Annotated in this window: 100 protein-coding genes, 13 tRNA genes, 3 rRNA genes, 3 pseudogenes and 2 riboswitches (2 of these 121 cut by a window edge); of the genes and pseudogenes, 26 read left to right on the top strand and 93 right to left on the bottom strand. The window is 37.9% G+C overall.

What is annotated here, in order from left to right:
- From FSZ17_RS03550 to FSZ17_RS03525, 6 genes are all read right to left on the bottom strand, one after another.
- Positions 1-673, bottom strand: the 5' portion of a protein-coding gene (locus FSZ17_RS03550) for a type II secretion system F family protein (protein ID WP_057776298.1). Its footprint begins 266 nt before the window's first position; only the first 673 of its 939 coding nucleotides appear in the window; the start codon lies at positions 671-673; the stop codon falls past the left edge of the window.
- A 7-nt stretch (positions 674-680) separates the two neighbouring features.
- A complete protein-coding gene (locus FSZ17_RS03545; RefSeq protein ID WP_146846365.1) occupies positions 681-1,607 on the bottom strand; it encodes a type II secretion system F family protein in 927 nt (308 codons plus the stop codon).
- Between the two features lie 32 nt (positions 1,608-1,639).
- Entirely contained in the window at positions 1,640-2,962 is a 1,323-nt protein-coding gene (locus FSZ17_RS03540) for a TadA family conjugal transfer-associated ATPase (protein WP_057776297.1), read from the bottom strand.
- A gap of 22 nt (positions 2,963-2,984) precedes the next feature.
- Positions 2,985-4,145 carry a CpaE/TadZ family protein gene (locus FSZ17_RS03535; RefSeq protein WP_057776296.1) on the bottom strand — a complete coding sequence of 387 codons (1,161 nt, stop codon included), beginning with the start codon at positions 4,143-4,145 and terminating at the stop codon, positions 2,985-2,987.
- Between the two features lie 26 nt (positions 4,146-4,171).
- Positions 4,172-4,960 carry a Flp pilus assembly protein CpaB gene (gene cpaB / locus FSZ17_RS03530; protein WP_057776295.1) on the bottom strand — a complete coding sequence of 263 codons (789 nt, stop codon included), beginning with the start codon at positions 4,958-4,960 and terminating at the stop codon, positions 4,172-4,174.
- 789 nt (positions 4,961-5,749) lie between these two features.
- Positions 5,750-6,748 (bottom strand): ABC transporter substrate-binding protein, encoded by a 999-nt coding sequence (locus FSZ17_RS03525; RefSeq protein WP_057776294.1) that lies wholly within the window; start codon positions 6,746-6,748, stop codon positions 5,750-5,752.
- A 366-nt stretch (positions 6,749-7,114) separates the two neighbouring features.
- Here FSZ17_RS03525 and FSZ17_RS03520 point away from each other — a divergent pair, with 366 nt between their 5' ends.
- Complete coding sequence (locus tag FSZ17_RS03520; RefSeq protein WP_057776293.1) at positions 7,115-7,465, top strand: winged helix-turn-helix transcriptional regulator; 351 nt, start codon at positions 7,115-7,117, stop codon at positions 7,463-7,465.
- Between the two features lie 95 nt (positions 7,466-7,560).
- On the opposite strand, the gene FSZ17_RS03515 is transcribed toward FSZ17_RS03520, so the two are convergent.
- The 13 genes from FSZ17_RS03515 to dcm all read right to left on the bottom strand — a co-directional run bounded on the left by FSZ17_RS03515 (position 7,561) and on the right by dcm (position 23,376).
- Positions 7,561-8,205: an FMN-dependent NADH-azoreductase gene (locus FSZ17_RS03515; RefSeq protein ID WP_057776292.1), complete on the bottom strand. Its 645-nt coding sequence runs from the start codon at positions 8,203-8,205 to the stop codon at positions 7,561-7,563.
- Positions 8,206-8,329: 124 nt separating this feature from the next.
- Positions 8,330-9,172, bottom strand: a complete 843-nt coding sequence (locus FSZ17_RS03510; protein ID WP_057776291.1) for a pirin family protein — start codon at positions 9,170-9,172, stop codon at positions 8,330-8,332.
- Between the two features lie 444 nt (positions 9,173-9,616).
- Positions 9,617-10,189 (bottom strand): hypothetical protein, encoded by a 573-nt coding sequence (locus FSZ17_RS03505; RefSeq protein ID WP_057776290.1) that lies wholly within the window; start codon positions 10,187-10,189, stop codon positions 9,617-9,619.
- A 656-nt stretch (positions 10,190-10,845) separates the two neighbouring features.
- Positions 10,846-11,379 carry a helix-turn-helix domain-containing protein gene (locus FSZ17_RS03500; RefSeq protein WP_057776289.1) on the bottom strand — a complete coding sequence of 178 codons (534 nt, stop codon included), beginning with the start codon at positions 11,377-11,379 and terminating at the stop codon, positions 10,846-10,848.
- Between the two features lie 39 nt (positions 11,380-11,418).
- The gene (locus tag FSZ17_RS03495) at positions 11,419-12,423 is read right to left on the bottom strand and encodes a dipeptidase (RefSeq protein ID WP_057776288.1); all 1,005 of its coding nucleotides are present in this window, start codon (positions 12,421-12,423) and stop codon (positions 11,419-11,421) included.
- 90 nt (positions 12,424-12,513) lie between these two features.
- Complete coding sequence (locus FSZ17_RS03490; RefSeq protein ID WP_057776287.1) at positions 12,514-14,094, bottom strand: hydantoinase/oxoprolinase family protein; 1,581 nt, start codon at positions 14,092-14,094, stop codon at positions 12,514-12,516.
- A complete protein-coding gene (locus FSZ17_RS03485; RefSeq protein ID WP_057776286.1) occupies positions 14,084-15,205 on the bottom strand; it encodes an S-methyl thiohydantoin desulfurase family protein in 1,122 nt (373 codons plus the stop codon). The genes FSZ17_RS03490 and FSZ17_RS03485 overlap by 11 nt, the downstream gene beginning before the upstream one ends.
- Positions 15,206-15,218: 13 nt before the next feature.
- A complete protein-coding gene (locus FSZ17_RS03480; protein ID WP_057776285.1) occupies positions 15,219-16,502 on the bottom strand; it encodes a cytosine permease in 1,284 nt (427 codons plus the stop codon).
- 697 nt (positions 16,503-17,199) lie between these two features.
- Positions 17,200-18,369, bottom strand: coding sequence for a methyl-accepting chemotaxis protein (locus FSZ17_RS03475; RefSeq protein ID WP_057776284.1), 1,170 nt, complete (start codon positions 18,367-18,369; stop codon positions 17,200-17,202).
- Between the two features lie 60 nt (positions 18,370-18,429).
- Positions 18,430-19,140: a hypothetical protein gene (locus tag FSZ17_RS03470; protein WP_057776325.1), complete on the bottom strand. Its 711-nt coding sequence runs from the start codon at positions 19,138-19,140 to the stop codon at positions 18,430-18,432.
- A gap of 270 nt (positions 19,141-19,410) precedes the next feature.
- Positions 19,411-19,779, bottom strand: coding sequence for a hypothetical protein (locus FSZ17_RS03465; RefSeq protein WP_057776283.1), 369 nt, complete (start codon positions 19,777-19,779; stop codon positions 19,411-19,413).
- Positions 19,780-19,915: 136 nt separating this feature from the next.
- Positions 19,916-20,002: riboswitch (cyclic di-GMP riboswitch) on the bottom strand.
- A gap of 302 nt (positions 20,003-20,304) precedes the next feature.
- The gene (locus tag FSZ17_RS03460) at positions 20,305-21,108 is read right to left on the bottom strand and encodes an alpha/beta fold hydrolase (RefSeq protein ID WP_057776282.1); all 804 of its coding nucleotides are present in this window, start codon (positions 21,106-21,108) and stop codon (positions 20,305-20,307) included.
- A gap of 705 nt (positions 21,109-21,813) precedes the next feature.
- On the bottom strand, positions 21,814-23,376 hold the full coding sequence (dcm, locus tag FSZ17_RS03455; RefSeq protein WP_057776281.1) for a DNA (cytosine-5-)-methyltransferase: 1,563 nt from the start codon (positions 23,374-23,376) through the stop codon (positions 21,814-21,816).
- 786 nt (positions 23,377-24,162) lie between these two features.
- Between dcm and FSZ17_RS03450 the strand changes: the two genes are divergently transcribed.
- The 5 genes from FSZ17_RS03450 (at position 24,163) to FSZ17_RS03425 (ending at position 28,097) form a co-directional block, all read left to right on the top strand.
- Entirely contained in the window at positions 24,163-24,774 is a 612-nt protein-coding gene (locus FSZ17_RS03450; protein WP_057776280.1) for a hypothetical protein, read from the top strand.
- A gap of 16 nt (positions 24,775-24,790) precedes the next feature.
- Positions 24,791-25,462: an AbiU2 domain-containing protein gene (locus FSZ17_RS03445; protein WP_057776279.1), complete on the top strand. Its 672-nt coding sequence runs from the start codon at positions 24,791-24,793 to the stop codon at positions 25,460-25,462.
- 597 nt (positions 25,463-26,059) lie between these two features.
- Entirely contained in the window at positions 26,060-26,941 is an 882-nt protein-coding gene (locus FSZ17_RS03440; protein ID WP_057776278.1) for a MerR family transcriptional regulator, read from the top strand.
- Positions 26,941-27,384, top strand: coding sequence for a hypothetical protein (locus FSZ17_RS03435; RefSeq protein ID WP_057776277.1), 444 nt, complete (start codon positions 26,941-26,943; stop codon positions 27,382-27,384). The genes FSZ17_RS03440 and FSZ17_RS03435 overlap by 1 nt, the downstream gene beginning before the upstream one ends.
- Positions 27,385-27,623: 239 nt before the next feature.
- On the top strand, positions 27,624-28,097 hold the full coding sequence (locus tag FSZ17_RS03425; protein WP_057776276.1) for a hypothetical protein: 474 nt from the start codon (positions 27,624-27,626) through the stop codon (positions 28,095-28,097).
- Between the two features lie 1,059 nt (positions 28,098-29,156).
- On the opposite strand, the gene FSZ17_RS03420 is transcribed toward FSZ17_RS03425, so the two are convergent.
- Together FSZ17_RS03420 and FSZ17_RS23270 are read right to left on the bottom strand one after the other, a co-directional pair.
- Positions 29,157-34,493: a TOTE conflict system archaeo-eukaryotic primase domain-containing protein gene (locus FSZ17_RS03420; protein WP_057776274.1), complete on the bottom strand. Its 5,337-nt coding sequence runs from the start codon at positions 34,491-34,493 to the stop codon at positions 29,157-29,159.
- A 64-nt stretch (positions 34,494-34,557) separates the two neighbouring features.
- Positions 34,558-34,923 (bottom strand): hypothetical protein, encoded by a 366-nt coding sequence (locus tag FSZ17_RS23270; RefSeq protein WP_057776273.1) that lies wholly within the window; start codon positions 34,921-34,923, stop codon positions 34,558-34,560.
- A 235-nt stretch (positions 34,924-35,158) separates the two neighbouring features.
- Between FSZ17_RS23270 and FSZ17_RS23265 the strand changes: the two genes are divergently transcribed.
- Together FSZ17_RS23265 and FSZ17_RS03410 are read left to right on the top strand one after the other, a co-directional pair.
- Positions 35,159-35,338 (top strand): hypothetical protein, encoded by a 180-nt coding sequence (locus FSZ17_RS23265; protein WP_057776272.1) that lies wholly within the window; start codon positions 35,159-35,161, stop codon positions 35,336-35,338.
- On the top strand, positions 35,295-36,398 hold the full coding sequence (locus tag FSZ17_RS03410; RefSeq protein ID WP_185150662.1) for a tyrosine-type recombinase/integrase: 1,104 nt from the start codon (positions 35,295-35,297) through the stop codon (positions 36,396-36,398). Before FSZ17_RS23265 ends, FSZ17_RS03410 begins: the two co-directional genes overlap by 44 nt.
- A gap of 357 nt (positions 36,399-36,755) precedes the next feature.
- Here FSZ17_RS03410 and FSZ17_RS24070 read toward each other — a convergent pair whose 3' ends face one another.
- The gene (locus tag FSZ17_RS24070) at positions 36,756-37,025 is read right to left on the bottom strand and encodes a DUF6294 family protein (RefSeq protein WP_407643440.1); all 270 of its coding nucleotides are present in this window, start codon (positions 37,023-37,025) and stop codon (positions 36,756-36,758) included.
- Between the two features lie 1,053 nt (positions 37,026-38,078).
- On the opposite strand from FSZ17_RS24070, the gene FSZ17_RS03405 reads away from it, so the two are divergent.
- Positions 38,079-39,851, top strand: coding sequence for a PhoX family protein (locus FSZ17_RS03405; protein ID WP_057776269.1), 1,773 nt, complete (start codon positions 38,079-38,081; stop codon positions 39,849-39,851).
- A gap of 367 nt (positions 39,852-40,218) precedes the next feature.
- Here FSZ17_RS03405 and FSZ17_RS03400 read toward each other — a convergent pair whose 3' ends face one another.
- Entirely contained in the window at positions 40,219-40,833 is a 615-nt protein-coding gene (locus FSZ17_RS03400; RefSeq protein ID WP_057776268.1) for a hypothetical protein, read from the bottom strand.
- A 65-nt stretch (positions 40,834-40,898) separates the two neighbouring features.
- The gene (locus tag FSZ17_RS03395) at positions 40,899-43,700 is read right to left on the bottom strand and encodes a hypothetical protein (protein ID WP_057776267.1); all 2,802 of its coding nucleotides are present in this window, start codon (positions 43,698-43,700) and stop codon (positions 40,899-40,901) included.
- A gap of 252 nt (positions 43,701-43,952) precedes the next feature.
- On the opposite strand from FSZ17_RS03395, the pseudogene FSZ17_RS03390 reads away from it, so the two are divergent.
- A pseudogene (locus FSZ17_RS03390) lies at positions 43,953-44,205 on the top strand (tyrosine-type recombinase/integrase); the annotation flags it as partial.
- 548 nt (positions 44,206-44,753) lie between these two features.
- On the opposite strand, the gene FSZ17_RS03385 reads toward FSZ17_RS03390, so the two are convergent.
- Positions 44,754-45,536, bottom strand: a complete 783-nt coding sequence (locus FSZ17_RS03385; protein WP_057776265.1) for a hypothetical protein — start codon at positions 45,534-45,536, stop codon at positions 44,754-44,756.
- Between the two features lie 157 nt (positions 45,537-45,693).
- Between FSZ17_RS03385 and FSZ17_RS24170 the strand changes: the two are divergent.
- The 3 genes and pseudogenes from FSZ17_RS24170 to FSZ17_RS03375 form a co-directional block, all read left to right on the top strand.
- Positions 45,694-45,907 (top strand): annotated as a pseudogene (locus tag FSZ17_RS24170) (tyrosine-type recombinase/integrase); the annotation flags it as partial.
- 339 nt (positions 45,908-46,246) lie between these two features.
- Positions 46,247-46,420 (top strand): hypothetical protein, encoded by a 174-nt coding sequence (locus tag FSZ17_RS23260; RefSeq protein ID WP_156416280.1) that lies wholly within the window; start codon positions 46,247-46,249, stop codon positions 46,418-46,420.
- A gap of 58 nt (positions 46,421-46,478) precedes the next feature.
- Positions 46,479-46,613: pseudogene (locus tag FSZ17_RS03375) on the top strand (site-specific integrase); the annotation flags it as partial.
- A gap of 83 nt (positions 46,614-46,696) precedes the next feature.
- On the opposite strand, the gene groL reads toward FSZ17_RS03375, so the two are convergent.
- Together groL and groES are read right to left on the bottom strand one after the other, a co-directional pair.
- Positions 46,697-48,322, bottom strand: coding sequence for a chaperonin GroEL (groL, locus tag FSZ17_RS03370; RefSeq protein WP_057776264.1), 1,626 nt, complete (start codon positions 48,320-48,322; stop codon positions 46,697-46,699).
- Between the two features lie 63 nt (positions 48,323-48,385).
- A complete protein-coding gene (gene groES, locus FSZ17_RS03365; RefSeq protein WP_057776263.1) occupies positions 48,386-48,670 on the bottom strand; it encodes a co-chaperone GroES in 285 nt (94 codons plus the stop codon).
- A 258-nt stretch (positions 48,671-48,928) separates the two neighbouring features.
- On the opposite strand from groES, the gene FSZ17_RS03360 reads away from it, so the two are divergent.
- Together FSZ17_RS03360 and FSZ17_RS03355 are read left to right on the top strand one after the other, a co-directional pair.
- A complete protein-coding gene (locus FSZ17_RS03360) occupies positions 48,929-49,660 on the top strand; it encodes a CPBP family intramembrane glutamic endopeptidase (protein ID WP_057776262.1) in 732 nt (243 codons plus the stop codon).
- Positions 49,657-49,863: a YdiK family protein gene (locus FSZ17_RS03355; protein ID WP_057776261.1), complete on the top strand. Its 207-nt coding sequence runs from the start codon at positions 49,657-49,659 to the stop codon at positions 49,861-49,863. The genes FSZ17_RS03360 and FSZ17_RS03355 overlap by 4 nt, the downstream gene beginning before the upstream one ends.
- Positions 49,864-49,936: 73 nt before the next feature.
- Here the strand turns inward: FSZ17_RS03355 and FSZ17_RS03350 are convergent, their stop codons facing one another.
- Positions 49,937-50,584, bottom strand: coding sequence for a redox-sensing transcriptional repressor Rex (locus FSZ17_RS03350; RefSeq protein WP_057776260.1), 648 nt, complete (start codon positions 50,582-50,584; stop codon positions 49,937-49,939).
- A gap of 26 nt (positions 50,585-50,610) precedes the next feature.
- Complete coding sequence (gene moaC, locus FSZ17_RS03345; protein WP_057776259.1) at positions 50,611-51,099, bottom strand: cyclic pyranopterin monophosphate synthase MoaC; 489 nt, start codon at positions 51,097-51,099, stop codon at positions 50,611-50,613.
- Between the two features lie 457 nt (positions 51,100-51,556).
- Between moaC and FSZ17_RS03340 the strand changes: the two genes are divergently transcribed.
- Positions 51,557-53,479, top strand: coding sequence for an ABC-F family ATP-binding cassette domain-containing protein (locus tag FSZ17_RS03340; protein WP_057776258.1), 1,923 nt, complete (start codon positions 51,557-51,559; stop codon positions 53,477-53,479).
- A gap of 230 nt (positions 53,480-53,709) precedes the next feature.
- On the opposite strand, the gene tsaD is transcribed toward FSZ17_RS03340, so the two are convergent.
- The 21 genes from tsaD to FSZ17_RS03235 form a co-directional block, all read right to left on the bottom strand.
- Complete coding sequence (gene tsaD, locus FSZ17_RS03335; protein ID WP_057776257.1) at positions 53,710-54,732, bottom strand: tRNA (adenosine(37)-N6)-threonylcarbamoyltransferase complex transferase subunit TsaD; 1,023 nt, start codon at positions 54,730-54,732, stop codon at positions 53,710-53,712.
- Positions 54,732-55,181 carry a ribosomal protein S18-alanine N-acetyltransferase gene (gene rimI / locus FSZ17_RS03330; RefSeq protein ID WP_057776256.1) on the bottom strand — a complete coding sequence of 150 codons (450 nt, stop codon included), beginning with the start codon at positions 55,179-55,181 and terminating at the stop codon, positions 54,732-54,734. The genes tsaD and rimI overlap by 1 nt, the downstream gene beginning before the upstream one ends.
- 18 nt (positions 55,182-55,199) lie before the next feature.
- Positions 55,200-55,904, bottom strand: a complete 705-nt coding sequence (gene tsaB / locus FSZ17_RS03325) for a tRNA (adenosine(37)-N6)-threonylcarbamoyltransferase complex dimerization subunit type 1 TsaB (protein WP_057776255.1) — start codon at positions 55,902-55,904, stop codon at positions 55,200-55,202.
- On the bottom strand, positions 55,901-56,356 hold the full coding sequence (tsaE, locus tag FSZ17_RS03320; protein ID WP_057776254.1) for a tRNA (adenosine(37)-N6)-threonylcarbamoyltransferase complex ATPase subunit type 1 TsaE: 456 nt from the start codon (positions 56,354-56,356) through the stop codon (positions 55,901-55,903). The genes tsaB and tsaE overlap by 4 nt, the downstream gene beginning before the upstream one ends.
- Before the next feature lie 735 nt (positions 56,357-57,091).
- Positions 57,092-57,168: transfer RNA gene (locus FSZ17_RS03315), tRNA-Asp, on the bottom strand.
- 3 nt (positions 57,169-57,171) lie between these two features.
- Positions 57,172-57,245 (bottom strand) — tRNA-Met (locus FSZ17_RS03310).
- Between the two features lie 161 nt (positions 57,246-57,406).
- Positions 57,407-57,523 (bottom strand): 5S ribosomal RNA (gene rrf, locus FSZ17_RS03305).
- A gap of 67 nt (positions 57,524-57,590) precedes the next feature.
- Positions 57,591-60,525 (bottom strand): 23S ribosomal RNA (locus FSZ17_RS03300).
- A 215-nt stretch (positions 60,526-60,740) separates the two neighbouring features.
- Positions 60,741-62,291: ribosomal RNA gene (locus FSZ17_RS03295) — 16S ribosomal RNA — on the bottom strand.
- The 16S, 23S and 5S rRNA genes sit together here with 13 tRNA genes alongside, the layout of an rRNA operon.
- Positions 62,292-62,493: 202 nt before the next feature.
- A tRNA-Gly gene (locus tag FSZ17_RS03290) sits at positions 62,494-62,567 on the bottom strand.
- A gap of 23 nt (positions 62,568-62,590) precedes the next feature.
- Positions 62,591-62,667, bottom strand: a tRNA-Pro gene (locus FSZ17_RS03285).
- Between the two features lie 4 nt (positions 62,668-62,671).
- Positions 62,672-62,748: transfer RNA gene (locus FSZ17_RS03280), tRNA-Arg, on the bottom strand.
- A 60-nt stretch (positions 62,749-62,808) separates the two neighbouring features.
- Positions 62,809-62,894 (bottom strand) — tRNA-Leu (locus tag FSZ17_RS03275).
- A gap of 60 nt (positions 62,895-62,954) precedes the next feature.
- Positions 62,955-63,039: transfer RNA gene (locus FSZ17_RS03270), tRNA-Leu, on the bottom strand.
- 66 nt (positions 63,040-63,105) lie between these two features.
- A tRNA-Lys gene (locus tag FSZ17_RS03265) sits at positions 63,106-63,181 on the bottom strand.
- Positions 63,182-63,189: 8 nt separating this feature from the next.
- Positions 63,190-63,264 (bottom strand) — tRNA-Gln (locus FSZ17_RS03260).
- 72 nt (positions 63,265-63,336) lie between these two features.
- Positions 63,337-63,413: transfer RNA gene (locus FSZ17_RS03255), tRNA-Asp, on the bottom strand.
- 22 nt (positions 63,414-63,435) lie between these two features.
- Positions 63,436-63,507, bottom strand: a tRNA-Glu gene (locus tag FSZ17_RS03250).
- A 17-nt stretch (positions 63,508-63,524) separates the two neighbouring features.
- Positions 63,525-63,615, bottom strand: a tRNA-Ser gene (locus FSZ17_RS03245).
- A 4-nt stretch (positions 63,616-63,619) separates the two neighbouring features.
- Positions 63,620-63,694 (bottom strand) — tRNA-Asn (locus tag FSZ17_RS03240).
- 145 nt (positions 63,695-63,839) lie between these two features.
- On the bottom strand, positions 63,840-64,313 hold the full coding sequence (locus FSZ17_RS03235) for a SprT family protein (protein WP_057775735.1): 474 nt from the start codon (positions 64,311-64,313) through the stop codon (positions 63,840-63,842).
- A gap of 274 nt (positions 64,314-64,587) precedes the next feature.
- Between FSZ17_RS03235 and cmpA the strand changes: the two genes are divergently transcribed.
- Entirely contained in the window at positions 64,588-64,701 is a 114-nt protein-coding gene (gene cmpA, locus FSZ17_RS03230; protein ID WP_146846361.1) for a cortex morphogenetic protein CmpA, read from the top strand.
- A 133-nt stretch (positions 64,702-64,834) separates the two neighbouring features.
- Here the strand turns inward: cmpA and FSZ17_RS03225 are convergent, their stop codons facing one another.
- From FSZ17_RS03225 to acpS, 6 genes are all read right to left on the bottom strand, one after another.
- Positions 64,835-67,030 (bottom strand): Tex family protein, encoded by a 2,196-nt coding sequence (locus tag FSZ17_RS03225; protein WP_185150661.1) that lies wholly within the window; start codon positions 67,028-67,030, stop codon positions 64,835-64,837.
- 367 nt (positions 67,031-67,397) lie between these two features.
- Positions 67,398-67,748, bottom strand: a complete 351-nt coding sequence (gene ndoA, locus FSZ17_RS03220) for a type II toxin-antitoxin system endoribonuclease NdoA (protein ID WP_057775733.1) — start codon at positions 67,746-67,748, stop codon at positions 67,398-67,400.
- A 4-nt stretch (positions 67,749-67,752) separates the two neighbouring features.
- The gene (locus FSZ17_RS03215) at positions 67,753-68,034 is read right to left on the bottom strand and encodes a CopG family ribbon-helix-helix protein (RefSeq protein ID WP_057775732.1); all 282 of its coding nucleotides are present in this window, start codon (positions 68,032-68,034) and stop codon (positions 67,753-67,755) included.
- Between the two features lie 204 nt (positions 68,035-68,238).
- Entirely contained in the window at positions 68,239-69,408 is a 1,170-nt protein-coding gene (gene alr / locus FSZ17_RS03210; RefSeq protein WP_057775731.1) for an alanine racemase, read from the bottom strand.
- 132 nt (positions 69,409-69,540) lie between these two features.
- Complete coding sequence (locus tag FSZ17_RS03205; RefSeq protein WP_057775730.1) at positions 69,541-70,548, bottom strand: LolA family protein; 1,008 nt, start codon at positions 70,546-70,548, stop codon at positions 69,541-69,543.
- Positions 70,549-70,890: 342 nt separating this feature from the next.
- Positions 70,891-71,241, bottom strand: a complete 351-nt coding sequence (acpS, locus tag FSZ17_RS03200) for a holo-ACP synthase (RefSeq protein ID WP_057775729.1) — start codon at positions 71,239-71,241, stop codon at positions 70,891-70,893.
- 477 nt (positions 71,242-71,718) lie between these two features.
- Between acpS and FSZ17_RS03195 the strand changes: the two genes are divergently transcribed.
- Positions 71,719-72,321 (top strand): rhomboid family intramembrane serine protease, encoded by a 603-nt coding sequence (locus tag FSZ17_RS03195; protein ID WP_057775728.1) that lies wholly within the window; start codon positions 71,719-71,721, stop codon positions 72,319-72,321.
- 189 nt (positions 72,322-72,510) lie between these two features.
- The gene (locus tag FSZ17_RS03190; RefSeq protein WP_057775727.1) at positions 72,511-73,233 is read left to right on the top strand and encodes a DUF3221 domain-containing protein; all 723 of its coding nucleotides are present in this window, start codon (positions 72,511-72,513) and stop codon (positions 73,231-73,233) included.
- A gap of 81 nt (positions 73,234-73,314) precedes the next feature.
- Here the strand turns inward: FSZ17_RS03190 and FSZ17_RS03185 are convergent, their stop codons facing one another.
- From FSZ17_RS03185 to FSZ17_RS03175, 3 genes are all read right to left on the bottom strand, one after another.
- A complete protein-coding gene (locus FSZ17_RS03185) occupies positions 73,315-74,286 on the bottom strand; it encodes a methyl-accepting chemotaxis protein (RefSeq protein ID WP_057775726.1) in 972 nt (323 codons plus the stop codon).
- A gap of 332 nt (positions 74,287-74,618) precedes the next feature.
- Entirely contained in the window at positions 74,619-76,046 is a 1,428-nt protein-coding gene (locus tag FSZ17_RS03180; protein WP_057775725.1) for a PH domain-containing protein, read from the bottom strand.
- A complete protein-coding gene (locus FSZ17_RS03175; protein ID WP_057775724.1) occupies positions 76,039-76,518 on the bottom strand; it encodes a PH domain-containing protein in 480 nt (159 codons plus the stop codon). Before FSZ17_RS03175 ends, FSZ17_RS03180 begins: the two co-directional genes overlap by 8 nt.
- Before the next feature lie 455 nt (positions 76,519-76,973).
- On the opposite strand from FSZ17_RS03175, the gene FSZ17_RS03170 reads away from it, so the two are divergent.
- Entirely contained in the window at positions 76,974-77,384 is a 411-nt protein-coding gene (locus FSZ17_RS03170; RefSeq protein WP_057775748.1) for a VOC family protein, read from the top strand.
- 187 nt (positions 77,385-77,571) lie between these two features.
- On the opposite strand, the gene FSZ17_RS03165 is transcribed toward FSZ17_RS03170, so the two are convergent.
- From FSZ17_RS03165 to FSZ17_RS03145, 5 genes are all read right to left on the bottom strand, one after another.
- The gene (locus tag FSZ17_RS03165) at positions 77,572-79,005 is read right to left on the bottom strand and encodes a degradosome RNA helicase CshA (protein WP_456064337.1); all 1,434 of its coding nucleotides are present in this window, start codon (positions 79,003-79,005) and stop codon (positions 77,572-77,574) included.
- Between the two features lie 482 nt (positions 79,006-79,487).
- Positions 79,488-80,171 (bottom strand): alpha/beta hydrolase, encoded by a 684-nt coding sequence (locus tag FSZ17_RS03160; RefSeq protein WP_057775722.1) that lies wholly within the window; start codon positions 80,169-80,171, stop codon positions 79,488-79,490.
- A 195-nt stretch (positions 80,172-80,366) separates the two neighbouring features.
- Positions 80,367-81,254: an ATP-binding cassette domain-containing protein gene (locus FSZ17_RS03155; protein WP_057775721.1), complete on the bottom strand. Its 888-nt coding sequence runs from the start codon at positions 81,252-81,254 to the stop codon at positions 80,367-80,369.
- The gene (locus FSZ17_RS03150; protein WP_057775720.1) at positions 81,238-81,657 is read right to left on the bottom strand and encodes a GntR family transcriptional regulator; all 420 of its coding nucleotides are present in this window, start codon (positions 81,655-81,657) and stop codon (positions 81,238-81,240) included. Before FSZ17_RS03150 ends, FSZ17_RS03155 begins: the two co-directional genes overlap by 17 nt.
- A gap of 29 nt (positions 81,658-81,686) precedes the next feature.
- Complete coding sequence (locus FSZ17_RS03145; protein WP_057775719.1) at positions 81,687-82,415, bottom strand: hypothetical protein; 729 nt, start codon at positions 82,413-82,415, stop codon at positions 81,687-81,689.
- Between the two features lie 493 nt (positions 82,416-82,908).
- Between FSZ17_RS03145 and FSZ17_RS03140 the strand changes: the two genes are divergently transcribed.
- Genes FSZ17_RS03140 through FSZ17_RS03130 form a run of 3 tightly spaced genes read left to right on the top strand, consistent with a single transcriptional unit; the run spans position 82,909 to position 84,062 of the window.
- Positions 82,909-83,280 carry a hypothetical protein gene (locus FSZ17_RS03140; protein WP_057775718.1) on the top strand — a complete coding sequence of 124 codons (372 nt, stop codon included), beginning with the start codon at positions 82,909-82,911 and terminating at the stop codon, positions 83,278-83,280.
- A gap of 22 nt (positions 83,281-83,302) precedes the next feature.
- On the top strand, positions 83,303-83,824 hold the full coding sequence (locus FSZ17_RS03135; RefSeq protein ID WP_057775747.1) for an RNA polymerase sigma factor: 522 nt from the start codon (positions 83,303-83,305) through the stop codon (positions 83,822-83,824).
- On the top strand, positions 83,802-84,062 hold the full coding sequence (locus FSZ17_RS03130) for a hypothetical protein (protein WP_057775717.1): 261 nt from the start codon (positions 83,802-83,804) through the stop codon (positions 84,060-84,062). Before FSZ17_RS03135 ends, FSZ17_RS03130 begins: the two co-directional genes overlap by 23 nt.
- Positions 84,063-84,314: 252 nt before the next feature.
- Here FSZ17_RS03130 and FSZ17_RS03125 read toward each other — a convergent pair whose 3' ends face one another.
- The 5 genes from FSZ17_RS03125 to FSZ17_RS03105 all read right to left on the bottom strand — a co-directional run bounded on the left by FSZ17_RS03125 (position 84,315) and on the right by FSZ17_RS03105 (position 88,769).
- A complete protein-coding gene (locus tag FSZ17_RS03125; RefSeq protein WP_057775716.1) occupies positions 84,315-85,688 on the bottom strand; it encodes a UDP-N-acetylmuramoyl-tripeptide--D-alanyl-D-alanine ligase in 1,374 nt (457 codons plus the stop codon).
- A 60-nt stretch (positions 85,689-85,748) separates the two neighbouring features.
- On the bottom strand, positions 85,749-86,831 hold the full coding sequence (locus tag FSZ17_RS03120; RefSeq protein ID WP_057775715.1) for a D-alanine--D-alanine ligase: 1,083 nt from the start codon (positions 86,829-86,831) through the stop codon (positions 85,749-85,751).
- Between the two features lie 385 nt (positions 86,832-87,216).
- Positions 87,217-87,681, bottom strand: a complete 465-nt coding sequence (locus FSZ17_RS03115; protein ID WP_057775714.1) for a cupin domain-containing protein — start codon at positions 87,679-87,681, stop codon at positions 87,217-87,219.
- Between the two features lie 205 nt (positions 87,682-87,886).
- The gene (locus tag FSZ17_RS03110) at positions 87,887-88,366 is read right to left on the bottom strand and encodes an NUDIX hydrolase (RefSeq protein WP_057775713.1); all 480 of its coding nucleotides are present in this window, start codon (positions 88,364-88,366) and stop codon (positions 87,887-87,889) included.
- Between the two features lie 19 nt (positions 88,367-88,385).
- Complete coding sequence (locus tag FSZ17_RS03105; protein ID WP_057775712.1) at positions 88,386-88,769, bottom strand: VOC family protein; 384 nt, start codon at positions 88,767-88,769, stop codon at positions 88,386-88,388.
- Positions 88,770-88,931: 162 nt separating this feature from the next.
- On the opposite strand from FSZ17_RS03105, the gene FSZ17_RS03100 reads away from it, so the two are divergent.
- Positions 88,932-89,522: a GNAT family N-acetyltransferase gene (locus tag FSZ17_RS03100; protein WP_407643421.1), complete on the top strand. Its 591-nt coding sequence runs from the start codon at positions 88,932-88,934 to the stop codon at positions 89,520-89,522.
- Between the two features lie 74 nt (positions 89,523-89,596).
- Here the strand turns inward: FSZ17_RS03100 and FSZ17_RS03095 are convergent, their stop codons facing one another.
- The 15 genes from FSZ17_RS03095 to FSZ17_RS03020 form a co-directional block, all read right to left on the bottom strand.
- Entirely contained in the window at positions 89,597-90,211 is a 615-nt protein-coding gene (locus FSZ17_RS03095) for a histidine phosphatase family protein (RefSeq protein ID WP_057775710.1), read from the bottom strand.
- The gene (locus FSZ17_RS03090) at positions 90,205-90,927 is read right to left on the bottom strand and encodes a hypothetical protein (RefSeq protein ID WP_057775709.1); all 723 of its coding nucleotides are present in this window, start codon (positions 90,925-90,927) and stop codon (positions 90,205-90,207) included. The genes FSZ17_RS03095 and FSZ17_RS03090 overlap by 7 nt, the downstream gene beginning before the upstream one ends.
- Positions 90,924-91,418 carry an ECF transporter S component gene (locus FSZ17_RS03085; RefSeq protein WP_057775708.1) on the bottom strand — a complete coding sequence of 165 codons (495 nt, stop codon included), beginning with the start codon at positions 91,416-91,418 and terminating at the stop codon, positions 90,924-90,926. The genes FSZ17_RS03090 and FSZ17_RS03085 overlap by 4 nt, the downstream gene beginning before the upstream one ends.
- Positions 91,419-92,003, bottom strand: coding sequence for a cob(I)yrinic acid a,c-diamide adenosyltransferase (locus tag FSZ17_RS03080; protein ID WP_057775707.1), 585 nt, complete (start codon positions 92,001-92,003; stop codon positions 91,419-91,421).
- A 13-nt stretch (positions 92,004-92,016) separates the two neighbouring features.
- Complete coding sequence (locus tag FSZ17_RS03075) at positions 92,017-92,454, bottom strand: bifunctional adenosylcobinamide kinase/adenosylcobinamide-phosphate guanylyltransferase (RefSeq protein ID WP_057775706.1); 438 nt, start codon at positions 92,452-92,454, stop codon at positions 92,017-92,019.
- Complete coding sequence (locus FSZ17_RS03070) at positions 92,406-93,011, bottom strand: histidine phosphatase family protein (RefSeq protein WP_057775705.1); 606 nt, start codon at positions 93,009-93,011, stop codon at positions 92,406-92,408. The genes FSZ17_RS03075 and FSZ17_RS03070 overlap by 49 nt, the downstream gene beginning before the upstream one ends.
- Positions 92,969-93,760, bottom strand: a complete 792-nt coding sequence (gene cobS, locus FSZ17_RS03065; RefSeq protein WP_057775704.1) for an adenosylcobinamide-GDP ribazoletransferase — start codon at positions 93,758-93,760, stop codon at positions 92,969-92,971. The genes FSZ17_RS03070 and cobS overlap by 43 nt, the downstream gene beginning before the upstream one ends.
- A complete protein-coding gene (locus FSZ17_RS03060) occupies positions 93,747-94,628 on the bottom strand; it encodes a cobyric acid synthase (RefSeq protein WP_082625369.1) in 882 nt (293 codons plus the stop codon). The genes cobS and FSZ17_RS03060 overlap by 14 nt, the downstream gene beginning before the upstream one ends.
- The gene (locus FSZ17_RS03055; protein WP_057775703.1) at positions 94,625-95,203 is read right to left on the bottom strand and encodes a bifunctional adenosylcobinamide kinase/adenosylcobinamide-phosphate guanylyltransferase; all 579 of its coding nucleotides are present in this window, start codon (positions 95,201-95,203) and stop codon (positions 94,625-94,627) included. The genes FSZ17_RS03060 and FSZ17_RS03055 overlap by 4 nt, the downstream gene beginning before the upstream one ends.
- Positions 95,185-96,261: a threonine-phosphate decarboxylase CobD gene (gene cobD / locus FSZ17_RS03050; RefSeq protein ID WP_057775702.1), complete on the bottom strand. Its 1,077-nt coding sequence runs from the start codon at positions 96,259-96,261 to the stop codon at positions 95,185-95,187. The genes FSZ17_RS03055 and cobD overlap by 19 nt, the downstream gene beginning before the upstream one ends.
- Positions 96,236-97,201, bottom strand: coding sequence for an adenosylcobinamide-phosphate synthase CbiB (gene cbiB, locus FSZ17_RS03045; protein WP_057775701.1), 966 nt, complete (start codon positions 97,199-97,201; stop codon positions 96,236-96,238). Before cbiB ends, cobD begins: the two co-directional genes overlap by 26 nt.
- Entirely contained in the window at positions 97,198-98,667 is a 1,470-nt protein-coding gene (locus tag FSZ17_RS03040) for an adenosylcobinamide amidohydrolase (RefSeq protein ID WP_057775700.1), read from the bottom strand. The genes cbiB and FSZ17_RS03040 overlap by 4 nt, the downstream gene beginning before the upstream one ends.
- A 3-nt stretch (positions 98,668-98,670) precedes the next feature.
- Positions 98,671-99,729: a FecCD family ABC transporter permease gene (locus tag FSZ17_RS03035; protein ID WP_057775699.1), complete on the bottom strand. Its 1,059-nt coding sequence runs from the start codon at positions 99,727-99,729 to the stop codon at positions 98,671-98,673.
- On the bottom strand, positions 99,695-100,669 hold the full coding sequence (locus FSZ17_RS03030; RefSeq protein WP_057775698.1) for an ABC transporter substrate-binding protein: 975 nt from the start codon (positions 100,667-100,669) through the stop codon (positions 99,695-99,697). Before FSZ17_RS03030 ends, FSZ17_RS03035 begins: the two co-directional genes overlap by 35 nt.
- Before the next feature lie 336 nt (positions 100,670-101,005).
- Positions 101,006-101,185: riboswitch (cobalamin riboswitch) on the bottom strand.
- A gap of 356 nt (positions 101,186-101,541) precedes the next feature.
- Positions 101,542-102,318: a hypothetical protein gene (locus tag FSZ17_RS03020; protein WP_057775697.1), complete on the bottom strand. Its 777-nt coding sequence runs from the start codon at positions 102,316-102,318 to the stop codon at positions 101,542-101,544.
- A 572-nt stretch (positions 102,319-102,890) separates the two neighbouring features.
- Here FSZ17_RS03020 and mgtE point away from each other — a divergent pair.
- Entirely contained in the window at positions 102,891-104,249 is a 1,359-nt protein-coding gene (mgtE, locus tag FSZ17_RS03015; protein ID WP_146846356.1) for a magnesium transporter, read from the top strand.
- A 157-nt stretch (positions 104,250-104,406) separates the two neighbouring features.
- Complete coding sequence (locus FSZ17_RS03010) at positions 104,407-105,603, top strand: FtsW/RodA/SpoVE family cell cycle protein (protein WP_057775745.1); 1,197 nt, start codon at positions 104,407-104,409, stop codon at positions 105,601-105,603.
- 222 nt (positions 105,604-105,825) lie between these two features.
- On the opposite strand, the gene FSZ17_RS03005 is transcribed toward FSZ17_RS03010, so the two are convergent.
- The 9 genes from FSZ17_RS03005 to FSZ17_RS02965 form a co-directional block, all read right to left on the bottom strand.
- Positions 105,826-106,686 (bottom strand): 5-oxoprolinase subunit C family protein, encoded by an 861-nt coding sequence (locus tag FSZ17_RS03005; RefSeq protein WP_057775696.1) that lies wholly within the window; start codon positions 106,684-106,686, stop codon positions 105,826-105,828.
- Positions 106,686-107,447: a LamB/YcsF family protein gene (locus FSZ17_RS03000; protein ID WP_057775695.1), complete on the bottom strand. Its 762-nt coding sequence runs from the start codon at positions 107,445-107,447 to the stop codon at positions 106,686-106,688. The genes FSZ17_RS03005 and FSZ17_RS03000 overlap by 1 nt, the downstream gene beginning before the upstream one ends.
- Positions 107,448-107,466: 19 nt before the next feature.
- Entirely contained in the window at positions 107,467-108,207 is a 741-nt protein-coding gene (pxpB, locus tag FSZ17_RS02995; protein WP_057775694.1) for a 5-oxoprolinase subunit PxpB, read from the bottom strand.
- Positions 108,200-108,811 carry a pyroglutamyl-peptidase I gene (locus FSZ17_RS02990; RefSeq protein ID WP_057775693.1) on the bottom strand — a complete coding sequence of 204 codons (612 nt, stop codon included), beginning with the start codon at positions 108,809-108,811 and terminating at the stop codon, positions 108,200-108,202. The genes pxpB and FSZ17_RS02990 overlap by 8 nt, the downstream gene beginning before the upstream one ends.
- 4 nt (positions 108,812-108,815) lie before the next feature.
- The gene (locus FSZ17_RS02985; protein WP_057775692.1) at positions 108,816-111,785 is read right to left on the bottom strand and encodes a M14 family metallopeptidase; all 2,970 of its coding nucleotides are present in this window, start codon (positions 111,783-111,785) and stop codon (positions 108,816-108,818) included.
- 9 nt (positions 111,786-111,794) lie between these two features.
- Positions 111,795-112,673, bottom strand: coding sequence for an ABC transporter permease (locus FSZ17_RS02980; RefSeq protein WP_057775744.1), 879 nt, complete (start codon positions 112,671-112,673; stop codon positions 111,795-111,797).
- A gap of 38 nt (positions 112,674-112,711) precedes the next feature.
- Entirely contained in the window at positions 112,712-113,647 is a 936-nt protein-coding gene (gene nikB, locus FSZ17_RS02975) for a nickel ABC transporter permease (RefSeq protein ID WP_057775691.1), read from the bottom strand.
- A gap of 67 nt (positions 113,648-113,714) precedes the next feature.
- Positions 113,715-115,304, bottom strand: coding sequence for an ABC transporter substrate-binding protein (locus tag FSZ17_RS02970; RefSeq protein ID WP_057775690.1), 1,590 nt, complete (start codon positions 115,302-115,304; stop codon positions 113,715-113,717).
- Between the two features lie 36 nt (positions 115,305-115,340).
- Positions 115,341-115,343: the end of an IclR family transcriptional regulator gene (locus FSZ17_RS02965; RefSeq protein ID WP_057775689.1), read on the bottom strand. The gene runs 786 nt beyond the window's last position; 3 of the gene's 789 nt are visible here — the last part of the coding sequence; its start codon lies beyond the right edge, outside the window — the gene reads right to left on this strand; it ends in the stop codon at positions 115,341-115,343.

Here is a 115,343-nt window from a genome sequence, read left to right as displayed (position 1 = left end):
TATCGTTTCGATTAAGCATTTCTGTATAAGCTTTTTCTCTAGGTACACCTAATTCTATTTCTTGAATAAACCGCGAAAACTCTTCTTGAATTGGCCCAATATAATAGCTAATAACCTCCTTAATAGCTCCGTCCAATCCAGAACCAGCTTGCAGACTTATACTTACGGTATCCAGGAAGTCAGGTAAATCTCTTCTAAGAAGTTCTTGGCGTTTTTTCGCTTTTCCCCTTACTAAAAAAATGGGGATAAAAAAACCTATAAATGGCAGTGTAACAAAAAAAACATTTGCAAAGGGGAACCCTAAAAAAAACAGAAAAGTTCCTATGATGAATCCGAGAATGACACAAACAATTTTAAATCCCTGAAATCGGGCGACTGATAATCCATAAGGATTCCCTGCCTTTATTAGCAGCACTTCAACATCGGGTGACTCACTATAAAAATTAATTCTTTCTCCTAACGCTGAAAAGTCATCAGCATAGCGTGATAGAAAGATAATGAATCGATCGAGAGTTGATTTTTTCTTTACCTTCATTAATTGCTGCGTCATAGCAACTTCATTGATATGCACTTTAAGTGTTTCTTTATTTTTTGAATAACTATAAAAATTCACAAAACTCAATACCAAAAACAACCAAAATAATAAAATTGATGTAAGTATTACTCCGTCCATAACTCTTCTACACCCTTATATTAGTAACAGCTCTTACAAGTATGAATGAAATGACCATTCCCACTAAAAACACTGTTGTTAAAATAGCTCCAGGAATTGTAAAAATTAAATCTACAAAACCTTCCATCATAGAATTTAGCATTAAAATTAAGAATATCGGCATTGCGGGTAATATATATGAAATAAATCGTTGTTCCGCCGTAGCCGTTTTAATGGTTTGCCTTAAAATTTTTCGTTCTTCAAGCGTTTTAGCCATTTCCTCAAGGACCTTTGTTAAGTTTCCACCTGACTTCTTTTGTATAAGCAGTGCTGCAATAAATAATTTGAACTCTCTTGTCGGCACTCGCTTTTCAATTTCCTTTAATGCCCGTTCAAAGTCTACTCCTAGCCTTAAATTATGGGCGAGTTCCTTAAACTCATCTCTTGCTGGAAATCCTACCTCTGCAGCAACTACTTCAATTCCTTGATTAATCGTCATACCTGCCTTTGTACTATTTCCTAGCAATCTGCATACTTCAGCAAGCTGATCATTTAATTTTTCAATATATTTGTTTCTTCGTACTAAAAATAAAAGCCAATAGGATGCTAAACTGATAATGACTGCCAATATTAAGCTAATGCTAAACTTCAAGGAAAAGAGCCACATTAAGATAATGACAATGGCAAAGCAGCAAAATAGTAAAATGGCAAAAAACTCAGATGGAAGTATTAAAATATTTGCATGTAATAATTTAATCTTAAAATTCTTTGCAAATGGGGTTTCATCGAACCGGTCACCTAGTTTTGAGATAAAGCTGCTTCTTCCATTTTCTTTCTTGAACATTTTTTCATATTTCTTAGTGATTTCTCGTTTCTCTTTTCTAAAGCCCAACAGATTATAAAAACCCCAAATAAAAAATAAAACCGAAATTCCAAATATAGCAGCAATCTCCAATTGGTACACCCCCCTGCATCATTCTGAACTGCCTATTTACTTTCAAAAAGATTGTTTGGAAGAGAAATTCCAAACATATTAATTCTTTCTATACACCTCGGTATTACTCCTGTAGGTGTAAAATATCCCTCTACTTCACCAGACTTCTTCATGCCAATTCTTTTGAACTTAAATATTTCTTTAATAACAATTTCTCCGCTGTCTTCTCTATGAATCTCGCAAATGGATGTTATTTTTCTTGTTCCATCGGTTAGCCTTTCTCCTTGAACAATAATATCGAGTGCTCCTACAATATACTCTCGAATAATATGAGTAGGTAAATCCATCCCCGCCATTACAACCATACCCTCCACACGTCTTAACGCATCAAAGGGAGTATTTGCATGGACAGTTGTAATAGATCCTTCATGACCCGTATTCATCGCTTGGAGCATATCAAATGCTTCTGCGCCACGAACCTCTCCTACAATAATTCTGTCAGGACGCATCCTTAGTGAGTTTTTTACTAAATGACGTATCGTAATTTCACCTGTGCCTTCCACATTTGGTGGCCTTGCCTCCAATCCAACGACATTCTGCTTATCGAGACGCAGCTCTGCAGAGTCTTCGATCGTTACAATTCTTTCTCCATTCGGAATAGAGTTACCTAATACATTTAGCAATGTTGTCTTACCACTACCTGTACCGCCCGATATCAAAATATTTAACTTTGCCCTAACAACCGCATCTAAAAATATAGACATTTCATTGTTTAACGAATCAAAGTTAAGTAAATCGGTCATTTGAAAAGGCTCTTTTCTGAACTTTCTTATTGATACTACTGGGCCAATTAAACTAATTGGAGGAATTACCGCATTTACACGGCTTCCATCGGGTAGTCTAGCATCAACCATTGGCGAACTTTCATCAATTCGTCTACCGATGGGTGCAACAATTCGATCAATGACATGTCGCACATGATTGTCGTCCTTAAAGATAACTGGAGCTAACTGTAACTTACCAAGTTTCTCAATATATATTTCTTTATGGCCATTAATTAATATTTCTGTAATTGTTGGATCATCCAACAATGGCTCTAACGGCCCGTAACCAACTGATTCATCAATTATTCGTGTCAATAACTCTTCTTTATCAAGTCTTGGAATAATCACTTTTTCTTCACTCATAAATTGGCTGATGAGCTGTTCAATTCTTAATCTCATTTCGCCTTGAGGAAGACTTGTTAGTAGTTCTAAATTCGCTTCACGTAAAATTCTCGTTTTGTAATGATCGACTAACTCACTTATATATTGATTTTCATAATTAACTCTATGTTCATTTTTTAACCTAGTTGTTCTTCTTTCAAATAATGACATCTGTCATCAATCCTTTTAAGAGTTATTCCACCATTTGAACAACCCATTTTCTAATTCCTTTTGCAAATGGGATTAATTTCTTTTCATTAGGTTCCTTTCTAAAAGGTTCACTTTTATTGATGTGGGCCTGCACCCCTTTAAAATCACGAGGGAATTTTGCTGCAATAGGGTAAGAAATAATATTCTTCACATCATTAGGCTTGATCTCATTTTCTTTCCCAACCTGATTAATGAGAATTTCCAATCTTCCCTCGGTCTCAATCCCTAATCTTCTAAACAATCCTTCAACTTGTTTCAAAGTATTAATAGAAGGAGTATCCAAATTTAATATATAAAAAATCTTATCGGATTCTTCTAGAGCCGCATATGAATGAATATTCATTGCTACTGGCAAATCTACTACTACAAAGTCATAACTTCTCCTACATGTTCTCAAAAGCCTTGCAATAAACCCTTCTGGTAAATGCTCCGCTACTTCGGCATCACGCGGACTAAGTAAGACTTCTAATTTAGAAAGCTTTTCAACCTGGGATACATTTCGAATATGACTTTCATTTAGCTCATCAATTACCGGCATAAGATCTGCAAACGAACGATTGGAAACGATAGATAGAAAGGCTTCAGCACCGCCATAGTGTAAATTTAAATCGATAAAGATTACTTGGGCAGTGGATTCAAATTTCAAAGTTTGAGCAAACGCACTTGAGATTAGTGTTTTTCCCGAACCACCTTTTCCACTGTAAAAAGAATAAATTTTGCCTCTTCCTCTTTTAAAAGACTGGCTTGAAACAGCAGTTTCCATTAATTGCTTTTTACGTTGAACGACCATTTGAACAATGCTATCTAAACGGCCATATAGCATCGCATTTTCATCAGGCAGTATAAAGAAATCAATGATCCCTGCCCGCATCACACTTTTTAATACATCAAAGTTTTGGGAGAATGCTATAAACACAACTAGAGCCATTGGATTAACGGCATGGATATATTCAATTGCATCTGCAGAAGATTCTTTATCAGATTCAATTAAAAAAATTAAATCTGGTGCCAGGCGATCCAGCTCTGCCTTCAAATCACGATAAGAGATCATATCAACTTTTTCGAAGCTATTTAATACACCCCTTAAATGAGTTTTTGATTGTTCTTGATCACCTGCGAGTAAAATTTTGATATCAGCACTCATTTGCATCCTCCAAATTCAATTCCATCCTATTTTTTATTATTTTCATTTTCATTTGCCGGTTTTTCAGCATTTTCCTTTTTTGGTTCTTGTGGTGGTTCAGCTGGTGTTTCCGTATTTTCTTTATTTTGCTCTTGAGGCGGTTCAGTTTTTTCTTCTTTTTGTTCTTCTGTCTCTTTATTTTCAATATCAGTATTTAATTGTGGGGCCTTCCCTACATTAGCTTTTAATACTCGAATCGAGTCTGCATAATTTTGAATGTGAATAATTCTTGGCGCATCATCAGCAGGAACTTCAAGAGCAACTCCAGAAAACTGCTTTCCACTTTTAGAAACACCTGCTACTAAAACATCCTTCATAAATACTTCAGTAACTGGTTTGCCATCAAACTTATGTGATACAACAATGTCTACCCGATCAAGCCCCTCTAGTTCTTCATCAAAACGTATCCGCTCTGATTGAAGCATTGTTACCAATCTATTATTTTCATCCGTAGCATTTGAAACAGGTTTTAACATTGACTTTGTGATAAGATCATCTTCAACTAAAGGTACAACCAAAACCTTGTCGATTAAATCCTCTACATTTACTACGTGTGAATTGTTAACATATCGATTTGGAATTTCTATTTGTTTTACATGGTCAGGCTGAAGTAATGTTCTCGATGGAATATCTGTTGCAGTCACATATATTTTCGTCATTCCCCCTAATTCACTATTTAATTCTTTAATTTTCTGCAAGAAAAATAGTCCGGCAATAAAAGCCAATAATAAAGAGATTGATAAGAAAATAATTGCTCTCCTTTTTGATTCCAGCATAGTATGGTACCTCTCTTAGCAATTTACATTTTTGTAGTTTGCAAAATTTTATTTATCTTCAATTTATATTTTTCTTTACTATTTTTTACCACCAGTTCATATTTTGGTCAAATACTCCCAAAAAAAATGTCGAAAAATGTCTGTTATTTTTTTCCTGTTATTATCTTGAAGCAAAAATATTTATTAGGAATATCGAACCAAACCAATACAGTCCTTTGGTCATTTTTTTGTTACTTATGTAAAGATTACGGAAGAAATTACACCTTTTTATATGACGATTGTAAAATTTTGTAGTTCTTTTTTATTATTTTTGGGTAAACAAGTTAATTTTTATTTTGTCGAATAGAATAGAACATTTAGTTCTTTTGGATTGTAAGTAATTAGACGGGCTTCCTAGCGGTGTGCAGCAGAGAGTTTTTCAAATTTATCACCGAATACGTTAGTTTATCAGCGAAATCTATCTATCTATTTATCAGCCAATATGTTAGTTTGTCAGCCAATTCTATCCATTTATCAGCCAATTAAGTTGGTTTGTCAGCCAATTCAAATACACCCATTAACTCTATGAATTAAAAAAACTTGATAAGCCTAATGCCTATCAAGGTTCTCCTACTCTATAAATCTATCAATTTTTTTCGAAAATCTTCTTATGTTAATAGTTTCAGCATAAATTCATTTAAGTATATTGCAGCTTAAAACGTGTTTTAGAATGATTTAGTTGTTTTTATGCAATACTCTTTAAAAAAAGAAGCACACTGCCTTTGAAATAAAGGACAGTGTGCTTTTACCTTATTCTCCTACTATTTTTGCACCTTTTAGCATGTTTTCAGTTAATGTAATGCCTTCTTGTTCGGCTGCCTTCTTATTGATGTATAGCTCTAGATTTTCAGGGAAACCGACTGGAATTTCACTTGGTTTTTTGCCATTGAGAATTTCCACGGCCATTTTTCCGGTCGTGTATCCGAGATCATGGTACTCAAAGCCGTAAGAAGCAAATGTTCCACGTTTGACAGAATCGCCTTCTCCGACAAAGGTTGGAATCTTTTTCTCATTGGCAACTGTTATAACCGATTCAAGTGCAGAGACGACTGTATTATCCTTCGGTATGTAGAAAACATCTGCTCTTCCTACTAATGATTCGGCCGCTTGTTTTACTTCGGTGCTGGTGGCAATCGTTGTTTCAACCGTTTCTAACCCTATTTCTTTTATTACTTGCTTTGCCTTTTCGACATTCACAACGGAATTCGGTTCACCTGAGTTATAGATGATCCCAACCTTTTTAGCTTCAGGAATAAACTTTTTAATAGAGTTGATGGTGTTTTTTATAGCATCTGGATGAGTATCAGATGTCCCCGTAACATTTACTCCTGGGTTCTCTAAGCTCTGAACAAGATTTGCTCCCACTGGATCTGTTATCGCTGTAAACAAAATAGGAATATCCTTCGTTGATTGAACTGCCGCTTGAGCACTTGCCGTTGCAATGGCCAAAATTAGGTCATTTTTATCGGCTACAAAATTTTGAGCGATCGTCATATTATTGTTCATATCCCCTTGTGCATTCTGGTAATCTAACTTCAAATTTTTTCCTTCCTCATAGCCTGCATCTTTCAATGCCGCAATAAACCCTTCCCTCGCACCATCTAATGATGGATGCTCAACGAGCTGAATGATTCCTATTTTTACTGTTTTCTTTTCTTCATTGCCCCCTCCAGTTTGATTGCTGTTAGTACCACAGGAAGCGAGAATTAGTAGAACACCACATAGTACAATGGATAAAACTTTTTTCATTAGAATCCCCCCAATTTTTTCCGTGATTACTTTCAAGATAATTCATAATATTTCGATAATAACATGTACAATAAGCATACACAACTCTCTTGAACGAATTAACTTTTATTTTCCACAGATGGTGTATCTTCACCAATGAGATTGCACCATGCCGTCCTATCATCAAGACATATATAGAAGAAATAGATTCATTTGGATATGACCTAATGAACATATCTTTATAAGGGAGTAATGATTCTATCCCCTAGTCATTCTTTTTCTAGTCTAATTCTCTTGCCTAATGTTATTATGTAGTATAGTAATATATATAAAGTACGATCCTTAAAGTGATATAGTATACAAAAAGATACTAAAGGAGATGTCTAGATGGAGAAGAAACCCGAACTATGTCGTGTAGATGATGCTTTAAGTATTTTAGTAGGTAAATGGAAACCAATTATTTTATTACACTTATTGCAAAAAGGGACGCTGCGTTTTAGCGAATTAAAACGTAGTTTACCTGGGATTACGCAAAAAATGTTAACAAACCAACTGCGAGAATTAGAGGAAGAAGATATCATTTCGCGTAAAGTCTACCCTCAAGTCCCGCCAAAAGTTGAATACTCAATTACCGAATACGGAAAAACTTTAGAACCCATTTTAGAGGCTATGCATGAATGGGGAACAAAACATACGCTGCACAAAAAGAATAAAGTGAATTCAAAAGCAAGCAGTTAATTAGATCCTAATAGTAACAAAAAGGCAGTCTACAAAATTAACTTTTGAAGACTGCCCTACTTTTTTAACTAATTATTAAATTCTTCTTACCAATATTAAGCTTTAACAGCTAACTCCAATACACGTTGTGCAGAAGCTTTAACTTCTTCCATACCTGCCGCAATGATTTCTTGTGCTTTATCAGGCATAGCATTGTGACCTTCAATAATCACTTCATCGATAATTTGCATACCGAAGATACCGCTAAATACGTTGCGCATGTAGTTAACAGCCATTTCCATTGGAGCTGCTTCTGGTGTTGAGTATACACCGCCACGAGCATTTAAGAAGATTGCTTTTTTGTCCGTCATTAATTGAACCATTTTTCCTTCAGGAGTGTATTTAAATGCGAATCCTGCAGCGTATACATAATCGATGAATGTTTGTAATTTAGCTGGGATTGTTAAATTCCATAATGGGAATGCGAATACGACTACATCTGCAGCTGAGAGTGCGTCCATTGCTTTTTGTTTTGCAGCTAAAAGGCGTGATTCGATGTCTGTTAATTCGCCACCGTTTTGTACTTTACCGAAAGCGTTGAAGAGCTCTTGTCCAAAGTATGGTGTGTCTTCTTCATAAACATCGTAAGTTGTTACGTTTACATCTTTACCTTCTAATTCAGCCATAAAAGTTTCGTACATTCTGCTAGATATCCCTTCAGATGCAGGGCGGTTATTTGCTTTTACTACTAAAATATTCATTATTAAAATTCTCCTCTAGTTAATTAAATTTCTCAGATGCGAGATAGCTATATTATAAAATGCATATAAAAAATATACATTTTTTCACGAATTGGTGTAAAAAAGGATTTGGGATCTATTCTATTTACGAAATAAAAGTACCATTTCGATAATCTGCATAAGCTTGTTTAATTTCTTCCATTGTATTCATTACAAATGGGCCATGTGCTGCAATTGGTTCCTTCAGTGGAGGCCCAGCAAATAATATAAGGCGCAAATTCTCATTTGCAGTAACTTGAATATGACTCATTTCTGCACCATCAGCTGATCCTAACCACATCGCTTGCCCTTTATTCGCTTCAACTCTATTTTCACCGAAAGTGCCGCTGCCTTCTAATACATAGATAAATCCGTTATAATCACCTGGTAAATCTTGGATTACTGAAGCACCTTGATCAGCTAGGATTTCTACAAAAGTAAATGGGACATGATTCAATATGCCAGACACAACATCGCCCGAAGAGCCAGAGTATACTCGAATCGTAGCGCCTTCTTCTTTACGAATGGGAACATCTTTTGCTTTAATGTTTTGATAACGTGGTGCTGTCATTTTATCTTTTCTTGGCAGGTTCACCCAAAGTTGAAGAGTGTGTACGGTTTCTCCTTCTACAGGAGATTCATTATGAACAACGCCTCTTCCTGCCGTCATCAATTGCATGTCCCCTTTTTGCAATGTACCACCCGCTCCTGTTGCACTATCATAGTGACCAATACTGCCATCAATCACATATGTTAATGTTTCAATGCCTCGATGCGGATGTTTGTCAAATGCCCCTTTTTGAAATTTATCTTCCATTAGTAATAAAAAGGGGTCATAAGCTTCCCAATTTCCCGGCTCAAGTATGGCTCCTGCACGATGAATATCACTAAATATACGTTCATGTACTGTCCATATTTTCTGTATATCACGATGCTTATCGAAGCTCACCTACGAATCCCTCCTTTACACTGTTCAAAAACATTATAAATTTATATACACTTTTTTATAAGTACGCACTTCAAAGTGGTATAGTATACAAAAGTATACTATTGGGTATGTGGATGAATTTTATACATGAAGCCCTTAGAGTCTCAGGGGATTTGTTGAACTTTCTTCTTAATAAAGGCTCATTTTTCACCTAAATAAAATGCTCTGAAGGTAAGGGTCTTTGAACTTTTCAATAAAATGACATCATATATGGAAAAAAGGCCTCTCACCGGTTCAGTAAACTGATGAAAGACCTTCTTCTAATAAATAGTTTTTTAGTTTGAAAAATCAGCATTTTTTACTCACTAAGAGAAAAATGTATGAGTATTTATCTAACCCATCTGAATCCCCTTACTTCAATACTAGGGTTCTCACCTTAAGCTATTCCTTATAGTCTTAGAAGTACTATATTTGCTCCGCTTTTTTTTTGCCGTATTCCCACCAATCTCCACCCTCACCAAATCCCCTGGGTTCGTAATAAAAAACTTTATTATTTTCTACTTTTATTATTTTGGAGTGGAATGGCAGATAACTTATCATGCAAACCTGCTCACCTACAAATTCAAAACTAGATATATTTACAGGAACTATAAAATAGTACTTTTTGATATTCCCCTCATATTCTTGGTAATTTGCCCAGGAATGAAATGTTATACTTCCATTAAAAAATTCTGTGTATACCAGTCCTATTAAACAGAGGGAAATTAGTGATTTTTTAAAATATTCGTGATATTTATCCATTACTTTAAAGTACCTTGTCAGCAAGTAAATTATGAATAAAAAAAGAGCTACAATCAATAAGAATACTAGTACATTATTTATACTTTCCAATCTATTGAACAAAAAGATAAAAGCAAAATAAGTTTGTAAAAATAGAATTATTAATAATGTAATAAATCCTTTAATATTAATTTTTTTAGAAACAATGATATAAGAAATTATTACTAATGAGACCCAACCAAATATACTGAGAATCATTACCCCCTCCTCAAATCATAATTTTCCAAACTTATTTTATCTATTTTTTTAAAATTATGTGATTAATTATAATATGATTCATTTGAAAAATACACTATATTTGTAATGTATTAACAATTAGGTTAAAGCAATTGAAAATCGAATGAAAAGCTTATGAAAGAAATTTCTTCAATTAAAAAGCGTTTAACACATCATTCTTAACGTCATACGCATACTAGTATACCTTGAGTGGAGGAGTAGAACTTCTTCAGATAATGGACAGTTTAGGTCATTCAAAAAACGAAACACACAAGTTTATTTACAACTCATCATAAAAGATAAAAAAAGAAGCTTCTCAAAAGTTCGAGGAACTCATGAAAGCTTCTTTTTTTGAAGTCTCGGTACCTAATTTTAGGTGTCGAGTGGAATCCTTAATATTACTGAGTATATTTTGGGGTGAATTACATCATGCCACCCATAGCACCCATATCAGGCATTGTAGGCTTATCTTCTGGCTTGTCAGCGATTACTGCTTCAGTTGTTAGAAGCATAGCAGCAACAGAACCAGCGTTTTGAAGAGCAGAACGAGTTACTTTCGGGGAAACATGGGCACGGTACTTTTGCTTCTAAAAATAAATGAAGCAGAAGCATTCCTTTAAAAGTCCATCCTTTTTCAATTACACATTCTTACTCATTGCCCAAATAGACAAGGATCTATTACTTGAGTTATTTAAAAATCTATGGGGGGTTAAACTGTTAAAATATATGCTATCCCCCTCTTCTAAATAAAACTCTTCATCCCCTAAAATGACAGTAAGGCTTCCCTCTAAGACAACTCCACACTCTTCTCCCTGATGTTCAACTAGCTTCCGGTCTGTTTGCCCTGGTTCTAACTCTACCAAAATCATTTCTAAGCTGCCATCATGATTTGGTGTTAATAATTGATATTTGGTGTTTGAAGATGGAAAAACAATCGTCTTTCTATTCTTCTTTTTAATTATTCGTGCCGTTTCTTCTTTTGTAAATAATAGAGTAGAAATGGATACTCCTAGACCTTTACAAATTTTATAAAGGGTGGTTAAGGTGACATCCGTATTCCCTCTTTCAATTTGGCTAATCATGCTGACACTAACTCCCGATTTTTCTGATAATTCTTTTAAGGAGATTTTTTGTTCATTCCGAAGCAGTCTAACTCGATTTCCTTCAAGCATGAATGACATCAGCCTTTCATAAGTACCTAGAGTAATAGATTACGTTTTTTGATAAATCTTTTGTAAAAAGTTAAATGCATTATCAAAGCAAATAATTTCAATTTCCTTCGAGCTAAATCCTCTTTTAATCATGTTATCGATTAAATTCGGAATCATCGTAACATTTTCTAATCCTTCAGTCAAAATAACAGGTGGTCCACCAAGGTTATAATCCATTAGGTAGTCCATGAAATCAAAACCAAAGCTGATTGAATCTACTCCAACAAGATCAGCCATATAAATGACATGGTCAACGAATCTTGAAACAGTAGGCTTATTCCGATCTACAAATTCCCCATAGGCATTTAATCCAATAATGCCCCCAGTCGATACAATTGCTTTCATTTGTTCGTCCGTTAAATTACGGTCTACATTACAAAGAACTTTTGAATTGCTATGTGATGCCATAATGGGCTGTTGACTAACACTATACACATCCCAAAAGGACTTTTCGTTCAAATGCGAAACATCAATAATCCAACTGGACTGTTCTAATTCACCAACCGTAAATTTCCCCACTGATGTTAATCCATCCGAATCATAAATTTTTGGACATCCCGTTCCCACAGCTAAAAAATTTCTTTCATTCCATGAAAAAATAGCGTGTTTGAACATAATTTTATCCAGCTCAGCTGTTGAATTCTGAATTCTTGCATATGAATTGGGGCCTTCCCATCTTTCCATAAAAGTTAACCCTTCGAGACCTAAGTAGATTTGAATTTTATTTGTATTGGAATGTCTATTATTTTCAGTGGCTGCAAAAGAGACAATTTCTGCATGTTCACTTTCAGCTAAATCATCCATCACATGTGATAAGATAGCATGAAATCGTTCATATTCATTTCCACGATAGTTTGGTTCTACCCATATCACACAAAGAATTGCATGAATTCCTCCACGCTTTAAGCGAGGAAAATGGACTTGATCAAAGACCCTATTTTCACCTCGTTCTCTACGAATCGCTATGTCTGTAAAAATATCAGAATGTAAATCAAAAATTTTCAATCTGGATAACTCCTTGTATCAATCAAATAATTTCATTTTTAGACAGAGTGAATCATCCCCTTTAAGGAATGATCCACCCATTTTGTATCCCTATAGCTGCAATGCCCCTGCTGCTTTTGCTTTCACCCGTAAAACGTTTCCAGGAAGATAAGATAATGGAACAGCTTCTAAATCAACAATTTGTGTGGTATCCTGTTTAGCCCCCATACTAATTGCCTTTTCAATCGCGAGAGCCTTTGCTGTTTGGATAATTTCCTCGCGAGTCTTGTCTTCCATCGGCCATAAACCATCAACCTCGCCGCTTGCATCAGCAATAGCAGCTCCAAGGGCATTTGCACAGCCAAAATGTTCTGGTTTAATCAATTCAACAGATTTGCTCTCAGCTGGCATAATGACACTTCCACCTCCGACTAATACAATTGGTAAAGGATCAGGAGACGTTTTGATTTTCTCGCATGCTTCAAGCACCATTTTTTCAATTTTATCCATTGCTTTTGTGACCAAGCTGGGATCCAGCGAGTTTAGCCTCGTTGGGTCACAACTAGGATCATCTATTTCTGCTACCCCAGCAGCTACAGCAATGTCAGTTGCGGTTAAGATTTCTCCACCAAAACAGATTGCCTTTTCTTTAATTTGGTAGCCGACACTATCAGGTCCAATTTTAATGTCATCCCCGGCAACCGTGACAATACTACCTCCACCAAGCCCAATTGAAATTAAGTCAGGCATTCTAAAGTTTGTTAAAACGCCTCCCACCTCAACAGCAAGTGCAGACTGACGTGGGAAACCATTAACCAAAATCCCTACATCAGTTGACGTGCCGCCAATATCGGCGACAATACAATCTTTTAGATTTGATAAATAAGCTGCCCCTCGAGTAGAGTTTGTTGGACCAGATCCAATCGTCAAAACAGGGTACTTGATGGCATGCTCTAATGACATCAAAGTCCCATCATTTTGAGCAAAAAATACTTTGCTGGTAATCCCAAGATGCTCTAACGCCTCAACCAATCCATTTGCTGCTTTTTTAGCAACAGCAACCACACTTGCATTTAGAATTGCAGAGTTCTCACGCTCTAATAATCCTAAACTGCCAATCTCCGAGGATAAGGTAACAGGGAAATCTTCTCCTAGATATTCATGTGCAAGCCTCGCAAATTCCTTTTCATGAAGGTCTTTTGCCGGTGAAAAAATGCTACTGACTGCAATAGAATCATAGCCCTCTTCCCTAACTTCTTTAAAAATTTCCAAACACTCTTCATAGTTTAAAAGCTCATCTGATAATGGTCGACCATCGTATTCAAATCCGCCATGGATTAAGAAGGATTTTCCCCCTATGGCTTGGACTAACGACTCATCCCAACCTGCCATAGGTAATACACCCTTCCCGGCAGGCAAACAGATACGTACAATAGCTACCTTAGAGAGATCCTTCCGTCGAATGATAGCATTTGTTGCATGTGTTGTACCTAATGAAACATAAGCAATATCCTTCACATTAACTTCTGATAAATCGAGAACCTTTTTTATACTATTAAAAATTCCACTTTGCACATCACTTGTGGTTGGTGATTTAATGGCCGAAATGACTTGATCATATTGATCCAATACCACTGCATCGGTATTCGTTCCACCTACATCAACTCCAATTTTATACATGTTATTTGCCATTCACAATCATCCCTTCATTTAGCTTTTCCACCGGTATAAATGGAAGGTCATAACCAAAATATTTTGGACCCCATACTTTAAGCGCTTCCTCGGTTCGCATAATTGGTGGTGTTGGAATTGCTAAACAGGCTACACGGAAGCCATATCTTAATGTTTCAGTCGTTAACGGTTTAAACGTTTCTAAATCAATGAAAGTAATTAAATCTGGTACGGTCGCTAACACCTGATCCCCTTTATAGGCAATCAAATTTTCATTTTGAAAGTCGACTCTAAATTCATGTCCTTCACTACCATTGATTCCTTCTAAGTTTACTGTTCCTTTGGCAAAACCTTCAGCTGTCGTTCTGTCAACATCAGTAATCTTGGCTTCAAACAAAATAATCGGTTTTCCATAATCAGATTTTATTAGTGCTTCTTCCATTGCAATAAGTGGTGAAACCTTTTTCTTACTTGATTCTAGCACTGCCTTACCAAGTTCAATTGCTAACGTAACCGTTTGCAGAATTGAGGTTCGTCTCATTTCATCTCCGGTCATTGGATATTCAGCAATATGACCGACACCACCCATTCGAACGGCAACCCCTCGAGCAATATATTCCATCATCGCATTGTCAACCGTATTCAAGAGGGTCCAGTTTCCACGTTCATCTGTGATGACCATTGGTGTTCCGGAAACCCCATAAACACTAAATGTCTCCATTTGTAGTTCTGGAAAGGCTCTCCCCATCCCATCAGCATCTACAATTGGAAGCCCAGCACGTGCTGCTACCACAAATGGAATAGTCGAATTGAGGCCCCCACATTCCATTGGCATTACCGCGAATGCTTTTTTACCTAAATAGTCTTCTAATCTCCGTAAAGAATGAAGTGCTTCATCTCCATTTGGGATTTTTTCAACAAAAACCGTTGGTGCCCCCATCATTGCTACTGGGACAACAAGCGCATCTGCAGGAACCTCGCTTGGGTCGAGTAAGGTAACGGGGCCAAACTCTTTAATGGCCTCCTGTGCCATGATTTTCCCAAGATAAGGATCTCCTCCACCGCCAGTTCCTAATACTGCTGCACCGACTGCTAATGCTTCTATTTCTTCTACACCTATAAAGCGAGCCATACTATCACCTCTATTAAATATTTTGTTCCTGATTCGCTGTTGTATTTAATTCCATATCAGTTTTTTCCCCAATACGGTTTAGAGCAATCTGAATGATAAACGCAATTATTATTGCATTCAACGAAGGAATTCCCCATGAAATTAAAACTCCTCCTGCCACACCAAGGATCCATGCAATTAAGGATTTCCACTTGAAAGAAACGTAATTATTTCCTCCATCAAATTTGTACTTCTCCCTATTTAATACAAAATAGTCTGCAATCATAACACCAGCAATTGGTGGAATCAAAACACCCAATGTGCTTAAGAAGCCAATAAAGTAGTTTGCAATTCCAACTGCACCCATTAATGTACCGATAGCCCCTAAGATAATTACAACCTTCGATCTTTTCACATTAAAAATATTGGTAAATGATAGTGATGATGAATACAAATTGCTATCATTACTTGTCCACTGTGCAGCAATTAGGATAAGAATGGCAGGAATCCCTAGCCCTAATTGAAGCATAGCTGCTGGTAAATCTCCTGTTCCCATAGCTATCGCGGTTACAGCACCAGCGAATACGATGAAACCATTAGCAATCAACATTCCAATGGCCATAGCTAACCAAGAATCCTTTGATGAGCGAGCAAATCTTGAAATATCCGGTTGAATCACGGCTCCTACCGCAAAGGTTCCAACAACAACTACTACCCCCTCCATAATAGTAATTGGCTTAGTAATTTCTGGTGTTAAGCTTGCCCAGCCCCCTGCATGAGATATTGCTAAAATTACGCCAAAGAAAGATAAGATGAGCAATAAAGGAATCGCTATATTACTTAAGATTCTTATTCCTTTATAGCCGATAAATGCAGTAAGGATCATTAACGCTCCTCCCCAGGCTGAAGCAACGGATGAAGAAGTAATAAACCCAGCCTTTGGCAGCATAGCGTGAATCGTTTGTCCGAAAAATCCAGCTTGTACGGAAAACCACCCTACTAAAGTGACAGCAAAAATCAAACTCATAATAATAGAACCGTTTTTTCCAAAGGTACGTTTTGCAAGCACTGAGGTTGCTAACCCTGTGTTAGCACCAATCGCACCCATAAATCCTCCATAGAGTGTTAATAATAGATTACCAATTAGAATAGTAACGATAACACTTCTTAATGACATTCCTGTTGTCAAAGCTGCTCCTGCAAACATCCCTGATACCGCAAGACAAAATCCAGAAGTAACAAACGTGATCTCCCACCAAGGCCTTCGCGCACTTGAAGGTACTGGTTCAGATACAAAATCTCCGTTATTTTTCGCCATAAAGTCACTCCTCTAATATATTGTAATTTTTCTCTTATATTAAAAATTTAACATAATTATCGGAATATTCCAATATGTTTGTACAATAACATAAGCTTTATTGTTTTGTAAGCCGATTATCGGAAGAAATTTAAGGGTATATTGAAGGAAAAAAAACGGGTATTTTCAAAACAGATAAGAAATATTAAACGTTCACACATTTATACAAATGTGTGAACGTTTTCTAAGACGCTATCCTTATTCTTTGTAGAAATTGAGGATTATAGTATATTAGAAGAGTTTAGAAGGGTAGAACTGGAAATAAAGCACCACGAAAGATTATGCAGTTGATTCAAAATCTTAACAATCATAACCACCCTTCCAAAGGGTGGTTTGTACAAAGGCTTTAAATGGGGATTTAAAGTTATTAAAAAAATATGGTCTAGGCCAATCAATGTCTTGGAGAGGGAACTCTTAGGATGATATCCCTTAGTAGTGATTATTTGGTAATTTAAAAGATGACTTAAAAAAGATGACCCCTATTCAATATAGGAATCATCTTCTAGTTGTTAGTCTCTTTTTTTATTGTGCCCTTGACAAAGGTGCCAGTTTATACAAGTTTGCTCAACTTATAAGAAGCCTTCTTATTTTATAAAATGAGCAAATATTATGGAGGTGAATATCTTTATACTCCTACACTGACCTTATTTTCAGCATCTTAACCCACTTTAGCTTCCGCAGTTTCAACACTATGATTCCATGCAATTAGTAATTTGTTTACATCATTTTTTAAATTTATAAGATTCTTTGCTTCCTGAACAAGTTTTTGCATTGTATGCAGTTCATCATCACTAATTTCTATTAGTTCCTCAAACATTTCAACAGATTCCCGAGAGATAGAAGCTATCTCAACAATTGCTGCCATTATCTGCTGAGTAGAAGACGATAATTCTTCTGTACTTGCAGAAGAATTTTCATTATTTTCAGCAATGATCTTTGTAGAAGATAGAATCTTTTCAAACATGGTTCCAACCTCTACAATAGTCGTATTTGTATCTTTAAATTCTTCTGTTCCCTGTTGCATTGACTTGACAACTATTTCAGTATCTTCTTGTATATTCTTTACAATATTTGATACTTCAGAAGAAGACTGGCGTGATTGTTCGGCCAATTTTCGAACCTCATCAGCAACAACCGCAAATCCTTTACCATGTTCACCCGCACGTGCAGCTTCTATTGCCGCATTCAATGCCAATAAATTAATTTGTTCTGAAATCCCTGTAATCACTTTTACAATAGTGCCGATTTCGAGAGATTTTTCTCCGAGTTTATTTATTGCAACAAATGTTGTATTTATCGTTTGATTAAAATGCTCCATTTTTTCTAAGGAGTCCTTCAGCTTAATGTTTCCTTCTTGTGTTAATTCTAAGGTAGCGTTCGATTGTTCTGAAATTTGATTTGTTCTCACTGATAGATCTTCGATTGCCTGTGCCATTTCTTCCATAGATGCGGCGCTTTCTTCTGTAGCTACTAATTGTTTATTTAATCCTCTACCTACCTCATCAATTGCCGCTCTAACAATATCCGCTTGCTCAGAAGCATATTCACCGATTTCAGCGAGATTTTCTCCTTTTTCATGTACATTTTTTGAAAATGAAAAAAACTTTTCACTTATACGGCTGAAAAACTCAATCAGTTGATTAAATACAGCATGATCAGGACTTCTTTCATCTACTTTACTAGTGATATTTCCTGCTATTATTTCCTTCATTCCATTTATAATTTCTTTATTTATATGAGGATGATTTTTCAGCGAAAAATATCGGTAAGCAAAATACGCTGATGTCCCCATTAAGATAACAATAATGCCTAGTAAAACAGCTTCCATGATAAATATATCTCCTAACTTCTTCTGTTAATTATTGACTTAGACCTAGGTATGAAATTTTTAAATCTCTTTAAAAAGTATGTATGTTCCATCAGCTACATGTGAAGGAATGCCATTCAACTTACTATTATCCTGATATTTATGAACAATATAATTTCCTTCTACATCTTCATATTTTTTCATATTATGATATTTTTCCATCAAACGTATCGCCTTCGGGTTTGTCGCTTCACCTAATATACCCTTCACACCTTGTGAGGATGCCTTTGTTATCAGTATATTTACTAATTGCTGAATAATTTTGTGACGGTCATGTTCAGCTACCACTCCTATCATGAATAGGTGTAATAGCTCCCCATCTTTGATTTCTTTTCCGTTTCGTCTTTTATAATCTTCCATGAAACGTTTATCCACATCTTCTAAAACACGCAGAATGACATTCATATCATAAAAAGAACCTTCAAATATATCTTCTCCGATAATCTCTGGTGCATTCGTATCTCCCGCAAGTGCACCAACAACATTATTATTAATATCTCGGGCGACTGCGCAATATCCCTGCTCTATAGTAGAGTCTAAATAATCCTTAGTAAACTTATAGAAATCTTCATAACTTAGTTTTAATTGACCTACCATCGGTTCCTGTACCCATTTTCCTGAAACATCCACTCCGATAAATGAACGTGCTAGACACTCAGCTGCTTTTTGAATTAAATCTGTTTGTTCCTTCGTTATAATTTCATATGTGTATAACTCTAATGTTGTTTGCACTTGTAGACTCCCTTTCAAATTATAAAGTGAAACTTCCATCAGTGGGGGGTTTCTTTCATCCCCCACTGATGGTTAGTTGAACTAATCACGCTCAAAACGCCACGTCCTGTGGCTTTCGCCTGACTAGGACATCGTGTCCGTCGTCGGGCCTTTACGGGCAGTTGATCCCCCACTTAGGTTTCTTTAATTCTCTCGCAACCTTGAAGTGGGGGTCTTACTGCCCGTTAATCTGCGATAAAATAAAAATCCCCTTATTATTGGGACCTAACATTACATAGAATGATGTACTTTATCGATAAATGTACCGGTGAACTCAATTCTTTCAAGTACATTCCTAACTTGCACTTGAGCAATTTTAGATAAAGGTTTTACTACCAGGATATCCTTAAAACCTAAGCTAGAATAAAATTGCATCGTTTGCTCCAACTGTGGTACAACCTTTGATGGGACAGGTGTTTGGTGAGTCCCATCAATGACAAACGTATATTCTTGTCTTGATACTTTATTAATCGTATCCTGTAAATCGATCATAAAACCTTCTGCGTCTTCCTCTCTCATTAATCCATGCACCTGTACATGCACTTCCTTCGCCACCTCATTAATTGCCATTTTATATTTCTTTTTATCTACGACTATCATCTTTTAATCTCCTTTTTTACTATAGTCTGCTATGCTTCATTGTTAACATTTGCACATTCTTTTCGTAGGAGTGTAAAAAAAAAGCTATCCCAGATATAGACAGGGATAACCAAAATAATAGATTGCTATTATTATTCTTGGCAACCCGACTATCATTATCCAAGAGGATTTTAGACTCGTAGCTTTGCGTCCTTACCTTTCGATAAGTTTGCCTTTTTCAATTTTAGAAAAGATAGTACTATTATCACGTTAATAAATCACTATAACATTATAAAGCACTTGCAATTTTTTGTCGAACTAGAATTTTTTTCTTGGTTTACATATGAATAAGGAAATAAGAAAAAAACTTCCCACAAGTTTGGTCAACTTATGAGAAGCTTCATTAATATTATTGAACTCAGCTTTACCAAATAGTCTACTACCGATGTTCACACACTCCAATTGTCGTGAGAGCTAATGGTGAACATTAGTAAATTTAAAGAAGTGCACTGAACCTATCTATTTCCACTCATTTTAATTTCATTTTCACGCATGAAGTATCGGCAACATAACATTACGATTATGATTAAACATAAATTTTATAGTCACATCATTAAATCTTCTCGGTTGATCAATGTTACATACATGACCGGCATTTTTAATCGTTTCAAATGTCGTATCTTTTGTTGCTATAACCACCATTTGCGCATCTTCCAAAAACAAATAATCTTCTTCTCCCATTACAAATAAAGTAGGAATACCAAAAAAGTCTTTCTGCATACTTTTTAGGAACGGATTAACCCGTTTGGTTAGAGAAAACCAGTTAATGAATTCTTTTTGGCACATCTTTTTCGCTTCGAATACAAATTTTTTGCGAGCTTCTTTATGATTCTCTTTCGGCATGAGAATCCAAGCAAATAGGCTAACTATCCACATATAAGGTATAATGCGTTTCATTAGATTACCAATACTAACTAAAAAACTTGTGCGTAAATTCAACTTCGTGACCGCTCCACCTAAAACCATAGACTGAAAGCGATCAGGTTGTTTTTTAGCAATTGTTTGAATTACAATCGTCCCTAGTGAAATACCTACAAAATGAGTTTTCTTTATTTTTAAATGATCTAATACTTCCAAAACCTCATCGGCTACTTGTTCGAAGGAATCTCCTTTTTGCCACATGCTGTTTGTGGATTCTCCATGCCCTCTCAAATCAATTAATAGTACATTAAAATGCTTTTTATATTCACGTAATTGTTTATACCAAATCGACGAATTCCCCCCTGCTCCATGTATTAGAGTTACCCAAGGGGTATCGTCATTCATGTAAAATGATCGATAATGTAACATTATCTATTCTCCTTTTTTAATAAAGTGAAACTTCCATCAGTGGGGGTTTTCTTTCATCCCCCACTGATGGTTAGTTGAACCAATCGGGCCTTTACGGGCAGTTGATCCCTCACTTAGATTTCTTTGATTCTCTCGCACCCTTGCAGTGGGGGTCTTACTGCCCGTTAATCTGCGATAAAAAATCAAAATATTAAATAGCAGTGTTAACTTCTTATTTTAATAACCTTCTTATACTTTTTCAACTAAAAAGGCACCTTGCCACATTGGCAAAGCACCTTTTTACAAACTTCCCTACTTTTTTTGAACCAGCTACCCATTTGCAAAGAAATGAAAAAAGAAGCTTCCCACAAGTTTTATCAACTTATAAGAAGCTTCCTTTAAAATCTTCAATGATAGCAAAACACTCTCATCTTACTCAAAAACCCTTATATATCAAGGATTTGATGGCGTTATTACATCATGCCGCCCGTAGGTTGCTAGAGTGTAATATTGTTAACATTGAGTGCAAAAAGTGCGGTAAATCAACGTTTTGGATGTTCTTGTCTGTAACATCTTTAACGGGGATTTACCGTTTTTTATGAGATTACGTTAGCAAAATGTTAGCAGTTAGCTAATAATAACATTATTAAGTATTTGAAATTCCATTTGGGTACTTTTTGTTGTTTAAACAAATTAAAGTCCGCCGCGAAATTGGGAGCAGATAAATTAAGACATGACTGCCGATGTGTACCATTCCTTTATAAATTCTTCTATATTCTTACTTTCTATAGCTTCTTTAATTTGATTACCATCAATTGGGATAATGACTATTTCCTCCTTCGAACTCCTCAAACTTTCATTAGTAAAAGTAGTCGAAAAGCCATTCCAAGAAATAAAGAAACCTACACCAACCCTCTTCCTTCTATTTTCAACTTTATTCTTAAATATCACTAGCTCATTTTTTCCTGCCTTTTTACTCCAGTTTTTACACTCACCAATTAATAGTATTGTCTCCTTACGCCAAAATTCACTTTTTGATTCATTTCTAATGTGTATATCTATTTCTTCAGTTCGAGTTCTCTTATTAGTATTTACTTTAAATCCTTCAACTTGTTCGAAAAACTGTTTTATAAGTACTTCTAATGCTTTTCCTTTTTCATTATTATTACCTGCATTTTCTACATTTTGTATAAGATTTTTCAAACCGTTATCATATTTTTTCTCTTTTTCCTTACTATTAATGTTCTGTTCTTGATTATCAACAAAATCATCAGTTGTATCTTCTAAAAATACTTCGGTTTCTCCTTGGGTTTGGGAGTGAATCGGAATTACTTCATCAGATTTGTCATTCTTGCTAAGTGCAAAACATATTTGATTAGCTATTCTTCTTATTAAAGGAGTAATACTTGCATTGCTTACTAATCTATAACCATTCTGCTTTCCGATATTACTAGGTAGCTTGTATTTATGTAACCCAGAGATATCAAGATATTCTTGGATAGTTAAATTTCTAATCCCATAATCATCAAGGATAAAATTCTCTCTAAACGTATAGGTGAGTGAGGGGCAAATGTCTTTGTATGATTTATAATTTTCATTTCTTTTATTAAAGCCCCTTATCTGATAAATCGAGTATTCTTCTGTAATTATTTCATGGAGAAAATCATAGTTTTTATTATCTTTGCTGTAGTAATAAGCATCTTCCTTTTCTTCCCCCCTAATATTAATTACTTCCAGTAAAGATTTTTCTAGTGGTATAACACTTGGAAACGAAAAGTTATCAAAAGACAGTTTTTCTCTAAAACCAACTATGTATAATCTTTCTTTGTTATAAGGTAAATTTGCATAGTCTTTAACATTCATTATCTTATAGGTTATGTAATAACCCTGATTTCTTAGTTCTTCTATTATCCAAGTTAAATTTTTACCATCTTTAATCGTTAGTAATCCTTTTACAGTTTCTAATAATACAACTGGAGGTTTTTTAGCTGCTAAAACCTTGGTTATTATATAATTCTCTATACTGTTAAAGGGATATTCTGTATTTTTTATATAAGAAAACGTTTGAACAGGTAATCCTGAAATTAAAATATCACAATCAGGGATTTTTGTGATTTGAGTGTTTCTTATGTCACCTTGATGCATATTAATATTAGGATGATTAAAACTAAATACATTATTTGCATTTTTATCAATGTCTATTGCCCAATTCACTTTACATCCCGCTTCTATAAAGCCACCGGTCATACCACCTATTCCAGCGAGCAAATCAACTACTGTATATGTCACGTTATATTAGCCTCCAACTAAAATATATCAACATTTCATTTATTATTGTACGTCTTTAGTATTTAACATTTACACCTATTCTTTAATAGGTAATTAAGATTCTCTAATTTTTACAATATAAATTCTAATGGAATATTATGAAAGAATCAAAAATCCAATCCCATAACCTATTTAAGTGGTTAATTGACATTATAGGAATAATTCGTTTTAATCTTCCTCATATTTAAAACTTCAGAGACACAATTTATATACAAACTATACAGGCAGTAGTAGATTTTATTATACAAAGAGAAAGACACGGAAAAATAACTACCGTGCCATCAAAGAAGGTTAATATCATTAGTTCTTCTAATTGTTCAAGATTAGAAGAGACTAAAAATAATCTACTTTAATTAATCTTTATCGATATCAGTATCTATTTTTATGTAGTGAATAAATTTAGATTTAACTAATTTTATTATTTCTTCTAAACTTAATGTAAAATTCATTCCAGAAAATAAGTAAATGAACATTCCCTACATTTTTACTAAAAGAAGCAGGACCTCCTATGGGTGCCTGCTTCTTTTTAGTGAAAATATGTTATTTTACTTATAATGTTTTGAATCCTTAGAGTTCAGCTAGTATCTTTAATTTATTATTTTTTATCAAAGATCAAGTTCCATATATCTTAAAGTATCAATAACTATACTAGAATCATGTTATAGTATATCACTTAACTTACACCAAAGGAAAAATTTAGTATAATATAGTAAAACTATAAATTATATTGATATGCGGGGAATCAGTATGAACTTTTTGAAAGACTCTGTACTTTGGATAAAAGAAAATTGGATATTAGTAAGTTCTATCAGTGCAAATTTGATAATTTTCATAAAATGGATATATGGAAATTATCAAACTAATAAAATTGGTAGGGCTAACTTAGCTGGTAGAAGGTATAAGGAGTTATACATTCCTTTATGTAATTTATTGCGCGATGTTAAGACTGAATCTTTTGTTGCATACAAAGGTGAAAAAAGCACATTACTAAAGAAACTTATAAAAGAATTATGTTTTTTGTTAATCTTTAAGAGTAATAAAAAAACAATTATTAAAAGATGGAAAGATCTCAGAAATCCAATTTTAGTAGGACCAACTTATGACTTTCCTTGGCAAACTCCAGATATAGAGAAGATTAATAGTATTATTGTATCTAAACGATTATTATTACCAAGTAAACTAGAAGAATATTGGATAAATGTCTTAGCTATGAATAATGAAAGATACGAGTATTCAGATGAAGAGTTAGATAGGGCTGTTGCTGAACTTATTATTTTCATTAGAGAGATTACAAAGAAAACCAGAGATTATCTTGAGAAAAAATATCCGGCAATATTAGCTGAGGATAATACCAAATAGAAAGGGAGGGACAATTTTGAACGCATATACTGAGAAAGAGGCAAAGTTACTAATAAAAGGGTTAATGCAAGAAATCATTGGAGTTAAGTCTAAGTTTGATTTGTGGAAACACATCCAAGATAACAGAAATGAACATATTAATGAATTAAACCTAGCCCCTGCTTTTTTTACTATAATACTACATTCCTTATTTAATGATGTTATTATAACAACTGCAAAATTATATGAACACGGCAGAGATACTATTAATCTAAACAAATTAATTAACATTGCTGAAAATCATAAAAAAATTTTTGTTTATAGTGAAGGTAAGGAACCTTTATTAAATAATTATGTAATAAAGGAACATAGAATAAAAATTGAAACCAAACAGGAACAGTTAGACAACCTTTTTACTTGGCGTGATAGAGTATATGCTCATAATGACAAAAAATATTTTTTTGAAAAGAGTCAGGTAACAAAAGATGCGAAACTTACAATAGAAAATTTAAATGCTTTAATATATGATGCTTGGGAAATAGTTAACTTTTATTCACTAGCTTTAGAAGGGAAAGCATGGTTATTAGATTCACCAGATAATCTTGATGTTTGCAAAATACTATTTATTTTAAAAATGTATAACAAACAGAGAGAAAACGAAATAGATATTTTTAGGATAGGTATGGGTTTAAATCCAACAAAAAAATAATCCTTCCTTCCAACATAGAATTTATTTCTTAAACCGGTAGGGTTAAGTCCAACTGATTAAAAATACAAACAGCCAGCACCTATACAATGATGGCTGTTTGTATTTGCTACAATTCATAACTCCAATGTTAACAAACCACAATCCACCGCCCCCAAACCTTTGGTATGAGTAGTTTTTTAAGCATCACATCATGCCGCCCGTAGTCTGCTAGAGTGTAATATTGTTAACGTTGAGTGCATAAAGTGCGGTAAATCAACGTTTTGGATGTTTTTGGTTGTAACATCTTTAACGAGGATTTACCGTTTTTCGGGGGAAGACGTTAGCAAAATGTTAGCAACTTCAAACAGATATGTTGATACAGTTGTTTTCACACTCTACTTGGGTCGAATGGACAAAATGGATGTCTCCATTTGAGGGAACATATCAACAAATTTTCACTATTTCATCGTTTTTCTCCTAATAACTTAATTTTATTTTAAACTACCCATTCCTTTGAATCAAACCTTCTCGTACAGTCCACTTTAAAAATATTAATAAAGGTTGACTGTAACGTTACGTGATAGTATAAACTATAGTTAATTAAAAGGAGGACTTCTTATGAAGAAGGTACACGAAGTATGTAAATCAATTGGCGTGACTAGGCGTACTCTGCATTATTATGATGAAATTGGACTTTTATCACCAACAGTACGCACAGAGTCTGGTTATCGACTATATGATGATATGGCAGTGGAAAAGCTCTTTAAGATTTTATTGTTGAGTGAATTGGGATACTCACTAAATGATATTCAGGAGATGATGAATAATCCAGACGTTGACCTGAGAGATTCGATAGGAAACCAAATTAAAATATTAAATAAAAAAAAGGCGCGGTTAGAGAATCTAATTGGATATGCAAACACAATTAAATTGACTGGAATCATTCCTCTCAATTTTAAAGAATACGGTGATATTACATTTGAGGAATTTATAGAGAAATCTAAAAACACTTATAACATGAATATGTTTACAAATAATACAGAAGGAATAAATAATCCTCTTGATTCTAAATTAATTCAAAAAGCTGAAGAACTTCTCACACTACCGGAAAAGGAGTGGTACGAGTATGAGACATCTGAATTACTTGAAATACTTGAAATGGCAAAAAACATATTAAGTGTTACCGATTTTAACGAAATACGGACAAATAACGAGTTGATGGATGAATTTATGAAATTTGTCGACAAGGATGTAAGTTCAAAAGAGGTGCAGGAGCATGTTGAAAAATTGTATGACTATATGAACAAAGATAAGGATCATCCTATGTCACTCGGCAACTTTTCACTGATTGGGAAAACTTTCGCAGCTGGAGGAGATGTTGATATGTTGTTCACCAGTAGTCTCGGAAAAGAAACTACTGATTATATAGCAAAAGCAATTCAGGTTTATTGTGACAATTTTACGGTGGAGCAAAGAGAAGAAGAAGGAGGACGAAGATAATGGATACAAACTCGTTAACTATGAAATACACATCAGAGGAGGACAAATCAACCATTATAACTGAAGAAAAGCAAGAAAGGAATCTCCCAATAGGTTTAGATAATGTAATATCTTTAGTAACTTCAGTTGCAATCCCTTATGCTGTTTTTGAGTTTGCAGTAAAAACATCAAGCTATAATGGGGGAGCAGCCATTTTGCAAGCTCTGAAAGGTTTCGGGATTGGCGGTGTGGGTGTAAAAGGTGGTATTGCTACACTGCTACTCGGTGCCGGAACGACGTATGGAGGCACGCAAAAGATGCTATCTTTTATTGGCGGAAAAGTTTTAAAGGCTGATTACTCTACAGGCGAGAAAACAAAAGAAGAACTTATTGAGCATATCATTCACCTTCCAATTTCAAAAGCATTGCAGTGTTCACTTATAAAACAAATTAAAAAGTTCTAGTAGACTATTTGATTCTTACAGATTATCGGAAAGGTGATTATAGCTTAAGAATGAAAGATTCCCTGATGTTGATTGCAGGTGTGACCGTTGCAATTCATACCTAAATGGTCAGTCAGGCTTTGATGACCATAAATATATCTGGCAATGTACGGAATGTGGGCATAAAAATAGCATTTCAAGTTCGAACATTTACGAGTCTGAAGATTACTACAGAAATCAAAATTAGGAGGATAACGAAAGTGAAAAAAACGGCAATTATTACCTCTTGCATGGCTCTGCTCATGATCCTATTTACGGGGTGTAGCTCCACGCTGAAGAGTTCGGGAAACGGCGGCACCCCCCCTACAAATGCAACTGAAAGCAAAGCTCCCGAAAAGCAAATACCTGACTTGACGGGCGAATGGAAACAAGCGAATAGCAAGTCTGATGAATCTTATCAAGCTGCTACAATAAGCGGTGATACGATTGAAATTTATTGGGTAAGTGATAAAGGCGATACAAAATCACTTTATTGGGCTGGCTCTTTTGTCGCTCCAACAACTACTGACGCGCCCTATAAATGGGATTCAAAAAATGACCATAGTATAACTGAAAATGCTTTACTTGCTTCAAGTGATGATACTAAAACTATGACATATCAAAACGGCGTATTAAGTTATGAGGCTTCTGCTATGGGGACAACTACAACGGTTAAGCTCGAAAAGCAAAAATAACAACAACAAAAAGAGCAGTGAGCCTTCGTGCCTGCCCTTCTATGAGTGTCCACTAGGTGTATACAACTATCACGAATTAAATACTTCCACTACATATATTTTCTTGATAGAAATTAATGTTTTGTAGTCTGCTAGAATGTAATATTGTTAACTTCAAGTGCAAAAAGTGCGGTAAATCAACGTTTTGGATGTTTTTAGCTGTAACATCTTTAACGGAGATTTACCATTTTTTTTAAAGGATTGCTTTAGCAAAATGTTAGCCATTAGTTTCAGGTATTTTAAATAACCATTAACTTTTTTAACAACTATGAATTTACACGGTTTATATGCGTAAATATTCAGGTGTTGCAATTTTTTATCATTAAGGATTTTTACCTAATATAATTGTTCCTTTTAGAATATCATCTTTTGTAATAAAATTTATCCTATAGTTAGCCGTTTTATTGCACGTAGGACAATGAACATCCCAGTTATCCTCAACCTGTATATTAAAATTATTGGCTGGATATTTATATAGAGGCCTTGGATATCTGTGTTTTTTCCCATTAATCACCATATTTCTCAATCCTCTGTTATCATACGAACAAGAACTACAAAAATTAGCAACCCAAACTTCATCTCATTCTTCACAGATATATGTTGTTTTCCATCTTAGTTTACTTCCATAAGGATCTTTTTCTCCCCTAATTCCATGTATTTTTTTAGTTTGATGCCAAAAGAGCATATTCCTCTTTAGTCCGAATATTTGGCAATGAAATTAAAAGAATGCAGGAAAAAGTGCTTATAAAGATATCTAAGTAAAAGTATGTATCTATCCTAAATTACATAACTTAAATATTGTTAGTTCAATCTGTAAGTCAAAGATAAGACACCTTATTTTTAATGGTGTCTTATTTTTTCAAAAGAAGAAAATCAAGCATTTTCTGAAGATACTGGTGGTCGGGATATAAATGGGATAGAAACCCTTATTTTATAAGGGTTTCTGGTGTGGTTGTGTGAAAACGATGTAAATAATCCCCTTGGGCATTAAGTATATTTTCGGAAATATTCCAACCTTTCCTATTGATCATCTCTATACTTTAGCAATGAGGTATTTTTTGTAAATACAACATTATGATACTTAGGCATACTCTTATACCTTGCAATAAGCATATTTCTTGTGTCTGCCTTCTCAATTTGTTCTAAATACTCGAAATAACACTTTCCTTGTACCCTTAGATTTTCTGCAGAATAATACTTTTTTACAAATTCAATAAATAAATCTTTATGGCGTTTATTCTTTACCTTTGTATTAAATAAATGTTCCTTAAAAGAGATTTCTATACCTATAAAATTGAGTTTACCGGGATAACCTAACTCATTAATAAAATATTCAATTACTGTTTCCCTGAAAGTATCCGTATAGATACAATTAAGAAACGTAATTTGACTTGAATTAAGTAAATTATCTTTAAAGATGCCACCATCTTTTATAGTATGAAAGCCTTTTTTAAGATTCTTCCCTTTCGTTACAGATATATAACTATTTAATGTATTTTTCAATTGACTACCACTTAATCCCAAATCAGAAATCAGTATTAATTCATCAAATTTGTTTTGCTTTTTTAACTTATCGATGTCACCGTTAATTCTTTTCTCATAAATTGTATCTCTCTCGAATGTTTCTTTATATCTTAAATATAATATTTGATGCAAACCATTATCATCATTTTTTGATTTTAAAGGGAAGAAACAATCATTACCATTACTATGATCAACCTTTTCCTTAATTATATCTACAAACGATTTCATATCTTCCTCGGTAAAACATCTATAGGATGATACTACTTTTAGAATCGATTCATAATATTTAGATTCAACGTCTAATAAAAATGTATTTAATCTTCTGTCGGCTTCATTTCTTGAAACATCGCTTTGTAGTCTTATAACATCCAAGGCCTCTAAATAATAATCTGTATTTCTAATGGTTGCATTTATAACAAGATTTTTTTTATCGTAGTTACCTTTTTTATTTTCTATAATTTCTATTGTCTTACCTAAAGCATTTGGTAAAGCAACTAATAAATTCCCATCAAAATAGAGATAATTTAAATCTAATAGCCTGTAAATTTCTTTCGATGTAAGTTCTTTTTGGTCTTCATTAGAACCGAATTCATAAAAAGATATGTCTTCAATTGGAAAATCTATCTTAGAGATTTTAATTAATGACTCGTCATTAATATGCCTTTCTATTTCAACAAAATTAAGCTGAGTAATATCAGTAGATAATTTGGTTACTTTCGCCAATTCTTTTATTAAGAAATCAACAATAAAGTTTATATCGTCGAACTCCATGTTGGACTTTATAGATCCTATAATATCATTTATAACTTGAGTTAAAGAATTTACGTTAACTTTACTAGCTGAATAGATTAGATGCTTCTCAAATGTATTATTCTTGTAAAGAGAATTATATAAATTTAGGATTTTGATGTTACTTGAAGACCTATTTATTTGTATTTTAGTTCTTATATCTGATATAAGGTTCTTTTTATTCTCAATTGTATTTACATAATCTCTAATACTCATTAGTTTTGAAAGCTCTATTGAATAAATATTTTCTCCTTCTGTTAATAGATATTTTTCTAAATTATTATTAAAAATTTCTAAGTAAACAATTATTTCTTCATTATTAGTTATGCTTTTAGGTATAAAATCATCCTTAAAGTCATTAACATTTATGTGATATTCTAATGGACCAAATGTATAAGACAACGGAGCAATTCTTGCTTTTAAAAGAGTATTAATTAATTCGTCTGTAAATTTAACTTTATTATTTAAAATTGGCTCTGATTTTTCTAAAACCAAAACCTTATCATATTTACTAAATGTAAGGTTCAATGAATTATTTGACTCTATAAAAGCACCTCTCTCAAATACATTAACGTACTTACCATTAAATTCACTTTCACTTTTAACTTTAAGAACAAAATCAAGTGCCTTAAACAAATTCATAGAATTTATTTTTTCTTCCAAGTTCATTAATCTTTCTTGGATATTTAATTTCATAAATTTATATTGACTATTGTCATACCAACTTTCAGATTCAATAATACTTTCACTATAGTCTACAAATATTTCAGGTCTTCCTCGGACTAACAGTTCATTATTTTTCATCATTACTATTCGGTTATTATAACGAATGTTTTTTATTGCGGTCTCATCATTTGGGAAATATCTAGAATCTTCGCTCAGACACCAATCAAGAAACTGTATATTTTTATCTTTAGTAATCTCCCTTACCTTATGCTTCATTTCTTCTCTACCACTAAATTCCTTATTTTCAAATAAATAAAGAAATAAATATAAAGCATAATCTTCCTCGGTTTTATTTGTACCTAGGTTAAGATCTATACCTTCTTTCTTAAAGATCCTAGTTAGAATAAAAATTACAGACCCATCTTTGATTTGGTTCTTATTTATAAGTTTTTCGTAGTTATACCATTCCTGAGTACTAATTGATTCCACTGTCATTTGATATAGATTGTGAAAGTTGCACCAAATTTCAATGATCTTATTTTCATCAATATACAAAGAAAGGTACGCAATTAAATTAAATATTAATTGTTTTATATGATCTTTATATACATACTGAGCATGCTCAGATAAAGTAATATAAAGAGTTTCAACTAGTCTCGTATTATCATCTAATTCATGAGAATTAGTAAGTATTTTATCCATGATTTTGAGAATATTAATTTTATCTTCAATACTCTGGAGATATTTAAGAATCTGATTTAATAAATCTTGATCCCATTTAATAGCTTTAGTGTGTTGCAACAACATTATAAAAATATCCAAATCCTGTTCATCATAGATGATTCTTAAATTACATCCACTTTTTAAGATTACTCTGTATAATTCTATCTTCTCGTATGGTTCCAATTCTTCATTTACATAATACTTCAATATTTGTTCAATTGTCACTATTGGTACTTTTTCGATATTTCTTGATAACTCATTGATGAAATTTGCTCTAGATAACCCATAAATATGGTCATAAAATTTCAAATCTACTTTTTCAAGGTTACCAAAAATTATATTTTTATAAAAATGCTTAAACAAACTACCTCTACCTATAATACTACTTGTAATCTCTAATATTATTTCTTCAAGTTTTGATTGTATGTAGTCATTATTAATTAAATGTGTTAAAAAAAAGGGCAAATGCTTTATGTTAATGTTTTCTTCTTGGTTTCTAAACATCTTGTTTAATAGGGTAATTGCCTTATCAATTACTTTCTTAGGTGCAGTTGCCTCATCTATACCATCAATAAAATACTTCTCTAAATCCTGACTTATTACATCATACTTTAAGTCCGAAACGTATCCTTTCTTTACCTTGTGATTTAATTCTAGGTCCCTTGTCCCTAAATGAGTTTTAATCAAATTAAATAATTCTTCAGCTTTCTCTTTGGTTTCAAGAACTATTACCAAATCATCTACATACCTAAAATAATGTTCGAATCCTTCTATTAGCTTACTGTTAATAAGTCGGTCCAAAGAAGACAAATATATTTCTGCTAAATAACGAGCAAAAGCTGGTCCTTGTGGTACGCCTTTTTCTGAGGTTCTTTCAGCAGCATAGATTAAATACTCACACATATTAATATAAAATTTTTTTTCAGTAGTATTTAAATTTCTTAACACTAGTTCTACCATTGGAGTTGGTTTACTATACAACATTTCTCTCAAAAAAACTTGATTAATTTCTTCGTAGAAACTCTTTATATCCAATTTAAGAATATAATAATTATCGTATGCTTCGTTTAAAATCTTATCCTCAATATCCTTTACATAATTTAACCAGAGCGTATTCCAGTTAACAAATATATCATTTTTTTTAAAATCATAATTTAGCCTATAACTATATGAATTACTTGAACTAAACTCTCCATATAATATTTTGTTTATTTCGAACATAATTGCAGTCGTAAGTACACGATCTCTTGCTGATAAACCAAATAAAATCCTTTCTTTATCTTCTTCGTTCCGAATAAATTTGTTAAAAGTGATATTAGGGAATTTTCCGAACTTTATTTCTTCCAGCAAATGAGAAAGTTTTTCTTCATTAAGGCTATCTAAACTATCATATACATAGTTTAGAGGTATTTCATCATTTTGAGTTAAATATTTTTTCTCTGACTTTATTACCCATTTTAGGATATCTAAATTTTGTGACTTGGTTTCAATTTCAATATCATCTAATAGCTCAAGTACATTAGATATTGATTGCGATTCGCAATAATTGCATTTTATATTATATTTATTTTGCAAATAGGTTAATGAAGGAGGAAAATAGTTTTCCATTAAAAAAAGCTTTTCTTTCGTAATTTCTTCGTTATATATATCAGCATCACGTGAAAAATACTCGATTAACAAATCCTTTCCAAAGGCTATGTTATCTTTTGTTTTTAATCTAACTATTGTCCCAACAAGCACTGTGCGGTCAAGCTCTGTTAACTGATTAATATCTTTAGAGAATATATACTCGTAAACTTTACATTTCGATAACATTTTAATTATTTGATTTAAATGAAACTGTCTTTCTGTTTTCCCCGTAACTCTATCAAACTCTTTAGTTTCCTCTAAGGAATTTATATTTAAGATATCAATTAGGCGATCAACAGAGTTATGCTCCACTTGTTCAATTAGAAGTTTTTGATCGATTAAGAATTTCTCTGTTATCTCAATAAGAGGAAAGAGGTTTTTATAATCATCAATCACATACGAATATGAATTACTTTTCAAGTGATAGGAAAGAGGGACTTTTACACCTAGACCAATTTTATTTCCCTTTGGTTTATTATTTTTAGGGAACTTATCTACTGTAATAGGACTGTCTTTTTTATCAATATAATCAAACTTAGTAAGGCTTAATATGCCATTTAGCAAGGTGCTACCCAACTGTTTATTAATTTCTTTATCCAAAAAAATCCAAACGTGAAATCCTCTATTACCAGAGTATTCAAGCAAGTATTTTATGTTGTAATTATGTAATGTCTCTATTATCTTATGTAGGTCATTTATTAACATTGGTTTATATAGGCTATCTTCATGAAAATTATAATCCTCGTAAAGTACAGAGCTTTTTATATCAAAATCAAGGCAGAGCCATTTTAATTTATCGAATTTTTGTTGATAGGCCATTATAGCTTGCTTATTTTCTATAGCATTTTTGATTACATTAGGATCAATTTTATTATATATAGTTTTATATACAACAACTCTATTATCATCAAATTGTTGTTTCCCGTAAGCTTCTTTATTATAAAAGAATCTCCTTTCAAGTACTTTAGAGATTTCCTTTAAATTATTATTATCTATTTTTTTGCTCAACAGATTTACATTAGTCATTAAAATAATCCCTCCTACCTTATTGCTTTTGTCATCTATATTTTCAATAAAAAATTTTATTGATTTAGCTTTTGTAATAATTTCCCTCATTTATCATCTGGTCATCTATCTTTTCTTGCCACTGTTCTTTTGCTTCTTCGATACTAGAAAGATAAGAGGCTAAAAATTCTTCCCACTTATCGTCTTCAAGAAAAAAGAAATCCAAGTATGAAGCCTTCTCTAAATCAATGAACTCTTTCTTATACACTTCACGTCTTCCGTAATTATCGTGTTGCTGCGAATATAGGCTCTGTAAATTGCTAATGAGTTGGTTAAAACGTACGTCCGGCTGATATTCCCATATTTGCTGGAGCAATGATAATACTCTTTTAATCCTTCTTGGATCACGCATTGTAATACCTTCTTTATCGATAATTTCATTATTCTTCACATTTCGACATCTCTCTGTTTATTTTACCAAAAATTTCATCCAAATAAATATTTGTTATCTATTAAAGTCTGCAAAATCACAAGATATTATGATTCATGAATTTTACCGGTAAATTAATTCACCTAGATCCAGTAACCAACAAGCGAAAACCGCAGTTACTTGATTTTATCCATTCTGGAGATCATCATGTGCTGCGGTTTTTTCTTCTCAAAATTTAAAGAAAGAGGAATTGCCAATGAGCAAAGAGCAAAATCCTAGTGAAGTCCAAACTATCAAACTAGATCTTTATAAAATCTATGAAATATGTGAATCATATGGAGTTTCAAAGGAAGTCATTTCAAGTTTCCGAACTCTTCAAAGGAGGTTACAACATGCAAAAAATTCTACAAGAGCTAAAGGTAAAAAGCGGGTTTAATACTAAGCAAAAAGCTGAAGAATTTGCTGCCACTCTAATTCATGAATTAAACCAAGGAACATATTTAGAGGAAACAGATAAAATTTTTAGCGACTTTACAAAAGAGTGGCTTCCCGTTTACAGCGAAGCAAAAGATGTAAAGCCCGGAACCATCAGAGTACGAGAACACGAAATCAGTAAGTTGTTACCCTATTTCTCACAGCTAAAATTAAAGGACATTAACAGAAAAATGTATCAAGATGCGCTAAATGACCTAAAGGATCAAGGATATTCAGACAGTACAAGGGATGGAGTCAACCACACAGGAAGAATGATTTTCCGAAAAGCATTAGAATTGGAGCTAATTAAAAAGGATCCGACAGAGTTTGCTTATGTAAAGAAGGATAAGAAAACCATTGAACAATTAGAGGAAGAAGAAGTTCCAAAGTATCTTGAAAAAGAAGAGCTTGCCCTGTTTTTAAATACAGCCAAGGAACATGGTTTGGAACACGATTACTTGATGTATCTGGTTCTTTCCTATACTGGTATTCGAGTTGGTGAATTAGTGGCACTCAAGTGGAAGGATGTCGATTTCGTGAACCACACGATCAGCATCACGAAAACGTATTACAATCCAAGCAACAATGCGCTTAAATTTCAACTGGTTACTCCAAAGACAAGAAAATCAAGAAGAAAAATCATTGTAGACGAAGAGGTGATAGAGGCTTTGAAGGAGCATAAAAAGGTTCAAGAAAGGGTAATAGAGCGGTTAGGTACTATTTATTTTAACCACGATTTTATTTTTGCCAAAATGGAACGACAATTTGGTTATCCCATCATAATTAAAAATGTCCGAGACCGAATGAAAAGGCTGCTTAGAATAGCTAGCCTAAATGAAGATTTGACTCCGCATAGTCTAAGACACACTCATACGTCACTTCTTGCTGAGGCAGGTGTATCACTCGAACAAATTATGGACAGGCTTGGTCATACCAATGATCAGATTACGAAAAACGTATACCTTCACGTAACCCAAGAAATGAAAAAAGAAGCCTCTCTCAAAAGTTCGCTGAACTCATGAGAAGCCTCCGTTAATTTACCTCAATGTTAGCAAAATGTTAGCAAACCACTCTCATCTTACTACAAAACCCAGTCATATCAAGGGTTTGAGGGCGTTATTACATCATGCCGCCAATTCATCAAGGTAAATAATAGGTATAAATATATCTATAGAATCATTGATATTATAGGGTTTTCATTTTTCACTTAAAATATTTTACAACAGGAGAAAAAATACCTATGAGCATAATTAAGAGCATTTTTATGAGCATTGGGTGAGGAGACTTTTCTTTACCTTTTACACAGCTATCAGCTCTTATTCCATGTTTTTAGGCAAAACCTATAAGTGTGCATCCCAGAAGTAACGACTATCGTTGTGTCAGCAGTGCGGCTTGTGAATTGTTGCTTTGCCAAAATGTCTAAACCAAACTTTTGGGTAGGGGAACTCCTGGTTCCATTCTATCCAACGGTCTTCCGGCATATTTTGGGGTCCTACGAGCTTTGGACTAGTCCAAAGTACAGCGCCGTTTCTGTCTTTAAGAGAGATTCCACCGTAAAATACCCATGCATCACCTGAACCACTTGACTTCACTCGAGCATACCACACGGCCCTTCCGTCAGGAAAGAGGGTAAGCTTTCTATCCTCCATCGTACAATCGCCCCTGCGGAGAGATCCCGGCCACGTCACCACAAGTGGCTGCCTGTTATGAATGTCCCATTCGTCAACATACTCCATCTCAGTAGAGACGTCAATTGGCAAGCTCTCAACATCTATTGGTGGGAGATCCCTGCATTTTTTACATCCAGGTACAGAATAAGATCTAGGTACGTAATAGGAGCCGGGTTTAGAATAGTTGCCAGGTACAGAATAGGTTGGTACATAAAAGGAGCTAGGTACAGAATAAGATCCAGGTACATAATAGGAGCCGCTTGCAGGAGGAACATCTTGGAACATAGGATCACCATGAGGTCGAAAAGGATAAAAGTGATACTGCATAAATATCTCTCCTTTAATTACTTAATAAATTTAAAACCATTATATTAAACTGTAAAAGTTTTAGATGATTGTCTATGCAAAATTGTGTAAATACCTAACATTTATAGCATCAATGGTCTTGTTTAATAAAAAGTATAGTACAGGTGACTTTGTAAAAGGACGAACATAAAATATCAAGCTGAAGAAACAACCCTTATTAAATCAGTAGACGATCCTACTCCGCCCACTTCTTTAAGCTTGTTTTGGCGTAGAGTGAAGAAGATCAATGCGAACAGTGCCTGGCACTGTTCGCCTCCATCTCATCCTTCCATTGGACTTTTTTCCTTTTGAGGTCGATTACATTCTTTTCGAGATCCCCAAACCCCTCTTACCTTCTCTTATATTTCTTATAGACTACTAATCAAAAATACTTAGAGATTATTAAACCACTTTCAATTGCTTTGCAAAGATAAGTAAAGGAAATATTTCAACATTACTCATGATTTTATCCCTATGATTCTAACAACCCTATTCTATTAGCACTACATTCACTCATGTTTTTCATTAAAATCACAAAAAATTTGAGGCATTCCTTCAAAAAAATAGACCAAAAATCCTGTTTTTGCTTCATTCTACAATATTTATACTTTCACCACGCTAACTTTACATTGCTTTTCTATAATTAAATTGAACTTTCAAAAAAATGAATAAAACGGAGGTATTAATATGAAAAAAGTAAAATATGTTGCTCCATTATTGAGTTTAGCTGTTCTATTCCCAACAGCTGCGAATGTATTTGCCGAATCTAGTAAAAACATTCCAGTAGAAAAAGTAGAGTTTATAGGAATGGCAGCTCCTGACACGAATGAAGAACGTTCCAAAATGTACAGTGAAGCATCCGTTAAAGTTACATACAAAAATGGTACTCAACAAACTTTGCCTCTTGAATATAAGTCCTTGTTCACACCTGGTGAAGTGATTAACGGGAAAATTGCAGGTGCGACTTACGATGTAAATGGAAAGATGATTACAAAAGCTGATGGTACACCTTATATTTCTTCTGCTCCAGATAGTAACACTCTTTTAAAGGTAAATGGAAAATTATATATGGTGAATCATTATGAAAGTCTGCCTTCTAGTGAACTAGGAAACATGTCCGAAACGATGATGTTAAATACAGTAGAACAAAATAAAGAAACTGGAGAATTAACTGTTACAGATATTACCCCAATTGATTTTTCAGCTGATGGCGGAATTTGGACTCCTTGCGCAGGTTCCTTATCTCCATGGAATACACATTTAGGCAGCGAGGAATATGAGCCTGATGCAAAAGCACATGAAGCAAATCCTGAAAAATCTTCCGTTACCCAGTTTGCACGTAATTATTATCAAGATCCAACTGCCATTGGTAATCCTTATCTATACGGCTATGTTCCAGAAGTCTCAATTGATGAAAAAGGTAAAGCTACTGCAGTAAAACATTATAGTATGGGGCGTCTTTCCATTGAAAATGTAAAAGTAGCACCAGATAATCGTACTGTTTACTTTGGTGATGACGGCAGCTACACTATGGCATTTATGTATGTCGCTGATCAGGCTAAAAACTTATCAGCAGGTTCTTTATATGCGGCAAAATGGATTCAAACAGGTGAAGAAAATGGCGGGTCCGCGAAGTTAGAATGGATTAAATTAGGTCACGCTACTGATAAAGAAATTAAGGAATTAGCGCAAAGCACAAAATTCAGTGATATCTTTGAAACTACTACAAATGCAGAATACGCAAAAGCAAATGGATTCACAAGAACAAAAGCAGGCGGAAGAGATGAATGGTTAAAGGTTAAACCTGGAATGGAAAAAGCAGCAGCCTTCCTAGAATCACGCCGTTATGGGGCCCTTCAAGGAGCAACAGCTGAATTCAACAAAATGGAAACAGTAGAAATGAATAAGGCTGATAACAAATTATATATGACCATGTCTACAATTAGCGGTGGAATGACAGCAAATCCTACTGATCCTACAGATGATATTCATGTCCCTAAAATTAATGCTGGCGGCATCTATGAACTGAATTTAGCTGAAAATCAAAAAGACGGTGACGGAAATAAAATTGACAGTAAATATGTAGCAAATGAAATGGCTGGTCTGCTAATGGGAGAAGACCTCCCTGTGAAGGATGAGGATGGTAACAAAGCAAACGTTGATAAAATTGCTAACCCTGATAATATCGTATACTCTGAAAAAATGAGAACTTTATTTATTGCAGAGGATGGCGGCAATCATGTCAACAACTTTGGTTGGGCTTATAATGTTGATACAAAGAAACTGTCACGTATTCTTTCCGCTCCTGATGGCGGAGAAGTAACAGGTATCCAAGCAATTGATAACTTAAATGGTTTTACTTATCTAATGGCTGGTTCTCAAAGCCCAGGAAATGTAGGTTATATTTCTGGTCTGCCTTCTCTTGGCAATAACGGAAAAGATATTAAAGACAATCAATAACTTGCTAATAATAAAATAAAAAAGGAATCTACTCTAAGCAAAATAGATTAGATTCCTTTTTTATTTAAATTTAATGATAATTTACTACTGAAAAGACTACCCCCTATTTTTAGGAAGTAGTCTATATTTGAGAAATAAATCATTTACTTGTCCAGTTCTTAGGTTGGTCGAAAAAAGCACTTAACCATAATCTCAAAGATGAATAGTTAAATTACATCATGCCGAAAGCTCTAATTTTAATTTTCTACTTGATTTATAAAACTACCTTCTTTAAATCCAGCTTGATAACTTTGCAGGTCCTGCTGAAAATAATAGTTAATTTGTCCAACTAAACTCCCTTTGGGCCAATAAAAAGAATCAGCAGAAATCATTCTAGCAAATCTTTCCCAATCTCATACCAGTCCCACAATGAAACCTCTGCTCCTGTATAATAAAGCAGACTTTTTTCTCTTTTGAAGTCTTCTATTACATCGACCATTGTGGCTTCGATTCTTACTTGATCATCATAGAAAATTCCTTCTGAAAAACCCAGTGAGATTGGAACCCATTCTTTTACCCTCTTTCCAAAAAAGATCGACTTCTCGTAGTCTGAAAGAAAGAAATGGCAATAACTGAGATTTGTTAACACTCCTTCACTTTGTTCTTTGTCCCCACCATAATGAAATAAGTCCTCCAGCAGGTTCGAGAGTTCTCTATATTGTTGCATACTTTTCTCTCTCTCCCCTGCCAGGCGGTAATAATTGGCTTGAACCAATTTTAAACGGCTGTATTCTTTTTGGTTCTTCTTTTCAAAGACAGCTATTGGTTTTTCAATAAGCTTCGCTGCCTCTATAAAATACTCTGCGGCTTTTTCTTTTTCATCAAAAAAAGATAAACATCTTGCATATGCCTCGTAATCAGACCACGACTTCAAGCCAACTGAATCGAGAAACTCAACCTTTTGACTCAGCTTGTTGGCATCTATTTTTATTTCTTTGGACATATATGATCACCTCACAAATGCAGGAAAAGAAGGAGCTTCTCCTTCCTTCCTGCTTAAATCTTCGTTTAAATGCTGTGAATTAAAATAAAATCAATTGCGTCGGTATCCTTAAGAATGTTTTCGAGGTAGTCATCCATTTCTTTCCCCGCCTCGATGACAGACTTGGCATCCCGAATACCTCCATACACAACTGAACTCTTGTAGGATGCCCCATTATCAATCACATCTTTTAATAGATCATAGGCCTCTTTCTCTTCTGGGGATATGGTATTGTTTCGGATAGCATCTTCAAATTTATCCATGTACCTTTCGCTGTTGGTTGTCAACCATTCCCTCGATAAATATAGACGGTATTGCCCGCTGACTTTTGAGGCCAAGCGCACCCCTCGTTTTTTGCCATCATTCAACTTCCCGTTTTTAGAGTAGGAGCCTTTGGCTTCAATGATGAATAGCTCGCCGGATGGGGTTTTCATGATAATATCTGGACCCGTGCGCGCCTTCACCCTTGGATCTTTATCCCGCTGGGCATATAAAAGCTTATACCCCAGCAGTTCGTAGTACCAAATGGCCGCTTCGGTACCAAACGCTTCCGCTCTTTTTCTGGCGGTCAGATTGGTTCCCCAGTGATCGCGAATCTTCCGGTCAATGATTGCTTTTTGCGCCGCATTAAGTGTTTCGTCACCAAATTTGGCTCTTGTTAGCTTCGCTATTCGTTTAAGATCATTTCCATTCTTCCCTAGCTGGGCTATCATTTTATCAGAAGAGCCCATATCTCTTAATTGTTTAGATGCTCCGCCTGTTATGGCATCAAGGATAGCTGAGAATAATTTTGGTTGATCAGCAAAGTTTTTAAGAATCATCTCATAGGTCCCAGCGATGATGTTTTTAGGTACCCGTTTAACGAAATTCACGACTTTTTCAACGGTCTTTCCAATATCACCGACAGCCGGAATAAAGCCAAAGAGGGCGAACAATCCAGCACCGACATCTGCTTGAGTGAATTCAGCTGCAGCTTCAACGATATCCCCATACGCAAGGTACCCCGCAACCAATTGCCCAAGCAGGAAGGCAACAGAGTCATAGGTTTCCTCGTCCATCCAGCCCCAATCGACCAGTGTTGAAGCAAATTCGTTCACCGACGCCCCTAGCAGCAGTTCCTGAATATAATCGGTCCATTCCTTGTCGTAGATATCTGGGTCAGTTTTGTTATTAAACTCTTCAAGATCCGTAAATGAATCCCCGTCTGCATTTTCTTCAAATGGATTGAATCCCATATCCAGTTCATTTCCATCATCCAGGCCATCCATATCCGAATCATGGTAATACACCAGCGTTCCATAGGACAATTCCTCTTCATCAGTCAATCCATCTCCATCCGAATCGTCGACTTCCGGATCATTGGTAATGGTGTAGGATAAACCGGCTGCGCTTGTCTTTATACTGCTAGCTTCATTTTGCTGTGCCTCTTCCCACTGAGGTGTATAGATAAGCGTAAAGACGGAAAATTGAGTCGTTTCTCCGATGATATATCCCTTTTCAGCGTCCACTTTTTGTTTTTCAAGTGGGGTGAATGTGTGCTTTTCTTTATCATAAATATACATCTTCACACTTTCAAGGTCGCCATTCGGGATGTCGCTTTTTTCAATCGGGATCTTAACTGTTGCGTGTTCAAATTCCTGATTTAAAGAAATATCAACAAACTCTGAAACAGCTCCGGGAACATCTTGGAAAATCACTTGATCTGAAACATTGATCAATTTAACAGCTCGTGATAGATCCCCTATTCCGCTGATTTCAAGGACTACACCTGATTCTTTTTCGGTAAAGGTTTGGGTAAAGCTTTCAAGCCCATCATATAGCCGGTCATGGTCCGAATCATTTTTATGAGGATCGCTTCCAGCATGATATTCACCGGCATCGTCCAACCCGTCATGATCGGTATCCTTCAATAATGGGGAGGTACCGAATTCCACTAATTCAAAATGATCATCCAAACCGTCTGCATCACTATCCTTTAAGACCGGATTAGTGCCCGCTTTTTGTTCTTGGAAATTATTTAAACCGTCTTGATCGGTATCCTCTTCCCCATCAGGCGTCCCATCATTATTTGTATCTTTCTTAAGCGGAGAGGTATATTGCTGTAAAATTTCAAATCCATCCAGCAATCCGTCATGATCGGTATCCTTTTCCTGCAGGTTAGTTCCTAACTTCTTTTCTACTTCATCCAGCAAACCGTCCCCATCCGAGTCAAGAATTCGCTTTGCTTTTTCTTTTAGCTCTTGAGCGCTTGTCCATGCTTTTTTGTAAAAATGAATCGATTGTTGTCTGTTATTTTTAGTTTCAAAATCTACGCCTTTTTCATAGTCCTTATGGGCTTCCTCTAACAGTTTTTGAACTTTTTTATCAAACATTTCTGTATTGCTTTCAAGCAATGTCAGAAGCTTATCGGTAACAATTCTGTTTGCTGAAATAACTTTATCTATGACTGGGTCTATTTTATCTGATGGAGTCTGAGGGTGGTTTTCAAGGATGTTCAATGAGTTCAGGCTGTGGTCAAAAAACTCTGAGGACTTTATCGCATTGTTTGTTTCAAAATTGCCGTCAACAGCAGCTTGTAATTCAAAAAGCGCGTATTCTACTCGTTTATGATTTTTGGGAACTTCCTGAGGTTCCGGAAATGCTTCAATTTGTTCCATTGCCTCGTTTATTAACTGTTTCGCATTTTGATCCGGCAATTGTGATGTCTCTGCCTCTACTTTAGTAGAACTGCTCCTATCATTCCCTTTTCCTAGGACAATTTCTGGAGAAACAGTAGATAAAACCAACATAATCCCTAGCAACAAATGGATAAATACTTTAAATTTCACTGTAAAATTTACTCCTCTCTTTTGTTTTATTTTGAAAATTCTAAACTACAGGTATCATACTACTTTAATCTTCTTGCTATTAATATAGGAAATTTTGACTTTTTTGTTTATTATTCTCGTGATTTTTGACTTATATGGTAAAGAAATTCAACAGGGATTTCGCGTTTATTCAAGAAAAAAATTTATGGCCTATGATAAAAATAAATATTATTATTTTGCTGGTTTTTAACCCATTTTCCTCATATTGGTAAATTTATTAAGACAATAGAAAATCGGAAGGAAAGCTTGTTAAAGAAAACAACTTCTATTAACAAACGGTTAACACCACATACATTAAGACATACGCATACTTCTTTGTTAACAGAAGCTGGTGTTGAATTACTTGAAATTATGGATCGACTTGGTCATACAGAAGATGAAACGACAACGCAAGTTTATTTACACATTACAAAAGACAGAAAAAAAAGCTTCCCAAAAGTTTGCTCAACTAATGAGAAGCCTCTAATTTTTATTCGAAAAGGTTCAGGCACCTTTTCGGCACCTAAAATGATATTTTCGCCTTTAGACCCCTGATATATAAGGATTTTTAATGTTAAATTACATCATGCCGCCCGTAAGCTGAGAGTGTGTAATATCTTTAACGATATGTGCAAAAAGTGCGTTATATTAAGGTTTTGCAGAATCTGAGATGTAACAACTTTAACGGTAATTTACCATTTTCACTTGATTACTTTAGCAAATATGTTAGCATATCGTTTAATGGGATTAATTATTGAAAACTTATGGCTAAACCTAAACTTATATTTAAATACCATAAAAGCATGGACAACAGGTCCATGCTTTTAATTTAGTCTTTTCCTTCATTAAAAAATTTTTGTCCAGTATTTACCAATCCTTATTTCAAGTTGTTTACTAATCCCCGCAATAGTTCGATTCATATTTTTTGCTAATTTTTTTGCTTCATTTTCTAATCATCAAGTAGATTTCTTTCAAATACATTATATCTTTTACCTTTATTAGTGGCCATGAAATTTTGCACGTATGCTCCCCCCATTAAATCAGTTCAAGAGTCTTAATCAACTCTGTAACAGATGGCTCTAAAAACTTAATATTTTGCGGAATACTTTGGTTCTTATTAAAAATCTCCCACGCAAGTACGTTAGGATGAACAGAGGATGTAAGTAAAAAGATCTGTTTATGTGGATTAACTAAATACGGTATAGACTCAATATAAGCATTAAGGTACTTTACCAATAAGTCATGATAAGAAGGGGAAAGTAATATTGAATTGTCTGGAATATCAGTAGTACCTAATATTTTTTTTACATGAGAATTGTCAATGCTGTTATGAATTGAACCAATCATGAAGAAAAGGTTTGAAATTGGTACCCCCAATTTTTTAGCAAGTTCCACTCCATGCTTAATAGCATCGTAATAGGCTTCGCCTCTATTAAAACCTAGATCAGTTTGAAAGCGGAAAAGTGCTTTATTTTCATCTTCCTTCTTAAAAAGAATGTATCCATCATATGTTAATGCGGTTAAATTTGTTAAATGCCTATTAAAGAAATTTACCATACGTATTCCTAATTCATTTGAAACTCGAACGGCTGACTTTCTCTTTAAGTTCTTCTCGACTTTAATTCTTTCTTCTTCCACATATACCTGAGTAATATTTGAGAAAAATTCCAATTCAAGTGAACCAAACGAAGTATTCTGAACATTTTGCAGTAAATTTGGAGTTCTTTCTCCTAATATCTGCTTTAATGTAACATTAATTTCCTCAAGGGCAGTGGCAATACGGTTTAACGTGTTATCGTCATCTTTTATAACCAACATCATCATCTCCTTTTCTTAATTATCCTAAGTATATCACGTATACACCATATAGTCAATATACGAGATATCTTTATTTATCGTGCGTATTCACGTATATTCAAATTCCATCTATTCAGCAGTATGGGAGTTTATGCTGACAACGAAGGGTTCTTACTTGGGATTACTGAAGTTAGCAGAATTAAATTCAGAGCTGACACCTCACACTTTGCTCCATTCGCATACATCGTTACTTGCAAAAGCGAGAGTACGCCTTAGAGGATCAATTAGGTCACTGTGATGATGAAACTACTAAGAACGTTTATCTTCATGTTACGAAAGAAATGAAAAAAGAGGCTTCTCATAAATTTGCTCAATTAATGAGAAGCCTCTAATCGGAAGAGAAATGTTAGCATTTGTTTACAGGTTTATTAATAAGCCATAAATATTATTAACTGCACACATCACATGGCTTGGATGGTAATGGCAGACATATTGATGTAACGGTGTTTAGCTTTTTAAAAATATTTCTATTCCATGCAAAAAAACTATATACTGTTTTTTTCATATTGATATACCCCTAGGTATGTGCTTAGTTGGTCAAAAATTAGACGATTAGCATCACCAAAACCTATTACAATCCCACGAATAATACTTTGGAATATCAGCTTGTTACACCAAAGACTAGAAAATTACGACGAAAAATCATTGTCGATGAAGAGGTAATAGGCGCTTTGAGGGAACATAAAAATGTTCAAGATGAAGTCGTCAAGCGGTTAGGGGATACTTACCATAATGAGGACTTTATCTTTGCAAAAATGGAACGACAATACGGTAATCCCATTGTCATCAAGACTGTACAAAACAGAATGGTAAGGCTACTTAAAATTGCTGACCTAAAATCCTGAGTTAACACCGCATTCTTTACGCCATACACATACATCGCTTCTAGCCGAGGCAGGTGTATCACTCGAACAAATTATGGACAGGCTTGGTCATACCGATGATCAGATTACGAAAAACGTGTACCTTCACGTCACCCAAGAAATGAAAAAAGAAGCCTCTCAAAAGTTCGCTGAACTCATGAGAAGCCTCCGTTAATTTACCTCAATGTTAGCAAAATGTTAGCAAACCACTCTCATCTTACCAACAAACCCAGTCATATCAAGGGATTGAGAGGCAGATTACATCATGCCGCCCATTCCGCCCATAGCACCCATATCAGGCATTGCAGGCTTATCTTCTGGCTTGTCAGCGATAACAGCTTCAGTTGTTAGAAGCATAGCAGCAACAGAACCAGCGTTTTGAAGTGCAGAACGAGTTACTTTCGTAGGGTCAACGATACCAGCATCGATCATGTTTACCCACTCGCCAGTAGCTGCGTTGAAGCCTGTTCCGATTTCTTCGCGCTTTAAGCGATCAACGATAACAGAGCCTTCTAGGCCAGCATTTTGAGAGATTGTGCGTACAGGCTCTTCCATCGCACGTAATACGATGTTGATACCAGTTGCGATATCGCCTTCTGCTTCAAGAGCAGCAACTTTATTGTATACGTTAAGTAGAGCAACTCCACCACCAGATACAATTCCTTCTTCAACAGCTGCACGAGTAGCGTTTAATGCGTCCTCGATGCGAAGCTTGCGCTCTTTTAATTCTGTTTCAGTAGCAGCACCTACTTTAATAACTGCTACACCGCCAGCTAATTTAGCTAAGCGCTCTTGTAATTTTTCTTTATCAAATTCAGAAGTAGACTCTTCTAATTGAACACGGATTTGGTTCACACGAGAAGCGATTTGCGCGCTGTCTCCAGCACCTTCAACGATTGTTGTATTTTCTTTCGTAACAACAACTTTAGAAGCACGGCCTAAAGATTCGATTGTTGCAGATTTTAGGTCACGGCCTAATTCTTCTGTGATTACTTCACCGCCAGTTAGGATAGCGATATCTTCTAACATTGCTTTACGACGGTCACCAAAGCCAGGAGCTTTAACAGCAACTGCATTGAATGTTCCGCGAAGCTTATTCACTACTAAAGTAGCAAGTGCTTCACCTTCAACGTCTTCAGCAACAAGTAATAATGACTTGCCTTGCTGAACCACTTGCTCAAGAACTGGAAGAATTTCTTGAATGCTTGTGATCTTTTTATCTGTAATTAAAATGTATGGATTATCTAGAACTGCTTCCATCTTATCAGAATCAGTTACCATGTATGGAGAAGCATATCCACGGTCGAATTGCATACCTTCTACTACATCAAGCTCAGTAGTGAAGCCTTTAGACTCTTCGATTGTGATAACTCCGTCGTTACCAACGCGCTCCATAGCTTCAGCGATTAGTTCGCCAACTTCTTTATCATCAGAAGAAATAGAAGCAACCTGTGCGATTGACTCTTTGCCTTCGATTGGTTTAGAAATTGTTTTTAACTCTTCAACAGCAGTAGCAACCGCTTTTTCGATACCTTTACGGATACCCATTGGGTTTGCGCCAGCTGTTACGTTTTTAAGACCTTCACGGATCATAGCTTGAGCAAGAACTGTTGCAGTTGTTGTACCATCACCAGCAACATCATTTGTTTTGCTAGCAACTTCAGCAACAAGCTTTGCACCCATGTTTTCGAAAGCATCTTCTAATTCGATTTCTTTCGCAATTGTTACACCATCATTTGTAATTAATGGAGAACCAAATTTCTTCTCAAGAACCACGTTGCGTCCTTTTGGTCCAAGAGTTACTTTTACTGCATCTGCAAGAGCGTCAACACCGCGGAGCATTGCGCGGCGAGCATCTTCACTAAACTTAATCTCTTTTGCCATGAATAAAAACCTCCTCAAAATATTTAAAGTAATTTTTCTTAAAATGTATAAGCTGTGCGGGTATTAGCCGATAACAGCAAGAATGTCGTTTTCGCGTAAAATTAAATATTCTTTGCCTTCGTACTTCACTTCAGTACCAGCATATTTTGAGAAGATAATACGGTCGCCTTCAGCAACTTCAAGGGCTACACGCTCACCGTTCTCAAGAACGCGGCCAGTTCCTACAGCAACAACATTGCCTTCTTGAGGCTTTTCTTTAGCAGTGTCCGGCAAAACGATGCCGCTTGCAGTTTTTTCTTCAGTTTCAACAAGCTCGATAATAATTCGATCACCTAGTGGCTTTAACAAGTGAAACAACCTCCTCAATAAATATGTAATTTATTTTATTAGCACTCTCTAACCTTGAGTGCTAACACAATTAATATATTAAAGAATCTCCTATCTATTTGCAAGAGTGAAGCTCAATTTTTTCAAAAAAAAATTATATGTCCTCACCGATAGTTAAGTTTAGATTCAAAAATTCATTTTGAGTGTACTATTTGAAACATGTACCTTTTTATGAGTAAAATGTAGTTTAGTGTACACTATTAATAAGGAGATAAATTGGTGAAAAAAGAATACTGGATCATTCTCATTGTTTATATAACCATGCAATTATCAGGCGTCATTGGAGTTCCGCTCGTTGCTTATATCGGAACCCTTTTAGGAAAAAGTATGCAGGAAATGGAGATTATCTCGGTAACTTCATGGATTGTGATCAGCTTTACCATTACATTAATCATCACTTTAGTATTGCTGCGAAAAGAAATGAAAGATCACACTTTAATGAGGAATTCAGCTTCTGCTGCTTCTTCTATTACGTGGGCCATTGGCGGTGTTTTCCTTGCTTTTTTCGCACAAACGATTGCAGCCAATATTGAGAGCTTAATTGGAATTGAAATGGGCTCTGAAAACACACAGCAAATTATGCAGCTTATTCAAGCTTCACCTATCATCATCATTGTCAGCTCTGTGATCGGTCCCATCTTAGAGGAAATTGTTTTTCGAAAAATCCTTTTCGGTTCGCTCCACAAGAGAATGAACTTTTTTCTGGCAGCTTTAATTAGCTCTGTTATTTTCGCGCTTGCCCATGCCGAAATCGAACATATCCTTTTATATTCTGCAATGGGTTTTACATTTGCCTTTCTCTATGTCAAAACAAAGCGCATCATCGTACCGATTTTTGCCCATGTGGCAATGAATACATTCGTCGTCATCCTGCAGCTAAACAAAGACAATATTGAAAACTGGCTTAAGGATATGGAAAAAATTCAAAGCTTTATTGGAGGATTTTTATGAAAAGGACACCATTGTTTTCAGGCATTATCTATATCATTCTTGGAATCCTCTTTACCCTAATGGCAATCCAGAATACTCAAAATGAACAAACCTGGGGAATGTTTACCTATCTATTCATTATTATAGCAACCATGGACTTAGGTACAGGCTTACGATTGGTTGCGTTTCACTTTAAAATAAAAAATAGTCAACCAAAAAAATGAGCCTTCGTGGAGGCTCATTTCTTTTGGTTAGGATATGGATTATGATTGCTACAGCCTTAGATTCTAGAAAGCATTAATCATTTTCTGCTGGATAATGCTTTAAAAAGTAGATAAGTGATTGAAGCTCGACTGCTAAATCGATATGGTGAATTCTAATTGTAGGTGGAACCGAAAGCCGGGCTGGTGTAAAATTCAAAATGCCCTTCACATGGCTTTGAGCAATTCTGTCCGCAATTGATTGGGCTGCTGGAGCAGGAACAGTTAATATGACTACTTGAATCTGTTGATCTTGGATGACTTTTTCAAGATCATTCATATGAAAAATAGGGACATCACTAATATGGGTTCCAACCTTCCCCTCGTCCACATCAAAAGCAACTTCAATTTTCGTATTATTGTTTTTAAGAAAATTATAATTCAAGAACGCAGTCCCTAAATTACCAACCCCTATAAGGGCTACCTTTATCAGTTCATCCTGATCCAAAGTTTTCCGAAAAAAAGAGAGCAAGTAATTGACGTTATACCCATACCCCTTTTTCCCTAAAGCTCCGAAATAAGAGAAGTCCCTTCTTATCGTTGCAGAATCAACCTTTACAGCATCACTTAATTCTGCCGATGATACCCTCTGCTTTCCAGAAGCATGCAAATTTTTAAGAAAACGATAATATAAAGGGAGACGTTTTGCAGTTGCTTGTGGAATTTTCATTGATTCACTTGCCATATATGTATCTCCTCTCCAAATTCTAACTATTCAATCTCTCGCTTAAAATCTCCATTCTTACCACCAGTTTTTTCAACTAAATACGTTTTACCGATAACCATCCCTTTATCAACCGCTTTACACATATCATATACGGTAAGCGCACATACAGATGCAGCTGTTAGCGCTTCCATCTCTACACCTGTGTTACCCTTTGTTTTGACAGTAGCAGTAATAAAAAGTATGTACTCATCTTGTACAATCTTCCATGAGAATGAAATATCCACTCCAGTTAGTGGAATCGGATGGCACATAGGGATGATTTCCCACGTTTTCTTGCAAGCCATTACACCCGCAACCTGGGCAACCGCAAGTACATCGCCTTTTTTCATTTTATTCGAAGCAATATTTTCATATATTTCTTTATTAACTGTAATACTTGAGTGAGCAATCGCCGTACGAACCGTTTCCGGCTTATCACTAACATCGACCATTTTTGCTCTGCCTTCTTGATTAAAATGTGTAAACTCAGTCATAATAACACCTCACAATCAAATCATACACTATTTTTATCCAAATGTGTAAACATTGTAAGGCTTTTCACAAATAAGATTTGATTAGGAAATCCTTACTAACACGACTATTATAGAGAAATTATATGTTTAAATAAAGTGAAACTTCCATCAGTGGGGGTTTTTCGACGCACAGGACGTGCTAGTGCCGACGTTACCACAGGACGTGGCGTTCTTAGTCGGCCTTCATCCCCCACTGATGGTTAGTTGAACCAATCGGGCATTTACGGGCAGTTGATCCCCCACTTACTCTTCTTTGCATACGCGAATCCTTGAAATGGGGGTCTTACTGCCCGTTAATCTGCGATAACCACACAGTAAATAAAAAATTTTAAGAGAGTGCTTCTCACACAAACACTCCTTTATTGCCCATCATATATGAATGGGTTACACTATCTCTATAACATAGAGGTGAAAAAAAATGATTTTATTACAAGTCAATCAATTAATAAAAAACTTCGGTGCCGAAGTTATTTTATCGAATATAAAGCTTGAAGTACAAACTCGCGACAGAATTGCCCTTGTTGGACGCAATGGAGCCGGTAAATCCACACTTTTAAAAATTATTGCTGGTCAAATGTCCCATGATTCTGGAGATATTATCAAGCCAAAGGAAGTAGAAATTGGCTATCTAGCACAAAATACAGGCCTTGAATCCGAGCGTTCGATTTGGGACGAAATGCTAACTGTATTCGATCATTTGCAAAAGCTCGAGAAGAATTTACGCAGGCTTGAAGAGAGAATGTCTGAGCCTGAAGCAATGGCAAATCAGGAAGATTATGATCGAATTTTAAAAGAGTATGACGAACGGCAGGTTCAATTTAAAGAATTAGGAGGCTATCAATACGAATCAGACATCCGCTCTGTCCTTCACGGATTGAATTTCCAATCCTTTAGTTATGATACAAAAATATCTACATTAAGCGGCGGACAGAAAACAAGGCTTGCTTTAGGAAAACTGTTATTAAAGAAACCCGATATATTAATATTGGACGAGCCTACGAACCATTTAGATATTGATACATTATCCTGGCTAGAGCAATATTTACAAGGATACGATGGAGCCATTCTAATCGTCTCCCATGATCGATACTTTTTAGATAAAGTCGTTACACAGGTGTATGAATTATCAAGAAATCAAATTCGAAAATATTTAGGGAACTACAGCTCCTATCTTGACCAAATGGCCGCAAACTATGAACGCGAAATGAAGCTCTATGAGAAACAGCAGGAAGAAGTAGCTAAGCTGCAGGATTTTATTCAGCGTAATCTAGCGAGAGCCTCCACGACAAAAAGAGCGCAAAGCAGAAGAAAACAGCTAGAAAGAATGGACCTAATGGATCGTCCACTTGGTGATGAAAAATCAGCTTCATTTGGATTCCAAATTGATAAACAATCAGGGAATGAAGTATTGAAGGCTCATTCTGTTGCTGTCGGTTATAGTGGAGAGATGATTTCAAAGGATATTTCTTTCCGTATCACTCGGGGTGAAAGCTTTGCCCTTGTTGGTCCAAACGGAATTGGCAAATCCACACTTTTAAAAACTATTATCAACAAGCTGCCCCTTCTTGAAGGTGATCTGAACTTCGGTTCAAATGTAGCTATTGGCTATTACGATCAAGAACAGGCTGAGCTTACATCGAATAAGCGTGTGCTTAACGAGCTTTGGGACGATTATCCACTAAAACCAGAAAAAGAAATTCGGACCGTGTTAGGTAACTTTCTTTTCTCTGGAGATGACGTCTTAAAAACAGTCTCAACATTAAGCGGAGGTGAGAAGGCGCGTCTAGCCTTAGCTAAGTTAATGATGCAAAAGGCTAATTTCTTAATCCTGGACGAGCCTACAAACCATCTTGATTTAGATAGTAAAGAAATTCTAGAGAATGCATTAATTGATTACCCTGGTACCATTCTATTTGTATCCCACGACCGTTACTTTATTAATCGAATTACAACCAAAGTTCTTGAGCTTAGTGAAAAGGGAGCGACTGAATATCTAGGTGATTACGATTATTATGTTGAAAAAAAGCAAGAACAAGAAGAGTTAAAAACACTGGCTTCATCTAAAATTCCTTCTTCTCCACAGCAAGTAAATCAAGAAAAAAGCTCTTATCAAATGGATAAGGAAGCTAAAAAAATTGAAAGACAGAGACAAAGAAGACTAGAAGAAGTCGAGAAACAAATTGAAGCGTTAGAAATGAAAATTGCTGAATTTGAGCAACTCCTCTGCGAACCCGATGTGTATCAAGACCATGAAAGAGTCATGGAGATTACAAAAGAGAATAACGAAACGAAGGCTAAATTAGAAGCATTAGTTGAAGAGTGGACAGTACTTGCTGATTAATGAAAGATTTTTAGAAAATCGACCAGGAGATTCTCCCTCTTGGTCTTTTTCTTATCCACAAAAATATTCACATATAATGGACTGAAATAGAGGGATTCCACAGACTTCTCCACATTATCCACAATTTATTGTGTTTTTATCCACATTATACACAATTAAATACGTGTATTCCTATTTTTATCCACATGAAAATAGTCCCCATTTAATGAGGACTATTACCTATCAATGTTTTAGTTGTGGATAGAAATATCGAGGCCTGGATTGGCATTCAGTGCCATCGTTGACCGAATCCCTTTTTCGAATAAGATACTCCCTGCTGCAGCAATCATAGCTGCATTGTCCGTACATAAGGATAGAGGCGGAATAATGAGCTGAATATCTGTTGAATTTTCAAAAACTTCCTGCAAAGCGGCACGTAAACCTTTATTTGCAGCCACACCGCCAGCTAACAATACTTGTTTTACTTTATATTCCTGAACTGCATTAACCGTTTTTGTTACGAGCACATCAATGACGCTTTGTTGAAAGCTTGCTGCCAAATCTTCTGGGGATATCTTTTCCCCACGCTGTTCCGCATTGTGGACTGTGTTGATAACTGCTGATTTTAATCCACTAAAACTAAAATCATAGGATCCTTCCTCTAGCCATGCTCTTGGTAGAGGGATGATAGGCTCTCCTTCTTGAGCAAGACGATCAATATGAGGTCCTCCAGGATAAGGCAGGCTTAAAGTTCTTGCAACTTTATCATACGCCTCGCCTGCAGCATCATCTCTAGTTTCACCAATTACTTCAAAATGTCCATGCTCCTTCATAAAGACAAGCTCTGTATGTCCTCCTGAAACAACAAGTGAAAGCAATGGAAATTCCATCTCAGCAACGAGACGATTCGCATAAATATGGCCTGCAATATGATGTACCCCGATTAATGGAATTCCATGTGCAAAAGCGACCGCTTTGGCTGCGTTAACACCGATAAGAAGTGCTCCCACTAATCCAGGACCTTCTGTTACTGTGATCGCATCTAAATCAGCAAAGCTAATATTAGCCTGATTTAATGCTTCTTCAAGCACAATCGTTATTTGTTCCACATGATGACGTGAAGCAATTTCGGGAACAACGCCTCCAAATCGTTTGTGACTTTCTATTTGTGAAGCTACTACATTTGAAGCAATTTCCCGTCCGTTTTTAACAATTGCTACTGATGTTTCATCACAGCTTGTTTCTATTCCCATTATCCATTGATCTTTTCCCATTATAAATTCACCCACATTACTAAAGCATCCTCTTGATTATCTGTATAATAATTCTTTCTGATTGCACCATCTTGAAATCCTAGCTTGCGATAAAGAGATTGCGCGACATGATTGGTAACACGGACCTCAAGAGTCATCGTCTTAGCTCCGTTATTGGCGGCTACCTCCATTACATTTCTCATTAAGGCTTCACCCAGTTTCATCCCGCGGTATTGAGGCAGAATCGCAACATTTGTAATATGAGCCTCATCAAGGACAATCCATACACCACAATAGCCAATGATTTTCCCGTCATCTTCTAAGCCTACATAAACAGCAAATTTATTTTGTGTAAATTCATTATAAAATGCCTCTTTCGTCCACGGCATAGAAAAAGATGCAAGCTCAATTTCATGGATCTCATCAACATCATTTTCATTCAATAATCGAAAAGTTAAAGATTTATTCATATTGTTACTTCCTTATCCTTAAATCTTTTTTTCTTTATTTGCTTTGATCCAATTTGATTCTGCCTCAGCTAAACGAATATAATTTGGAACAAAAGAATGAATATCCTCTCCATCTCTATCCCGTCCTAATAATGCTAGTTCTGATGGGCGAGGATTTTGCTCAGTGATTTCAGCAAATACTGCTTGGTCTCCAAGAATCTCTTCAATAATAGGTTGATGAATTGGTAAATCATTGCCGATGAAAAGTATTTTTTCATCACGTTCTTTTAGAATAGCTGCCCAATCCATTGATAATAAAAGTTGGTCCTTCTGAATTGAATATAATTGTCCTTGCTGGAACTGATATAGGCCAGTATAAATTTGTCCTCTGCGCGCATCAAATAGTGGAGAAATGCATCCATCAAAATATCTGCCAGCTGATGCTGCAGACCCCTCAAGACTTGATACACCAACTAAAGGAATGTTTAATGTCCAAGCTAATGTTTTTGCTATTGTAACCCCAATTCTCACACCCGTATAAGAACCTGGCCCTTTTGCCACAACAATTTTTTCAAGATCAGCAGGCTTCATATCACAATCATTCATTAAAGATTCTATAGCTGGCATGACCCTTACGGAATGATTCTTTTTTAAATTTGTAATATATTCCCCTTTTACTTGATCTCCATCTAATAGTGCAACACCTAATGTGTAATTGGATGTATCGATTGAAAGAACCTTCATAATAATATCTCCTTACATAGCTCCTCATATCTTTGTCCTTTTGGTTCTAGAACAAGCCTTCTTGAACCATTTTCACCAAGATATAAATAAATCGTTAATAGCTCCTCAGGAAGCTGCTCAGCAATTAAATGCGCCCACTCCACAACGGTTACGCCATTACCATCAAAATATTCATCAAACCCAAGATCCTCAAATGAATCCTCTACTCGATACACATCCATATGATATAGAGGCAATCTGCCTTGATATTCTTTTATAATTGTAAAGGTGGGACTGTTTACATTTTTTTTAATTTCTAATCCAAGGGCCAAACCTTTCGTAAAAGTTGTCTTCCCCGCACCAAGGTCGCCTTCAAGAGCAATAACATCCCCAGCCTTTAGTAGCTTCGCAAGACTTTTAGAAAATTCAATGGTTTCTTCAGGTTTACTCGAAATAAATTCAAATGGTTTCATTTTAACTGTATCACCTTTATTTTGTCTTAAAATGATATATACACTAGCTGATAATGTTACATTCTTCTACCCGCAGACTTTCCTTATAGCAATAACAATGAAGTTAATTTATCTTTTAATCATATTATCAGCATGAAATTATCTTTGTTTCTCACACCGCTATTCATTTACTTTCAATTCCATCTGAATGAATTAGAAAGACTTGGTATTCGCCAATTCCTTCCGGCGGATGCCCTAGTCTTTCTTATGTAACATTTTTAGCAGAGACATAAACAAAATTTCAATTTTACTTTAGCATGTTAATAAAGTGAAACTTCCATCAGTAGGGGTTTTCTTTCATCCCCCACTGATGGTTAGTTGCGGCCCACAGGAAGTGGGTCACGCAGACGTTGCCACACGATGTGGCGCTTTTAGTCTGTGTTCATTTTATGGGCCTTTACGGGCAGTCGATCCCCCACTTAGGTTTCTTTGATTCTCTCGCAACCTTGTAGTGGGGGTCTTACTGCCCGTTAATCTGTGATAAACTTAAACTTTCCTTATAGCCAAAAAAACCTTAGGATAAATCCTAAGGAATATCTTCTTTGTATAGTTTACATGATTTTATGATACCAAGCAAAAAATGCTGAACATTAATATGGAAACCTTCCAACTTTAGGTCGGACTTCTTATTAAAGTGCAAACATTAAACATAAAAAAAACGAAACTTAGTTTCGTTGTATTTCTGTAATATGTATATGGCGGTCCGGACGGGACTCGAACCCGCGACCTCCTGCGTGACAGGCAGGCATTCTAACCAACTGAACTACCGGACCATATTGCGGGGACAGGATTTGAACCTGCGACCTTCGGGTTATGAGCCCGACGAGCTACCGGACTGCTCCACCCCGCGACAATAGTATTTATTGCATTTTTCCCATGCTACTAAATAGTAGTAGGACTGTCCCGATCTCAGAAAGCTGATTCAAGCAGCAGCTCGATCGGTACAACTCGCAGATTATTCAGTGAAGTAACGCTTCGTTGCTCCACCCCGCGACAATAATATTATTACAAGCCTAGCGACGTCCTACTCTCACAAGGGGACAGCCCCTAACTACCATTGGCGCTGAGAAGCTTAACTTCCGTGTTCGGGATGGGAACGGGTGTGACCTTCTCGCTATCGCCACTAGACTGTATAAAATTGAGGTTTTGTTCCCTCAAAACTAGATAATGTTGAAGAAGAAATCGAGTAATCAATTTGGTTAAGTCCTCGACCGATTAGTATTTGTCAGCTCCACGTGTCACCACGCTTCCACCTCAAACCTATCAACCTGATCATCTTTCAGGGGTCTTACTAGCTTGACGCTATGGGAAATCTCATCTCGAGGGGGGCTTCATGCTTAGATGCTTTCAGCACTTATCCCTTCCGCACATAGCTACCCAGCGATGCTCTTGGCAGAACAACTGGTACACCAGCGGTGCGTCCATCCCGGTCCTCTCGTACTAAGGACAGCTCCTCTCAAATTTCCTGCGCCCACGACGGATAGGGACCGAACTGTCTCACGACGTTCTGAACCCAGCTCGCGTACCGCTTTAATGGGCGAACAGCCCAACCCTTGGGACCGACTACAGCCCCAGGATGCGATGAGCCGACATCGAGGTGCCAAACCTCCCCGTCGATGTGGACTCTTGGGGGAGATAAGCCTGTTATCCCCGGGGTAGCTTTTATCCGTTGAGCGATGGCCCTTCCATGCGGAACCACCGGATCACTAAGCCCGACTTTCGTCCCTGCTCGACTTGTAGGTCTCGCAGTCAAGCTCCCTTATGCCTTTACACTCTTCGAATGATTTCCAACCATTCTGAGGGAACCTTTGGGCGCCTCCGTTACTTTTTAGGAGGCGACCGCCCCAGTCAAACTGCCCACCTGACACTGTCTCCCACCCCGATCAGGGGTGCGGGTTAGAATTTCAATACAGCCAGGGTAGTATCCCACCGATGCCTCCACCGAAGCTAGCGCTCCGGCTTCCAAGGCTCCTACCTATCCTGTACAAGCTGTACCGAAATTCAATATCAGGCTACAGTAAAGCTCCACGGGGTCTTTCCGTCCTGTCGCGGGTAACCTGCATCTTCACAGGTACTATAATTTCACCGAGTCTCTCGTTGAGACAGTGCCCAGATCGTTACGCCTTTCGTGCGGGTCGGAACTTACCCGACAAGGAATTTCGCTACCTTAGGACCGTTATAGTTACGGCCGCCGTTTACTGGGGCTTCAATTCAGAGCTTCGCTTGCGCTAACCCCTCCTCTTAACCTTCCAGCACCGGGCAGGCGTCAGCCCCTATACTTCGCCTTACGGCTTCGCAGAGACCTGTGTTTTTGCTAAACAGTCGCCTGGGCCTATTCACTGCGGCTCATCCGGGCTATTCACCCAAATGAGCACCCCTTCTCCCGAAGTTACGGGGTGATTTTGCCGAGTTCCTTAACGAGAGTTCTCTCGCTCACCTTAGGATTCTCTCCTCGCCTACCTGTGTCGGTTTGCGGTACGGGCACCTTTTCCCTCGCTAGAGGCTTTTCTTGGCAGTGTGGATTCAGGAACTTCGGTACTTTATTTCCCTCGCCGTCACAGCTCAGCCTTTATGCAAGCGGGATTTGCCTCGCTTGCAGCCTAACTGCTTGGACGCGCTATTCCAGCAGCGCGCTTACCCTATCCTCCTGCGTCCCCCCATTGCTCAAACGGTAAAGAGGTGGTACAGGAATATCAACCTGTTGTCCATCGCCTACGCTTTTCAGCCTCGGCTTAGGTCCCGACTAACCCTGAGCGGACGAGCCTTCCTCAGGAAACCTTAGGCATTCGGTGGATGGGATTCTCACCCATCTTTCGCTACTCATACCGGCATTCTCACTTCTAAGCGCTCCACCAGTCCTTACGGTCTAGCTTCAACGCCCTTAGAACGCTCTCCTACCACTGACATCGTAGATGTCAATCCACAGCTTCGGTGATACGTTTAGCCCCGGTACATTTTCGGCGCAGAGTCACTCGACCAGTGAGCTATTACGCACTCTTTAAATGGTGGCTGCTTCTAAGCCAACATCCTGGTTGTCTAAGCAACTCCACATCCTTTTCCACTTAACGTATACTTTGGGACCTTAGCTGGTGGTCTGGGCTGTTTCCCTCTTGACTACGGATCTTATCACTCGCAGTCTGACTCCCATGGATAAGTCTTTGGCATTCGGAGTTTGTCTGAATTCGGTAACCCGATGAGGGCCCCTAGTCCAAACAGTGCTCTACCTCCAAGACTCTTACTACATGAGGCTAGCCCTAAAGCTATTTCGGAGAGAACCAGCTATCTCCAAGTTCGATTGGAATTTCTCCGCTACCCACACCTCATCCCCGCACTTTTCAACGTGCGTGGGTTCGGTCCTCCATCCAGTGTTACCTGGACTTCAACCTGGACATGGGTAGGTCACCTGGTTTCGGGTCTACGACCACATACTCATTCGCCCTATTCAGACTCGCTTTCGCTGCGGCTCCGTCTCTTCAACTTAACCTCGCATGTAATCGTAACTCGCCGGTTCATTCTACAAAAGGCACGCCATCACCCGTTAATGGGCTCTGACTACTTGTAGGCACACGGTTTCAGGATCTCTTTCACTCCCCTTCCGGGGTGCTTTTCACCTTTCCCTCACGGTACTGGTTCACTATCGGTCACTAGGGAGTATTTAGCCTTGGGAGATGGTCCTCCCTGCTTCCGACGGGATTTCACGTGTCCCGCCGTACTCAGGATCCACTCTGGAGGGAACGAAGTTTCAACTACAGGGCTTTTACCTTCTATGGCCGGCCTTTCCAGACCTGTTCATTTACCTCGTTCCTTTGTAACTCCGTGTAGAGTGTCCTACAACCCCAAGAGGCAAGCCTCTTGGTTTGGGCTAATCCCGTTTCGCTCGCCGCTACTCAGGGAATCGCGTTTGCTTTCTCTTCCTCCGGGTACTTAGATGTTTCAGTTCCCCGGGTCTGCCTTCAATACCCTATGTATTCAGGTAAAGATCCTATCCCATTACGGATAGGGGGTTCCCCCATTCGGAAATCTCCGGATCAAAGCTTACTTACAGCTCCCCGAAGCATATCGGTGTTAGTCCCGTCCTTCATCGGCTCCTAGTGCCTAGGCATTCACCGTGCGCCCTTTCTAACTTAACCTACTTCGGCCAACGATTAACGTTGTCCTCATGGTTTGTACTCTTACTCAATGAATAAATAAGAGAGAAAACTAAAATGGCGATTACTCGGTTATTCTTCTTCATTTCATTATCTAGTTTTCAAAGAACAAAAGTTTTGAGAGATTATTCTCTCAAAACTGAACGAACAAGAAACGTCTTATTTAAGAAGTATGAAATACTTCTATATATCCTTAGAAAGGAGGTGATCCAGCCGCACCTTCCGATACGGCTACCTTGTTACGACTTCACCCCAATCATCTGTCCCACCTTAGGCGGCTGGCTCCTTACGGTTACCCCACCGACTTCGGGTGTTACAAACTCTCGTGGTGTGACGGGCGGTGTGTACAAGGCCCGGGAACGTATTCACCGCGGCATGCTGATCCGCGATTACTAGCGATTCCGGCTTCATGCAGGCGAGTTGCAGCCTGCAATCCGAACTGAGAATGGTTTTATGGGATTCGCTTAACCTCGCGGTCTCGCAGCCCTTTGTACCATCCATTGTAGCACGTGTGTAGCCCAGGTCATAAGGGGCATGATGATTTGACGTCATCCCCACCTTCCTCCGGTTTGTCACCGGCAGTCACCTTAGAGTGCCCAACTGAATGCTGGCAACTAAGATCAAGGGTTGCGCTCGTTGCGGGACTTAACCCAACATCTCACGACACGAGCTGACGACAACCATGCACCACCTGTCACTCTGTCCCCCGAAGGGGAACGCCCTATCTCTAGGGTTGGCAGAGGATGTCAAGACCTGGTAAGGTTCTTCGCGTTGCTTCGAATTAAACCACATGCTCCACCGCTTGTGCGGGCCCCCGTCAATTCCTTTGAGTTTCAGCCTTGCGGCCGTACTCCCCAGGCGGAGTGCTTAATGCGTTAGCTGCAGCACTAAGGGGCGGAAACCCCCTAACACTTAGCACTCATCGTTTACGGCGTGGACTACCAGGGTATCTAATCCTGTTCGCTCCCCACGCTTTCGCGCCTCAGTGTCAGTTACAGACCAGAAAGTCGCCTTCGCCACTGGTGTTCCTCCACATCTCTACGCATTTCACCGCTACACGTGGAATTCCACTTTCCTCTTCTGCACTCAAGTTCCCCAGTTTCCAATGACCCTCCACGGTTGAGCCGTGGGCTTTCACATCAGACTTAAGGAACCACCTGCGCGCGCTTTACGCCCAATAATTCCGGACAACGCTTGCCACCTACGTATTACCGCGGCTGCTGGCACGTAGTTAGCCGTGGCTTTCTGGTTAGGTACCGTCAAGGTACCGCCCTATTCGAACGGTACTTGTTCTTCCCTAACAACAGAGTTTTACGATCCGAAAACCTTCATCACTCACGCGGCGTTGCTCCGTCAGACTTTCGTCCATTGCGGAAGATTCCCTACTGCTGCCTCCCGTAGGAGTCTGGGCCGTGTCTCAGTCCCAGTGTGGCCGATCACCCTCTCAGGTCGGCTACGCATCGTTGCCTTGGTGAGCCGTTACCTCACCAACTAGCTAATGCGCCGCGGGCCCATCTGTAAGTGATAGCCTAGGCCATCTTTCAGCTTTTCTACATGTGTAGAAAAGAATTATCCGGTATTAGCTCCGGTTTCCCGAAGTTATCCCAGTCTTACAGGCAGGTTGCCCACGTGTTACTCACCCGTCCGCCGCTAACTTGCGAGAGCAAGCTCTCACAAGTCCGCTCGACTTGCATGTATTAGGCACGCCGCCAGCGTTCGTCCTGAGCCAGGATCAAACTCTCCAATAAAGAGTAAGATTAGCTCTTAAAAATGTCTTATAAAAAGACTTTGAATTAACGTTGACGTATTTGTTCGTTCAGTTTTCAAAGAACAAGGCTACTGACTTCAATCACATCGTGAGTTACATCAGTGCGAATTCATCATGCTGCCTTGCGACGAGCTGAGGATTTACTTCCTCGATCTACTGCGGCGCAGGAGCGATTTTTCGATTGGAGCGGGTGAAGGGAATCGAACCCTCATCATCAGCTTGGAAGGCTGAGGTTTTACCACTAAACTACACCCGCTTATTATTAATGTATTTTTCTACTGGTCGGGAAGACAGGATTCGAACCTGCGACCCCTTGGTCCCAAACCAAGTGCTCTACCAAGCTGAGCTACTTCCCGTAAATGGCGCGCCCGAAAGGAGTCGAACCCATAACCTTCTGATCCGTAGTCAGACGCTCTATCCAATTGAGCTACGGGCGCATTTATTAAAGCGACTTACATATTATATATCATTTCACTTTTGATGTCAACAAGTTTTTTTGGTGCGGCCGAGAGGATTTGAACCTCCACGGGGTTGCCCCCACTAGGCCCTCAACCTAGCGCGTCTGCCATTCCGCCACGACCGCTTAATAAAGTGATAAAAACAATAATAACAGAAATCGGCAAACAATTCAACTGGTAACTAATGGTGCGGGTGAAGGGAGTCGAACCCCCACGCCTTGCGGCGCCAGATCCTAAGTCTGGTGCGTCTGCCAATTCCGCCACACCCGCAAAAATATAAAACTAAAAGAAATTCTTAAAAGATAAATCCAATCCGACTTATTGTCTGAGAAAAGATGGTGAGCCATGAAGGACTCGAACCTTCGACCCTCTGATTAAAAGTCAGATGCTCTACCGACTGAGCTAATGGCTCATACAAATTGGCTGGGCTAGCTGGATTCGAACCAACGCATGTCGCAGTCAAAGTGCGATGCCTTACCGCTTGGCTATAGCCCACTAATGAAATCTTTATGAAATACTTCTTCGAATTAGTTACTTGATTAATCTTTCAAGTACTTCCCAAAGAAATGGCGGTCCGGACGGGACTCGAACCCGCGACCTCCTGCGTGACAGGCAGGCATTCTAACCAACTGAACTACCGGACCATTAAGTTAATTTGTTTGAAAGTGACCCGTACGGGATTCGAACCCGTGTTACCGCCGTGAAAGGGCGGTGTCTTAACCGCTTGACCAACGGGCCATCGTTTGAATTAGTTCTGGCGGAGAAGGAGGGATTTGAACCCTCGCGCCGCTTACGCGACCTACACCCTTAGCAGGGGCGCCTCTTCAGCCTCTTGAGTACTTCCCCATAATGGCTCCGCAGGTAGGATTCGAACCTACGACCGTTCGGTTAACAGCCGAATGCTCTACCACTGAGCTACTGCGGAATAATTAGTATTATTCACTCGAAAAGTCGATTAAATCAAGCAATCAAGACTCATTTTATAAAGCGTTAATTTCGTCTGTCATCTTATCGACTCTTACAATTATAAAAACCTAGCAATGAAAAGTCAATAATATTTTTTAAAAAAATTAATTACATATTAATTCTTCTTTTATCCTTAATTTTCCCTTGCATGTTCCGCAAACATACTTTTGAGTATTGATCTTTCTTTTTCTCTCATAAATTTGTTCACAATCATTGCAAATATAAATGATTATCCTCTTACTTACCTTTCTTTTCATTCGCTCAGGAAGCGGTGAGCAAAATCTTGGAGCACCAACTTGCATCATTAAATGTTTAAAATCTTTATCTCTATGCTTATATCCTTTTCCTTCTATATGAAGATGGTAATGGCAAAGTTCATGTTTGATAATACCGCATAATTCATCATGTCCAAGTTGATCAAGGTATTTTCTATTTATCTCTATATCATGAGTGTTCAGCATGTAACGCCCTCCTGTAGAGCGCAGTCTTGAATTAAAGAAAGCCTTATGCCGAAATGGTTTCCTAAAACTATTATGAGAAATTTCCTCAACAAGCTTTTGTAATTCTAAGTCATCCATCCCATTATTCTCCCTTTAATTTAGTGTGAACATGACAACCTATTATAACATACATTATATATACCCATTCATATAGAAAAGCGCAAGCGCCTTGCTCACCCCCGACAAGCATAAGACAGGCCGACGGGAAAGTTGTTCTTTAACTTTCTTGGCGGACTGTCTTATGACCTCGAGGGGGTAGGCGCTGGAGCTAGACAATTCTCAAACTCGAGAAAAGTTATACTTTCTTATTTTTTAAAAAGTACAATAGGATGTATATCAGGGAGGTATTTAGATGCCTGTATGGTTTCAAAATCAAATGCAGCGTGCTTTTTTTGAAAAGGATCGATCACAAATAAAATTATTAAACCAATGCTGGTTTTTTTACAGGAAAAAACACTGTTCCTAAAGCAGTATATTTAATAAATGATTCACCAGATTCTCAAAAAAAAGCTTGAGGACTCATTGTATCCTCAAGCTATAAATAGAAAAATCGAGCACAAAACCAATCATTTCATGCTCGATTCCATACAAATATTTAATTACTTGCTAGGAGCTAACATCGTTAAAGAGACGCGCCCTTTGGTTTTATCAACTGAATCAACCCAAACGGTAACGACATCTCCTACTGAGACGATATTAAGTGGGTGTTTCACAAATTGGCGACTTAGTTTAGAGATATGAACAAGCCCATCCTGTTTAACCCCAATATCGACAAAGGCACCGAAATCGACAACATTACGTACGGTTCCTTGAAGTTCCATTCCAGTATGTAAGTCTTCTAGCTGAAGGACATCCTTCTTTAAAAGAGGCTGTGGCAAATCATCACGAGGATCCCTTGCAGGTCTCACTAAAGCATCAATGATATCCTTTAATGTTAATTCGCCCATTCCTAATTCTTCGGCAACTTCTGCCACATTTAGTTGTGAAAGTGATTCCTTCAAAGCGGCAGATCCTAAGTCACTTGTTTTAAAGCCTAGATTATTTAACAGCTTGATTACTTCTGGATAGCTTTCAGGGTGGATTCCTGTACGATCTAATGGTTCAGAACCATCTACAATTCTTAAGAATCCAATTGCCTGCTCATATGTTTTTGCTCCAAGGCGCGGTATCTTTTTAAGCTGCTTGCGATTCGAGAATTTCCCTTCTTCCTCTCGCATCTTCACAATATTGTTCGCAACTGTTTTGGAGAGACCTGCTACATATTGCAGCAACGATGGCGAGGCCGTGTTTACATTCACACCAACTTGGTTAACCGCTGTCTCCACTACAAATGCTAAAGATTCGGTTAATCTTTTTTGAGATACATCATGCTGATATTGTCCAACTCCAACAGACTTCGGATCAATCTTTACAAGCTCTGCTAACGGGTCCTGCAGGCGGCGTCCAATTGAAACCGCACTTCTTTCCTCAACTTGAAGATCAGGAAATTCCTCTCTAGCTAGATCCGAAGCAGAATATACGCTGGCACCTGCTTCATTTACAATTAAATAGAATACTTCCTCTTTTAACTCTTTCAAAATATCTGCAATAAATTGTTCTGTCTCACGGGATGCAGTTCCATTTCCTACGGCAATCATCTTCACCTTAAAATCATGGATGATATCAATAATTTGCGCTTTCGCTTCTTTCGCCTTTGAAACTGGGGGATGCGGATAAATAACCCCTATTTTGAGAACCTTTCCCGTTTCATCAACCACTGCTAGCTTGCAGCCTGTTCGATATGCAGGATCAACAGCCAATACTACTTTCCCTTTTAATGGTGGCTGCAATAATAAATTTCGCAAGTTCTCAGAGAAGATCTTGATTGCTTGCTCTTCTGCTTTTTCGGTTAATTCATTGCGAATTTCTCTTTCAATGGATGGCTGAATTAATCGTTTGTAGCCGTCTTCATAAGCCTCTTGTACAAGTGCTGCTACTTTCGAACTCTCATTCTTCACCCATTTTTTATGAAGATATTTTAAAATGAAATCGATGTTCGGCTTAATGCTAATGCGCAAAATTTCTTCACTTTCACCGCGATTTAGCGCCAGTGTACGATGTGGAACGATTTTTGAAATGGGTTCTTCATATTCGTAGTACATTTCAAAAACCTTTTTCTCATCCTTCGTTTCGTCCTTAACAGCAGATTCGATTGTTCCAGTTTTCGCCGTTTCTTGACGAATCCACTTCCTGCTATCCGCATCATCTGAAACCCATTCCGCAATGATATCCTTTGCACCAGAAATGGCGTCCTCAATAGTATTCACTTCTTTTTCTTCTGAGAGGAATTCCTTCGCCTTTTCCTCAGGTAATTCTTTCAACGGAAAGGTCATCATCCACTCAGCAAATGGCTCTAAGCCTTTTTCCTTTGCAACGGTCGCTTTTGTACGGCGCTTCTGTTTATATGGACGATATAAATCCTCTATTTCCTGAAGCTTCTCAGCCCTTTGAATTTGGTTCTTTAGATCATCTGTTAGTTTTCCTTGTTCATCAATGAGTCGAAGAACTTCATCTTTACGCTGCTCAAGATTTTGTATGTATTGCCAGCGCTCCATAATATTGCGGATTTGAACCTCGTCCAATGCGCCAGTTTGTTCCTTCCGATAACGGGCAATAAAAGGAACTGTATTTCCCTCTTCAAGAAGACCAATTGTATGTTTAACCTGCTTTACTGATAATGATTGTTCTTTTGCAATCGTTTCTAAAAATTGATTTTGTTTTGCAATCGTTGTTTCCAAGAACCCTACCTCCAGCATTAAGTCTTGTATTATATTTTACCAAATTCTTTCTAGAGTTTCATACAGCAGCATTTGGCTTGCTCCAAAGAACAAATGCGCAAGCGCCTTGCTCACCTCCGACAAGCACAAGACGAGCCTCACGGAAAGGTGTTCTTTACCTTTCTGGGAGGATTGGCTTGTGACCTCGAGGAGGTAGGCGCTGGAGCTGAACGTAGATAAACTATATCTCAAGTTATCAACAGATAGCGAAAAATATAATTTCCTATAAAATAAAAAATGACAAGCACTGAGTGCTTGTCATGGGTAGATGATTGTATTTTTTAATAAAATAAAACGTAAAAAATGCATGCAAATAATCCGCTCCACATTGAAGAGCGTATACATATTAAAATTCGATGAGACCTAAGCTAATTTGTACGGCTTCATCCACTTTTTCCATCATTTCGTCATCGAGAGAAGTTATCTTATCGGTTAAGCGCTGTTTATCGATTGTTCGAATCTGCTCTAACAAGATGACTGAATCCCTTTCAAAGCCGTAGCGCTTTGCATCAATTTCAACATGAGTAGGCAGCTTAGCTTTTTGAATTTGAGCAGTGATTGCTGCAACAATTACTGTGGGACTAAACCGATTCCCGATGTCGTTTTGGATGACAAGCACTGGACGGACGCCACCTTGTTCTGAACCAACAACTGGGGATAGGTCTGCAAAATAAACGTCACCACGTTTGACAATCAAAGGATTACCCTCCGCTTACTAGACGTTCAACTGTGTGTTCCGCCTCGAATTCTGCTAGAAATGCTTCAGATGCAATCGTCAAGTTTATTTTCGCCATTTCCATATAGCCGCGTCTCATGGATTCACGAATTTGTCTTTTTTTTCGTTCGCGCAAATACATTTTGGTTGCTTGATAAATGAATTCACTCCGATTTACGTTTTCCTGCTTAACAAAGCCATCTAACTCGGTTAAAAGATGTTGCGGTAATTTAACCATTATCTCTGTTGTTGCGCTGGACTCAGACACAAACAAACACCTCCACCATCACTACACACCATTTATATCTACCATTTTTAATATTATCATCAAACCGATACAATGCAAAGGGGATTTATCAATTCTTCAATATTATCCGCCAAAAAAATATCCTTTTATGCATAAGATGAAATAATATTATTATGAATCAGCTTTTCTTTGTTCATTTTTAATATTTTATGAATAATATCCTGATTATAGCAGGTTGTTAATAATCTTAGTCACTTCGCCATTTTTCTTATAGACCCTTGGTATTCTACTACCCATTATACATGTAATTTCATAATTAATGGTTTGAAGCCTTTTTGCAATTTCATCGACAGTAATTTGTTCTTCGCCCTGCTGTCCAATTAAAGTAACATCTGTCCCTACTGGTAATGGCGATGGAAGTTTTACCATACATTGGTCCATGCAAATTCTTCCTACAATAGGTGCTCTTTTTCCGTTTATAAGAACCTCTTGTCCCTGAAGCTTTCGCAGCCATCCATCTGCATACCCAATTGGCAGCGTACCAATCCATTCGTCTTCTGATGCTTCATACGTTGATCCGTAGCTAATTTTATCCCCTTTTTGCACCTTTTTGACATTAACGAGTTTCGTATGCAGCGTAAAAGCCGTTTTTAATGAAAAAGGAAGAAGAGGCTCTATTTCTAGCGATGGAGTTAAGCCATACATGGATATCCCCAATCTTACTGCAGTTAAATGAGCTTCAGGAAATCTCAATGCAGCAGCACTGTTGCTTGTATGAATAATGTCAGGTGTTATCTTAAACCAAGAAATCATTTCTTGAAACTGATTCAATTGTTTCTTGAAATATTGGGTATCGAGTTCGTCTGCTGTTGCAAAATGTGTGTATACACCCTCCATTTTAATAAAGGGATCAGAATTGATGGCTGCCTCAAGCTCTTCAAGCTCATCTCGCCTACGAATGCCTAATCTTCCCATCCCAGTATCCAATTTTACATGTATCACTAGTTGATGGTCTGCTCCAACGTAATGTCTTGCATTCTTTAGCCACTCATGATCAAAAACGGTTAACGTAATGTTATTTTCCGCTGCAATTCCAGCATGCTCCGGTCTACAGGCTCCAAGAACTAGAATAGGTGCTGTTATTCCTTTTTTCCTTAAAGAAAGAGCCTCGTCCAAAATGGCCACAGCTAAATAGGAAGCACCTGCCGCAAGCGCCGTACTAGCAATTTCAAAATCTCCATGCCCGTAAGCATTCGCTTTTACAACAGCAAAAACCTTAACATCAGCACGCAAATTCTCTCTCATTTTTTCAATATTATATGAAATATGATCCAAATTTATTTCCGCCCAAGTATCCCTAAAAAATGCCGTTTGAAAATCCACAATAGTCCCCATCCTTTTGACACCTTCTTCAATTTATATAATTAAGATTATCGAACTCTGTCGACAGGTTGTCAAATTATTTTTCCTAATTTTAGGGGGATAAAACAGGCATCAAAAAAGGCCCTTTTCAGAGCCTCTAAGGAATTATTTCACTGTGCTTTCTTGAACAGATTGTGCAACCTCTACCAGTTCCTTTTTCGTTAAGTCTGTAGATGCAATAACATAATCGACTCCCTGATATGTCCACTTAATCGTATTATTTGAAAGAGCACCAATTGTAAAGCCTAAATCGACTGGCTCCCCTTTGACAGTAGTAAAAGTGGATACCGGCATCACAACCGACTTTTCCTGAATGAGAGTGAAGGACTTCTCTCCATCATATGTTAAGATGACTCGTTTTCCGTTATCTGTCTTCAGTTCTTTTTCATCGACTAAATTTGCACCCGGGAATTCAGAAGGATACTTCACAGAGAACTCTTCATTATCTACTTCCGCTAAAACAGGAACATGAAGCTGGGCTCCGGTCATATTTTTTTGCATATCAAAATCTTTTTTATCAAAAGAGGCATTAAATTTCACTTCAGAAAATTCTACTTTCACAAGAGCATTTTTATCCGTATCCATAACCTTTACACTCACTGGTGATAGGTCAGACTTCTTCAAAGTAATTTCTTGTGTTGGCAGCATTTGATTATTTTGATATCTTGTTTTTGTTTCAAAAACGTAATGATTCTTCGTTTCCGAGAATTTAGCTACTTTATCCTCGACAATATCCTTTACTAAAGATTCGTATAAATAAGCCTGACTGCTGTTTTGAGGCCAATCGCTTTGGAATCGAAAGCTTTTATTAAGCGCTGGTGTAAGAACAAATACTCCTTCATCATTGCGGAGAATCATTTGACTTTGATCCTTCTGGGCATTTTTGAGATTGACACGGTAGTAAGATGGATCTTTATGCCAAACTTCGATTTCATATATTTGTGGTTCAGCCCCCATCTCCAATGTCATTTTCGCAGTTGCTTTATAGCCCTTCATTTCCTCAATCTTTCCATTCAAATCCTTAATTACATCATCTTTGGATTTCGATCCACAAGCAGACAATGCAATCACTGCCAAAAGCCCGACTAGCAGCATGAACCATTTTCTTCTCATTCCTTCAACCCCTTTTGCCTCTATTTGCGTGTATTTGTCCATCCACAGCACGAAAGTCTATTCAACATGGAGTCGTATATCCGAACTTTTACCCAATCACCTATATAACAGAGAATGACTGAAGTCTTTCTTTCAGATAGATTATTCATGTTGAAAGCTGACTTTGAATTGCGCTAATCGTGGAGGAGATAGAGGATTGGCCATTTAAATTCACATCACCAATTCCTTGTCTCTCCTATTGCACTATGAATATATGAGACAACCATAAGGAATATGCTAGGAAGAATGACAAGCTTTTTTAATTCCAATGCAAGGTGCTATAACGGTTAAACACTTTAGACATTACTTTTCAATAACCACTTGCGCTACGGCATATTCTTTGCTGTGAGAAATGGATAAATGAACACCTTTTGTCAATGGTTTAGAAAAATATGGCTTTCCTCTTTCATCCTTTTCAATTTCAATATCTAAGAAAGATAAGGCTTCGCCAATTCCTGTTCCCATTGCTTTAGAGAAGGCTTCTTTGGCAGCGAACCTTCCCGCTAAATATTCCGATTTTCGTTCATTTGATAATGCTTTAAATTCTGCTCTTTCTTTAGAGGTCAAAATGCGTTCAGCGAACTTCTCTTGCCTCTCATATATTTTTCTGATCCGATCAAGCTCTACAATATCAATTCCAATTCCAGAAATCATCTTTCATCTTCCTTCTATTTCATATAATATGAGCATAAACAATAGTAAAGATATTATCGCAGATAGCGTGATAATGATAAAGAAAACTCGCCGATTGGCGAGCCTTGGAAAGGCTAAGACAGAGGCGTAGTTGCACTTATCGCGCTCATGTATGCCACGTCCTCCCAAAAGCTTCTCTTTTGGTCGTGCCATGTATCTCTAACGAAGCTTTCCTTATCCTGTGGCATTCGCCCGACTAGGACATCCTGTCCGTCGTACTTAATTCCTAAAATCGAAACTACGTCAGATCATCTTCTGCGCTGACAATTTATACTTTCTTAACGTGTTAGAAAAACTTGGCGTTCGCCAAGTCCTTTTTGGCAAATGCCTTAGTTTTTCTTATGCGATCTTATTAGCAGATATTTAAATGAACACACAATTTACTTTAGTACGCTAATAGACTTAAATTATCCTGTTAGCTGAGAAAAGAGGAACCTTATGTTTACAAGGACGGAAAGCTTTAAAGAATTTTTACGTTTTTATCCGATTGTTTCTATTATCATCACTATTCATATTGTACTTTATTTCATTTCAGTCTTGCCATTTTTCCCGAATTTATGGCTTTATGAGAATTTTGCCGGGGTTAACCTTTATATTGTAGAGGGGCAGTATTGGCGCCTAATCACACCAATTTTTATGCATAGCGATTTTCCTCATATGCTTTTTAATAGTTTTTCCCTTGTCCTTTTTGGACCTGCTTTAGAACAAATGATTGGAAAATGGAAATTTATTTTCGTTTATCTCATCTCAGGCATTGCAGCAAATGTCGCGACGCTTGTTCTGGAACCACTAACTTACATACACGTCGGTTCAAGCGGGGCCATCTTTGGTTTATTCGGTTTTTACGCTGCAGCTACGAAGATCAGAAAAGATCTTATATCAAAAGGAAATTCACAGATCATCTTAACGATTATGGTCATCGGGTTGATCATGACCTTTTTACAGCCAAATATCAATGTAACTGCCCACTTATTCGGACTCCTTACAGGTTTTCTATTAGGCTTAGCATTACTGTCTAAAAAAGGGAAACTTCTTAAGTGAAACCTTTATTAACATTCCTCGTCTACTAAGGTAAAGTGAAACTTCCATCAGTGGGGTTTTTTTCATCCCCACTGATGGTTAGTTGAACCAATCGGGCTTTTACGGGCAGTTGTCCCCCACCTATCTTCCTCGCTTCTCTCTCAATCTTGAGGTGGGGGTCTTACTGCCCGTTAATGCGGGATAAAAGGGGTGAATAAAATTCATATTAAAAAACATTTCACTTTTTTAATTCTATTATGTTTTACCTTAGTAGGCTGTATTCAAGAGGAAGATACTGTTAAAGGAGAATATGATAAAAAGGGCATCATTACACAGATAGACATTGAGGGAAGCCGTATTTTAGTTGATGATGCAGAAACCGGCTTAATTTGGGTAACATTAAACGACAACGAAGATATCAATAATTATAAAAAAGGGCAAGAAGTTGTCATTTGGATAGATGGTGGGATTGATGAATCATATCCAGCTCAAGCTAATGCATTACATATTGAACATTCCCATAGCGGAAACGAAACTGTTCAACACTCTTTACCAAAATTCAATTTTAAAAATGAGAAATTCCCACCTGATTTAAAAGGTATTGTTAAAATCAATGAAACCCGATATGAAATGACTAGGGGAGGCTTTGAGTGGAAAAAAGGCAATCAAACTACTCAAACTGACGCCGCATCCCCTACACAGATTGCAGAAAATTTCAAAGCAATTGTTGTGGAACCGAATAGTAAAGCGACCATTGAGATTGAACAAAACCCAAATTTAAGTGCGTATTTATGGGATTCTGATAGAAAGAAAATAGCTTTGGAGGGAAAACAAATTACATTTCCAGCAAATAAGGGCCGGTATATTTATGAAGTAGTAGCAAAATGGTCTAACGGTGAAGTGTCCTACACATTTGTTATAGAGGTTAATTAATATTTATATTCAATATACGAAGTTAAAAAGAGCATCAAAATTTGATGCTCTTTTTCTAATTAAACTGTTACACTGATTTCCCTACAGCTCTTTACCCCAATTACTTAATTCCGCAATTTGCTTGATTCCAACTTCTAATTTCTCATCAACAATGCTTGCATCATGAATATGTCGAGTAATCAATTCATTCGCCTGTTCAAAAATCGATTTTGTTTCTTTTATTTCATCCATAACGTCATTAGAGAAATTCCTTTGCTCCTCAATCGTGCTAATGACGTCCTTTACCTCAGATTGAACATTATTGATGAAAGTTAATATGTAATTAATTTTACTAGTCGTATCTGTGCTTAGCTGGATTCCGTCCTCGATTAATCCCGTACTTCTACTTGTTGACTGTAAAGAATCCTCGATATCTTTTTGAATATTTTGTGTGAGGACGCTAATATTATGAGTGCTTTCTGCCGTATTTTCCGCAAGTTTTCTAACTTCTTCAGCAACTACCGCAAAACCCTTGCCATGTTCGCCAGCCCTTGCTGCTTCAATAGATGCATTAAGCGCTAATAAATTGGTTTGGTCAGCAATTTCTTTAATTACTTTCACAATCATTTCAATTTCCTTTGATCGTTCATTTAATTGATTCATTTTCTCTGAGGTTTCATTTAATTGTTCTCCTAGCTTGGCAATTAGACCTTCTACCTTACTGACAGAATCTCTTCCTTCCTCTGAAATCTTTACCATATCAATAGTCGACTCAATTAAATTTTGACCTTTTTCATGTAATCCTAGTGATTTATCATAAGACAATTGGCTAATATCATTCACTTTATCAAAACGTTCCATAATTTTTTCGACTAATTCAGCAAGGGCATTATGCTGTCCATTTACTTTTTCATGCTGTTCAATAGCAATATTTAATTCGTTATTAAAGTTATTAATAAAATTATTAAGAAATTCTTCATCATTTTGAGCCTTCTCAAAAATAATTTTTAAACGGTTTTTTAATTCTAAATTTTCCTCTAGCAGCTGATTATTTTTTTTCTTTGTCGCAAACATGTCCATTCCCTCCTGTGTTCCACATTATCCACTTCGACCATATTTCTAAAGGACGCAATTTGAGCTCTCATCAATCTATCCTTCGGGAAGCGGAAGGGTAAAATCAATCACTCGGAGTAGGCTTGCATCTTAAAGAAAGCTAGTCCATTTTCACTACCGATCTTACTATGAATCTTTTAACGGAATTACAATTTTTGTCTCATTTTAACAAATTACTATTATTATATAGGTATTTGGAATGTTTTAGCTAGATTTAAATAAGGATTTTTGTCACAAAATTTTGTCATTCTTATAGGAATTTTATCATAATAAAAAAAGCGCCATTTCGGCGCTTACTTTGTATAGGAATACCATTTATATAACTCGTATACATCCTCTTTCTCCAAATCAACCACCTTACCGCCTGTTCCTCCTGAACCTGACATAACCTTAGCATGAATGGTTGCCAGTTCCTTTTTCCTTTGAAAATGGCTTTCCTTAATGCTTAAAGATTGAATACGACTTCTCTTCATAAAAATCGTATTTTTATTTATCGTACGAAATCTTAACGTAAGCTGATGATGATCCAAATTCCATCCTGCGTCTTTAAAATTAAAATAAGATACTATAGCGGAAATGACAACTAACAGAAGCGCTAAATATCCCCATGGTCTAAAAAATATGACTGGAATAGCTGCTACTGGCAAACTCCAAAGCAATCCTCTTAATAAATATCTTTTTAAAGCCCTAATTGGAGCAGGGGTGATACCAGGCTCAAAATGATAATCGGTTAAATACGGAGATAATATCTCAGATACTCTATTTTTCTTAACAATCGGCAAAATCATAACTTTAGAGCTTTCTGCATCTAAAGCTGAACCACCTGCACTTTCAAGAAAAACGGTACAATAGCCAAGCGGCTGTCTAATTAAATTTTCTGATACTCGAACTGCTTGAATTCGATGTAAAGGGATTGTCAGCTGACGCTTTTCTAAAAGTCCTCTTGTAATAATAAGATCTTCGCCTGCTTTATTTACAGTAAATCCAGCATACTTAACCATCGTTCTGACTAAAGCAATTGCCCATGCAATTAAAAAGCCAATAAATACAAGAATACTTATTAAAATTACTCCACTTGCAATAAAGCTTTCAAAACGATTAAATACTTTATCATACGGGATAATTTCTTCAAATTGGGATACGAATGCCGCTACAGCTGATAGAACGACACCGGCTCCCCCAGATGTAGATGCAAGGAGAAATAGCTCATTAGTGGATATTTTGTACAGTGTTTCATCCCTGCTCTTTTCAACATTTTCCTCTGTATGAGTATGATTAGCCTCGTTCTTGGCAGAAAATATTGTCTGTTGAATAAGATTTGCTTCTTCTTTCGGTATTGCAGTTAGTACCGCTTCAGCCTCTCCTTTACTAGAGCCTGCTGTTTCTACCTTCACCCTTACTAAACCAAATGGCCGCTGTAAAATACCTTCCGATAAATCAAGACTCTGTATGCGTTCGAATGGAATATATCTCCTTTTTCGCACAAAAATACCATATTCGATCCGCAGCTCGCCCTCTTCCAAACGATAGGTATATCTTAACCAAGATAGAATTCCGCCAATAAGTACAATTACAACGATAACGGCTGGAAAAATCAGTTGAAAGCCACCATTTTTACTGCCGAATACAACAAAAACAAGAAAGGGGATGATTAAGTCCTTTAATTGTTTTAAGGCATTAACAACTGTTGAAATAGGATGGAGTCTTTTCGGTTCAGACATCTTCATCAGCCACCCTTGCAAGCTTCGAGATGAAGAATCGCAGTTCCTCAGCCTCATTCATATCCAATGCCGGGATTTCATGGACTGTAGCAGCAGTTGATACAGCAACAGTTGCTAACTTGTATTTTCGCAAAATAGGCCCTTGTTTCGTATCAACATGCTGAACTCGAATCATTGGCACAAGTGTTCTTTTTATTACAAACACACCGTGCTGCAGCTCAATTTCATTCTCTCGTACCTCATACCTCCATCGCTTCCATCTCAATGTAGGAATGAGCATAACAAATAAATATGTATCAATGGCATAAAAAATAAGTGCAGCTCCGATTATCCAAATGGGCCAATCAAAGGCAATCGTTAGTCCGATAAGTCCCCCTGAAAGCAAAAGAGAAAACAATGAATGGATGACACCCGAAATTCTCCATACCTTCAAGCCTCTTTCAGATATTCTTTTTTGCGGTTCCAAAATCATGATGTACCTCCTGAAAATTCATTTAAGAAAAGCGCAAGCGCCTTCGAAACAATCAAAAGTCAGATTGTTCCTGCGATGATTATTCAAAGCAGCTTTCCTTAGTGCTCACCCCCGACAAGCATAAGACAGGCCGACGGGAAAGTTGTTCTTTAACTTTCTTGGCGGACTGGCTTATGACCTCGAGGTCGACAAAAACGCGACGTCCTTGTCGCATTGTCGACACTAGTACGTCCTGTACGTTGGGGGTAGGCGCTGGAGCTAGACAATTCTCAAACTCGAGAAAAGTTATGCTTTCTTATTTTATAAAGAAAATGACTTTATTTATTTTACCATTAATTAGTGGAAATGTTTTCGGATTTTTTTCTTTAACAGGAACATTTGTTCTTTATTTTTGTTTAGAAAGTATATATAATGGTAAATATGGTAGAGATCAAATTAATTTAGGAGTGATACATATGAAAGGTCAAGCAACACCATATTTAACATTTAACGGAAATGCAAAAGAGGCGCTAGAATATTATAAAGAAGTTTTCGGAGGAGAAATATTGAATCTTCAAACCTTCGGTGAGGCAGATTTCCCAACTCCACCAGAAGCAGATGATCGAGTCATGCATGCACAATTTAAAAAAGACGACCTATTCCTCATGGCTTCCGATTCATTTTTGAATGATTCCGTACAGTTAGGTAATAACATCTCATTAGCTTTAGAATTCGAGAACGAAGAAGAAATTCAAATGATTTATGATCGCTTAAGTAAGAACGGCTCTATTTTGATGGAGCTGCAAGATACCTTCTGGGGTGCAAAATACGCAAAAGTAAAAGATGCCTATGGGATCATATGGGATCTCAATATGACAAAAGCTTAAGAAGGCTTTGTCGATAAAGAAAACTCGCCGATTGGCGAGCCTTGGAAAGGCGAAGACAGAGGCGTAGTTGCACTTATACTTAATTCCTAAAATTGGCAACTACGTCGAATCTTCTTCTTCGCTGACAATTTATACTTTCTTAACGTGGCACAAAAGAAGAGAGCATGCCTGCATGCTCTCTTCTGCTTTAACGAACACTATTTGAATTGCTTCGGTTTCTGTCATTATTGTGGCGTTTTCCTGTAGAGCTTTGGCGAGACCTTACTGGTGCTTTTTGTCTTCCTCTTTGGCCACCACTATAGGACCTGTTTCGGTCATCTGGTCTACGATCTCTTTTCGAAGGCAACGGCTTTTCTTCCGTTAACTTAACAGGTGTTGTATCTGGCTCTTTTGTTAGCATTTTCAATACAGCCTGAACAATGATCGTTGCATCTTGCTGCTCTAACAACTCATCTGCTGCCTGCTTATAATATTGCAGATTATTCGATTCTACCGACTGCAAAATACGTTCAATAACAGCTTTTTGTTGACCTTCAAGAGCTTCGTCTAAAGTTGGCGGCATCATTCTGTCCATTTTTCTTTTTGTCGTTCTTTCAACAACTTGTAAATAGGACTTTTCCCTAGGGGTGATAAAAGTCATCGCCACACCCGTTTTTCCAGCACGTCCTGTTCGGCCAATTCTGTGTACATAGCTTTCAGGATCCTGTGGAATATCAAAATTATATACATGTGTGACACCAGAAATATCTAGACCGCGCGCTGCTACATCAGTCGCTACTAGAACATCAATGGAACCTTCTTTGAATTTCCGTAATACAGAAATACGCTTTGCTTGGCTTAAATCCCCATGAATTCCTTCAGCATTATAGCCTCTTAGATTTAATGCCTCTGAAAGCTCGTCGACTCTGCGCTTTGTGCGTCCGAATATAATAGCAAGCTCAGGAGACTGTATATCAAGAAGTCTTGTCAAAATATCAAATTTGCTTCTTTCCTGTACTTCTACATAGTACTGTTCAATTAAAGGAACTGTTACTTCCTTTGTCTTTACACGAACGATTTGAGGATCCTTCATGAAACGTTCAGCCATTCTTTGAATTGGAGGCGGCATTGTCGCTGAGAATAATAATGTTTGGCGCTCTTCAGGAATTTGTGCAAGAATGGCCTCAATATCCTCAATAAAGCCCATATTCAGCATTTCATCTGCCTCATCAAGAATCGCTGTATGAACATTTTCAAGGCGCAAAGTTTTACGGTTAATATGGTCTAAAATTCGTCCAGGCGTACCAACAATGATATGCGGGCGATTTTTCAAAGCACGAATTTGGCGATTAATATCTTGTCCGCCGTAAATAGCTAATACTTTTGTTCTTTTCCCATAACCAATTTTGTATAATTCTTCTGATACTTGTATCGCAAGCTCACGTGTTGGTGCAATAACGATACCTTGAATAACATCCTTTTCAATATCAATTTTATCAATCATAGGAATTCCAAACGCGGCTGTTTTTCCTGTACCCGTTTGAGCTTGTCCGATCAAATCTTTACTTTCTAAGCTCAAAGGAATCGTTTGTGCTTGTATCGGTGTTGCTTCTTCAAATCCCATTCTCTTCAATGACTTCATCGTTGCAGGGCTAATGCCTAAATCTTGAAACTTTGTCAATGTGTTCATTCTCCTTCTAAATTAAAACTAGTGAATAAAAATGTAACCGATATTGGAGTTGATACCCTTTAATGAAAATTAAGGTGAGGAATACGTTCATTGTATAATTTAATAATAATTGCCCAAAAACTGATCTATAAAGTTTCCGCACCCATTTAATCTAAATAGAAGTGAAAAAAGACATTCTCCAACAGGAGTATGTCCAGGTTTCAAAAGAAAATCCTCTTGGCACTTTGTTGTTCATTTTACCACTATACATGCCTGTTTGCAATGGAAGGAAGAAAGAGTTAACTCATCATTTCGGACTATTTTTCATTTAGATTTGTTGCAGAAAAACTTTCCTGGTCTTTTAAAAAAAGCCTGCAAGAAGTGAGCAGAAAGCAATCCCTCAAAAGCGGATTTCCATTCTGTCACTTATCACAGGCTATCTGTCATTACGAATATTAGCTTAAAAAATGATGAATTTCAGTAAAGAGCTTTTCCTTTTCCTTACTATGGCAAATAAGGTGTTTAGATTCTTTTAAGTAAATAAGCTTTTTAGCTGTCGTTCCAATATTTTGATAGAGGTATTGCGCACTCTTTGGAGGCACGACTCCATCAATTTCTCCCTGCGCAATAAGAGTTGGGATTGTGACTTGATTCAAAATCGGCCTGATCGCTGCAACTAGTCTTCGAAATTGAAGGGTCGCTGTAATGGGAGTTGCTTTAATTTTTCGCTTATATCTTATAAACATTTCATTTTCTGACAAGCGACCTCTGAAGAGATCTTTTACCATTTCACCCATATCTCTAAATAAAATCTTTGGACTTACATATAATGCTGCTGCACTAAGTAAAACCAGCTTTTTTACTGGATAATGCACGGCTAAATAGCTTGCAATTAAACCACCCATTGAAAAACCAATGACATAAACGGTTTCACATTTTTCGATAAGTCGCTGTAATTCTTGCTCAGCATGCTCAATCCAGTTTTTATATTCTATTCCTTTTAAGGAAAGAGTTTCACCATGGCCAGGCAATGTCGGAACTGCAATTTCCCAATTCGTACGCTTTTTTAAATAGGCTACGAGAGGCTCAACCTCAGATGGAGCACCTGTAAAGCCATGAATACATAAACAGCCAATCACTGCAGCATCACCACCCAAAGTGTAATTATATATTATAATACACTTTTTGCACCCAACTATGTTAGTGAAATGCTTGGTATATTTTAGGCCGTCTGCTTTAAATTTATTCATCATGAATGGAAAAACCACTTTAAAATTTCTTTCGGATTTGGATATTTCCATTATTTTTCAATTCGATTGACCGAAAGAATAGGCTTACTTACCTTCTATTTTATCCTCTTTTTTATTTCTGTCCGTCAGCATATAAGTAATGATTTCCTCGATTTCTAAAGATTCTTCGTTCAGCCAACTTAAGTGCTTATTAGTAAGAAATTGCTCCGTCTCCTCAAATCGATTGCTGACAAGAATCCGTCCATTTTTGCGATCAATTTCTCCTGGGATGGTTTCGTTAGAAAGCGCCTCCTCCATCCAATATCTTTTGTATCGCCCAGATAATTCTTCTTTTTCAAATTTCCCAATTAATTGTCCCTCTCGAACAATAACTAAATAATCAGCTAGCTTTCTAATATCTTCTATTTGATGAGTGGAGATAATCATTAGCTTTTCTCCACAGTCCATCCATTGAACGAGAAGATCCATTAGCATCTGCTTCGCAGGGATATCCATATGAGCAGTTGGTTCATCAAGAATGAGAATATCCGTATCTCTTGCAAGCGTTAAAGCTAGATTAAGCTTTTGCTGAACACCTTGTGATAATTCCCCATATTTTTTGGTTAAAGGGATTCTATACTTCTCCACGATCTCGTCAAAAATCGATTGATTCCAGGTCGGATACCACTTGGACACAAGCTCTTTAAGCTGCTTTCCACTAAAAGAATCACATCCTATAACCGTTTGCGGCAAATAGGCGATCTTCCTTTTCCAATCTTCCTTCTGACCATTTACAGCTTGATCAAATACCTTGATCTCTCCTTCATTTATTGGAGCTAGATGCATGAGAAGCTTTAATAATGTGCTTTTTCCTGCACCATTATTTCCGACAATAGTTGTAATGGTTCCAGGTTCAAAGGATACATCTATAGGCCCAAGCTGAAAATCATCTATCTTCTTCCTTACACGATTTATTTCAATCCAATTTTCCATCACGGTTTGATTCCCCTTTATGCTTCATTCTATCTATCACTTCCCGAAAAACACCTTCAATCTGTTCGATCGTATAATCATGTCTTAAAGCAGTCTCGATTGCCTCCTCGATTGCTTGATAGACAGCCGAAACGGTCACACTTTCCTTCTTAGCGGCCTCTACCTCTGCAACAAAAGTACCCTTTCCTTGTGTCGTTCGAATAAATCCTTCGTATTCAAGATTCTGGTATGCACGTCTTGTCGTGATAACGCTTATTTCAAGCTCTTTCGAAAGAACCCGTATAGAAGGCAGCGGTGTCCCTGCTGTCAGCTGTCCCCCTGCAATTAAGGCTTTGATTTGCTCTTCAATTTGGTGATAAATTGGTACTCTGGAATCCTTTGAAAGTCGTATAGGGAGTTCCATACTGATCGCCTCCTTCCTTGTTGGTTCCTCTATACTAAATAGTCAATTTTATCAATTTTTTTATAGATATAGCCTTTGGCAAAAAGGAAGTTAATGATAGCTATAAGAAGCGATACAGCGATAGATAATTGTGGCCATTCTCTTGCCGCATGCATAGTCCAAGCCACAACTCCTTGACCGTATACATAAAAAATTCCTACGTAAATCGCCAAGAGTGCACCGTAGAAGAGAATATTGAAAATAACTAATTTCAGCATACTCATCTTTTCACCAACATCACTTGCTGGGAACATAGACCCAACTGTAAACCCTATACAAAGCCAAATAATTGAAAACACAATGTAAGTAGTAATCGGCATTGCTTCCCTGAATTCAGTAGAGAGGGCATAAATTAATGTAAGAACTAAAACATTAAAAGGGATTGAAATTATGAAAAAACCAATAAATCTACTCATAACAAGTACGTTTTTCGTGATTGGCAATTGATTCAGCATAACAAAATATGGGGATGCCCATGTGCCACCGTTCATTTTCTTTAATTGTATTTCCTTTGGTCTAAACGAAGCGGCGACTACCCAGAATGTAAGTACAAAGAAAATATCATAGACGATCGTAACATCTTCCATTTCGGAAATAGAAAACACTAGTGTAAAAAATATCGATAATCCCACAGCCATCGCAGCTAGTGTAATGATCCCCTTCAAATTCGATTTCACTTCAAACATCGCAAGCCAACACGCTTGTTTCCATTCACTCATTAATTTTTCCTCCTAACACAACTGTTATACTGTTTATATCTATATACACACTATATGACGGTTGGAAAATAAATGCAACTTCAATTTTTCATTTTACTGAAAATTTATATTCAGAAGGAACTATAAAGTGAAACCTCCATCAGTGGGGGTTTTTCGACGCACAGGACGTGCTAGTGCCGACGTTGCCACAGGACGTGGCGTTCATAGTCGGCTTTCATCCCCCACTGATGGTTAGTTGCGGCCCACAGGAAGTGGGTCACGCAGACGTTGCCACACGATGTGGCGCTTTTAGTCTGTGTTCATTTTACGGGCTTTTACGGGCAGTTCTCTCTCAATCTTAAGGTGGGGGTCTTACTGCCCGTTAATGCGGGATAAAAGGATTTCCTCACTCATGAACCGAATTACTAGATAAAAAAATATTGAATCTCTATTGAACTGCTGCCCCCTTCTATTTGTATAAGTATCAAAAGCAGAAGAAAAGAGGAATCTGAGTATGGATAATATCGGTTTTATCGTCTCAATGATTATAGGCGGTATCATGATGGTCATCATTTTATTATTAGTGATTCCAATGGATAGAAAATATATTGTTCGCGAAAATAGAAAAATTAATTTCCACAAATCGAAAATCATATTTCGTTGGAATGTATTTGATACGGTAACAGTATCTTTAGCGGTTTACACGATTATTTGTGTTCAAGCACTAAATTTCTTAATATCTCGTGGGGAAACAATCGAAAATCCATATGTTCAATTTTTTACTAACCAAGGTCAGGTATGGGTTATAGTGAGTTCACTGTATTTCATAATGAGGCTGTCACAAATTCTCAAGGGGATAAAGGAGATATCCCGAAATGACCGATAAAGCGTTTGAAACGAGCATTTTCATGAGAGTCGTAAAGGAAGAGGATGAAGAAGCTTTCGGTCAGCTTTATACTTTGTTAAAGCCTTCCTTATTCTCTTTTTTATTTCGCTATACGAGAGATGAACAATTAAGTGCGGATCTTGTTCAGGATGCTTTTATGAAATTACATCGCTACAAAAATAATTTTCATCCTGATAAGGGCAGTGTGAAGACTTATTTATTTCAAATTGCTTATAGTTTAATGATTACGAAGCTCAATAGAAGAAAAAAATGGAGAAGCTTAATTCCCTTTTTAATACCTCAATCAAGTGAAGAGGCTATTAATAGTGCGGATAGAATCACCATTCGAGAAGCTATTATGAAATTACCAGAGAACCATAGAGCTGTGATCCTTTTAAGCTATTATCATGATATGCCACATGCAGAAATCGCAGAAATTATCGGCATCCCAGTTGGAACAGTCAAATCAAGACTGCATCATTCTTTGAAAGCATTACGAAAGTATTTGGAGGTGGAAGAGGATGAGCAAAGAAAATCAGAATAATCCCTTGGTAAAAATGGACTTATTTTTAAAATGGCATTTAGATTCCGATCAATTTGAAATACCCGATATTCCATTAAACAGGAATAGAATGGACCGTTTGATTCGATATCTTGCCTCTCCAACGGCTAATCCATTTGAGAGCTATATTAGCAAAGCTGGAAGTATAACCGTCTTAGCCATCTCACCAATACTTTTGGGAATGCTTTTAATGATTTTTCACTTTATGGTTGGATTATAAGAAAAGCGAAAGTGTACTTTCTTATGTATAAAACAAATCCCCTGTTCCACATGGAACAGGGATTTGTTTCTATATAATACAGTTTTAAACACTACTTGCAATTCATTCAATATTGGACCATTGATAGGAAAAGGCTACGACTCAAAGAGAGATTCTGTTCTAAGGCTGTTACAATTTTTCGTTAATCTCTAATAGCACAGATCCAATGCTGACTTTTGCTTTGATGTAAATACTGCTTTGTTTCGTTACATCTTATTGCAGAGCCTTCACAATTTCTTCCAACCTCATGCCTCTCGATGCTTTTACTAAAACAATCGTTTCCTCATTGACTAGCTTTTCAAGCTTTTCAATAAGCGGCAGCTTTTCAGTAAAGGCGAATACTCGATCGTCTGCTAATTTCGTTTTAGCTCCTTCTGCTATGCATTCCCCTAGCTTTCCAAATGTAAAGACATAGTCAATTTTATCGGAATCAATCGATTCACCCATTTTGATGTGAAATTCCTTTTCTTGGGGACCTAATTCTAGCATGTCACCAAGGACAAGAATTTTCTTTTTATATCCCGGGAGTTGAGAAATAAGCTCTATCGCTGCAAGCATTGAGGTTGGGCTTGCATTGTAGGCATCGTTAATAATCTTTTCGCCTTTTTTCCCCTGCAGAAGTTCTGTCCTCATATTCGTTAGCTTAAGTTCTGCGAATCCTTCATTCATCTTTTCAAATAGGACACCAAAATAGCCGGCTACTGTCATCGCTGCTAATGCATTTAATACATTATGTGTTCCTAAGACTGGAAGCTTGAACTCCACATTGGAAGTATTTACTTTAAAGATACTTCCTGTATCATTCTGTTCAATTTCCACAGGGAAAATATCGCTTTTCTCACTTCTGCCAAATGTTCGAATGTTCGAACTTCCAGCATAATTTGTTAGCGGTTCATTTAGAAGCGGTTCATCCCCATAATAAGTAAGTAAACCATTTTCTTGAAGTCCGTTCATAATTTCTAATTTAGCCTCGGCAATTCCCTCTCTTGACCCTAAATCGAGCAGATGGGATTCGCCAATATTTGTTATGATGGCTGCCTCTGGGCGTGCCAGACGAGTTAGAAAGTCAATTTCACCCTTACTGCTCATTCCCATCTCAAGGACAGCGATTTCCGTATCCTCTTCTAAGCCCAAGATCGTTAATGGAAGACCTATTTCATTATTAAAGTTTCCGTCTGTTTTTTGAACCTTATATTTAACAGACAGTAGATTAGCCGTCATGTCTTTTGTTGTCGTTTTGCCATTGCTGCCTGTCACTCCGACAACTCGTACATTTAGCGCATCACGATAATTTCTTGCTAGCTCTTGTAAAGCGATTAGTGTATTCTCTACAACTAAAATAGGGAGATGCAAAGGCGGATTTGGAACATCCTTTTGCCAAAGGGCTGCAGAAGCACCTTTTTTTATTGCATCCTCAACAAATCGGTGACCATCAGAATTCTCACCTTTAAATGGGACGAATAAATTCCCAGAATTAATCTTTCTTGAGTCAATGCATACACCACTAATAACTGCATCATTAAAAACGGATATTTCATTTTCAATCTTTATCCATTTAGATATCTCTTTAAGCGTTCTTGTTATCATCGACTGTCTCCTCTTAGACCTAATAGCCAAGAAACACGGCAAAATCGCCGTGTCCCCAACTTATTCCATTGTGTATTTAATATTTTGCTTTTCTGTATGTCTTTCAATAGCCAAATTCACAAGGCGTTCGATTAGCTGAGGGTATTCAACCCCAGTGTGTTTCCAAAGCAGCGGGAACATGCTAAATGGTGTAAAACCTGGCATTGTATTTACTTCATTAATATACCATTTTCCTTCACGGGTTAAAAAGAAGTCCGCTCTAACAAGTCCTGAACAATCAAGAGCTTTAAATGCACGAATCGCCATTTCCTTTAGTTCACTGTATTCAGACTCAGTTATTTCCGCTGGGATAATTAATGCGGTTTCTCCATCTTGATATTTTGCCTTATAATCGTAAAAATCCTTTTTCGGTACAATTTCTCCAGCCACTGAGCATTCAGGATGATCATTTCCCAGAACGCCTGCTTCAATTTCTCTTGCTACGACGCCCTCTTCAATAATAATTTTACGGTCGAATTTGAATGCTTCTGCAAACGCTGTTTCAAGTTCAGCCCGATTCGTACATTTGCTAATGCCGACACTAGAGCCAAGGTTTGCTGGTTTGACAAAGCAAGGATACCCAAGTTCACTTTCTACCTTTTGATAGGCTTCTTCTTTATCTTTTTCCCATTCACTGCGAATAAACCAAACATACTTTACTTGCGGCAAGCCAGCTTGAGCAAAAATATTTTTCATGATCACTTTATCCATCCCTGCGGAAGAAGAAAGAACACCGTTTCCTACATAAGGAAGATTTAGAAGCTCAAGTAATCCTTGCACAGTACCATCTTCTCCATTTGGTCCGTGCAATAGTGGGAAAATAACGTCAAAAGAGCTTTTTTCTTCTTTAGCTGTTTGAAACATAGCTGGTGCTAAAGCAGTCGGTGGCAATGCTTCTTTGTTAGAGAATTCCAGTTCTTTTACGCTCGTAACTGGTCCTGTTAGTTGTGGTCCTTTATTCCATTGTCCATCCTTAGATATATAAAGAGGGTGTATCTCAAATTTTTCTAAATCTAATGCCTTTAGAACAGCCATTGCTGTTTGCATAGATACTTCATGTTCAGCGGATTTCCCGCCATATAATAGTCCAATCTTTGTTTTCATAAATAATATGAACCTCCATTCTCAATCACCTTCCTATTTTACCACTTAGTGAATGAAGAAAGGGAGTGATTAAGGTGTGATTTATTGAGGAATTTTTTTCATATAAAAGATTTTCATTCATTCGCCCACTTCTTTATATGTATGTAGGAGACAAGTCAGATGAAACCTTCTTTTTAGCTGCAGTTCCCATTAATGCTCAATCTAACAAAGAGGCTCCCTAGAGGAAAGGTGACGAAAGAAAAGGCGTCTGGCACCACGAACAATTTCTAGAATCATGAAGCAAGCACGATTCTAGATACTGTGTATTAAGTGGATGCCAGACACCTTATGGGACATCGTTTTCTTATTTTTCCGTTTAACATCGTCGTTCAAATGTGCATATTATTTAACCCATTATTTTACTGAAGATTTCATTCCATGTCATTGGGTTATCACTTTCAATTGGGGGAGTTCCAACAGTTTTCTGGTTAATGGGCATAAGTGGCTCAACAAATGTAGATTCCACGTATGGACTTGAAAAAAAGCCGATTACCTTTAAAATGTCTGAACCAATGTTTCGAATATTGTGGGGAACCATGTTAGGAATAAGAACCATTTCACCCTTTGTTAATTGTCCTTTTTCATTATCGACAGTCGCTTCCGCCTTTCCTTCTAAAACGAGAATTATTTCTTCAGCACTATCTGTATGAGTACCAAGACTATTCCCAGGTTCTATCTCAAAGTAAACAACGGAAAGATTCTTTGTTCCTGTGCTTTTATAAAGCGGAAATGCTGCCCTTTGCCTTGTAGTTGAATCGTTTTCAAACCAACCTTCCAAAAGTTGCAGTGAGTTAAGGTTTGATGTAATCATCCATAACCTCCAGTTCAAAATTTTTACTTCATTCTATGAAATAAAACCTTAATAATGAACAAGATGTCTCCGACAAATTAACCCTTTTTTTATATGATTAGGATTCATCTCAGTAACAGTACCTCTGGGATTTTCTAGTCGCGCTGCATCTCCCAATGACGTTATTTCAAAACTTTCCTACCTATTTCATGCTGCGAAAGTTGAGTTAAATACTACTCTTTGCTCTATCAACAATATGCTGCGTATAATCTGGTATTTCCTTTATTCCTTCCTTTAAAAACTCAGGAAATAAGACGATTTTGTTGATTTCATCAATAGGCATCCACTGATAGATCCATCTATCCCCTTCAAGCCCATAGAATGACTCCGTTTTAAAGAATCTAGCCGTCTCTTCTGAAGAAATCTTATAGTAGAAGGCTAGCTCGTGAAACTCTTTTCCTTTGTATGTAAAGAAATTTTCATTGGTCCACAGCAGTCTGTCAACTGTTACCTGTGCGCCAAGCTCTTCTGCAAATTCTCTTACAATACTTGTTTGTGTGTCTTCACCAATTACAACTCTGCCTCCTGGAAGCGCCCAGTAGACATCATCTACATTCCTATGCAAGAGAACATGATGATCCACTATCCAAATACCAGCAACTCGAAAATTAAATACGGCTCGTTCCGTTTGAAACACGGCATCCATATAATTTCTCCTCACTCTTTTACTCTATCGGTGAACATATCTCAATATAATGTCCATCTGGATCTTCCACATAGGCAACCTTTTGTCCCCACGGTTTTTCAACAGGTTCTAATAGTACTTTAACTCCTGCTTCACGAAGCTTATCAACAACTACCTCTACTTCCTCCGTGACAAATCCAATTTCGAAGGTCTGTTCCTTTCTTACACCATCTGGAATCGGAAGACCTGTAAGCTCACGGACATCTTCCCTCGTGTTAAAAGAAAGAATCGTAGTTCCCGTGTTATATTCGATGTATGTACCAAATTCATTCTTAAGCTCTAAGCCTAATAGTTCACCATAAAAATGCTTTGTCTTTTCAAGATTTTCAACATACAAAATGATGTACCCCATTTTCAAAATCATACTTCCACCTGCTTTTTTATGATTTATCGTACTTTACTTAAAATTCTCTATGAATAAAGTAATTCCCTTTTAGCAATTGGAAGAATCGATACTAAATTCAGATTATTCACCCTAAATTTTCCTAATTATTAAAATAAATCTGATACAATAAAGTTAACTATAATGAATCGGGGTGAACGAATGACTAAATTGCTTTCGTTAATAGGGCAGAAAGTAATAATCCGTCCGATTGAGGAGGCGGATCTAAAGACTTTTTGGACGTATATTTATGGGACTGAAAATCCAGAGTGGAAGAAATGGGATGCACCGTATTTTCCTCTTGTTTTCAAAGAGTTTGAAAACTTTAAAAAGACATTCATTCCTAAACCAACAGATGGTGCCATTCCAAGAATGGCAATAGAAGCGGATGGCAAGTTAATAGGTAGCGTCAGTTATTACTGGGAGCATAAAGAGTCGAATTGGCTTGAGGCTGGGATTGCCATCTATGATCCCGAATATTGGAATGGTGGGTATGGAACAGAAGCCCTTACTCTTTGGGTTGACTATCTGTTTTCGTCAATGCCGCTTGTACGAGTTGGAATCACAACTTGGTCCGGCAATAAAAGAATGATGCGCGCTGCCGAAAAAATCGGCATGAAGCTTGAAGGCAGAATGAGAAAATGCCGCTATCATAATGGTGAATATTATGACTCCATCCGAATGGGTGTACTCAGAGAAGAATGGAATGGAATGGAATGGAGTGGGATGAGCTAAACAAAAAATAAGAAAAAGCATTAAATAAACCCCAATTTTCAACTACTTACGGAAATTGGGGTTTTACGTTATATTTATTCATATCTGCAATGCTCCGTACATCCTTCCAAAAGCATTTCCATCTCTCCATCTTGAACTTGAATTATCGTAAGACTCGTTCCATGAATAAATGGCGGATTCCAAAGTTCTTCGATTGGTGCATTTCTACAGAGAAGATAGAGTACTTTAATAACAACTCCGTGCGTCACTACAAGGACATTCCCTCTTGGGGTTGTCCTCTTTAAATCTGCCAAAAATTCGGAGAGTCGCTTTTTCACGTCAAAAAAGCTTTCTCCTCCAACGCTTTTATAAGCTGCAGGATCGTTCCAAAATGCATGAAACTGCTCGGGATACAATTTTTCTATCTCATCATCCCTTAATCCCTGCCAATCTCCCATATCAATTTCCATTAGTCTTTCATCGGTTTCAATGAGAGTATTCCCATCTTTATTAACGTGGTTTGTAGTTTTGATCGTTCGATCGCTTGGAGAAGATATGATCCGCTCAAACACCGTACCATTGAGCCTTTCTCCTAGTAAACGAGCATCAATTTCCCCTTTCTCTGTTAAAGCAGAATCCAACCTGCCCTGCATTCTTTTTTGTACATTCCATGCTGTTTCTCCATGTCTAATGAAATATAATTTCAGCATTTTATCACTTCAATTCCATGAAAATATGGACCAGCAACCATCTTTATCTCCCTCTCCATTGCAGGTGGAAAAACCGCGATAAAGCAAGTCGACGGGCCTGAAGATTTATGAATATCTAAATTTGTCTTTATTTCAGTTCCATCAAACGATTGATTAGAAAACAGGCGATTGATTTCAGCAAGAATACCTTTCGAGCCGACAGGCAAAAGAACTGCCCCCCTCATATCACAAAGCCTTTTGAATAAAGCCAATGGGGCAATTTCTGCAGCCCTTTCAACGACCTCATCACCAACTAATGGAGAGCCAATCACCCCAAGCTTTGTTTCCTCCGAATAAAGAAGTGGATCAAGCGAAACTACGTGATTCTTTTTCCCAAGAACTGTTATACCAAGTGCAGACTGCAAGAGGGTAAAATTACTTTCCGTACTTCCGTTAATCTGAATTCCTTCTAGTCCTAACTCGTCTATTCCTTGATTGATTCCGTTCAGCAAAAGAGACCAAGCGTCTTCCCCGCAAAAGTTCTGCACCGTAATCGCAAATGGCTGTGCACTTGCTGCCATACATTCCATCACCGCTACTCGAAAACAGTAATAGGCAACCTTTTCATAAGGGACATGGACAAAATCCATGTCCTTGGAACCGATTGCCCCACTGTTGTCACTTGCTAGCACGATCGATTCTTCTCCATTAAAGGGGATGATTAGTACATCCCTCATCGATCCATCCTTGCCTTAGTAAGCATTGGTGCAACCAATGGGGCCAATCTCGGAATAAGAATTAACGCAATCACCGTATTCAAAACAGACCCTATTAATAAAGAAGGAACAATAGTAAGATAGAATGCTTTACTCATTAAAAACATAAATGGAAGTGGTGCTGCAAACGAATTCCCAAGGACAAATACTACTCCAGCCTGCCACCTTTTTCCGTTCTTATACAGACCGGCAAAAACGAAAGCTAAGATTGCCATTTCAATGGCAATAATACCATGAAACGGCCCCATTGGCATTCCGCCAATTATCGCTGAAAGCAAATGTCCCATAGCACCAACAACTGCACCAGCTGGCCCTCCTAGAAGAGCCGCTGCAAGCAAAGCTGGAAAGGCATCTAAAGCTACACTGCCAATAACGGCTGGGATCTTAATAGCAGCACCAACAGCAGTAAGTGCTACTAACAAACCAACTAAAGCCATTTTCATGCTTTTCATTTACTTATCCTCCTTGCGCTTCCCTTCACGAAATACCTTCGCACTACGGACATATTCAACATCCTTTTCATTGAGACGGAAATTAATAACCCTTGCTAAAGCAAAGAAATAATCTGACAGTCGATTTAAATAGGCTTGAGCTATTTCTGAAATCTCCGGATCCACTTTCTTTAAGGAAACAACTAATCTTTCAGCCCTTCTCGTCACAGTACGTGCAATATGAATCGAAGCAGCAGCAGGAGTCCCACCAGGTAAAATAAATCTCTCTAGCTTTGGCGCTTCTTCAATAAAGGCATCAATTTTCTTTTCTAAATAATCGACGGATTCCTGTGTTAATTTTAATTGGCGTTCCTTCATGACATTGGCTAAGTCACCACCGCAATCGAAAAGTTCATGCTGAATTTTTTCTAAGTCATCCAGAATATCATTAAATTTTTCTGTATCAAGCTGAGTCATGGCCTGGCCGACGAAGCAATTCACTTCGTCTATTGTTCCATACGCTTCTACTCGAATATCATCCTTTTCCACTCTGCCGCCAATAATGCTTGTTTTCCCTTTATCCCCAGTACGTGTGTAAATTCTCATTGTCATTACCCCTTTATTTTATTTTTTGGCTAATGCCATACCATATGAGTTCTACTCTTTCTGCTGAGCGTGCAATATCTTGATAGGCCCATCCCGTCATATCACGCCATTTACGTTCTTCGGCAAGCATAGGGACAATTCCTTTCGATATATCCGTCCCTATTAAAATAACTTTCCTGTTCTCATCCTCATTTTCCCATTCAAGCCATGAAGATAGGAACAAACGCCATTTTTCCCGAGCCTCACTGACTTTGTATTGTGCAGCCAGATCCTTTATACAAACTTCTATGCCTTCAAGAATAATCATTGGGCTTTCTACTAAATCAGGATTCAACAAGACCCGTTCTTTTTCATAAAAAGAAAACCATATATGATTCGAATCCTTTAATTGATAATATTCCTTCACCCATTTAGATTTTCCATTAAAGGAACCTCCCGTAACAAAGTGCATCTGTCTCCACTCCTTAAATCATCCAATTTCCAGACGAATTCAAAGCCTTGTCCATGAGCAGCCTTCCACTCCCAGAAATCTTTTTTCTCTGGTGCATATTTCGTTAATAGATATCGAATGACGCCGCCATGTGTGACAATAGCTGCTTTTCTCACCGTAGATACCATGACCGTCTCTATTACTTTTGCGAATCCTTGCTCTACCCTTTCGGAAAACTCGGTAAAGGACTCTCCATCAGGCGGTTTAAAGGAAAACGGGGTGGAAAGCCAGTTTTGATAATCTAAATCATGCTTAAGGTCTTCATATGTCTTTCCTTCCCAGAGCCCAAAGTTCATCTCACGAAATTCGCTAAGAATTTCAATACTGGAATCAGAGAACATGATTTTTGCCGTTTCAAGACATCTTCCTAAATCGCTTGAGAACAGATGCTCATAGTTACATGATGCTCTTTGAACTTTTTCACAAAGCGGCGAATCCGTCCAGCCAAGATAAGCATGACGCTTATTGGCTTCCGTTAACCCATGGCGAAATAATGCCATAACCACAAGGTCATCCATAGCAGCAGCTCCGTTCCTTCTACACTTGCTCCAAGCACATCACCTGTTAGCCCGCCAAACCAGCTAATTATTTTCCTTTGCAAATACAGCAAGGCTAATATGGAGAGGATTATAAAGAAAAGGATCCCCCCTACCACATCCACTTGCAGCAATGAGGTTATGCCTAGTAAAATCAGGATATAGATAGGATAAATGAAAAGTGTCCTTTCATTAGACGCTTCTTTAAACATCGTGCCCAAGCCTTCTTTTTTAGCTGCTCTTACCGTAAGAAGCAGCCCCCCCATGACCATCTTGCTGAAAAAAGGCAAAAAGGCAATGAGCACATAAGAAATTGGATGAATCAGCTGGATAATCTCATATATAAAAAGAAAACGAGCGCTTAACAAAACAATGACAGATAGTACACCGAACGCTCCTGTACGCGGATCGCTCATAATTTCTAGCCGTTTCCTTTGATCCCGGTAGGAGAAGAATGCGTCACTTGAATCCATCCACCCGTCCAGATGAATACCGCCTGTTAAAACAATCCCCGCAAGCCAAACAGCAAATGCTGCTGTTAAATCAGAAAACGGAGTCCAGTGAAGAATGAAATAGAGAATAAATGAGTAAATTCCACCCTGGATTAGGCCAAGTAACGGAAAGGTTTTAATTGCTTTTTCAAGATGAGCTCGATCCATTGGCAGTTCATAAGGAATCGGAATCGAAGTGAAAAACTGTAGATTAATGAGCAATCCTTTAATCCACTTCATCTGAATTGCCCCATTTTTCCATTATTTCCTTCAGCTTCTCCCAATTGAGATGCTCCAGCAACCTGCCGGCAAGCTCATCATACTTGCTATCCTCTAATTCACTTGGAAAGCTATATAAATCTGTCCGTTCTATCACGGCATCCTGCGGCTTTGATAAGGAGTCCTCTTCAGCAATCATATGATTTTCGATGTAGGGGAGAACGCCGATCACTGGAATGCCTGTTCTTTCCTCGATCCATCTGACCCCATCCTCGAATAAATTTGGTTTACCGCGGAATTTGTTAATAATGATCCCCTGTACTCTTTGTCTTTCTTCTATCGTAAACAGCTCCAGTGTTCCGACGATGCTTGCGAAGACACCGCCTCTCTCAATATCAGCAACTAAAATCACCGGAACATCAGCCATTTCAGCTACCTTCATATTGACAAGCTCTTTATCTTTTAAATTGATCTCCACTGGACTTCCGGCACCTTCCATGACAAGCAGTTCATAGTCCATAGATAATTTCTTAAGAGCGGTTTCGATTGCCTGAATCCCTTTTTCATAAAACGATTCTCGATAGCTCTTTCCAGAAATCGTTTCCATGGTTTGTCCAAGGAATACAACTTCTGATTGAAGACCCAATCTCGGTTTTAGCAAAATAGGATTCATCCATTCATTTGCGATAGTTTTGGCTGCCTCTGCCTGAATCCCTTGTGCTCTGCCTATTTCTTTCCCGTCATAAGTGATATATGAAAAATTACACATATTTTGTGATTTAAAGGGCGCTACACGAAATCCTTCATTGGCAAATGCTCGGCAAAGTGCGGTTGCAATCAGGCTTTTGCCCACATCTGATGCCGTTCCTTGAATCATAATCCCTTTCATGCTTTTTCGGTTCCTTTCATTAGGAGTGGAATGCCAGCCTCGACGAGAAAAGCTTGATTTGCTTTTGCCACGATATTCTGATGAAGCTGAGCTAGCATTTTTCCATAAATATAGACTAATTCACGATCTCCAAGCGGTTCGTATACGACCTCATTACTAACGATAATAAAATGATGACATTTTTGGGCTATCTGTTCAATGCCCTCCATAATGGATGCCATCACTTGCTTTTGAAAATCAGGACTTTTCCACATCTCATCCATGCTGAAAAATTCATTGTTTAATAGAGTCGTTAAACAATCCAGCAACACAATATCCTTGTACTGAAACGTATTCCTTAGTTTTGATAATCCGACAGGCTGCTCCCATGTGGTCCAGTTAAGACCGCTTTCATAACGATCATTTTGATGTCTCCGTATTCTCTCTTCCATCTCTGGATCGCTCGACTGGCCCGCTGCAATATAATGCAGCTGACCATCTATTTCTTGAGCGTAATCAGCAGCAAGCTTTTCTGCAAAACTGCTTTTCCCGCTGCGGACTCCCCCGCTAATAAAGATTAAAGACGATTCCGCCATTCCTCCATCGCCTCCATTAATCTATCATTTTCATTCGGGCTTTTTATAGCAAACCGAAGCCACCTGCCTTGTAATCCAGGGAAATTCATCGTATGTCTTGGAATAATTCCTTTCGTAATCAAAAACTGAAAAAGCGGCATTTGATCAACAATGATCGGATCCTTTAATAAATAAAAGTTCACAAGTGAAGGGGACACAACAAATTCCTTCTCTTTGTAAAAGCGGAATAGCCTTTCCCTTTCGTTCTGAATAAGATCTCTTGTTGCCCTTATATGTGCTTCACTTTCGATGCACCATTCACCAGCACTTAATGCAAGTGAGTTCACACTCCAATGCGGCTGAGAGGCAGCTAGTTGATTAATGATGGACGGATTCGCCATCAAGTACCCAAGCCTTAAGCCTGGAATAGCAAACATTTTCGTCATGGATCGGATGACGATCAGATTTGAGAATTCATGAATGTATGGAATGATGGATTCATATTCAGAAAGAAAATCGTAAAAAGCTTCATCTATAATGCAAAGGCAATCTTGTCTTTCACATTCCTTGATCAATTCGATAAGAGTTGATTGAGAGTAATAGACTCCTGTTGGATTACATGGATTACATAGGAATAAAGCATCTTTATTGCCAAGCTTTGCTGCTAGCTCTTCTATTCCTAATTCCCATTGATCAGGCATTAGCTGATGATACTCGACAGCACAGCTATTCACCCTGCACGCTTCTTCATATTCTGAAAAAGCTGGCTGCACAATGATCGCCCTTTTTCCTGTCAGAATTCTTCCGATAAGAGCAATAAGCTCTGCTCCTCCATTGCCAATTAAAATATGACTTTCTTCGATCTTTTCCTTTTCAGAAAGCTTTTTCTTCAACTCATATCCCAATGGATCTGGATAATCTGAAAGAGCCAAAAAAAGCTGATTCCATTTTTCCTTTAATATTGGCGGAGGACCAAGAGGATTAATATTTGCACTGAAATCTATCTTTTTATCAGGCATAGGAAGCTTTAATGCAGAGAATAAGTATTGCGGGTTAGAACCATGTGCGGGCCAATTCAATAATCATCCCTCCTAGCCATAATAATATTAAAAAGATTGGAATGGTCCATGTGACAATTGTATTCGTTTTTAGGATATGCGCTTTTTCCAACAGGATGAGCGAATCACCCATTGTAGCTCGATTGGAAACGATGCCTTTATAATAATTGATTCCGCCGAGTTGAACACCTAGAATAGCCGCAACTGCTGCTTCCCCCCAGCCAGAGTTCGGGCTCGGATGCTTTTTGGCATCACGGAATACAATTTTCCAAGCATTTGCTGTGGTCATGTGAGCGGGCCGATTACTTATTAGCATACAGAATGATGTCAGTCTGCTCGGAATCCAATTGACGACATCATCAAGTCGTGCAGACGCAAATCCAAATTCATTATATTTCTCATTTCGATAGCCGACCATGGAATCACAAGTGTTAATAGCTCTATACATGATCGCTAATGGAGCGCCACCGATGAACGCCCAGAATAATGGAGCCGTTATCCCGTCACTCGTATTTTCAGCGACCGTTTCAACGGTTGCCCGCACCATTTCTGGCTCATCCAGCCTATCTGTATCTCGGCCGACAATATAAGAAAGCTTTTGCCTAGCCTCTTTAATATCTCGCTTTTCCAATGGCTCATAAATCGTCTGGGCAGCCTCCTTCAGGCTTTTTTGTGCAATTGTTGTTGAAATGAGAATCGCTTCCATGAAAATGCCTGCCAAGGGATGAATCCAATAAAAAATGCCGATAAGTAGCAAGGCAACGCTTCCTGCAACGAACAAAACCGTTAATAGCATGAATATTCCTTTTATTTTTTTCAAACTGCCCTTATTCAAGCTTTGATCCAGCTTATAAATCAAAGAGCCCATCCATTTAACAGGATGAGGCCAGTGTGGAGGATCGCCAACAAAAAGATCAATGATAACCGCAATCGATAGAGCGATAAGGTGATGGATGATCATAACGTCACCCTTTTTTTACTCTTCTGAACCGCTTCAAGCGTGCATTCATATACACCTTTGCCAATTAATTTTCCTAGCGGTGTTATGGTTCCTGCATATTCTAGCTTTGTTCCTCTCTGAGTAGCTGCAATTAATATGCTGTCTGTGGACGTTCCTGTCGCAATCGTACCTGTTACTGCGTCCTTTACCTCTTGGTCCTGCAAAGCTTTAGCTTTTGCTTCAGTTGCTGTCATAATGCTTTGTATAAAGGCTTCTTCCGTCAATTCCCCACTGACAAAAATCCACGTATTAATCGTTCCAGGTGTCAGATGATAGGCGTGCTGTTCACTTCTCGCGGCATCAATCGCATTGCCTACACCGGCAGTTACAAGGATAAAAACAGCAAAGCTCTCTTTTTTATAAAGCTGAAAGCTTACATCCTCCAGCATAACCGCTGTCATCATTCCAACCGTTTCTCCAGGTTCAAACCCGTGGACTTTTAAATAATCCTGCATTTCCTTTCGATGATCACTGCAATCATAGTTCTTATCTACATGACGATTCACAAACATTTGGTTCCATCCTGTTCCGGAACCGACTACACCAGATGACATTGTCCGAAGCGGAATGGGCGACCTTAGAACAAGTCGTTCATTAGAACGTTCAAGATAGCTCTCATTAATACAATAAAAATCTATTTTCTCATCCGTATCTTCTGGAAGCAGTACCATCTGCGGTGCAGGTACTTTCGGATGAGGATGCTTTTCAATTTTTGTATTGTAAACATCTCGAATTCGATCTTCTCTTAATACCTCATTTGGTGTGTGATTGATATTAATTTCTCCATTTTCTAATAATAGAAGCCTATCACAGTATAAGCCCGCGAGATTAAGATCATGGAAAATCGAGATAACAGTTAATCCGCGATTCTTCGTCCAGTCTTTTAACATATCAAGCAAGTCCTTCTGAAAAGAAAGATCAAGATGATTCGTCGGTTCGTCAAGCAGCAGGATTTCTGGCTCCTGTGCAAGTGCTTGAGCTAAATAAACCCTCTGCCTTTCTCCTCCAGACAGCTCATGGATATAATGGTTTTCATAATGGGCAACGCCCGTTTGCTCCATCGCTTGCATAACGATTTTTTCGTCCTCATGGGACCATGTTTGAAACCAGCCCTTTTGATGGGCGTATCTGCCAAGTGAAACCGTTTCCTTTACAGTATAAGAAAAACTTTGAATGGAATGCTGCGGAAGCACGGCAATAATTTTCGCTAATTCCTTTGGTGAATAATCTTTTAATGACTTTTCTATAAGCTCAATTTTTCCACTGCTATAGGGCAATATGCCGCTAATCATTTTCAGCAGTGTCGTTTTTCCGCTGCCATTCGGACCTAAAATCCCAAATAGCTCGCCTTTATCTATTTCAAAGGATACATTCTTAATAATGGAATCACCGGAATATCCACCAGTTAATTGTTGGACGCTAAGCATGCTTTATCCTCTTCTTTCACTTCTTCTGTTCATTAAAATGATCGCAAATGCAGGTGCCCCAATGATTGCCGTAATAACGCCAATTGGCAGTTCTGTTGGAGAGATGATCGTTCTTGCAACAAGGTCCGCGAGAATTAAGAACCCGCTCCCTGTTAAAATGGACAATGGCAATAAATGCTTATGGTCCGGTCCCCATAGTAATCTTGTCAAATGCGGGATAACAAGGCCAACAAATCCAATCGTTCCTGAAACGGCTACAGCTGCTCCTGTTAAGATCGAACCTGCTATCAAAATCATCATTTTTCTTTTTTGCACATTTACACCAATATGCTTAGCCCTTTCTTCTCCAAAGGACATTGCATTCAATTCATTACTATTTAGTATCAGTATAACTGAACCAATTATAAAAAATGGGAGAATAATTTTAATATAATCCCAGCCCCGCATGGAAACACTGCCAAGAAGCCAGCCGATAATTTGCCTTAATTCCTCGCCAGTTAACGCGATCATGAGGGAAATTAAAGCCCCTAGAAAAGAGCTAAAGATAATCCCGGTTAAAATAATCGACTCCACCTTCATCGAACGGTCAATTTTTCGAGCAAAAAGCAAGACTAAGAATATCGTGATAAATGAAAAAAGGATACTTAATAATGGCAATGTAAATAAGCCCAAATACGGAATGGAGAGACCGAAGAATAAAGTAATAACAGCCCCCACTGAGGCACCTGATGATACGCCAAGTGTATACGGGTCTGCGAGAGGATTTCTCAATAAACCTTGGAAAGCGGCTCCCGCTATTGCGAGAGACGCTCCAACCAGCCCTGCCAATATGACTCTTGGCAGTCTTATATTCATAACAATATTTGAATACATAGAATCAATTTGTTCATTTGGTGATAGACGGAAAATTTCTGAACCAATAATCTTTATGATATCTAATGCCGGAACAGAAACGGTTCCGATTGAAATCCCAAGCAGCATCGAAATCAATAAAAAAGCAACTGCAAGAATATAAGCAAAAACTTTATTATTTAAATGTTTCCGGGTAAATCGCTTTTGCAAGTTCCTCTACTCCTTCAACAAGCCTTGGGCCTGTACGGGTAACCGCATCAGAATTCACATCGAACACCTGCTTGTTTTTAACAGCATTTATGCCCTGCCAGCCATCACGCGATAATACATTTCCAACAGGGTCCTCTACATAATATCCGTGAGTTGTGATGATTACATCCGGATTTCTTTCAATAACGGCCTCCGGATCCATTTTTGGCCAGTCTTCCTCTGTAATCACATTATCCGCATGGATCATTTCAAGCATTTCATTGATGAATGTATTTGCACCTGCTGCATAAATTTCAGGTGCAGGAGATACTTCAACAAAAACCTTTTTACGATCTTCATCCTTTATTTCTTTTGCTTTTTCTTTAATAGCTTCAAACTTTTCTTTCATTCCAGCAACAAGCTCTTCAGCCTTTTCCTTCTCTCCTGATGCCGCTCCAATCATATTGATTGATTCGTAAACTTGATCAATGTTTTTCGCCTCATTGACAACTAGGACCGCAATACCAGCATCTCTTAACTGCTGTAGCCCCTCTGCTGAATTATGGGCACTTGAAGCATGTGCTAGAACAAGATTTGGTTTTAAAGAAATAATTTTCTCAACATTAAATTCCATTCCGCCAATTTTCTCTTTATTTGCTACTTCTTCTGGGTAATTATCATAATCAGAAACACCAACAACCTCTTCCCCTAATCCAAGAGCAAACGCAATTTCTGTATTACTTGGAATTAAAGAGACAATCTTTTCAGGCTTCGATTCAATAACCACTTCATTATCTAAGGCATCTTTAATTGTAACTGGAAAAGCAGACTCTTCCTGTTGAACTGTTTGTTTTTCACCATTTTCTGCGTTTTCCTTCGGCTTGTCTGCACTTTCCCCACAGCCTGCCAAAACACCAACTGCAAGAAGCAGCGCGAATAATAACGAGTAAAGCTTTTTCATAGTTTATTCCTCCTGTTTGAAATGCGGAGGTGCCTTGATCATTGAGGAACGCAGACTAAAAGCGCCACGTCCTGTGGCAACGTCTGCATGACCCCCATCCTGCGGGCCTCAAGCATAAGATGGGCCGACGAGAAGATTGTTCTTTAATCTTCTTGGCGGACCAGCTTATGACCTCGAGCACCTAGGCACCGAAGCTAGACAATTCTCTAACTTGTAGAAGCATTTTTCCTCTTTTAATAAAAAAAACATCTCCACAATTGATATGGAGATGTTTGCATAGGCATACAAAAAAGAAAAGGTATGTACCAGTCAAACACCTCCTATCCTCGTAGGTTTGTGGTGCACGAGAATCAGGCAGGTCTCCTGGCTCTTGGTCATTGCTTATCTGCGCCTTCCCATACATGCTTGTACAGTGGCCATTGCAGTAAGCTCCCAATTACAGTGGCGGGACCGCGTTGGAGTTTCACCAACTTCCCTTTTCAGTCTTTAAAAGTAACTTATATTCCATGCAAGCAAAGCTTGAGAATACAGCATTCTTTTTGGAAAGACACCTGTTCTTTTCAATATTTAAAAATTTTCCGTACTTTTGATTATACACTATATTTCATATGGAGCAATGTAATTTCATTATTTGACCATGATAATTTTCCCTGTTGATTTCCGCTGCAGGCACTCGCTTTCCGCGGGCGGTCCGGAAGCCTCCTCGTCGCTATCGCTCCTGCGGGGTCTCCCTTTGACTCGCTTCTCCCGCAGGAGTCTCGTGCCTTCCGCTTCAATCAACAACAAAATAGCATTATCAACCCTGAGCATTCACACAGGCAATTTCTACATTTAACATTAATTAAAAAAAGGCCTCTAATAGAAATCATCTATTATTGGCCATATACCTTCCATTCTCTCGACTTTTTATCGAAGACAAGCTTTGCTTCACAAGGTTTTTTTACGATATTTTCATATTCCTCATACATTTCATCCATATCCGCAAAGTCGCCAATTGGCCAAAACGGGATTTCGATTCTTGACCGATTCTGCTCAATATCCTTTATCGAAAGTAGGACACCTTCCCTCATGAGCGGCTTTAAAGTACGCAGAATATCATTTTGAATAGGTGGATAGGTTTTCTTTTTCTTTAATCCAAGCAATGATTTTTCAACCTTCGTCTCAGCCATTTTCTGAGGTATAACATCCCCAATCATTCTGTAGAAATCACTGAAATCACGATAGTATGTCTTATTAAACCAACCATCATCATGAGATAAATAGACATACCTGTTGCTCAAATTATTATAGAAAGGAGGCTTCAAATGTTCCTTTAGATGTCCGAGGTAAAGAAGCTCCGCAATGGCCTGACCAGAGAGCTCATTCAAATCCTCTTCCTCTTCGAAATCAATCCAGCAGAAATCACCGTACCCATACACATCCGCCTCCATCAGCTTCCGCAGCCTATCTTTTGATACATACTCATGCAATGTATGCATATTAAAGTCAGCATCATCATAGCGATGTTTCAGCAGCAGCAGATTGTTAAGCGATCCGTACAGTGACTGTGCAAACTCCGAAAATTCAATCCCATAAGTTAGAACATATTGTTCCCGTTCGTTCAAATGAATATATATGATATCTCGAATATTATGGTTCCTTTTCTTCAATGGTGAAACCTCCGAAATTAAAAACTTTTACCGTCATAAGCTCCCCTTATTCTAGCAAAAATAACATAAAATTGCTTAGATTTAAAATAATTTAATGAAAATGTAAAGAGCCATTATTTTCCAGTTACAAACATTATCTTAAAAAAGCTTAAATATTCACTTTTAACCTTTTTTTTGCGATACTTAGGCTTCATCATCTTGCCGATTTATTATTTATTTTTTTATAATGAATATGACATGATACTATAAAGTGAAACCACAATCCGTAGAACAGATTGTATGTTGAAATAATCACGTTCAAAAAGGGCTGCTGATCCCCACTTAAAATTATTTCTCACTCCACTTTTTACAGTGGGATCTTACAGCCGTTAATTTGCGATAAAGTGAAACTTCAATCAGTGGGGGTTTTCCTTCATCCCCCACTGATTGTTAGTTGAACCAATCGGGCCTTTACGGGCTGTTGATCCCCCACTTAGAAATTTTTCTTAATTCAACTTCTTGAAGTGGGGGTCTTACAGCCCGTTAATTTGCGATAAATAGAGAACACTTTTAAAGAAAGGAGTGTGAGACGTTTGATTCAGAACATGACTGAAAACCAAATCACTCTTCACATCATAAAAACGTTAAAAGAAAATAAAAAAAAGGAATTCGAAACGATTCTCGACGAATTGCAGCCATATGATGTTGCTCAGATATATGAGAATCTGCCGGAAAAACATAAAACACGCTTTTTGCTTTTCATGAATGTTGATACCCTTGCTGATTTGATTCAAGAGCTAAGCAAAGAGGATCAGCTTGAGGTTTTGAATAAACTAGAAATTGAAAAAACGGGTGAAGTTCTTGATTTAATGGATAATGATGACTTGGCCCTTCTCCTGGATGATTTATCTCCTGAAAAAATAGCTTCTCTTTTATCTGGAATGAATAAAAGCGAATCGCAAATCGTTCAGAATATCATGAATTATCCTCCGGAAACAGCTGGGAGGCTCATGACCAACCGTTTCGTTTGGATTCGAGATTACTATACGGTTTTGGATGCGGTTGGAAAGCTGAAATCTTTTGCTGAGTTTGCAGAAACAATTAATTACCTATATGTCATTGATCAAGACCGAAGACTTGTTGGTGTTGTTTCATACCGCGACCTTCTCATTGCAGAGCCAAGTGAATTGATTAGAAACATTATGTATGAACGGGTCATTTCCGTTAATGTCATGACCGACCAGGAGGAAGTAGCAAGGCTGGTCGAAAGATATGACTTTATGGCTATTCCTGTTGTCAATGAGGAGAATGTCTTAATGGGGATTGCAACCGTTGACGATATCATTGACGTTGTGATTCAGGAAGCAAATGAAGATTTTGAAAAGCTATCTGCAACAGGAAAGTCGATTGATTTTGAAACAAAAGCCTTTGTGGCCGCATATCGAAGATTACCTTGGCTGATTTTGCTCTTATTCATCGGGATTATATCTGGCAGCATTATTAGTGGGTACGAAAAAACTTTGGAGAAAGTCGTTGCCCTAGCTTTCTTTATGCCAATGATTGCTGGTATGACAGGAAATACAGGCACACAATCACTCGCTGTTGTTGTCAGAGGTCTCGCCTCTTATGATATTGATAAAAAAGTGGTTTCCAGGCTAATCATGAGGGAATTAGGTGTAAGCTTAATCATTGGCCTTATTTGTGGGATCCTCATTTCACTTATTGCATTTTTTTGGCAAGGAAGTGCGATATTAGGATTAGTAGTAGGCAGCTCCTTATTTTTTACTTTAATTATCGGAACATTGGCGGGAACAATTATTCCACTTATACTGTTCAAGCTAAACATTGACCCTGCTGTTGCATCAGGACCTCTCATTACGACCTTAAATGATATTTTCTCACTTGTGACGTATTTTGGGATTGCTACTTTGTTTATTAATCATTTAATGTGAAGCACGGACCCATATCCGTGCTTTTTATATGCTTTTTTGGAAACCATTCAGTCTATTTTTTCGTCTAATAAAGTATGGATGTGAATTGATTGAAAGGTGTTTTCTTCTTTGTTACGATAAAATTGGAAAGAATGAATGGGAAACAGGTGCATGCTTAATGAATAAGCCTTTAAAAATTTCAGAACGCTTTGATTGGACATTATGTCTAATATTATTTTTATTTTTTCTTATCAGCTGTATTACGATATATAGTGGTCAAGCATCGGGACAATATGGGAATATTAATTTCGTATTAAGCCAAATAAAAAATTACATGATCGGTGTGGTTATTGTTGCCGTTGTCATGTATTTTGACAGTGAACAAATAAAAAGGATGTCGTGGCTTTTATACGGAATAGGCATTTTATTACTCATTGGACTGTTTATAGCGCCCGATTTTTTAGTCCCTGAGAAAAAAGGAGCTAGACTTTGGTATGATATTCCTAAACTTGGCTCGATCCAGCCATCAGAGTTTGTTAAAGTCTTCCTCATTATCGCTCTTAGTAAAGTCATCGTTGATCATTATGAAAAATTTATAGTGAAGACGCTTAAAACAGATTTATTTCTCTTTTTAAAGCTTGGAATTGTGACTGCTGTTCCTCTTGTTTTAATTATTGGTGATGATTTAGGTACAGCTCTTGTTATCATGGCTATTTTTGCAGGAATTGTCTTAGTATCAGGGATCTCATGGAAAATCATCGTTCCTATTTTCGGATTAGCTGGAACGCTTGCTGGGACCATTTTCGCTCTTGTCATATACGCTCCCGAATTTTTAGAAAAATATTTAAAGGTAGATACTTACCAATTTTACCGAATATATTCCTGGCTCGATCCTGTCGGCCACAAACAAGGGGCTGGCATGCAGTTATATAATTCCATGCAAGCCATTGGATCTGGACAATTAACCGGAAAAGGATTTAGTGAAAGCCAAGTATATATCCCTGACAGGCATACAGATTTCATATTTAGTGTTATTGGGGAGGAGTATGGATTTATCGGTGCGAGCTTTGTTATCGGCTTATACTTCCTGCTCATTTACCATATAACAAAAACAGCTCTTGATACGAAGGATCCCTTTAACACCTATATTTGTGTCGGGATCATTAGTATGATTACCTTCCACGTTTTTCAAAATATCGGCATGACCATCCAAGTATTGCCGATCACAGGTATCCCCCTACCCTTTATCAGTTATGGAGGAAGCTCTTTAATGGGGAACATGATGGCGATGGGGCTAATTTTCAGTATTAGATATCATGAAAAAGCGTATATGTTTGGTTCTGACTCTAAATATCTAGCCCAAAAGGCGAATTAACGATCATTGAGTCATGTGTAAAAAAGGAAATCGGTATGTTGGCCCGATTTCCTTTTTTCTTTTAAATTGCTCCAAAAATTAAAAGAAACTGAGGCACAACGAGTTTTATGATATACAAAATCATTTGATTCTACATTTCATCTTGCATACACATAAAAATACTGAGTGGATTGGATTGGATTATATTAAAAAAAGCACAAAGTATTCACTTGTGCCTTTTTGCTAATTCTTCAGTATAAATTCAATTTTTCCGCCTGTCTTCAACTGAGCGACCTTCCATAAATCTTCTTCGACGACCTTTCCAATGGTGGCATAGCCGCCAATCGTCTGCGCATCTGCCATCAGAATAATCGGCCGGCCGCTGTTTGGCACCTGAATCGTCCCAAATTGAGTTGCCTCCGATAAGATATCGCCGCTCTTGATAAACTTAAGGACTGGGCCATCAAGCAAGTAGCCCATGCGGTCTCCGCCCTTCAGCGTATAATTGGATTGAAAAAAAACCTCTAGACTTTCCTTGGTAAACAACTCCCAATGGGGGCTTTTCCAGAGCTTAACCCTTACTTCGGAGTTATAACTGGGGATTTCACTTTTTACTAGCCCTCTTTCAAATCCATCAGTTTTTTCCTTTTGAGCATAAAGCACCGTATCTTTTTTTAATACACTCCCTAGATGCCCCTTTGGATAGGCAGCTGCGCTTCCGAGCCTCTCCTCTGCGTAAAATCCCCCTTCAGGAATCACGTAAGCGATGCTTCCCGCCCTTGGTCCGGAAAAACTTAGCATCTGGCCTTCATATATAAGAAAGGACTTCCATAGCGGCGCATCCCTTTCGTCTACCTTTGCTCCTAAATCAGCGCCAGTAATCACTATTCTGTGATCCGCTAAAACCTCAAGCTCTATACCCCCAAGAAACAATTCCAATGCTGGGCAGTCAGAAGAATTATGCAACATATAATGGCCATACTTATACGCATAGGAATCCATCGGGCCTGATACAGGAACACCGTATCGCTGAAAGCCGAACCTGCCCTTATCCTGAATCGAGCCGTATAGACCGGGCTTTTTCACTTTAAAAAGAGGAATCATCAGATACTCCCCACCGCTGTGACTATAATATTCTCTTTTTCTAGTGATTGACGGACATGAGCTGTATGCTCGGCTACATTTGCTCCATCCCCATGGAAACAAATCGTGTCGGCCTTAAGCGGAAGCCAATTGCCTGAAAGGCCTTTTACCCGCCCATGCAGAACAATTTCATGTACCTGATTAAGGATGTCATCAAATGATTTCAAAACAGCATTTGGCTGCTGCCTTGAACATAATCTCCCTTCATCCGTATATTGCCGGTCTGCAAAGGCTTCTGACGCAGTCTTTAAGCCAATTTTTTCTCCAGCCTTTACTAGCTCGCTGCTGCACAAACCAAATAAATAAGCGGCTGGAACGGTATCGTACACCGCTTCGGCAATCGCGTCGGCTAGGGCAGGACTTTCAGCAGCAGTATTATAAAGCGCGCCGTGCGGTTTGACATGCTGGACTGGAAGACCGTATAAATCACAAAACATTTTAAGGGCACCAATCTGGTAAACGGTCAAATTATACACCTCGCGAGGTGTCATTTGCAGGCTGCGGCGGCCAAATCCTTGAAGATCGGGATATCCCGGATGCGCACCGATAGCCACCCCTTTTTCTTTTGCCTTTTTCACGGTGTCATGCATGACATTAAAGTCACCCGCATGGAAGCCGCAGGCAATATTCGCCGAGGTAATATAGTCAAAAAGCGGCTGATCTTCTCCAATTTTATAAGCGCCAAAGCTTTCGCCCACATCGGCATTTAAATCGATTCTCACGAAAACACCACCTTGTAAACTAATCCAGCTTAATAAACTCCTTCAATAACCCTGGATCTTTTTTCATTTCCTTTTCTATATTAAAAAATTCTTCTATTGAAATCGGATAAAACTGAAGCTGGTCGCCCGTGCGGATAAAAAAAGGCTCCTTACGATCTGGATCATATATATCTATAGGGGTTTTCCCAATGATGTTCCATCCCCCTGGGCATTCTAATGGATAGATGCCTGTCTGACTTCCGCCGATGCCAACAGTCCCTTTTGGCACTTTTAATCTTGGTGTTTGCAGTCTGGGTGTTGCTAATCTATCGTTTAGCCCGCCTAAGTAGGGGAACCCTGGAAGAAAGCCAATCATGTAAACCGTATAAACGGATTCAACATGAATAGTGATGATTTCCCTTTCTGTTAATCCCGTATGTTTCACTACTCTCTCCATATCCAGACCAAACTTCCCGCCATAACAAACGGGAATCTGGAGCTTTCTTGATTTGAAGGTGCCATCTGCTTTATAATGGCGTTCCCATTTCTGCATTAGCGATTCAATCAGCGGCGCTTTATCCGGGATATCCTTTTTCAAATAAACCATAACGGTATGATAGCTTGGAACAACTTCCTGAATATAAAACTGTAATTCTTTTTCTATCATTTCGCAAAATTGCTGAACCTGACTAAAGGTTTCCTTTGCGACCTCTGTGCTAAATGCGAACCTTATGCTGCGCTCACCCGTCACATCAGCCTTCGGGATTATTCTTTTACTCATGATCAGCTAACACTTGAATGCAAGTGTACACTCCCTTTTTTAAATCCTCATGCGACCAGCTTGGAATTTTTCCATGCTGAAGGGCAAGTTCATGAGAAGCCGGAATATGAATAAACCCGGAAGGCATTTTCTTATTGTACGTTTTCGCATAATGAAGAGCCTGGTACATAATATGGTTGCATAAATAAGTGCCAGCCGTATTAGAAATTTCCGCAGGCAAACCTGTCTCCTTCAGACGATTAACCATCGCCCGAATGGGAAGAGTTGACATGCAGCCATCTGCGCCCTCCGGCTGAATCGCCTCATCCACTGGTGTATTGCCACTATTGTCCGGCTCTCCATCATTGATATTAATTGCAATCCGCTCTGGAGTGATTTTATATCGTCCTCCGGCAAGTCCTAATGAAACAACAGCATCAGGCTGGATGCTTTCAAGGTGCCCAACTAACTGTGACCCTGCCTTTTTAAAATCCACCGATAAGATTTCACCATGGATTTTGTAGCCGCCCACTTCTAATCCATTTAGCTCTTCGACAATCCGCATTGTTGGGTTAATGGTAAAATCAAGAAACGGTTCGAACCCTGTTAGTAATAGTGTTTTCATTTTTTTACCCCTTTACATTTTGAAGTTGCAGCGGTCGTATTCGCTGATATTCGAGCCCCTGATCGCCATTCTGTTTCACTTTAATGTCTGCCCTTGCTAATGTGTCTAAAATAGCCAAATCAAAGACAATATGTGCTTCAACACAGCCACTAAGGACTTCGCCATATACCACTTCATCATTTGCCTCCGAAATGACTTCAGCTGCAATCCACTCCGGATATCTTGTAATGCCAATCGTAGAATACGACGGAGTTACATCGGCCATGCGGTAAAAATGAATGCCAGGGGCTTCTTCGATTGGAAATACATCCGGCAGCCACTGATTTCCGTATTTGATGAATCGCTTCTGCCAGTATTTATTTTCACTTTCGATAAATGTATCTTGAATAAATCGGCTTACATGATCGACAATCGTTTCTAAATTCGCCTCGTGCTTTGGTCGATAAGCGCCCGTTGACAATCGGCCAATGCCATAGATTTTCGCGCTCGGAAGGAAATAAGATACTGGAAATCTTGGAGGGCTGTTATACCCGGCAAATGGCTGAACCCATTCATGGGAAGGGATTCCATGATCATCGACAATGACATCTGGTGCCCATCTGCGCAGAATTTCAGGATAAATATTGGCTTCGCCAAAAACAGTGTCATGAAAACGGACAGTGGAATATTCAAGTCCTACCGCATTATACCTTGCTGCATGGTGCTTCCATTCCGGATGCTCCTTTGTCAGCTTTGTCAGCAATTCATAGCCATCAGGATTGGCCAGCGGGAGAATGACTACGTTGACATCCTTTAGCCAGTCTTTTAGCATGTCTTCTGCACGACTCAAGAATTGCAGGATGGCCGGCGTGCTCGACACTTCGTTTGAATGGTGGCCTGCCTCTAAGAAGATTGTTTTTTTGAAGACCGATAGTTTTAAAGGTGAATAAAACTCCTCACCTGAATCCATATAACATTCGATAACTGGGATGGCATGTCCGCGGTAAGAATGATCTGGGTAAACGACCTGATAGCGCGATTGCCCCTGCAGCCACTCTTCAACATCCAGGTGAATATGATGGGCAGGTTTTTCAAACTTGTGAATGGATAAGGCCAACTCTTTTATTTCATTGTTCATCACGGCTTGAGATAGGCTTCCATCTTCATCAAAATGAATGGCTTTTGTGATCCAATTTTCCTGTGGTTCATCTTCCCAGCTAAACACTTGAATCCGTGCTGCAGGTTTCTCCCCCGTCCTTATATGCATAAACGGGTGAACGCCACCCGGTGCATTGAATGGCTTGCCTTCGATTTCCTCTCCCCGATAGGCGAAATAGTCCAATGTATTAAAATAAAGGTCTTCATGCAATGCTTCCAGTGAAGATATCCGTTCTTCATCTACAAAAAGCTTTCTTTCCTCTTCACTCATCCAAACATCGATCTCTAACCGATCAAAGAATGGCCGGATATGTCCCTGTCCTGACCTGTAGTCTGACACCGTCTGCCAAAGCTTTGGAAGCACATCATTTACATAGAAACGGTAAAAACGTTCCCGATCTGTCAGAATCAAATGCTCCTCTGTCAGATTTACGTTTCGGCGAATGCGAACAGCGCTGGAAACAGGGTAGACAAAACGCTCCCCATCTAAATATGTCATCTTTGACACCGGAACATCTAAATAGCCCAGCAGCATTGGCTTATCTTGTTCATCGAATCCATACACTTCGTATGTATGGGGCAAATCTTCTTCTAAATGGAAAGAGATTAAATTGGCATCTAAACCAATGGCTTCCTCAATACAGCGGTCGACAGGATACATTTCTTGAATCCAGCGAATCGGAAGCTCAAGACCATTGGCCCCTTTTTCTGCCTGAACTTTAATCTCTATTCGTTTTACCTTTTTACTCAGCAATTGCGGAACGATCTCTTCATTAATCCAATGCAGGCCCGGTTTAAAGGACGAGCGGACTGATAGCGAGCGGATTGCAGGAAATTCTGCCTTCCATTCGGATTCTATTTTTTTTCGTATATCTAATGGCTCAGATAAAAATAATTCAATGTCTGCATCATCAAGATTCTTTAACTCTTTTAATTTTTCAAAAGCCAATTGAACCTCGCTTTCATCTGTCCATTCTAATTCGAACAGCAGTGGTTCTTCGGCTTTTTGAGATAGTTTATATTCCTGTTCCCAATATCCGAATGCTCCCTCCTCGCTCCAATGCTTTGCCCGTGCGAGATGATGAAGGGCTTGAGGCAAAACATCCTTTTGCCCCTTCAGTACCAGGTGATTGCCCTTAACAAGTTCAAATGCTGTTTCCGTGCCTTCTGTGATATCAAATTGGATGACAGCAGATGGTTTGCCTGTCAGCGGGAATGATATTTTCGTTGAATTCATGGCCATGCGTGCAACAAAATAACATGCTTCCCGCAATAAAGCTGATGTCTGTAAAGATTCTTCTATTCCAATATTCAAATCCAGCAGTTTTACAGGAGAGGCTTCATTGCTTTTCCCAAGACCTGAAAAATTCCATAAATGGCTAAGACTCGTGATTTTAGGCGATGTCTCTGTTTCCCCTTGTCTGAAATCAGAAAGGACGGGAATTTCCTTCTGCCCTGCAAAAAGTCTGCCTTCCCTTAATTCAAGGGACGAACTTCCCTCATTGATTCCCGGCTTCATTGCCGCCAGTAATTTTAGAAATGAAGAAAGCTCTGGTTCATCTTTATATAGAAAAATTAGGTTCTGATTTTCCAGCTTTAATAATGTATTAGACTCTGAGTACACAAAGCTTATTTTGACGGCATTTTCTTTTTGTTCGAAAAAATCCAATGATAGTGCTGTCGTTTCAAATCCCAAGCGAGCGCAAAAGTCAATTAAGCCAATAGGGGCAAGTCCTTCTGGTAAATCGATAAAAGCGGAAACTCCGTCTGCGACACCATCTCTGTTCTTGTCGCAAAGAAGGCCCTCTGTTGTCCAAATGGAAAAGATGCTGTTCACAAGTCTCACCTACCCCTTCATATTTGGATCAAATTTGTCGCGCAGCCAATCTCCAAGAAGATTGAATCCAAGTACTGTTAACATGATGGCAACCCCAGGGAATGTCGCGGTCCACCAAGCAGATGTAATATAGTTCCGGCTGTCAGCCAGCATTCCTCCCCAAGATGGAACAGTCGGGTCAACACCTAAACCAAGGAATGTCAGAGATGCCTCTAATAAGATAAATTCAGCAATATACATCGTTCCGAGAACTAAAATGGATGAAAGGACATTCGGCAAGATATGCTTTCGAATTACTCTAAATTGTGTTCCGCCAATTGCCTTTGCGGCCTGAATATATTCCTGCTCTTTCAGAGAAATAACTTGTCCTCTGATTAAACGGGCAAAACCAACCCAATAGGTTAGACCTAAAATGATAATAATTTTCCAAATACCTGTTCCGAGAACACTCATAATAACAATGGCAAAAAGGATAAATGGAAAGGCCAGCTGAATATCCGCCAAACGCATAATCAGGTCATCGAGCCATTTTCCAAAAAATCCGGATATAAGTCCAAGAACCGTGCCTAAAACCATCGAAATTAGTACGCCGAAAAAGCCAACCATCAATGAAATTCTTGCTCCATAAATGATTCTGCTCAGCAAGTCTCTTCCTACCTGATCAGCACCAAGCAGAAAGACGGATTCTCCCGTTTCATCGGCCCACGAAGGCGGCGCCAGACGCGATGATAGACTCGCCTTTGATGGATCAAATGGAGCAATCCATGGTGCTAATAGAGCACAAGCTACACTGAGAACGACAAGTAAAACACCAATAAAACCGGCGGGGTTCTTTTTAATAAATCGCCAAAAGTTTTGCAGAAAATTTCTTTTCGGAAGAATTGACATTTCCTCTTGCGTTATTTTTTCCTGAGGCTGTAAAGTTGTCATGCTTTTCCACTCCCTCCGGCTTTAATTCTTGGATCAATCAATGAATAGCTTAAATCTACGATCAAATTGACGACTACCATGATAACAGCTAGGAAAATAACGCCGCCCTGAACGACTGGATAATCCCTTTGATTGATGGCATCGATAATGAGACGTCCAATCCCCGGCCAAGCAAAAATCTGTTCAACGATAACCGTCCCGCCAAGCAATGCGCCAAACTGCAGGCCAATAAATGTAACAGTAGGCAATAAGGCATTTCGGAAGGCATGCTTGATAATGACAGCCCAATCACTGATTCCCTTTGACTTGGCTGTTGATACATATTGCTGGTTCATCACTTCAAGCATGGATGACCGGACAAGTCTTGCTAAAATTCCAGACAAAATCATCCCTAAGGTGATAGAAGGTAAAATTAGGCTTGAAAAACCATCAAAGCCTGATGAAGGAAGCCATTGTAAATTAACGGAAAAAATAAGAATAAGCATGATACCTAACCAGAAGTTCGGGAATGAGATCCCCATTAATGAAAAAATCCGGCCAAAGATATCAACAGCTGTTCCTCGCTTAACCGCAGACAAAATTCCTACAGGAAAGGCGATTAAAATGGCAACAGTCATTCCTCCTACTGCAAGGGCTAACGTAGCGCCTGCCTTTTCCATAATGAGATCAATGACAGGGCCCCCGCTTCTAAATGATTCACCAAAATCGAAAGTAAGAAGGCCTTTTATAAAGATTAAATACTGAACATATAATGGTTCATCCAGACCGAGGCTAGCTCTTAATTGCTCAATTGCCTCTTTTGTCGGTTCACCGGCCGAAAACATGACTGTTACCGGGTCACCTGTTAAACGAATGGAAAAAAAGATTAATAATGAAATGGCAAATACGACTAAAACGGTGTGAAGTAATCTTCGAATTACATAAGCAAGCATCATATTCCCCCGTTCTTTTTAAAGAAAAGAGATAGCATGAGGACCATACTATCTCTTTTTGTATGTGTTACTTCACTGAAACTTCTTCTAACCTCATACGGTCCTCATGAGGCGGCTGGAAGTTTTGAACACGTTTATTCGCAGCGTATAGATCTACGGCTTGATATAAGTTAACCTCTGGTGCAAGCTCATAAAGAACCTCTGTTAACTCTTTAAAGATTTTCTCACGTTCTGCCTGATCAACAGTTGAGCGCTCTGCAGCAAGCAATTCTTCAACCTTTGCGTCTTTAAATGAAGGGTTCCAGAACTCACCTTCAGCGTACATTTGGTATGCTGTATTATCAAAGTCAAGCGTCCATCCGCCCCATCCGTTGCGGTACATATGGCCTGCGTTTCCGTTTGGAATTAAATCAGAATTCATGGTTGTTCCATCAGCAGTTTGAATATTTACCTTTAAACCAACCTCTTCTAAGTAGAAGGATACCACTTGGGCAATCTCTTTAAAGTTTCCATCATTACCTGGAATGAAAAAGTCTAGCTCAGTACCCTCTTTCACTCCCGCCTCGTTTAACAATTCTTTTGCTTTTTCTGGATCATATGAATAGGGCTTTAAGTTAGGGTTGTTACCGAAAGATAGTTCACTTTGGAAGGTGCTGATTGGATAGCCGTAACCGCCCAAAATTTCTTTAATAATCGCATCTTTATCAATCGCATAGTTAATAGCTTGTCTAACTAACTTGTTATCCAATGGCTTTTTAGCTGTATCAAAGCGAATCGCAAAAACTGTTGGAGAACCAATTTCTTTTAATTCTAGGAAACTAGTATCTTTTATCGTTTTAGCTTGAGCCACTTCGACACGCTTCATGATATCGATCTTTCCAGTTTGAAGTTCAGCTAATCTTGTAGAAGCTTCTGGAATTACTTTGAATGTTACCTTGTCAAGCTTTGGAAGTCCTTCTTTCCAGTAATTTGGATTCTTTTCTAAAACAATTTCCTGATCACGCTTGTAGCCTGTCATTTTGAACGGTCCAGTTCCAACTGGATTATTGTTGAAATGATCGTCGCCATTTTCTTTAATATAGTTAGGAGGAACAATAACTGCGCCATAGCCGGCAAGCTTTGTTAACAGCACAGGATCCTTTGCATTAAGCTTAAAATTAACGGTATACTCATCAACAATTTCAACTTTATCAATCGTATTGTAGTTAGAATATTGCGGTCCCTTTTGACCTTCAGGGCCTAATAAGCGATCAAATGTAAATTTAACAGCTTCGGCATTGAACGGCTCTCCATTATGGAAGGTTACGCCTTGACGCAATTTAAATTGAAGAGTACTGTCATCTAGATACTCCCAGCTCTCTGCAAGACCTGGCTGAAGCTCTAGATCCAATGTACGATCCACAAGGCCTTCAAAAACGGAAGTTGCGATTGTACTCCAATCCAATAAGAAAGTATCGATTGGATCCCAGTTCTGCGGTTCTGCAGAAACACCAACAATAATTTCATTTCCTCGATCTTTTACTGGGTTCTCTTCTTTGCTATTCTCTTTGCTCGTGTCTGAGCCAGCCTTTTCACTGCTTCCTCCAGAAGAACATGCTGACAACACAAGGGTAAAGATCATCAAAAGGGTAAACAGGAATGACAATTTCTTCTTCATTTTCTTCACCTCTATTTTTTTATTTTATTGCTATATTCA

The organism is Cytobacillus dafuensis, assembly GCF_007995155.1.
Classification (GTDB): Bacteria; Bacillota; Bacilli; order Bacillales; family Cytobacillaceae; genus Cytobacillus; species Cytobacillus dafuensis.
The sequence above is the reverse complement of the archived record's forward strand: the minus strand, read 5'-3'. Positions and strand labels throughout refer to the sequence as shown.

Bases quoted from the DNA above. Each gene is read 5' to 3' on its own strand.
- FSZ17_RS02980 (WP_057775744.1), bottom strand. From the start codon at position 112,673: ATGTCAATTCTTCCGAAAAGAAATTTTCTGCAAAACTTTTGGCGATTT.
- FSZ17_RS03490 (WP_057776287.1), bottom strand. From the start codon at position 14,094: ATGGCAAATAACATGTATAAAATTGGAGTTGATGTAGGTGGAACGAAT.
- FSZ17_RS03505 (WP_057776290.1), bottom strand. From the start codon at position 10,189: ATGATTCTCAGTATATTTGGTTGGGTCTCATTAGTAATAATTTCTTAT.
- FSZ17_RS03340 (WP_057776258.1), top strand. From the start codon at position 51,557: ATGATTTTATTACAAGTCAATCAATTAATAAAAAACTTCGGTGCCGAA.
- FSZ17_RS03450 (WP_057776280.1), top strand. From the start codon at position 24,163: ATGAACTTTTTGAAAGACTCTGTACTTTGGATAAAAGAAAATTGGATA.
- FSZ17_RS03225 (WP_185150661.1), bottom strand. From the start codon at position 67,030: ATGCTGGAGGTAGGGTTCTTGGAAACAACGATTGCAAAACAAAATCAA.
- FSZ17_RS03170 (WP_057775748.1), top strand. From the start codon at position 76,974: ATGAAAGGTCAAGCAACACCATATTTAACATTTAACGGAAATGCAAAA.
- pxpB (WP_057775694.1), bottom strand. From the start codon at position 108,207: ATGAGTAAAAGAATAATCCCGAAGGCTGATGTGACGGGTGAGCGCAGC.
- FSZ17_RS03005 (WP_057775696.1), bottom strand. From the start codon at position 106,686: ATGATTCCTCTTTTTAAAGTGAAAAAGCCCGGTCTATACGGCTCGATT.
- FSZ17_RS03085 (WP_057775708.1), bottom strand. From the start codon at position 91,418: ATGAAAAGCATGAAAATGGCTTTAGTTGGTTTGTTAGTAGCACTTACT.
- FSZ17_RS03105 (WP_057775712.1), bottom strand. From the start codon at position 88,769: ATGATTTTGAAAATGGGGTACATCATTTTGTATGTTGAAAATCTTGAA.
- FSZ17_RS03540 (WP_057776297.1), bottom strand. From the start codon at position 2,962: ATGTCATTATTTGAAAGAAGAACAACTAGGTTAAAAAATGAACATAGA.
- FSZ17_RS03435 (WP_057776277.1), top strand. From the start codon at position 26,941: ATGGATACAAACTCGTTAACTATGAAATACACATCAGAGGAGGACAAA.
- moaC (WP_057776259.1), bottom strand. From the start codon at position 51,099: ATGACTGAGTTTACACATTTTAATCAAGAAGGCAGAGCAAAAATGGTC.
- FSZ17_RS03115 (WP_057775714.1), bottom strand. From the start codon at position 87,681: ATGATTACATCAAACCTTAACTCACTGCAACTTTTGGAAGGTTGGTTT.
- FSZ17_RS03235 (WP_057775735.1), bottom strand. From the start codon at position 64,313: ATGGATGACTTAGAATTACAAAAGCTTGTTGAGGAAATTTCTCATAAT.
- cmpA (WP_146846361.1), top strand. From the start codon at position 64,588: ATGCCTGTATGGTTTCAAAATCAAATGCAGCGTGCTTTTTTTGAAAAG.
- FSZ17_RS03405 (WP_057776269.1), top strand. From the start codon at position 38,079: ATGAAAAAAGTAAAATATGTTGCTCCATTATTGAGTTTAGCTGTTCTA.
- FSZ17_RS23265 (WP_057776272.1), top strand. From the start codon at position 35,159: ATGAGCAAAGAGCAAAATCCTAGTGAAGTCCAAACTATCAAACTAGAT.
- FSZ17_RS03525 (WP_057776294.1), bottom strand. From the start codon at position 6,748: ATGAAAAAAGTTTTATCCATTGTACTATGTGGTGTTCTACTAATTCTC.
- FSZ17_RS03175 (WP_057775724.1), bottom strand. From the start codon at position 76,518: ATGATTTTGGAACCGCAAAAAAGAATATCTGAAAGAGGCTTGAAGGTA.
- FSZ17_RS03145 (WP_057775719.1), bottom strand. From the start codon at position 82,415: ATGAGTGAATGGAAACAAGCGTGTTGGCTTGCGATGTTTGAAGTGAAA.
- FSZ17_RS03485 (WP_057776286.1), bottom strand. From the start codon at position 15,205: ATGGCTCGCTTTATAGGTGTAGAAGAAATAGAAGCATTAGCAGTCGGT.
- tsaB (WP_057776255.1), bottom strand. From the start codon at position 55,904: ATGAAGGTTCTTTCAATCGATACATCCAATTACACATTAGGTGTTGCA.
- FSZ17_RS03060 (WP_082625369.1), bottom strand. From the start codon at position 94,628: ATGAAAGGGATTATGATTCAAGGAACGGCATCAGATGTGGGCAAAAGC.
- FSZ17_RS03155 (WP_057775721.1), bottom strand. From the start codon at position 81,254: ATGGAAAATTGGATTGAAATAAATCGTGTAAGGAAGAAGATAGATGAT.
- FSZ17_RS02990 (WP_057775693.1), bottom strand. From the start codon at position 108,811: ATGAAAACACTATTACTAACAGGGTTCGAACCGTTTCTTGATTTTACC.
- FSZ17_RS03080 (WP_057775707.1), bottom strand. From the start codon at position 92,003: ATGAGAATTTACACACGTACTGGGGATAAAGGGAAAACAAGCATTATT.
- FSZ17_RS03440 (WP_057776278.1), top strand. From the start codon at position 26,060: ATGAAGAAGGTACACGAAGTATGTAAATCAATTGGCGTGACTAGGCGT.
- FSZ17_RS03100 (WP_407643421.1), top strand. From the start codon at position 88,932: ATGAATCGGGGTGAACGAATGACTAAATTGCTTTCGTTAATAGGGCAG.
- FSZ17_RS03140 (WP_057775718.1), top strand. From the start codon at position 82,909: ATGGATAATATCGGTTTTATCGTCTCAATGATTATAGGCGGTATCATG.
- FSZ17_RS03475 (WP_057776284.1), bottom strand. From the start codon at position 18,369: ATGGAAGCTGTTTTACTAGGCATTATTGTTATCTTAATGGGGACATCA.
- FSZ17_RS03130 (WP_057775717.1), top strand. From the start codon at position 83,802: ATGAGCAAAGAAAATCAGAATAATCCCTTGGTAAAAATGGACTTATTT.
- FSZ17_RS03075 (WP_057775706.1), bottom strand. From the start codon at position 92,454: ATGCACTTTGTTACGGGAGGTTCCTTTAATGGAAAATCTAAATGGGTG.
- FSZ17_RS03520 (WP_057776293.1), top strand. From the start codon at position 7,115: ATGGAGAAGAAACCCGAACTATGTCGTGTAGATGATGCTTTAAGTATT.
- FSZ17_RS03125 (WP_057775716.1), bottom strand. From the start codon at position 85,688: ATGATAACAAGAACGCTTAAAGAGATATCTAAATGGATAAAGATTGAA.
- FSZ17_RS03135 (WP_057775747.1), top strand. From the start codon at position 83,303: ATGAGAGTCGTAAAGGAAGAGGATGAAGAAGCTTTCGGTCAGCTTTAT.
- FSZ17_RS03185 (WP_057775726.1), bottom strand. From the start codon at position 74,286: ATGTTTGCGACAAAGAAAAAAAATAATCAGCTGCTAGAGGAAAATTTA.
- FSZ17_RS03150 (WP_057775720.1), bottom strand. From the start codon at position 81,657: ATGGAACTCCCTATACGACTTTCAAAGGATTCCAGAGTACCAATTTAT.
- FSZ17_RS03195 (WP_057775728.1), top strand. From the start codon at position 71,719: ATGTTTACAAGGACGGAAAGCTTTAAAGAATTTTTACGTTTTTATCCG.
- FSZ17_RS03095 (WP_057775710.1), bottom strand. From the start codon at position 90,211: ATGCTGAAATTATATTTCATTAGACATGGAGAAACAGCATGGAATGTA.
- FSZ17_RS03205 (WP_057775730.1), bottom strand. From the start codon at position 70,548: ATGAGAAGAAAATGGTTCATGCTGCTAGTCGGGCTTTTGGCAGTGATT.
- FSZ17_RS03500 (WP_057776289.1), bottom strand. From the start codon at position 11,379: ATGCTTGAAGGAAATCGAGTTAGACTGCTTCGGAATGAACAAAAAATC.
- FSZ17_RS03110 (WP_057775713.1), bottom strand. From the start codon at position 88,366: ATGGATGCCGTGTTTCAAACGGAACGAGCCGTATTTAATTTTCGAGTT.
- FSZ17_RS03480 (WP_057776285.1), bottom strand. From the start codon at position 16,502: ATGGCGAAAAATAACGGAGATTTTGTATCTGAACCAGTACCTTCAAGT.
- FSZ17_RS03120 (WP_057775715.1), bottom strand. From the start codon at position 86,831: ATGAAAACAAAGATTGGACTATTATATGGCGGGAAATCCGCTGAACAT.
- nikB (WP_057775691.1), bottom strand. From the start codon at position 113,647: ATGCTTGCTTATGTAATTCGAAGATTACTTCACACCGTTTTAGTCGTA.
- FSZ17_RS03030 (WP_057775698.1), bottom strand. From the start codon at position 100,669: ATGAAAAAGCTTTACTCGTTATTATTCGCGCTGCTTCTTGCAGTTGGT.
- FSZ17_RS03465 (WP_057776283.1), bottom strand. From the start codon at position 19,779: ATGATAGTCGTAGATAAAAAGAAATATAAAATGGCAATTAATGAGGTG.
- FSZ17_RS03070 (WP_057775705.1), bottom strand. From the start codon at position 93,011: ATGGATGACCTTGTGGTTATGGCATTATTTCGCCATGGGTTAACGGAA.
- FSZ17_RS03515 (WP_057776292.1), bottom strand. From the start codon at position 8,205: ATGAATATTTTAGTAGTAAAAGCAAATAACCGCCCTGCATCTGAAGGG.
- FSZ17_RS03180 (WP_057775725.1), bottom strand. From the start codon at position 76,046: ATGTCTGAACCGAAAAGACTCCATCCTATTTCAACAGTTGTTAATGCC.
- cpaB (WP_057776295.1), bottom strand. From the start codon at position 4,960: ATGCTGGAATCAAAAAGGAGAGCAATTATTTTCTTATCAATCTCTTTA.
- FSZ17_RS03460 (WP_057776282.1), bottom strand. From the start codon at position 21,108: ATGTTACATTATCGATCATTTTACATGAATGACGATACCCCTTGGGTA.
- FSZ17_RS03420 (WP_057776274.1), bottom strand. From the start codon at position 34,493: ATGACTAATGTAAATCTGTTGAGCAAAAAAATAGATAATAATAATTTA.
- FSZ17_RS03090 (WP_057775709.1), bottom strand. From the start codon at position 90,927: ATGAGGGATGTACTAATCATCCCCTTTAATGGAGAAGAATCGATCGTG.
- FSZ17_RS03165 (WP_456064337.1), bottom strand. From the start codon at position 79,005: ATGAAGTCATTGAAGAGAATGGGATTTGAAGAAGCAACACCGATACAA.
- groL (WP_057776264.1), bottom strand. From the start codon at position 48,322: ATGGCAAAAGAGATTAAGTTTAGTGAAGATGCTCGCCGCGCAATGCTC.
- tsaE (WP_057776254.1), bottom strand. From the start codon at position 56,356: ATGAAACCATTTGAATTTATTTCGAGTAAACCTGAAGAAACCATTGAA.
- FSZ17_RS03355 (WP_057776261.1), top strand. From the start codon at position 49,657: ATGAAAAGGACACCATTGTTTTCAGGCATTATCTATATCATTCTTGGA.
- FSZ17_RS03040 (WP_057775700.1), bottom strand. From the start codon at position 98,667: ATGCTTAGCGTCCAACAATTAACTGGTGGATATTCCGGTGATTCCATT.
- FSZ17_RS03535 (WP_057776296.1), bottom strand. From the start codon at position 4,145: ATGAGTGCTGATATCAAAATTTTACTCGCAGGTGATCAAGAACAATCA.
- FSZ17_RS03350 (WP_057776260.1), bottom strand. From the start codon at position 50,584: ATGGCAAGTGAATCAATGAAAATTCCACAAGCAACTGCAAAACGTCTC.
- tsaD (WP_057776257.1), bottom strand. From the start codon at position 54,732: ATGGGAAAAGATCAATGGATAATGGGAATAGAAACAAGCTGTGATGAA.
- cobS (WP_057775704.1), bottom strand. From the start codon at position 93,760: ATGAAGTGGATTAAAGGATTGCTCATTAATCTACAGTTTTTCACTTCG.
- acpS (WP_057775729.1), bottom strand. From the start codon at position 71,241: ATGATTTCTGGAATTGGAATTGATATTGTAGAGCTTGATCGGATCAGA.
- FSZ17_RS03010 (WP_057775745.1), top strand. From the start codon at position 104,407: ATGAATAAGCCTTTAAAAATTTCAGAACGCTTTGATTGGACATTATGT.
- rimI (WP_057776256.1), bottom strand. From the start codon at position 55,181: ATGAATAAATCTTTAACTTTTCGATTATTGAATGAAAATGATGTTGAT.
- FSZ17_RS24070 (WP_407643440.1), bottom strand. From the start codon at position 37,025: ATGGAGGATAGAAAGCTTACCCTCTTTCCTGACGGAAGGGCCGTGTGG.
- FSZ17_RS02970 (WP_057775690.1), bottom strand. From the start codon at position 115,304: ATGAAGAAGAAATTGTCATTCCTGTTTACCCTTTTGATGATCTTTACC.
- cbiB (WP_057775701.1), bottom strand. From the start codon at position 97,201: ATGATCATCCATCACCTTATCGCTCTATCGATTGCGGTTATCATTGAT.
- FSZ17_RS03410 (WP_185150662.1), top strand. From the start codon at position 35,295: ATGCAAAAAATTCTACAAGAGCTAAAGGTAAAAAGCGGGTTTAATACT.
- FSZ17_RS03055 (WP_057775703.1), bottom strand. From the start codon at position 95,203: ATGGCGGAATCGTCTTTAATCTTTATTAGCGGGGGAGTCCGCAGCGGG.
- FSZ17_RS03400 (WP_057776268.1), bottom strand. From the start codon at position 40,833: ATGTCCAAAGAAATAAAAATAGATGCCAACAAGCTGAGTCAAAAGGTT.
- alr (WP_057775731.1), bottom strand. From the start codon at position 69,408: ATGGGGACTATTGTGGATTTTCAAACGGCATTTTTTAGGGATACTTGG.
- FSZ17_RS03385 (WP_057776265.1), bottom strand. From the start codon at position 45,536: ATGTTGGTTATAAAAGATGACGATAACACGTTAAACCGTATTGCCACT.